The organism is Rodentibacter caecimuris, from assembly GCF_010587025.1.
In the GTDB taxonomy this organism is placed as follows: Bacteria; Pseudomonadota; Gammaproteobacteria; order Enterobacterales; family Pasteurellaceae; genus Rodentibacter; species Rodentibacter caecimuris.
In genome coordinates this window covers 628,195-743,537 of sequence record NZ_CP040863.1, presented here as the reverse complement: position 1 = coordinate 743,537, position 115,343 = coordinate 628,195, and the positions used below count along the sequence as shown (strand labels likewise).

100 protein-coding genes, 3 tRNA genes, 3 rRNA genes and 2 pseudogenes (2 of these 108 only partly in view) are annotated in these 115,343 nt (G+C 40.0%); 57 read left to right on the top strand and 51 right to left on the bottom strand.

Annotated features, from left to right (window positions below):
• The 12 genes from tssC to FEE42_RS13055 form a co-directional block, all read left to right on the top strand.
• On the top strand, nt 1–784 hold the 3' portion of the coding sequence (gene tssC, locus FEE42_RS03645; protein WP_164027741.1) for a type VI secretion system contractile sheath large subunit. It extends 704 nt beyond the left edge of the window; 784 of the gene's 1,488 nt are visible here — the last part of the coding sequence; its start codon lies beyond the left edge, outside the window; its stop codon occupies nt 782–784.
• Nucleotides 785–792: 8 nt separating this feature from the next.
• Nucleotides 793–1,209, top strand: coding sequence for a type VI secretion system baseplate subunit TssE (gene tssE, locus FEE42_RS03640; protein ID WP_059365539.1), 417 nt, complete (start codon nt 793–795; stop codon nt 1,207–1,209).
• Nucleotides 1,210–2,961: a type VI secretion system baseplate subunit TssF gene (gene tssF, locus FEE42_RS03635; RefSeq protein WP_059365538.1), complete on the top strand. Its 1,752-nt coding sequence runs from the start codon at nt 1,210–1,212 to the stop codon at nt 2,959–2,961.
• Entirely contained in the window at nt 2,925–3,923 is a 999-nt protein-coding gene (gene tssG / locus FEE42_RS03630; RefSeq protein ID WP_059365537.1) for a type VI secretion system baseplate subunit TssG, read from the top strand. Before tssF ends, tssG begins: the two co-directional genes overlap by 37 nt.
• A complete protein-coding gene (locus FEE42_RS03625) occupies nt 3,924–4,697 on the top strand; it encodes a hypothetical protein (RefSeq protein ID WP_164027740.1) in 774 nt (257 codons plus the stop codon).
• A gap of 13 nt (nt 4,698–4,710) precedes the next feature.
• The gene (gene tssJ, locus FEE42_RS03620; protein WP_059365535.1) at nt 4,711–5,388 is read left to right on the top strand and encodes a type VI secretion system lipoprotein TssJ; all 678 of its coding nucleotides are present in this window, start codon (nt 4,711–4,713) and stop codon (nt 5,386–5,388) included.
• A complete protein-coding gene (gene tssK, locus FEE42_RS03615) occupies nt 5,388–6,734 on the top strand; it encodes a type VI secretion system baseplate subunit TssK (protein ID WP_164027739.1) in 1,347 nt (448 codons plus the stop codon). The genes tssJ and tssK overlap by 1 nt, the downstream gene beginning before the upstream one ends.
• Complete coding sequence (gene icmH / locus FEE42_RS03610; protein WP_164027738.1) at nt 6,734–7,579, top strand: type IVB secretion system protein IcmH/DotU; 846 nt, start codon at nt 6,734–6,736, stop codon at nt 7,577–7,579. The genes tssK and icmH overlap by 1 nt, the downstream gene beginning before the upstream one ends.
• Nucleotides 7,580–7,596: 17 nt before the next feature.
• The gene (locus FEE42_RS03605; RefSeq protein WP_059365528.1) at nt 7,597–8,232 is read left to right on the top strand and encodes a type VI secretion system-associated protein TagO; all 636 of its coding nucleotides are present in this window, start codon (nt 7,597–7,599) and stop codon (nt 8,230–8,232) included.
• A gap of 1 nt (nt 8,233) precedes the next feature.
• The gene (gene tssA / locus FEE42_RS03600) at nt 8,234–9,691 is read left to right on the top strand and encodes a type VI secretion system protein TssA (protein WP_059365527.1); all 1,458 of its coding nucleotides are present in this window, start codon (nt 8,234–8,236) and stop codon (nt 9,689–9,691) included.
• Nucleotides 9,688–12,090 carry a type VI secretion system membrane subunit TssM gene (gene tssM / locus FEE42_RS03595; RefSeq protein WP_237184471.1) on the top strand — a complete coding sequence of 801 codons (2,403 nt, stop codon included), beginning with the start codon at nt 9,688–9,690 and terminating at the stop codon, nt 12,088–12,090. The genes tssA and tssM overlap by 4 nt, the downstream gene beginning before the upstream one ends.
• A gap of 102 nt (nt 12,091–12,192) precedes the next feature.
• Nucleotides 12,193–13,374 carry a type VI secretion IcmF C-terminal domain-containing protein gene (locus FEE42_RS13055; RefSeq protein WP_237184496.1) on the top strand — a complete coding sequence of 394 codons (1,182 nt, stop codon included), beginning with the start codon at nt 12,193–12,195 and terminating at the stop codon, nt 13,372–13,374.
• Nucleotides 13,375–13,509: 135 nt separating this feature from the next.
• Here the strand turns inward: FEE42_RS13055 and FEE42_RS03590 are convergent, their stop codons facing one another.
• The 9 genes from FEE42_RS03590 to tssH form a co-directional block, all read right to left on the bottom strand.
• Entirely contained in the window at nt 13,510–14,025 is a 516-nt protein-coding gene (locus FEE42_RS03590) for an Hcp family type VI secretion system effector (RefSeq protein WP_059365521.1), read from the bottom strand.
• A 366-nt stretch (nt 14,026–14,391) separates the two neighbouring features.
• Nucleotides 14,392–14,538 carry a hypothetical protein gene (locus tag FEE42_RS12795; RefSeq protein WP_237184470.1) on the bottom strand — a complete coding sequence of 49 codons (147 nt, stop codon included), beginning with the start codon at nt 14,536–14,538 and terminating at the stop codon, nt 14,392–14,394.
• 129 nt (nt 14,539–14,667) lie between these two features.
• Nucleotides 14,668–15,441 (bottom strand): hypothetical protein, encoded by a 774-nt coding sequence (locus FEE42_RS03585; RefSeq protein WP_237184469.1) that lies wholly within the window; start codon nt 15,439–15,441, stop codon nt 14,668–14,670.
• A 56-nt stretch (nt 15,442–15,497) separates the two neighbouring features.
• Nucleotides 15,498–16,508 (bottom strand): hypothetical protein, encoded by a 1,011-nt coding sequence (locus FEE42_RS03580; RefSeq protein WP_164027737.1) that lies wholly within the window; start codon nt 16,506–16,508, stop codon nt 15,498–15,500.
• 56 nt (nt 16,509–16,564) lie between these two features.
• Entirely contained in the window at nt 16,565–17,569 is a 1,005-nt protein-coding gene (locus FEE42_RS03575) for a hypothetical protein (RefSeq protein ID WP_164027736.1), read from the bottom strand.
• 1 nt (nt 17,570) lies between these two features.
• A complete protein-coding gene (locus tag FEE42_RS12790; RefSeq protein ID WP_237184467.1) occupies nt 17,571–18,950 on the bottom strand; it encodes a hypothetical protein in 1,380 nt (459 codons plus the stop codon).
• 48 nt (nt 18,951–18,998) lie between these two features.
• Nucleotides 18,999–20,456, bottom strand: coding sequence for a toxin VasX (locus tag FEE42_RS12785; protein ID WP_237184466.1), 1,458 nt, complete (start codon nt 20,454–20,456; stop codon nt 18,999–19,001).
• Nucleotides 20,453–21,832 carry a DUF4123 domain-containing protein gene (locus tag FEE42_RS12650; protein ID WP_059365515.1) on the bottom strand — a complete coding sequence of 460 codons (1,380 nt, stop codon included), beginning with the start codon at nt 21,830–21,832 and terminating at the stop codon, nt 20,453–20,455. Before FEE42_RS12650 ends, FEE42_RS12785 begins: the two co-directional genes overlap by 4 nt.
• A gap of 113 nt (nt 21,833–21,945) precedes the next feature.
• On the bottom strand, nt 21,946–24,543 hold the full coding sequence (gene tssH, locus FEE42_RS03560) for a type VI secretion system ATPase TssH (RefSeq protein WP_059365512.1): 2,598 nt from the start codon (nt 24,541–24,543) through the stop codon (nt 21,946–21,948).
• A gap of 100 nt (nt 24,544–24,643) precedes the next feature.
• On the opposite strand from tssH, the pseudogene tssI reads away from it, so the two are divergent.
• Nucleotides 24,644–25,214, top strand: a pseudogene (gene tssI / locus FEE42_RS12645) (type VI secretion system tip protein TssI/VgrG); the annotation flags it as partial.
• 126 nt (nt 25,215–25,340) lie between these two features.
• Here the strand turns inward: tssI and guaA are convergent.
• The 4 genes from guaA to guaB form a co-directional block, all read right to left on the bottom strand.
• Nucleotides 25,341–26,900, bottom strand: a complete 1,560-nt coding sequence (guaA, locus tag FEE42_RS03550; protein ID WP_059365508.1) for a glutamine-hydrolyzing GMP synthase — start codon at nt 26,898–26,900, stop codon at nt 25,341–25,343.
• A 20-nt stretch (nt 26,901–26,920) separates the two neighbouring features.
• Nucleotides 26,921–27,586 carry an HAD family hydrolase gene (locus tag FEE42_RS03545; protein ID WP_059365506.1) on the bottom strand — a complete coding sequence of 222 codons (666 nt, stop codon included), beginning with the start codon at nt 27,584–27,586 and terminating at the stop codon, nt 26,921–26,923.
• A gap of 171 nt (nt 27,587–27,757) precedes the next feature.
• On the bottom strand, nt 27,758–28,159 hold the full coding sequence (locus FEE42_RS03540; RefSeq protein WP_059365505.1) for a GFA family protein: 402 nt from the start codon (nt 28,157–28,159) through the stop codon (nt 27,758–27,760).
• Nucleotides 28,160–28,315: 156 nt separating this feature from the next.
• The gene (guaB, locus tag FEE42_RS03535) at nt 28,316–29,779 is read right to left on the bottom strand and encodes an IMP dehydrogenase (protein ID WP_059365504.1); all 1,464 of its coding nucleotides are present in this window, start codon (nt 29,777–29,779) and stop codon (nt 28,316–28,318) included.
• 134 nt (nt 29,780–29,913) lie between these two features.
• On the opposite strand from guaB, the gene birA reads away from it, so the two are divergent.
• On the top strand, nt 29,914–30,819 hold the full coding sequence (gene birA / locus FEE42_RS03530) for a bifunctional biotin--[acetyl-CoA-carboxylase] ligase/biotin operon repressor BirA (RefSeq protein ID WP_164027735.1): 906 nt from the start codon (nt 29,914–29,916) through the stop codon (nt 30,817–30,819).
• Between the two features lie 39 nt (nt 30,820–30,858).
• Here the strand turns inward: birA and FEE42_RS03525 are convergent, their stop codons facing one another.
• The gene (locus tag FEE42_RS03525; protein WP_164027734.1) at nt 30,859–31,686 is read right to left on the bottom strand and encodes a DUF5718 family protein; all 828 of its coding nucleotides are present in this window, start codon (nt 31,684–31,686) and stop codon (nt 30,859–30,861) included.
• 209 nt (nt 31,687–31,895) lie between these two features.
• Between FEE42_RS03525 and FEE42_RS03520 the strand changes: the two genes are divergently transcribed.
• The 14 genes from FEE42_RS03520 to rnd all read left to right on the top strand — a co-directional run bounded on the left by FEE42_RS03520 (nt 31,896) and on the right by rnd (nt 51,232).
• Entirely contained in the window at nt 31,896–33,455 is a 1,560-nt protein-coding gene (locus FEE42_RS03520; RefSeq protein WP_164027733.1) for a type I restriction-modification system subunit M, read from the top strand.
• Nucleotides 33,456–33,746: 291 nt separating this feature from the next.
• A complete protein-coding gene (locus tag FEE42_RS03515) occupies nt 33,747–34,997 on the top strand; it encodes a restriction endonuclease subunit S (RefSeq protein WP_164027732.1) in 1,251 nt (416 codons plus the stop codon).
• Nucleotides 34,981–35,892 carry an FRG domain-containing protein gene (locus FEE42_RS03510; RefSeq protein WP_164027731.1) on the top strand — a complete coding sequence of 304 codons (912 nt, stop codon included), beginning with the start codon at nt 34,981–34,983 and terminating at the stop codon, nt 35,890–35,892. The genes FEE42_RS03515 and FEE42_RS03510 overlap by 17 nt, the downstream gene beginning before the upstream one ends.
• A 28-nt stretch (nt 35,893–35,920) precedes the next feature.
• A complete protein-coding gene (locus tag FEE42_RS03505; RefSeq protein ID WP_164027730.1) occupies nt 35,921–39,028 on the top strand; it encodes a type I restriction endonuclease subunit R in 3,108 nt (1,035 codons plus the stop codon).
• A gap of 361 nt (nt 39,029–39,389) precedes the next feature.
• Nucleotides 39,390–40,925: ribosomal RNA gene (locus tag FEE42_RS03500) — 16S ribosomal RNA — on the top strand.
• Between the two features lie 81 nt (nt 40,926–41,006).
• Nucleotides 41,007–41,083, top strand: a tRNA-Ile gene (locus tag FEE42_RS03495).
• A gap of 50 nt (nt 41,084–41,133) precedes the next feature.
• Nucleotides 41,134–41,209: transfer RNA gene (locus tag FEE42_RS03490), tRNA-Ala, on the top strand.
• Nucleotides 41,210–41,478: 269 nt separating this feature from the next.
• A 23S ribosomal RNA gene (locus FEE42_RS03485) occupies nt 41,479–44,376 on the top strand.
• Nucleotides 44,377–44,549: 173 nt separating this feature from the next.
• Nucleotides 44,550–44,665, top strand: a 5S ribosomal RNA gene (gene rrf, locus FEE42_RS03480).
• The 16S, 23S and 5S rRNA genes sit together here with 2 tRNA genes alongside, the layout of an rRNA operon.
• A gap of 409 nt (nt 44,666–45,074) precedes the next feature.
• Entirely contained in the window at nt 45,075–46,985 is a 1,911-nt protein-coding gene (locus FEE42_RS03475; RefSeq protein WP_164027729.1) for an ATP-dependent DNA helicase, read from the top strand.
• Between the two features lie 12 nt (nt 46,986–46,997).
• Nucleotides 46,998–47,708, top strand: a complete 711-nt coding sequence (gene tsaB / locus FEE42_RS03470; RefSeq protein ID WP_059366738.1) for a tRNA (adenosine(37)-N6)-threonylcarbamoyltransferase complex dimerization subunit type 1 TsaB — start codon at nt 46,998–47,000, stop codon at nt 47,706–47,708.
• A 28-nt stretch (nt 47,709–47,736) separates the two neighbouring features.
• Nucleotides 47,737–48,276 carry a Slp family lipoprotein gene (locus FEE42_RS03465; RefSeq protein ID WP_164027728.1) on the top strand — a complete coding sequence of 180 codons (540 nt, stop codon included), beginning with the start codon at nt 47,737–47,739 and terminating at the stop codon, nt 48,274–48,276.
• A gap of 43 nt (nt 48,277–48,319) precedes the next feature.
• Nucleotides 48,320–50,011: a long-chain-fatty-acid--CoA ligase FadD gene (gene fadD / locus FEE42_RS03460; protein ID WP_164027727.1), complete on the top strand. Its 1,692-nt coding sequence runs from the start codon at nt 48,320–48,322 to the stop codon at nt 50,009–50,011.
• A 66-nt stretch (nt 50,012–50,077) separates the two neighbouring features.
• Nucleotides 50,078–51,232 carry a ribonuclease D gene (rnd, locus tag FEE42_RS03455; RefSeq protein WP_164027726.1) on the top strand — a complete coding sequence of 385 codons (1,155 nt, stop codon included), beginning with the start codon at nt 50,078–50,080 and terminating at the stop codon, nt 51,230–51,232.
• Nucleotides 51,233–51,293: 61 nt separating this feature from the next.
• Here the strand turns inward: rnd and pta are convergent, their stop codons facing one another.
• Together pta and FEE42_RS03445 are read right to left on the bottom strand one after the other, a co-directional pair.
• The gene (gene pta / locus FEE42_RS03450; protein ID WP_164027725.1) at nt 51,294–53,432 is read right to left on the bottom strand and encodes a phosphate acetyltransferase; all 2,139 of its coding nucleotides are present in this window, start codon (nt 53,430–53,432) and stop codon (nt 51,294–51,296) included.
• A 66-nt stretch (nt 53,433–53,498) separates the two neighbouring features.
• Nucleotides 53,499–54,692: an acetate kinase gene (locus FEE42_RS03445; protein WP_059366724.1), complete on the bottom strand. Its 1,194-nt coding sequence runs from the start codon at nt 54,690–54,692 to the stop codon at nt 53,499–53,501.
• A gap of 227 nt (nt 54,693–54,919) precedes the next feature.
• On the opposite strand from FEE42_RS03445, the gene yfbV reads away from it, so the two are divergent.
• From yfbV to purF, 3 genes are all read left to right on the top strand, one after another.
• Nucleotides 54,920–55,363 carry a terminus macrodomain insulation protein YfbV gene (gene yfbV / locus FEE42_RS03440; protein ID WP_059366722.1) on the top strand — a complete coding sequence of 148 codons (444 nt, stop codon included), beginning with the start codon at nt 54,920–54,922 and terminating at the stop codon, nt 55,361–55,363.
• A 96-nt stretch (nt 55,364–55,459) separates the two neighbouring features.
• Nucleotides 55,460–55,951, top strand: coding sequence for a CvpA family protein (locus tag FEE42_RS03435; RefSeq protein WP_059366720.1), 492 nt, complete (start codon nt 55,460–55,462; stop codon nt 55,949–55,951).
• A 10-nt stretch (nt 55,952–55,961) separates the two neighbouring features.
• The gene (gene purF, locus FEE42_RS03430) at nt 55,962–57,479 is read left to right on the top strand and encodes an amidophosphoribosyltransferase (RefSeq protein WP_135968714.1); all 1,518 of its coding nucleotides are present in this window, start codon (nt 55,962–55,964) and stop codon (nt 57,477–57,479) included.
• Between the two features lie 52 nt (nt 57,480–57,531).
• Here purF and FEE42_RS03425 read toward each other — a convergent pair whose 3' ends face one another.
• Complete coding sequence (locus tag FEE42_RS03425) at nt 57,532–58,563, bottom strand: branched-chain amino acid aminotransferase (protein WP_135968713.1); 1,032 nt, start codon at nt 58,561–58,563, stop codon at nt 57,532–57,534.
• Nucleotides 58,564–59,038: 475 nt separating this feature from the next.
• Between FEE42_RS03425 and FEE42_RS03420 the strand changes: the two genes are divergently transcribed.
• Together FEE42_RS03420 and rlmM are read left to right on the top strand one after the other, a co-directional pair.
• On the top strand, nt 59,039–59,932 hold the full coding sequence (locus tag FEE42_RS03420; protein ID WP_059366715.1) for a transcriptional regulator GcvA: 894 nt from the start codon (nt 59,039–59,041) through the stop codon (nt 59,930–59,932).
• Nucleotides 59,925–61,013 (top strand): 23S rRNA (cytidine(2498)-2'-O)-methyltransferase RlmM, encoded by a 1,089-nt coding sequence (rlmM, locus tag FEE42_RS03415; protein ID WP_164027724.1) that lies wholly within the window; start codon nt 59,925–59,927, stop codon nt 61,011–61,013. Before FEE42_RS03420 ends, rlmM begins: the two co-directional genes overlap by 8 nt.
• Nucleotides 61,014–61,095: 82 nt before the next feature.
• Here the strand turns inward: rlmM and FEE42_RS03410 are convergent.
• Nucleotides 61,096–61,172 (bottom strand) — tRNA-Met (locus tag FEE42_RS03410).
• A 193-nt stretch (nt 61,173–61,365) separates the two neighbouring features.
• Between FEE42_RS03410 and mltA the strand changes: the two genes are divergently transcribed.
• The 5 genes from mltA to FEE42_RS03385 all read left to right on the top strand — a co-directional run bounded on the left by mltA (nt 61,366) and on the right by FEE42_RS03385 (nt 67,306).
• The gene (gene mltA, locus FEE42_RS03405) at nt 61,366–62,472 is read left to right on the top strand and encodes a murein transglycosylase A (protein WP_164027723.1); all 1,107 of its coding nucleotides are present in this window, start codon (nt 61,366–61,368) and stop codon (nt 62,470–62,472) included.
• Nucleotides 62,472–63,236 carry a tRNA cyclic N6-threonylcarbamoyladenosine(37) synthase TcdA gene (tcdA, locus tag FEE42_RS03400; protein WP_059366707.1) on the top strand — a complete coding sequence of 255 codons (765 nt, stop codon included), beginning with the start codon at nt 62,472–62,474 and terminating at the stop codon, nt 63,234–63,236. The genes mltA and tcdA overlap by 1 nt, the downstream gene beginning before the upstream one ends.
• A gap of 176 nt (nt 63,237–63,412) precedes the next feature.
• The gene (gene znuA / locus FEE42_RS03395; RefSeq protein WP_164027722.1) at nt 63,413–64,405 is read left to right on the top strand and encodes a zinc ABC transporter substrate-binding protein ZnuA; all 993 of its coding nucleotides are present in this window, start codon (nt 63,413–63,415) and stop codon (nt 64,403–64,405) included.
• Between the two features lie 122 nt (nt 64,406–64,527).
• Nucleotides 64,528–66,678 carry a bifunctional 23S rRNA (guanine(2069)-N(7))-methyltransferase RlmK/23S rRNA (guanine(2445)-N(2))-methyltransferase RlmL gene (gene rlmKL, locus FEE42_RS03390; RefSeq protein ID WP_164027721.1) on the top strand — a complete coding sequence of 717 codons (2,151 nt, stop codon included), beginning with the start codon at nt 64,528–64,530 and terminating at the stop codon, nt 66,676–66,678.
• A gap of 22 nt (nt 66,679–66,700) precedes the next feature.
• Nucleotides 66,701–67,306, top strand: a complete 606-nt coding sequence (locus FEE42_RS03385) for a cation diffusion facilitator family transporter (RefSeq protein ID WP_026215441.1) — start codon at nt 66,701–66,703, stop codon at nt 67,304–67,306.
• 85 nt (nt 67,307–67,391) lie between these two features.
• Here FEE42_RS03385 and FEE42_RS03380 read toward each other — a convergent pair whose 3' ends face one another.
• Both FEE42_RS03380 and FEE42_RS03375 read right to left on the bottom strand, forming a co-directional pair.
• Nucleotides 67,392–67,958: an aminotransferase class IV family protein gene (locus FEE42_RS03380; RefSeq protein ID WP_077582982.1), complete on the bottom strand. Its 567-nt coding sequence runs from the start codon at nt 67,956–67,958 to the stop codon at nt 67,392–67,394.
• A complete protein-coding gene (locus FEE42_RS03375; protein ID WP_077582981.1) occupies nt 67,958–68,944 on the bottom strand; it encodes an aminodeoxychorismate synthase component I in 987 nt (328 codons plus the stop codon). Before FEE42_RS03375 ends, FEE42_RS03380 begins: the two co-directional genes overlap by 1 nt.
• Nucleotides 68,945–69,000: 56 nt before the next feature.
• Here FEE42_RS03375 and FEE42_RS03370 point away from each other — a divergent pair, with 56 nt between their 5' ends.
• The 5 genes from FEE42_RS03370 (at nt 69,001) to htpG (ending at nt 73,975) form a co-directional block, all read left to right on the top strand.
• Complete coding sequence (locus FEE42_RS03370; protein WP_077582980.1) at nt 69,001–69,570, top strand: anthranilate synthase component II; 570 nt, start codon at nt 69,001–69,003, stop codon at nt 69,568–69,570.
• A gap of 78 nt (nt 69,571–69,648) precedes the next feature.
• Nucleotides 69,649–70,803 carry a methionine adenosyltransferase gene (metK, locus tag FEE42_RS03365; RefSeq protein WP_059366688.1) on the top strand — a complete coding sequence of 385 codons (1,155 nt, stop codon included), beginning with the start codon at nt 69,649–69,651 and terminating at the stop codon, nt 70,801–70,803.
• Between the two features lie 56 nt (nt 70,804–70,859).
• Nucleotides 70,860–71,369: a SprT family zinc-dependent metalloprotease gene (locus FEE42_RS03360; protein WP_077582978.1), complete on the top strand. Its 510-nt coding sequence runs from the start codon at nt 70,860–70,862 to the stop codon at nt 71,367–71,369.
• Nucleotides 71,370–71,426: 57 nt separating this feature from the next.
• Nucleotides 71,427–71,969: an OmpW family outer membrane protein gene (locus tag FEE42_RS03355; protein ID WP_059366685.1), complete on the top strand. Its 543-nt coding sequence runs from the start codon at nt 71,427–71,429 to the stop codon at nt 71,967–71,969.
• 125 nt (nt 71,970–72,094) lie between these two features.
• Nucleotides 72,095–73,975: a molecular chaperone HtpG gene (gene htpG / locus FEE42_RS03350; protein ID WP_135968704.1), complete on the top strand. Its 1,881-nt coding sequence runs from the start codon at nt 72,095–72,097 to the stop codon at nt 73,973–73,975.
• A 48-nt stretch (nt 73,976–74,023) separates the two neighbouring features.
• Here the strand turns inward: htpG and FEE42_RS03345 are convergent, their stop codons facing one another.
• The gene (locus tag FEE42_RS03345) at nt 74,024–74,236 is read right to left on the bottom strand and encodes an excalibur calcium-binding domain-containing protein (RefSeq protein WP_059366681.1); all 213 of its coding nucleotides are present in this window, start codon (nt 74,234–74,236) and stop codon (nt 74,024–74,026) included.
• Complete coding sequence (locus FEE42_RS12590; RefSeq protein WP_164703641.1) at nt 74,237–74,392, bottom strand: hypothetical protein; 156 nt, start codon at nt 74,390–74,392, stop codon at nt 74,237–74,239.
• 180 nt (nt 74,393–74,572) lie between these two features.
• Here FEE42_RS12590 and FEE42_RS03340 point away from each other — a divergent pair, with 180 nt between their 5' ends.
• The 4 genes from FEE42_RS03340 to FEE42_RS03325 are packed head-to-tail and all read left to right on the top strand — an operon-like array spanning nt 74,573 to nt 77,167.
• On the top strand, nt 74,573–74,971 hold the full coding sequence (locus FEE42_RS03340; RefSeq protein WP_077585954.1) for a helix-turn-helix domain-containing protein: 399 nt from the start codon (nt 74,573–74,575) through the stop codon (nt 74,969–74,971).
• Between the two features lie 7 nt (nt 74,972–74,978).
• Complete coding sequence (locus FEE42_RS03335) at nt 74,979–75,323, top strand: ArsC family reductase (RefSeq protein WP_164027720.1); 345 nt, start codon at nt 74,979–74,981, stop codon at nt 75,321–75,323.
• Between the two features lie 27 nt (nt 75,324–75,350).
• Nucleotides 75,351–76,484 (top strand): succinyl-diaminopimelate desuccinylase, encoded by a 1,134-nt coding sequence (gene dapE, locus FEE42_RS03330; RefSeq protein WP_164027719.1) that lies wholly within the window; start codon nt 75,351–75,353, stop codon nt 76,482–76,484.
• Between the two features lie 2 nt (nt 76,485–76,486).
• The gene (locus FEE42_RS03325; protein WP_164027718.1) at nt 76,487–77,167 is read left to right on the top strand and encodes a M15 family metallopeptidase; all 681 of its coding nucleotides are present in this window, start codon (nt 76,487–76,489) and stop codon (nt 77,165–77,167) included.
• A gap of 204 nt (nt 77,168–77,371) precedes the next feature.
• Here the strand turns inward: FEE42_RS03325 and rapZ are convergent, their stop codons facing one another.
• The 6 genes from rapZ to yjgA all read right to left on the bottom strand — a co-directional run bounded on the left by rapZ (nt 77,372) and on the right by yjgA (nt 81,209).
• Nucleotides 77,372–78,229 carry an RNase adapter RapZ gene (gene rapZ / locus FEE42_RS03320; RefSeq protein WP_164027717.1) on the bottom strand — a complete coding sequence of 286 codons (858 nt, stop codon included), beginning with the start codon at nt 78,227–78,229 and terminating at the stop codon, nt 77,372–77,374.
• An 18-nt stretch (nt 78,230–78,247) separates the two neighbouring features.
• Nucleotides 78,248–78,751, bottom strand: coding sequence for a PTS IIA-like nitrogen regulatory protein PtsN (ptsN, locus tag FEE42_RS03315; RefSeq protein WP_059366667.1), 504 nt, complete (start codon nt 78,749–78,751; stop codon nt 78,248–78,250).
• 2 nt (nt 78,752–78,753) lie between these two features.
• The gene (lptB, locus tag FEE42_RS03310) at nt 78,754–79,479 is read right to left on the bottom strand and encodes an LPS export ABC transporter ATP-binding protein (protein ID WP_059366665.1); all 726 of its coding nucleotides are present in this window, start codon (nt 79,477–79,479) and stop codon (nt 78,754–78,756) included.
• Nucleotides 79,480–79,482: 3 nt separating this feature from the next.
• A complete protein-coding gene (gene lptA, locus FEE42_RS03305) occupies nt 79,483–79,998 on the bottom strand; it encodes a lipopolysaccharide transport periplasmic protein LptA (protein WP_135968701.1) in 516 nt (171 codons plus the stop codon).
• Nucleotides 79,979–80,584, bottom strand: a complete 606-nt coding sequence (lptC, locus tag FEE42_RS03300; RefSeq protein WP_164027716.1) for an LPS export ABC transporter periplasmic protein LptC — start codon at nt 80,582–80,584, stop codon at nt 79,979–79,981. The genes lptA and lptC overlap by 20 nt, the downstream gene beginning before the upstream one ends.
• Nucleotides 80,585–80,672: 88 nt before the next feature.
• Nucleotides 80,673–81,209: a ribosome biogenesis factor YjgA gene (gene yjgA / locus FEE42_RS03295; protein ID WP_164027715.1), complete on the bottom strand. Its 537-nt coding sequence runs from the start codon at nt 81,207–81,209 to the stop codon at nt 80,673–80,675.
• A gap of 88 nt (nt 81,210–81,297) precedes the next feature.
• Here yjgA and pmbA point away from each other — a divergent pair, with 88 nt between their 5' ends.
• Together pmbA and hpt are read left to right on the top strand one after the other, a co-directional pair.
• On the top strand, nt 81,298–82,653 hold the full coding sequence (pmbA, locus tag FEE42_RS03290) for a metalloprotease PmbA (protein ID WP_164027714.1): 1,356 nt from the start codon (nt 81,298–81,300) through the stop codon (nt 82,651–82,653).
• A 211-nt stretch (nt 82,654–82,864) separates the two neighbouring features.
• Nucleotides 82,865–83,404: a hypoxanthine phosphoribosyltransferase gene (gene hpt, locus FEE42_RS03285; RefSeq protein ID WP_059366654.1), complete on the top strand. Its 540-nt coding sequence runs from the start codon at nt 82,865–82,867 to the stop codon at nt 83,402–83,404.
• 70 nt (nt 83,405–83,474) lie between these two features.
• On the opposite strand, the gene FEE42_RS03280 is transcribed toward hpt, so the two are convergent.
• The 4 genes from FEE42_RS03280 to moeA all read right to left on the bottom strand — a co-directional run bounded on the left by FEE42_RS03280 (nt 83,475) and on the right by moeA (nt 87,228).
• Nucleotides 83,475–83,963, bottom strand: coding sequence for a nuclear transport factor 2 family protein (locus tag FEE42_RS03280; RefSeq protein WP_059366653.1), 489 nt, complete (start codon nt 83,961–83,963; stop codon nt 83,475–83,477).
• A 5-nt stretch (nt 83,964–83,968) separates the two neighbouring features.
• Nucleotides 83,969–85,039 carry an MFS transporter gene (locus FEE42_RS03275; protein ID WP_059366651.1) on the bottom strand — a complete coding sequence of 357 codons (1,071 nt, stop codon included), beginning with the start codon at nt 85,037–85,039 and terminating at the stop codon, nt 83,969–83,971.
• 240 nt (nt 85,040–85,279) lie between these two features.
• Nucleotides 85,280–86,011: a molybdopterin-synthase adenylyltransferase MoeB gene (gene moeB, locus FEE42_RS03270; RefSeq protein WP_164027713.1), complete on the bottom strand. Its 732-nt coding sequence runs from the start codon at nt 86,009–86,011 to the stop codon at nt 85,280–85,282.
• A complete protein-coding gene (moeA, locus tag FEE42_RS03265) occupies nt 86,011–87,228 on the bottom strand; it encodes a molybdopterin molybdotransferase MoeA (RefSeq protein WP_164027712.1) in 1,218 nt (405 codons plus the stop codon). Before moeA ends, moeB begins: the two co-directional genes overlap by 1 nt.
• A 180-nt stretch (nt 87,229–87,408) precedes the next feature.
• Here moeA and folE point away from each other — a divergent pair, with 180 nt between their 5' ends.
• Complete coding sequence (folE, locus tag FEE42_RS03260) at nt 87,409–88,065, top strand: GTP cyclohydrolase I FolE (RefSeq protein WP_135968696.1); 657 nt, start codon at nt 87,409–87,411, stop codon at nt 88,063–88,065.
• Between the two features lie 65 nt (nt 88,066–88,130).
• On the opposite strand, the gene FEE42_RS03255 is transcribed toward folE, so the two are convergent.
• The 14 genes and pseudogenes from FEE42_RS03255 to FEE42_RS03190 all read right to left on the bottom strand — a co-directional run bounded on the left by FEE42_RS03255 (nt 88,131) and on the right by FEE42_RS03190 (nt 101,711).
• Nucleotides 88,131–89,513: an SLC13 family permease gene (locus tag FEE42_RS03255; RefSeq protein ID WP_164027711.1), complete on the bottom strand. Its 1,383-nt coding sequence runs from the start codon at nt 89,511–89,513 to the stop codon at nt 88,131–88,133.
• Nucleotides 89,514–90,101: 588 nt separating this feature from the next.
• The gene (locus FEE42_RS03250) at nt 90,102–90,683 is read right to left on the bottom strand and encodes an NAD(P)H-dependent oxidoreductase (RefSeq protein WP_164027710.1); all 582 of its coding nucleotides are present in this window, start codon (nt 90,681–90,683) and stop codon (nt 90,102–90,104) included.
• Between the two features lie 143 nt (nt 90,684–90,826).
• Nucleotides 90,827–91,874: pseudogene (locus FEE42_RS03245) on the bottom strand (TonB-dependent receptor domain-containing protein).
• Between the two features lie 291 nt (nt 91,875–92,165).
• A complete protein-coding gene (locus FEE42_RS03235; RefSeq protein WP_164027707.1) occupies nt 92,166–92,891 on the bottom strand; it encodes a Plug domain-containing protein in 726 nt (241 codons plus the stop codon).
• Between the two features lie 80 nt (nt 92,892–92,971).
• Nucleotides 92,972–93,247 carry a PQQ-dependent sugar dehydrogenase gene (locus tag FEE42_RS03230; protein ID WP_237184495.1) on the bottom strand — a complete coding sequence of 92 codons (276 nt, stop codon included), beginning with the start codon at nt 93,245–93,247 and terminating at the stop codon, nt 92,972–92,974.
• Nucleotides 93,220–93,429: a hypothetical protein gene (locus FEE42_RS03225; protein ID WP_059366634.1), complete on the bottom strand. Its 210-nt coding sequence runs from the start codon at nt 93,427–93,429 to the stop codon at nt 93,220–93,222. The genes FEE42_RS03230 and FEE42_RS03225 overlap by 28 nt, the downstream gene beginning before the upstream one ends.
• A gap of 300 nt (nt 93,430–93,729) precedes the next feature.
• On the bottom strand, nt 93,730–94,215 hold the full coding sequence (locus tag FEE42_RS03220) for a pirin family protein (RefSeq protein WP_237184465.1): 486 nt from the start codon (nt 94,213–94,215) through the stop codon (nt 93,730–93,732).
• Nucleotides 94,216–94,251: 36 nt separating this feature from the next.
• Nucleotides 94,252–94,401, bottom strand: coding sequence for a cupin domain-containing protein (locus FEE42_RS12780; RefSeq protein WP_237184464.1), 150 nt, complete (start codon nt 94,399–94,401; stop codon nt 94,252–94,254).
• 211 nt (nt 94,402–94,612) lie between these two features.
• Entirely contained in the window at nt 94,613–95,743 is a 1,131-nt protein-coding gene (gene nrdB / locus FEE42_RS03215; protein ID WP_059366632.1) for a class Ia ribonucleoside-diphosphate reductase subunit beta, read from the bottom strand.
• A gap of 66 nt (nt 95,744–95,809) precedes the next feature.
• Nucleotides 95,810–98,080: a class 1a ribonucleoside-diphosphate reductase subunit alpha gene (gene nrdA, locus FEE42_RS03210; RefSeq protein WP_164027706.1), complete on the bottom strand. Its 2,271-nt coding sequence runs from the start codon at nt 98,078–98,080 to the stop codon at nt 95,810–95,812.
• Nucleotides 98,081–98,354: 274 nt separating this feature from the next.
• On the bottom strand, nt 98,355–98,936 hold the full coding sequence (gene dolP / locus FEE42_RS03205; protein ID WP_164027705.1) for a division/outer membrane stress-associated lipid-binding lipoprotein: 582 nt from the start codon (nt 98,934–98,936) through the stop codon (nt 98,355–98,357).
• 93 nt (nt 98,937–99,029) lie between these two features.
• Entirely contained in the window at nt 99,030–99,614 is a 585-nt protein-coding gene (locus FEE42_RS03200; RefSeq protein ID WP_059366627.1) for a D-sedoheptulose-7-phosphate isomerase, read from the bottom strand.
• Between the two features lie 14 nt (nt 99,615–99,628).
• Nucleotides 99,629–99,988: a YraN family protein gene (locus FEE42_RS03195; RefSeq protein WP_059366625.1), complete on the bottom strand. Its 360-nt coding sequence runs from the start codon at nt 99,986–99,988 to the stop codon at nt 99,629–99,631.
• Nucleotide 99,989: 1 nt separating this feature from the next.
• A complete protein-coding gene (locus FEE42_RS03190) occupies nt 99,990–101,711 on the bottom strand; it encodes a penicillin-binding protein activator (protein WP_164027704.1) in 1,722 nt (573 codons plus the stop codon).
• 75 nt (nt 101,712–101,786) lie between these two features.
• Here FEE42_RS03190 and rsmI point away from each other — a divergent pair, with 75 nt between their 5' ends.
• A complete protein-coding gene (gene rsmI, locus FEE42_RS03185) occupies nt 101,787–102,635 on the top strand; it encodes a 16S rRNA (cytidine(1402)-2'-O)-methyltransferase (RefSeq protein WP_059366621.1) in 849 nt (282 codons plus the stop codon).
• An 80-nt stretch (nt 102,636–102,715) separates the two neighbouring features.
• Nucleotides 102,716–104,164 (top strand): metalloprotease TldD, encoded by a 1,449-nt coding sequence (gene tldD / locus FEE42_RS03180; RefSeq protein WP_164027703.1) that lies wholly within the window; start codon nt 102,716–102,718, stop codon nt 104,162–104,164.
• A gap of 115 nt (nt 104,165–104,279) precedes the next feature.
• On the opposite strand, the gene FEE42_RS03175 is transcribed toward tldD, so the two are convergent.
• From FEE42_RS03175 to FEE42_RS03165, 3 genes are all read right to left on the bottom strand, one after another.
• Entirely contained in the window at nt 104,280–104,960 is a 681-nt protein-coding gene (locus FEE42_RS03175; RefSeq protein WP_059366617.1) for a 3-keto-L-gulonate-6-phosphate decarboxylase UlaD, read from the bottom strand.
• 74 nt (nt 104,961–105,034) lie between these two features.
• Nucleotides 105,035–105,502, bottom strand: coding sequence for a PTS sugar transporter subunit IIA (locus FEE42_RS03170; protein ID WP_059366614.1), 468 nt, complete (start codon nt 105,500–105,502; stop codon nt 105,035–105,037).
• Between the two features lie 77 nt (nt 105,503–105,579).
• Nucleotides 105,580–107,394 (bottom strand): PTS ascorbate-specific subunit IIBC, encoded by a 1,815-nt coding sequence (locus FEE42_RS03165; RefSeq protein ID WP_164027702.1) that lies wholly within the window; start codon nt 107,392–107,394, stop codon nt 105,580–105,582.
• 362 nt (nt 107,395–107,756) lie between these two features.
• On the opposite strand from FEE42_RS03165, the gene ulaG reads away from it, so the two are divergent.
• The 5 genes from ulaG (at nt 107,757) to FEE42_RS03140 (ending at nt 112,135) form a co-directional block, all read left to right on the top strand.
• Nucleotides 107,757–108,848, top strand: coding sequence for an L-ascorbate 6-phosphate lactonase (gene ulaG, locus FEE42_RS03160; protein WP_059366610.1), 1,092 nt, complete (start codon nt 107,757–107,759; stop codon nt 108,846–108,848).
• A 79-nt stretch (nt 108,849–108,927) separates the two neighbouring features.
• Complete coding sequence (gene ulaR, locus FEE42_RS03155; RefSeq protein WP_059366608.1) at nt 108,928–109,674, top strand: HTH-type transcriptional regulator UlaR; 747 nt, start codon at nt 108,928–108,930, stop codon at nt 109,672–109,674.
• A gap of 35 nt (nt 109,675–109,709) precedes the next feature.
• Nucleotides 109,710–110,570, top strand: coding sequence for an L-ribulose-5-phosphate 3-epimerase (locus FEE42_RS03150; RefSeq protein WP_164027701.1), 861 nt, complete (start codon nt 109,710–109,712; stop codon nt 110,568–110,570).
• Nucleotides 110,564–111,259 (top strand): L-ribulose-5-phosphate 4-epimerase, encoded by a 696-nt coding sequence (gene araD, locus FEE42_RS03145; RefSeq protein ID WP_164027700.1) that lies wholly within the window; start codon nt 110,564–110,566, stop codon nt 111,257–111,259. Before FEE42_RS03150 ends, araD begins: the two co-directional genes overlap by 7 nt.
• 57 nt (nt 111,260–111,316) lie before the next feature.
• Entirely contained in the window at nt 111,317–112,135 is an 819-nt protein-coding gene (locus FEE42_RS03140; RefSeq protein WP_164027699.1) for a pyridoxal phosphatase, read from the top strand.
• Between the two features lie 111 nt (nt 112,136–112,246).
• Here the strand turns inward: FEE42_RS03140 and torA are convergent, their stop codons facing one another.
• Complete coding sequence (gene torA / locus FEE42_RS03135) at nt 112,247–114,727, bottom strand: trimethylamine-N-oxide reductase TorA (protein ID WP_164027698.1); 2,481 nt, start codon at nt 114,725–114,727, stop codon at nt 112,247–112,249.
• A 30-nt stretch (nt 114,728–114,757) separates the two neighbouring features.
• On the bottom strand, nt 114,758–115,343 hold the 3' portion of the coding sequence (locus FEE42_RS03130; RefSeq protein ID WP_164027697.1) for a NapC/NirT family cytochrome c. 512 nt of this gene lie beyond the right edge of the window; only the last 586 of its 1,098 coding nucleotides appear in the window; its start codon lies beyond the right edge, outside the window; it ends in the stop codon at nt 114,758–114,760.

Genomic DNA, 115,343 nt, shown 5'->3' with positions numbered 1-115,343 from the left:
TCTGGCGTTAACTATGCCGCGTTTCTTATCGCGCTTACCTTATGATCCGGTTGAAAATCCGGTTAGAACCTTTAATTACTATGAAAGCATTGATGGTAAACACGAGAATTATTTGTGGAGTAATGTTGCGTTCTTGATGGCTTCAAAAGTAACTGATAGTTTTGCGAAATATCGTTGGTGTCCAAATATTATTGGTCCGCAAAGCGGCGGTGCGGTTGATGATTTACCATTGCATTTGTTTGAATCATTTGGGCACTTGCAAGCAAAAATTCCAACAGAAGTGTTAATCACCGATCGTAAAGAGTTTGAATTGGCTGATGAAGGCTTTATTCCTTTAACAATGCGTAAAGGAAGTGATAATGCAGCATTCTTTTCGGCAAACTCTGTGCAAAAACCGAAAAAATTCCCAAATACTGAGGAAGGAAAAGCCGCTGAAACCAATTATAAGCTGGGTACGCAATTACCATATATGTTTATTGTGAATCGCTTGGCTCATTATTTGAAAGTGTTACAGCGTGAGCAAATCGGTTCGTGGAAAGAGCGTCAAGATCTTGAACGTGAATTAAATGTATGGTTGAAACAATATGTTTCTGACCAAGAAAACCCACCGGCAGATGTTCGTAGCCGTCGTCCTTTACGTTCTGCAAAAGTAGAAGTATCTAGTGTGGCGGGTGAGCCGGGTTGGTATAAAGTTTCTTTATCTGTTAGACCGCACTTTAAATATATGGGCGCAAGTTTTGATCTTTCTCTTGTTGGCCGTTTGGACATTGATAACAGTAAGTAGTTATTTTTATGGGATTTTGGAATAGGATTAAAACAGCTTCGCAAAACACGGATGTTATAAAAAAGAAAACAGAAAGGGAAATTGTAAGCGATTTAATCCGTTCAATTAAAAAGAACATAGAACTAATCTTAAATTCAAAAGAAGGGTGCACATTATGTGCGCCCGATTTTGGTTTAAAAGACTTCAATGATGCAACTGCGACAACACGAAGTTTGGGGCAAGCGATAATCTCAAATATTCGTTCGAATTTGGAGCGTTATGAGCCCAGAATCCAAATTATGAGAATAGAATATATTCCTGATACGTATGATGTTCTGCAACTTAATTTTCGAATTACTTGCTCGGTATTATTAAAGCAAAGGAATGAATTAACAGAGCTAAATATTATTTTGGATAGTTCAAGTAAAAAATTTAAGGTTATGTAGATGTCTTTAAAAGAGTTTTTTCGGGCTGAATTAGATTTTCTGAAAAAAGACGGGCAGTATTTTTCAAAGATCTATCCTCATTTATCTCGTTTTTTATCTGACGAAATCGTTGATCCTGAAGCAGAAAGAATAATTGAGTCTTTTGCATTTTTGATCGCTCGATTGAAAGAAAAAGTACAGGATAATTTGCCGGAGATAACTCAATCAATGATTCAGCTTCTCTGGCCAAATTATTTACGTCCTTTACCAAGTTGTGCGATTTTAAATTTTAAACCTAAAGAAAGAGCTATTACAACAAAGCATATTATACCCAAAGGTACATTTGTCTCCTCTAAATCAGTAGATGGCACAGCTTGTCAGTTTCAAACAACCATGGATGTAGCCGTTTACCCAATAGTTTTAAATAGTGTAAAAAGTGTTACAGGTAACGAGTCGGCAGTCATTGAGTTAGAGCTAGAGAATATTACGGATGGTGATTTTGCGTCTATACAGTGTGATGAGCTATCGTTTTATTTATCTGGAAGCGATTACAGTGCATTAACTTGCTATCAGTGGATTTTTAATTATCTAACAAGAATTTTTATAAAAACAGAAGAAGGTATTATTAATTTACCACCTGATATTGTTTCTTCGGTTGGTTTTGATAAAAAAGAATCATTGATTCCTTATCCGGATAATGCATTTGACGGATATCGTTTATTACAAGAATTTTTCTTTTTTCCTAAGAAATTTTATTTTTTTAAGTTAAGAAAATTGCATCTTTACTTAAATAGATTAGCGGGTAAAAATTTTAAGTTATTTTTTGAGTTTGATCGTTCTTTTCCTAAAGATCTTAAGTTAACACAGGCCGATTTTTCATTGTATTGTGCGCCTGTGATTAATTTATTTGAACATGATGCTATTCCAATAAATCTTAATGGAGAGAAAGAGCTATATCCGATTATTCCAACCGGTTTTAATCGAGAACATTTTGAGATATTTGATATTAGAAGTGTTTCTGGTTCAAAACATTTGAAGGATATTGGAAATAAAATTTATAATTATCCAAAGTTTGAATCATTTGAGCATACGACATCTACCGGAAATAGGGAATACTATAAATCAACGATTAAAGATAATATTGAAGAAACAAGATATGATCATTTTATCTCTTTTGTATCCAGTTCAAATAAGCTTTTAGATACTTTAAGAGAAACTATATCAATAGATTTAGATTGCACAAATAATAATCTTCCCGAGTTGTTGGGCATTGGTGATATCTGTATTCCATCGCAGAATACGCCTTCTTATATTGATTTTAAAAATATTACCCTACCAGTAAAAACAATTAGAGCGGTCTTAGATGAGTCTGTTCACTGGAAGTTGATATCTAATCTCTCACTTAATTATCTATCTCTAACAAGATTGGATGTTTTAAAGGGGATTTTGTTAACTTATGATTTCCCAGCTATGAATGATGTCCAGTCATTAAGACGTACAGAGAAACGCTTGGCTGGAATGGAATCTATTGTAACCCGTTCTATTGATAAAGTAATAAAGGGCGTAGTATACAGAGGGCAAAAATCAGTATTAAGAATAGATAGTAATCATTTTCTGTGTGAAGGGGAGCTATTTTTATTTGGTACACTTCTTGCGGAGTTTTTTAGGTTATACGGTACGATAAATTCCTTTCATCTTCTAGAGGTTGTAAATACGAGCAACAACGAGATATTTAAATGGGAACAGAAAACTTCTCTACAAAGACTGATTTAAATCAGTACGGATTTCATCAACTCGTAGAGGCAATTGCAAAGTCATCATCTATAAGTCTGGATGAATTAGAAAATACTCTCATTGAGGAATCGGTATTTCGTTTTTTTAGTAACCCTAAACTTAACTTTCCTGTTGGGGATATTGAGCAACTTACTATTTTAGAGGAAAAGGAAGAAAAAAAATTTCAGTTTTTAGTTAATTTTCTAGGGCTGCAAGGGGCTGCAGGCCCACTTCCAGGCAGTATATTAGACGAGATCGCAGAAGAATCTTATGATAGCGAATCTATTCAAGCGAGATATTTAGATTTTTTTAATCATCATTTGATTGCAATTTTTCATCAGATTTGGCGGAAGTATAAGCATTATATAAGATTTAAATCAGACTTTTCTGATGATTACTCTTGCAACATGATAAATCTTTTGGGATTATCTAAGGATTTTATAGGGTATTCTAAGTTAAACTGGCATAAAATTTTTTACTATATTGGAATAATACAATCTGGGGTAAGAACGCCTGAAGTGTTAGCTGATATTATTCGGCATTATTTTGATTTAAATGATATTTTTATTGAAGAGCATGTAAGACGGATTCTTGAAATAGAAATTGACCAGAAAAATAAACTCGGTGTACAGAATGTAGTACTTGGAGATAATTTTATTTCGGGCAGTAATGTTGAATCGTTCTCAAATAAGTTCCGTATTCATATTAATAATCTAGAAGTTGATGAATTTTATCAATTCTTGCCAAATACTGAGAGATATAAACACTTAAAAGAATTGATTCGTTTTTTACTAAAAGATCCTTTACCTTATGAGCTTTCACTTAGTTTACGCCCTGATACAAAATCTACATTTATTTTAGGAATGGATAATTCTAGTTTTCTTGGATGGACAACTCTAATTAATGCAGATTCTGCTGGGAGTTATTCTTTAAAGCAGGTGATTATCGAAGGAGCCGTTTAAATGCATAGACTTTTATTAATGATAACAGATGCTTTTATGCTTGAAAAAGGAACATTACCTTATTGTTATTTTGATTCAGACGGCGGATTTGTTGGCTCGGCATCGGATATAAGTTGGAAATTAGATAATTGGAAAAATGAAATTTCTGATATAGAGTTTGAAATAAAGTATTACAACGCGAGTTTCTGCTTGATTTCTCACAGTAAAAAGGTTTTTATTAATGGTACAACTCAGGCGCTTCCTAAGGGGGGAATTGTTAAATTAAATGATAATGATCTTATCTCGTTATATAGTTATAAGATTCGAGCGAAAATATTTACTAACGAAGCTGAAGTTGTTACGTTACAAGATGAATTATCTCATTTACTTAACAAACAAACAGGTAATACAATTTTAAGTTTAGAGTGCTATCAATACAATTTTAACTATAATAAAGTTAATCGGGAGTTATTAGAGTTAAAAGTAAATGAAACCAATTTGGATCCATTATTAGCATTAAAAGCAGATGAAGAGTATTCTTTAGAGTTAGTTGATGCCTCTCCTCATCAAACGATATCCACAGAGGGATATAAATTCTTTAACCCTCATATTAATAGTTTTTCGGAATATTACACACCACCGGATATTATTTCATCCTCAAAAGTGCTAAGACAGACTACATTGGAATCCACAATTGAACATGAGTTGTTAGAAAATACCGTATCATCTTCTAATAAAAAAGTTGATGCCAAACCGGAGGAGCTTATTTTAGATCCTCTATTTTTTATTAAGTAACTAAGGAAATCTTATGAAATTAAAGTCTTTATTTATGCTTACAGCAGCATTAACTATAACAGCCTGCTCTTCGAATGAGCCGGCTGTGAACCCTCGTTTATTGAAAGCATCGACGTATTCACTTTCTATTTATGCAACAGATCGTGCAAATATCAATGTTTATTCTCCAAAAGATGATTCGGTAGCAGTGGTAAGTGATGAAGCATCGGCTGAGTTTGAAGAAGTACTTGATGTATCGAAAAGCCAGGTAAAACGTCCCATGACAACCACAGAATATAGAAAGAATGTGACTGCCAATAGTTCGAATTCAGATAAACAAATTATTGAACAAGAAAATGGAAAAGCAGATGCAAGAGCTACGCCTGTTATGCTGAAAGTTTTTCAATTAACGGATAAGTCCCTATTCCTAAGTAGCACATATGATGATTTTAGAGGTAATGATTTTACCGACTCATTAGGTAAAACCTATATTTCGAATATTGACCTAATCATAGCGCCAAATCAGTTCAGATTTGTTGATTCAGAAGCAATGAATGAGAAAACTCATTATATTGGCGTGGTAGCATTATTTAATGGTTATGAAAACCGTAAATGGAAAGGTATTGTACAAGTAAAACCAAAAGGTGGGGAAAGCTATCCTTTGCTAATCCGCGTATTAGATTCTAAAGTTGAAATTTATAAGGATAACTAATGTCTCTATCAAATCGTGTTTTATGGAAAGAAGGTCTATTCATTCGACCTCAACATTTTCAACAAGAAAGCCGTTTTTTAACATCGCAATTGAAGCAAGTTATTGATATTTCGGCTTATAATTTAGGTTTTGAGAAAATTGCATTTGATCAACAGCAGCTTTCTTTTGGAAAGGTAGGGCTTACTGAATGTAAAGGGGTGATGCCCGATGGAACACTTTTTGATTTACCTCTAACAGATAGCCTGCCTTCTCCGATTAGTGTGGATAGCAACTTAGTAGGGGAAACACTCTACCTTTGTTTACCTATTATTTCTAGTGGGGAAGGTGAAATTAAATATTCTGCAACTAATTTAGATTCGGTTGATTCACGGAGTGAGATTATTTTTACGGAAGTGAAAGATTCTCATAGTGAGAATGGGAGTTACACCCAACTTGAATTGCTAAAAAATCAATATTTCATAAAGTCCTCATTAGATGATCTAAGCAATTACGTCTCTTTACCTGTTGCAAAAATTAAAGATATAACATTAGATCATCAAGTAATATTAGACGAGGGTTTTTACCCTATGTCATTGCATATTACCGCAATGCCGCTATTTATTAAGAAGTTAGCCGAGTTATCAGATTTAATTTTATTAAGAGCACAAAATATTGTAAACCGAATTGGTCGTCCGGAACAATCGGGAGTGGCGGATGTTAATGATTTCCTTATGCTTTTAACGCTTAATAGAGTTTCTCCTTTAGTGAAAAGCATCGTTAAATTAGGAAAATCTCACCCCTTATCAGTGTACGAATTGCTTGCTTCATTGCGTAGTGAGTTGGCAACTTTTGTATTAAAAGAACGTTTTTCAGAGACTTTCTATGAGTATCTTCATGATAATCCGGCGGCTTCATTAAATCCGTTATTTAGTGATATTAAATCTTACTTAAGCGTGGTGACAAATACAAAAGTAGTACCATTGCCGGTTGTTGCACATCAGTATGGCGTTTATACCGCTCAAGTTAATGATTCGTCACTCTATTCTTCGGCTGAATTTATTATTGCAATTAAAGCGCATTTACAGCCGGATTTGTTAAAAACTCAGTTTATTCAACAAACTAAAATATCCAGTATTGAAAAAATTAATCAATTGATTCATTTACAGTTACCAGGTGTACCGGTAAACGCTTTACCTGTTGCACCAAGGTACTTGCCTTATCATTCTGGCTTTATGTATTTCCAATTGGACAAAACATCACCATATTGGGAGAATTTGCTAACCTCGTCTGGATTTGGTTTCCATATAACAGGAAATTATCCGGGGTTAGAGATTGAATTTTGGGCAATTCGTGGAGATTTAGCATAATGAATAATCGTGAATTATTAAATACATATAATCCTGTCATTGATGAGCCTGCAGGGCGAGTTGTCATTACAAATAATGTGCCGGTAATTAATGAGAAAACAGATCTTCTTTATGAGCAAGTTGTCAATGTTGACTTTGATATTGACTACGACTTTCAGTTACAGACACATTCCTATAATGCCTTAATTGAATTGGCAAATCCGTTGTTGGCAACGGCACTTAGGTTAAAAAAGATATCTCATTTAGAAGATATAGGAAGTCTTTATTCCAGAATGCAAAATGAAGTGATGGTATTGAGTGAAAAAGTAAAAGAATTGAATTATGACAGTGCTTTTCAACTCTCGTTCAGATACTGCGTGTGCACATTTATTGATGAAATTGTTATGGCAACGCCTTGGGGAAACTCCTCAATTTGGGGACAACGTTCTTTATTAGCTCATTTCCATAATGAGACCTGGGGAGGAGAAAAGTTTTATTCGATTTTGTCAAGAACGATGCTGGAACCGGAAAAATATCATGAATTACTGGAGTTTATGTACATTTGCCTTGCTCTTGGATTCAAAGGGCAGTATGCAATTGGACCACATGGTCAAGAAAACATTCAAAACACATTAATTAAATTACAAAAGACGCTTAGACCATTACGAGGGTATGACTATCAAAGAAATCAGCAGATACATCTCTATAAAAGGGATTATACGGTGAAAAAACCATTATCACTAAATCGCTTTGTGTGGGGAACTTTGCTTATCTTTGCGTTAATTTACTTCTTATATAGCATGTTTTTAGATTCATATTCGACTGAAATTATTAATAACGTCAATGATATTATCAATAATATGTAGCCATGAGGATCCTTTTGATGACACTACGTTTATCTTTTATATGTAAAACGATACTTGCTTCTTTCTTATCAATATACTCTATAAGTGCTTTATCTGAAGGGAGACTGGAACAAGCTGAACAATGTGTTTCAATCAAATCAAATATTAATCGCCTTGCTTGTTTTGACAGTGCATTTAATACACCGGTTAGAGAACAAGTGATTGATGAACGTGTATTAGGTAACCTTGTGCCAAAATTGGTTGGTGATATTTTTACATTGGCAAAAGATGATGTCGGGAATTCTGCGGTTGAAAATAACTTAGAATTGGCTTTACTAAGTAATGATGGCGATGCCTCAGTGTACATTGCCTGTAAAGATAATATAACAAGATTCCAAATAGCATTGGGTAAACCGGTTAAACATAGTTTGCTGAATGTACATATTGCTAATACTGAAACGAATCAAACAGCCTCTAAAATTGATTGGCAAAGCGCCGAGCGAGGCTATTTACTTGATGCCGGTCGCGGACTTTATGCTATCAAACAACTAAAATCGATTTTATATATTGATACATTTTCTGTTTCCCTTCCCCAAGAGAATCGTCAGTACATCTTCAAAAACCATGGGCTTGCCTCTCAGGTTGCACCAATAAGAAAAGAATGTGGTTGGTAATATGAAATATCAAAATATTTTGGATGATATTGCCGGGGAGTATTTTCCGGTTGGTATTCCGGATGAGGGAAGCCAGCTCTTCTTTGCTATTGATGATCAAGTCATGAAGTTTGGTTCTTTACAACATGACACGATCGACTGGAACGGGCTTATTTCAAATTCTCATCAATATTTGGTTGAAAATTGCAAAGATTATAAGGTATTACAATATTTAGGATATGCTTTACTCTACAAAGAATTTAAGTCTAATTTGATTGAGTTTCTGTCGTTATTTTCAGAATTTAATAAGAAATTTCTTTTTAACGCTTATCCTAAACCTTCAGCAGATCATACGATTAATCGCTTTAAAGTAAAGTCAATCTCACTGATTCTTGAACGTTTTGAAAATGCAATATCAAATAACCTTGAGGTAAAATTTACCGCTAAAGAGAGTGAGACGATTAATCTGCTCACAGAAGCACTTTTAGACCAATTAAGAGAATATATCCCTAATGCGGAATCGATTTTAGTTCGGTTACAAAGTTTTGTAAAAGAGCGGTCAGATTCTGTTGAGAATATTTTAGTTAATAAAGAGAATGAAGTAAGCCAAAACAGTAATGCATTATCAGTCGAGCCGGTTCGTACATCAAAGACGGTTTCTGAAACAACTTCGTTAAATATTCCGGATATAAATGAGTTTCAACTGACAAATTCTAGACAGTTAAAGCAGTTCTATTTACAAGTAGCCGATACAAGTTGTAAATTGCAACCTTCATCAATATTGGGCTATGTCAGCCGTCGTTTTGGATTATGGCATAATATTACGCAATTACCGGAGATGAATGAACAAGGCATTACTGCAATGCAGTCTGTTCCGATTGATAAGGTCAGTGATTATCGGGATAAAGTGGTTTCATCTCCAAGTATTGAATTACTTGAGCGAATTGAAAAAACGCTAACAACAAGCCCATATTGGATTGAGGGTAGCTATTTATCGGCAAAATGTTGTGAGGCATTAAAGTTTCAAGATGTAGCTAAGTCTATCAGAAGTGTAACAAAGCAGTTTGTTGAAAAATTTCCTGCATTTCATTTGGCTAAGTTTCAAAATGGCGACTTTTTTTTAAGCCACTCTGTTTCTGATTGGCTTTTTGAAGAGGATAGTGCCAATTCAACATCTCAAGATGTGATACAAAATCAGCCGGATAATGGTTTTGATGAACTTTATTTATCTGAAGGTTTTGTTGCTGTACTCAAAAAAATTGATGAGCAACTGAAATCTGTGAAGGATATTCGTGCAAAGCATTATTTACAAATTGAAAAAATACGTTTCTTTTTAAAAGAGGGGATGGTTTCTATTGCACTTAATGAGCTCTCAGAACTAAATAATATTTGTAGAAAATATACTGTTGAAGAGTGGGATAGCTCCTTCTTTACTCAACTGGAAAAATTAAAAGATCAATTATTAAGGGATAATGAATGAATTACTTGAACCGATTATTAGGGATTTTTCGTCAGTTTACACGCCCTATTTTTTCACATCTTAAAAATTCACTTCCTGTGTTATTTGCATTAGGCCTTATCCTCATCTTTATTGGGATTTGGACTTATGGAAGTTCTTGGAGTTTCTCTGGTCTTTCAAATGAGGAAGGTTGGGATTATAAACTTGCTAAACAAGTTGGGATGGGAAGTCGAATTATTGCAACAGTAATTGTTTTGCTAACTTTAGCTATTATTGCGATTTTAAAACTTCAATTAAGAAATCTTCGTTTAAACAAAGAAAAGAATGAATTAGAAAAACAACAAGAAGAAAAAGACGTTATTCTCCCGTATATTAAAGAGCAAGATGATAGTCTTGAGTTAATGTCTGAATCACTAAAGAATCATTTATCTAATAAAGATTACATATACCAACTTCCTTGGTATATGGTGCTTGGCTCGCATAAGGCGGGAAAAACAAGTTTTATTAACCGCTCTAACCAAAAATTTACACTAACAGCCTTAGAAAGAACTTCTAAACGCTATATGCGTGAGAATTCTTTATATCAAATTGACTGGTGGGCAAGTGATGATGCGATTTTATTTGATCCTGAAGGAGGGATGATTCAACAGCTGGGGACTGAGCGTGATCAGGATGGAAAAATTGCAAAAGGATTGTGGAAACATTTACTTGATTGGGTTAGTGATGTTCGTCCGCAAAGGCCTATTAACGGTATCATTTTAGTTGTAGATCTTCCTAAATTAATTGCATCAAATCACAGTGACAGACAGGCATTAGCTGTGATATTACGCAATCGAATTCGTGAGGTTACGGAACAATTTGGTGCGCGTGTACCGGTGTATGTTGTTTTAAATAAAGTGGATCTTATTGAAGGTTTTGAAACATTTTATCGTGACTTAAAGCAATCGGAGCGCCATAAAAATTTAGGTTTCTCTTTTACCTTGAATACTGATGAACAAATTGATAACTGGACGAAAGAGTTCGCAGAGAGTTATGCTGCATTTGTAAAAGAAGTGGAAGAGGTCATCTTTGATAAATTAGCCGCCACGATTTCACAAGAAGATCGTGAATCTCTTTATATGTATGCGCGTCAATTAGGTGGAATGAAAGATATTTTGCTTCAGTTTATTAGCGATATCTTAGAGAGCGATCGTTTTACTACTACCCCTTATGTTCGAGGCGTTTACTTTTCTTCTATTTTCCAAGAGGGGATTCCGATGGATTTCTATCAAGCTGCGATTTCTAAGCAGTTTGATTTACCTCATGTTATACCAAGTTATCAGCCTGAGCGTACTCAGAGAGCTTATTTTACATATAATTTTTTCCAAAATATCATTTATCCCGAAGCCGGACTTGTTAGTGATAATAAAAAAGAAATTCGTCGCAATAAGCGTAAATTTATATTTGGTGCCGTTGCTGTTGCCGTATGCGGAATTTGCATTTTAGCAACCTGGCATAATTACTTTTATCAAAATAAAACGACTTCAGTGAAAATCTTAAAGCTGACCGAAGAATTTCGCCAAATGAATATTAGCCAATCCATGGATCCGACCGGACGTAACCTATTAAAACCATTAAATATATTGCGTCAAGCGACCTATGGTTACGGAAATTACGAAGAGGCTTTACCGGTGATTGAGGATTTTGGTTTATACCAAGGTAAGAAAGTCGGTGAAAAGGTAAGTGAAGCTTACAAGAAATTTCTTTCTGAACGTTTTTTACCTGAGATTGCTATGGGATTAATTGAGCAAATGGATGCCTTACCGGAAGATAGCAACGAAGGATTAGAGCTGTTACGTGTTTATCGTATGATTGATGATATGGCAAACCGAAAAGTGAAGATTCCGGAACAGTGGATGACAAAATATTTACAAAAAAATTATCCTAAAAATCCTGATATTCAGCGTCAGCTCATGGCACATTTTAGTTATGCAATGAAGCACGTTGATCCCGATTTAACTATGTTTGATAAAAAAATTGCAGATAAACAGCAAGAATATAGCAAATTGCCATTGGCCGATCGTGTTTACCAAAACTTTAAAATTCTAGCAAATACAGAATTGCAACCTGCAACGGATTTGAAAGCTGAAATCGGTCAGAGTTTTACAACGATCTTTAAAACGGATTTAACACCGGAAGATCCTAAGACTTTCTTTAAGGATAAAAATATCAGTTGGTATGGTACGCTGATTAGCCCGTTATTTACCGATTGGGCATATAAAGATTTTTATGATCCAAAAGCACAAGATTTATTGCAACTCGCCGCAATTGATGCTTGGGTTCTGGGTAAGCAGCAAACTACAAATTATTCAAAAGAAGATCTTGCTAATTTATCAGAGCAAATTCGTGAACGTTATATCGCTGATTATATTCAAACGTAGCAGGAAGCGTTAAATAACTTAGAAATCATTCATTTTGTTGATTTACGTCATGCCGTTGATGTATTAGAGGCATTAACAAGTAATGAAAAACCATTGCAAAAAATGATTAATTTGCTTGATAAAAATAGCGATATTTATCCAAGTTTATCGGGAATTAATGCCGAAAATAGTAATAATAATGCAAATGTAGCAACTGCAAATCAGATGGCATCATTACAAATTGGCCATCATTTTGCCCCTTTAATTAATGAAGTAAAAGTAGCATCTAATGCCGATCAACCGCACATGGATGCAGTGATGAAAAAATTGTCTGAATTGAAGTTTTATATGCAAACGATTCAGAAATCGCCGGAGCCATCTCAAACGGCATTAAAAGCCATTATGTCCGAGCTTAACTTGGAACGCACTAATCCAACAGTTGATTTAAAACGCTTGGCAAATGAGATGGCAGAGCCACTTTCCGTTCAACTGAATAAGGTTGCGGATGAGGCTTGGACACTTGAACTAAAAACAGCTTTGAGCGAGATTAATACATTATGGAATCGTAACGTATATAGTTTTTATCAAAACAGGATAACAAACCGTTATCCATTAAATCGCAAAGCAACGCAAAGTGTTTCACTTGATGATTTCCGTGAGTTTTTTGGGCCAAACGGACGGGTACAACGTTTTTATGATAGCTATTTGAAATTCTTCTTAGAAGATAATGCCGAGCTTTCAATAGTTAATGGAGAAAGTGTAATTTCTTCAGAATTTTTGACCGCACTTCAGGATTTACAAAATATTCAAAGAAATTATTTTGATGCTTCCGGTAACGTCAGTATTTCTTTCAGCCTAAAACCTTTAGGACTTTCTGGAAAATTTACAGCATCGACCTTTAATATTGATGGACAGTTATTGAAGTATAGCCATGAGATTCCATCGGCAAGTCGTTTAATTTGGCCGAATACGACACGTCAAGATGTAGAAACGAGTTTGACTCTTGTAACTTCAATGGGAGAAACATCAACCCTGCGTCGTACCGGTGAATGGTCATTATTTAGAGTATTGGATCAGGCTGCCAAAAAAGCAAACGGACAATCTGTGGATCTTTCATTTAAGTTAAATGGTGGAGCGATTAATTATCGATTGACGGTAGAAAATGGATCAAATCCTTTCTTTGGCGGTATGTTAAGTGGTTTCAGATTACCATCTAAACTACTTGATACGGAAAAAGATACCAAAGATCTCATTGAACCAATGGAAATTTTTGAGGATGAAGTTGAATTACCTGAAAGTAATTAGCCAAATTAGCTTATGACATCTAAAAGGGAAATAGATAATATTTCCCTTTTTTAATAGAAAAATAACCTAAAGATTTGTCTGAAAATAAAAAAGCTAAACAGTGCCCTATTTAGCTTTTTTACAAAGTTTATAAAATTAAACTTGTGGTCTGCGCCAGTCGTCAGAGCCTGATGTACCTGCAATAGTATGATCCCAGTTAATTTTACGATAACTCATACTAACTTCTAATAATTGAGTATATGGTGCGTTGCTTGGATCTTGTGCATTTGGCATCACTAAATTCATATCAACAATCACTGCATCTTCTAATACGGTTGAGAAAAATTCTTCTTGACGACCATCAATAGAAGTGCGGAACCAAGTAACTTCAACTTTTGGTAACATTTCACCGGAAGCTAATGCGTTATACATTAAAGGTACTGCTTTGTTTAAAGAGCAAGTAAATTTGAATGCTTTGTGAACGCGTTGACCTGATGGCTGACCAGATTGAGGGTCAGTTGGAACGGTTACGATATGGCTAATTGCTTGTGCCATGATCTCATCTTCATGACCTTCAACATAAACATTACCGACAGAATCTTCAGTAAATGCACCTGCTGTAATTTTTCCTTGATTGCTACCTTCGATAGAAATAAATGCTGGAGTAGGCATAAAATTCTCCTAATGATGTTAAAGATTAAATAGTTGTTTGTCTATAAATAGACGGATATAACTATATCAAATTAAATAGCATTTAACATTAAATTTCATTAAAACGAGAGAAGTTTTTTTTATATTTCATGTTTATTAATTAAAGGGTGAAAAATATGTTTTTTTGTTTATAGGAAAGCTTGTTCCACTCCTGTTTCAAGGCAAAACGGCTTGTTCTGCTTTTTTCTCTGAAAACAGGGAAACGAATATACAAAATGCGAAAAGGATTAAACCAAGGAATACGACACTAAGATGAATATATTACATAAATTCAGGGCTTTCCTCGTTAAGATTAATTAAATAAAGTGCGGTCAAATTTTCAGACGTTTATGGATAAATGCTATTTGTGTTTTTCAATGCCGGAGAGGTTTCTTTCTCATCCCAATCATTATTCACTTCATTATGTAATCCTTGGGCTAGTAATCGTTCGTTCAGTTCTTTTTGGCGTTGAATAACACGGGCGAATTTCTGCATTTTTTGTTTATAAGAAAGCTTATCCCATTCTTGTTTAAAGGTGAGAATAGCTTGCTCTGCTTTTTTTCGTTTGAAAACGGGGAAGCGAATAAAGGCAAAACTATTACAAAATGCGATTAACGGATTAACTCAAGGAATGCGATAGCAAGAATGAATATATTGCATAAATTCGGGATTTTCTTCTGTAAAATAGGCTCTCATCGCTTTGATTAAATGCATATTGTGATTTTTATTGGGTGAAGGATAGCAACCTAGAAGACCTCCATCAGTGGCTTCTCCCTCATCTAAATCCAATTTGAAAAACAGTGAATAATCGCCTTTTCCGCCAAACATATAAATACTAAAGCGATCGTATAAGATACCTGAAAGCGGATCGCCTTTATCCGGCACCGGTACAATAGAATGCCCTTTCCAATTTTGAAGATAGATCACCCGATGTTTTCGGTTTAGGCGTAATGTTCTTGGGGTTGGATAAATAAATAAGAACAATACAAATAAAAAGACAATAAATTTAACCCCTAACCACATTCTAGTTTCAAAAATAGACCAAGAGTATCTTGATTTGTGTTCTTCATAAGTATCAGGTTTATCTGTTATCTTAAATAATTTAATAAATTCTTTATCCTCGTAAACCTTAAGATGATTATTGTATTTCTCTTGTAGTTCCTCTTCTGGATAAAACCCCCATTTGATATCTAACATAATAGGCTGATATATACTGGATAGCGGAGCCTCTCCTATCCGAGCATCGGAAAAAGCAGCAATTATAAAGAAACTAATGATAAAAAATCTGAAAACACCGCGATAGAAACCGCTTAAAAAAGAATGTCTGATTTCAATTTCATCGTTGCTGGTTTTTCTAATTGAATATCCTAGATCGTAATAAATTTGTTTTTTATCCATAGTGTAATTTATTTACTGATTAACTAAATAAAGTGCGGTCAAATTTAGCCCTGTTTTTAATCATCACGCCAAGTCCAACAGTGATCCACTTCGTTATAAAATCCCTGTTGTTTAAGGGTGTCATTGATTTCTTGTTGGCGTTTTTGAACGGCGTGATAACGGGCTTGTTGCTGTTTCGGGCTGAGTTTGTTCCATTCAGTTTGATATTCACCAATGGCTTTTTCTGCTTTTTTGCGATGAAAGAAAGGAAAATAAATCGGGCTGAGGCTGTTGCAAAATGCGATTAATGGTCGGCACCAAGGTGTGCGGTAACATCTACCGATATGCTGTAAAAATTCCGGATTGTCTTGCGTAAAAAATTCCCGAATTGCACGCACAATATGCTCGTTATGCTCCGCATTGGGCATCGGGTAAATACCTAAGAAGAAACCGTCTCGGGCTTTTCCCTCAAAAAGTTTTAACGTGACAGATAATGAAAAATGTTGCTCTCTTCCAAAGGGATAAATGCTAAAGCGATTATATAAAATGCCGGAAAGGGGATCGCCTTTCTCCGGTACGGGAACCACAGCGGTACCGACAATATTTTGGCTGTAAAACACCCGATATTTTCGGTTTAGTCGTAGGGTTCGGTGGTGAGGGTAAAAGAACAGTAAAATAATAAAGGTTATCCAAATAAAATGGAAATATGCCCTTATTTCTTTCCAGCGACCTTTATCTATGTAAATTTGTTTATATTCTTCATAATTTCTCAATTTTTCACTTGGATATTTTTCTCGAAAATGTTTATCATTCATATAGAGAAGGTATTCTTCATATAATGGAAGAATTATCTTATCTGGATTAACTACCCACTCAATATCTTTTTTAATTGAATTATATAATCTAGATAAAGGTGGTTTATTATAAGTAAGATCGGTAATGCTTATGATAATAAAAATTCCAATAATGATGATTCGAAAGAAACCTCTCAGAAAACCATTAAGAAAAGAAAGTTTAATCTCAATTTCATCATTGTTGGTTTTTCTAATTGAATATCCTAAATCGTGGTAAATTTGTTTTTTATCCATAGTGTAACTTATTTACTGATTAACTAAATAAAGTGCGGTCAAATTTAGCCCTGTTTTTAATCATCACGCCAAGTCCAACAGTGATCTACTTCGTTATAAAATCCCTGTTGTTTAAGGGTGTCATTGATTTCTTGTTGGCGTTTTTGAACGGCGTGATAACGGGCTTGTTGCTGTTTCGGGCTGAGTTTGTTCCATTCAGTTTGATATTCACCAATGGCTTTTTCTGCTTTTTTGCGATGAAAGAAAGGAAAATAAATCGGGCTGAGGCTGTTGCAAAATGCGATTAATGGTCGGCACCAAGGTGTGCGGTAACATCTACCGATATGCTGTAAAAATTCCGGATTGTCTTGCGTAAAAAATTCCCGCATTGCACGCACAATATGCTCGTTATGCTCCGCATTGGGCATCGGGTAAATACCTAAGAAGAAACCGTCTCGGGCTTTTCCCTCAAAAAGTTTTAACGTGACAGATAATGAAAAATGTTGCTCTCTTCCAAAGGGATAAATGCTAAAGCGATTATATAAAATTCCGGAAAGGGGATCGCCTTTCTCCGGTACGGGAACCACAGCGGTACCGACAATATTTTGGCTGTAAAGAACCCGATACTTTCGGTTTAGTCGTAGGGTTCGGTGGTGAGGGTAGAAGAATAAAAAAATAAATAATAAAAGTATCAACACTTGGAAGAAAAAATAAACTTTTGCTATAAATATATCTAATTTATAAATTTCTTTATATTCATCATAACTTAAGATCGGATCGTTAGGGAACATATAGTCCGGTTTATTTACAGTATGAAAATATTCTTTATACATACTATTTAATTCAATGTCATAGTTAAATCCCCAGATGCAATCTGTTTTTATCGAATTATAAATGCCTGACAATGGGTATTTATAATGGCTTATATCTGAAATAATGATTGCAATAATAATTCCTATGATTGTAAATCGAAATAAACCTCGTATAAAACCATCAAGAAAAGAAAGTTTGATTTCAATTTCGTCTTTGTTTGTTTTTCGGATTGAATATCCTAGGTCATGAAATATATTTTTTTTATTCACATTAATTTCCTATTTTATGTAAATTGAAACTTGCTGGTTCTGATGTTATAGATTGAGACGAATTTTCGTAACGTGGTATTGATACGGAAAGTCTTATAATTTGTAATTCATATACATTTATAATGCGCTCATAGTTGTTATCATTAATAACCCACTTGTCTTTAGGATAATGAAGAATCGCAATTCCTTCTTTTTCATAAATAATTGTTGGTTGAGTTATTAACAAATATTGTCCCGTACCTGCATCATAAACATTAGAAAATTTAACTTTAATATTTTTTGCAATATTGGAGTTGATGTTTGGATGTCTTACTTGAATACGATATTTTCCAATATATTCAAGTTTAGGTTTATCTAATAGTGAGGATAAACGCTGAAATTCAATATTATAATAAGTCTTTATATTTGAATTTGGATTTGTACTATCATCAAATTGGGATTTAAAAATTTTATTGTTTACTCTTCTTTTTGTCCAATCATAAGCCCCAACACCTTCCCCCCAATAATGAAGACTATTCCCCCAAAAACCATGCTTAATCCACAATTCAATATCTTCCGACTTAAATAATCGCATAACCATACCGATTAATACTAATACGGAACCGATATAAGGGAATACACGACCCAATAATTGAAGTATGTTGCCGCTTATTACATGCCCCTCTGCAATTGCCGTTACACCGGTGGCAATAAAGGTTGGCGATAATCCTATCATACTGCCGCCTGTTCCTCGAGAAACCGCCCCCCAGAAATCGATATCGTCGCCTTTATAAGCCGCTTCTTGGGCTAAAAAGACTTCAAACATCACGGCAATGCCTGTTAGCGCAAGACTGGCATCCATTAAGCCTGCCCGCATTGCTGCCCAACGACTGGTGAACGCCTCTCCGGTTGCTTTATTGATGGCTTGTAATGAAATGTTGAGCCGGTCAAGTTGTCGATATTCCAGCGCTAAATTCCCCTCCGGTGCCATATAGGCGGCAACCCCCAGTATCAGCGCGTAGGTTGAATCATTGGCTAATTTACCTTGTACTGTGTAGGTTTCAATATTTACCCAATAGCCGATAAAACTTAAAAAAGTTAATAATTTTACGGCGCCGTTTAATTTTCCGGCGGATTGTTGAAATTGGTGGTAACTTTCGTCATGAATCTCTAATCTGGTTGAGCTAAATAGCGTTACCGATTTATTTTTAATCGGTGCTTTGCTTGGATTGAGGATTTGTATATTTCCCTGTAAAGCACTTCTCAGCTCTTTTATTTCGTATTCTTTCATTGAAAAACCGAATTTACGATAGACATTCGTAATGTTATTTACTCTTTGTGAACGTGGATATTGGCGCTTTTTGCCCGTTTGATAAACTTCTCCGGTGATAATTTCCGCCACAACCGTGGTGACAATTTTATCATAGGCATAAACATTTAATCCGCGGATCTATTGTAGTGCGGCAATCGCCGATAAACCATTTAATACGGTTGAGAGTGCGGTATTTAAACGATTGGCAAAAGGCTGTACTTGGGATTTCAGGTTTTCACTCAATACCGCATTATTCGGGTTAAAGGCTTGAATCATTGTTTGTAGGCCGAAACTTGTTGCGTTCAATCCCCATAACAAACCATGTCCGTAAAGGCAAAATCCATTCAGTATATCTTGCGCATTTTGATGTGCTTTATTGCTTTCATAAGCGGCTAAAAACTCTTCCAATTTATTCGCATTTTTTTCAATTAAGCTGAGATGGGCTTTGGCTATATTCTCAAATTTCTTTTCAAAAAAATGGGGGAGATTGGCTACTTTATGAATAATATTGTAGCCGGGGATATCGGGTAAATTAAACTCTTGTTTAAGGGCTTGGATGATGTCATTTTCTTTATGATCCAGATGTGCGCTGTCCACATAAGGCCTTAATACGGTTTGGTAACACTCCTCAAATGAGGTGTAAGGATTTGCATAGCGTTGCATAAGCCGTTGATATTCTGTCGCTTTGTTTTTGACATAATTATCAATCACGGTGGCTGTGCTAATTGCATATTCGTATTTCGTCAGCTTTTCATTTCGCTGATTTTCCAAATATTGAATATATGATACAAAATCACGGGCGTTGCTAATAATATCCGCTAACCCGACAATAATCCCTCTTTCTGAATATTTAAGCTGCTCCAGTTCTAACTGAATTTTTCCGATAGGGGCAAAGCATTGATAATTTTCTGCGTTTTGATTTAACTCAGGCGCACTTAAATCCAGATCTTTAACTAAGGTATTTAATTGACTAAAAGGGGCGCTGCCTGTCGCTTGGTCGGGTTCTTTAATATTGACCTTTTTCATCCAACTTTGACGTAAACGGGGATCGGTGGCGAGCTTATCTAAAAAAGCAAGAGGCAGCTCAAAATCGGAATACATAATCTCAATGTCAGAAATTAATTGACTTAGCGCAATATGGGGTTGTGATTTTCCTTTGGCACTTTCCCAAGTTTGATAAATATCTTCATTTTCACAATAGTATTGTGTAAAACAATAATCCAACGAGTTTATACCAATGTTCAATTTCAACGCGGTAGTTGGCGAATGATAATGGTAAATATACCAAGCCAACCCGGAGGAAGCCTTGGCGGTAATTCTTTGTGCGCTGCCGCAACCACTGATATTCGCCGCTAAGATATAAATAAATCCGCTTCGTAAGCGACGTAGTTCATAATCGCTTTTTTCGGCTGATGAAGGCAGCGAAGCAGGCGGAGAACTATATTCTCCGCTATTTGCTATTTTAGACAATGCCGCTTGAGTAAGTGCCAATCTGGCGGGATAAAGATAGTAATCGGCTTGACATGGTGCAACGATTCCCGTCGATTCTTTAGGTTTTAGATTTGTCGGTGTATGAGGCGGCATTTTATTCATCATGAAATTTCCTTCTCGATTCTATTCCAAAGCATTGAAATAAATAACGTATTATCATTGCTAACCTGTTGCTTTATTTGTAGCGCTATCTCGTCAAAAGGTAAATTGTTTACTTGTGCGGTCAAATAGCAAACGGTGTAACGATAGCATAACATTTCATTTTCCGTATAACCTTTTTGCTTTGTGTAATTGAGCGCTTTATCTATCTCTTCTGAGGATAACTGTGGAAAATAAGGATGAATGGTTTCATTCAGGTTTTTTCTGATTTCTATCCATTTTTGATGTTTAAAGCCTGCCATCTCCCAATCCGTCATCACGACTGCCGCTGGGAGCGTATCTTCAGGCAAGGCTTTTAGGGTGTAGTAGTGAAAGCTGTTTTCAAATCCCGAGCCAAAAGCGTAGATAATATTGTTATCGTAGCCAAAAAACTTATGCAATTTTGCCGGCCGTTTGGCAATGATATGGAGATAATTCCGTAAGACTTTCGGGTCGTAAAAGCGGAAAAAATGCCATTTGCCCCGTTCGTCCTGTAACATCGGGAATTTACGTAAATGTTGATACACCGTATCAAAATCCGCATAGGAATGAATAAAAATCCCGAGATTATCTTCCCAGTTAAATTCATGTAAGGCGGATTTTAGGCTAAACAGCCCCATCATTTCACCGCTGTGAATATGCTCTTCATCACGAATCACTTCAACCAGATAAGGCGCAACCTTTGCCGTATCCTCACCGAACTTGCCTTGGAACAGGCTTTTCATTTTCGCTTTCAGCCTTAATGATTGGAAGAACGGCATTTTGTTGGCATCTAAGACAAAATAGACTTTTAGTGTCGGAGCGTGCGTATCATCGCGATATTGCGCAAGATGGCGCTGTAAAACTGTCTTGTCAATTTGCGGTTTAGGGAAATTGAATTGGACGGGGTTATCTCGATTTTGAAAATCCAGCAGATTGGGTGGAGTCGGAAAATCCGGCCATAACAGCAATCCGACCGCTTCCGGCGCAAAAAGGGCAGGGACACGGTCAAGCTGCATATCAAGAGGCTGAATATTATCAATCACATGACAATGCAGATAGTCAATATTTTCTTCCATAGCCGGCTGTGACGGTTCATCGGTTAAAGGGATGACCCGTATTTCTTCTTCGCTAAGGGTGGAGGCGTGGTATAACAAGCCTGTTCGCCCATGGCGTTGAAAAAACAAATTAGCCGGAATCGGCGCTAACTGAAAACGGAAATATGCAGGTATCTGAGAAAAGTGCGCTTGTGCGCGTTGTTCAAATTCTTCGCGGGTTTGAACAAATGCGGCTAGCGCAACAAATTGGTCTAACTGATGAGCCGCTTGTACATAAGCGGTGGCAAGCCAGAGAGATTTTTCCATAAATAGCTCCAACCAAACGTAGTAAAAAATAACCGCACTTTAAAGTAATACGCATAAAAAGCAATGTTAAAGTGCGGTCAAAATGTGAGAGGTTTTATGATGAATAATCTTGATTATTCTATATGAACCTGATATTCACCGTCTTCAAAGTTAAGGGTAATAGTCGACATTTTCTCTCCGCCGGCAATACGTTGAAGTAATGCCAATGAAAGCGGTGGTAAGAGTTGCCCTTCAAGAATCGCATCAACCAAGCGGGCACCGTTTGCATCCGCCTCACATTGTTTTTCGATATGCTCAAGAATGTTTTCTGCAATGGTGAATGTCGCTTTATAGCGTTCGGAAACTAACTTCTCTAATTTGGCAAGTTTAGCTTTCACAATGCGTTTCATGACATCCGTAGTTAAATAGTGATATTGCACAATTTGCATACGGGCAAGTAATGCCGGTTTAAAGAAAGAGAGCAGTGAGCGACGAAGCTCTTCATCACTTTTCACCGCAAAACGATCATTTGCTGCGTCAAAGCCACAGTTTGAAGTAAGCATAAAGAGAATGTTTTTACAATCAATTAACCGCCCTTCACCATCGGCAAGTTCCCCTTTATCGAACGCTTGATAGAATAAATTCAAGACGTCCGGATGGGCTTTTTCCACTTCATCTAACAAGACGATAGAGTATGGTTTTTGACGAATGGCTTCCGTAAGTAAACCGCCCTCGCCATAGCCTACATAACCCGGCGGTGAACCGATTAAACGGGAAACCGTGTGTTTTTCTTGGTATTCCGACATATTAATGGCAGTGAGGAATTGTTTGCCGCCAAAGATATGTTCGGCTATTTGAATAGCGGTTTCGGTTTTACCTACGCCACTTGGGCCGACCAGTAATAAGGCCCCTAACGGCGTACCGGCTCGGCGTAGATCAGCCATCGCGGTAAGTAGGTTTTTGTGAATTTGTTCAATGGCTTGGGATTGACCTTTAATGTTATCGTTTAGAATTTCAGGTAATTCGGTCAGCTTGGTTAATTCATCACCTGTCATGTTATTGACCGGAATACCGGTTAAATCGGCAATCACGGCAGTAATTTGCTTACTACCCACTTCGGCGTGAATGAGGCATTCTTCCGGTTTAATGGCTTCGTATTCGGCTTTTTTCTCTTGTAATTGATTGATCCATTGCTGACGTTCTTCTTCTGTATAGTCGGCTTCAGAATCAGAAAGTTTTTCACGCAATGCTAAGATTTCATCAACAAGCACTTTTTGTGTTTCAAAACGCGTAGAAAGTGCGGTCTTTTCTTCCGCTAATTCTGCAAGTTGCTTTTCTAATTTTGTTTTCACGCTACTATCAACGGTTTCACCAAGCTGATAATCACGATCAAACTCGTCAATCGCCACATTAATTTCATGGATCTTATTATCTAAATAACTCAAACGTTTCGGCGGTGTGTTTTTTGCTGTTGAAACACGCGCGCAGGCGGTATCTAAAATATCAATGGCTTTATCCGGCAATTTTTTTGCGGCAATATAACGTGCGGATAATTTAGTGACGGTTTCAAGCGCTTCACCTGTGATGTAAACGCCGTGCGTTTTTTCATAAAGCGGTTTCAGACCTCGTAAAATAACAATGCTTTCCTCAATAGAGGGTTCATCGACTTTCACTAATTGGAAACGGCGGGAAAGTGCCGGATCGCGTTCCACATATTTTTTATATTCAGTCCAAGTCGTCGCAGCAATAGTGCGAAGTTCACCACGAGCCAGAGCAGGTTTTAATAGGTTGGCAGCATCACTTCCGCCTTCATTGCCTCCGGCACCGATAAGCGTATGGGCTTCATCAATGAAGAGAACAATCGGTGTTGCACTATTTTTAACAAAATCAATGACGGCTTTTAAGCGTTTTTCAAATTCACCTTTAATAGACGCGCCTGATTGTAATGCGGCAAGATCAAGGCTCCAAAGCTCGACATTTTGTAAATGAGGCGGAACCTGTTTGTTTACGATACGTAATGCCAATCCCTCAATGAGTGCGCTTTTACCTACTCCCGCATCACCCACAACAATAGGGTTATTTTTTCTTCTGCGTGAAAGAATATCAATCATCAAATCAATTTCTTGATCACGCGCCAGCACGGGATCAATATTTCCGGCTAGTGCTTTCGCCGTTAAGTTTTCAGCGAAGCGGGCTAAATCGGATTGATCGGTATGTTTTGCGGTGGGGGTGGAGGTATTTTCTGGTGTGGTTTGAGATTCTGCGGAACCTTTTGCTAAGTTAAGTAAGGATTGTCGTAAGGTTTCTTTATTAATTTGATTTAAGAAGCTCGCAACGGAAGTTGGTAAATAGCGGGAGGCATTTAAGATAAGCGCTAAGAAAATGGTTGCGCTGCGAATTTGTGATTGTTCAAACTCAAGTGAACCAAGCAACCAAGCCTCTTGTAATGCTTCAATTAATAAAGGGGAAAAACTGGGTACTGAATCAATATTACTGTTGGAATGTTGATTGCCTCGCAATAAAAGTGCGGTCAATTCTTCATGAGAAATTTCAAGTTTATTTAAAATAAAACGTACATCTGAGAAGGGATTTTCTAATGATTTAAGTAACAAGTGTGCGGGGAGAATTTCCGATTCGCCACAACTAATCGCATACGCAGCAGATTCTTCTAACATTAATTTAGAGACATCGTTTAATGCGCCTAATGTTGCGCTCAAGTTAATTTTTATCATTATGTAGGCCCTCATATTTATAAAGCGGTTTAAAATATATCATAAAACTTAGATATTCTATTTTTTTACATTTAATTTAACCACAACTATTTTAATTATTTGGTTGGTACGCGCGGAGCATAGGGGAACCCAAACCGGCGTATTAGAGGAAGAAGCGATAGAACGGGCAACGGTTGAAGACGAAACCTCAAAAAGTGGCAACCATTACGAAAACACCCTATTCCTCATCCCCCATCACAAACCTTGGCGCAGCCCGCCAAAAACCCGCCCGATTATTCGCGGCACCCAAGTGGCGCATGTGGGTCGGCCCTGAGGGAGAAGAAATCTACTGTGACGAATGGGGCCGGGTCAAACTACAATTCCCGTGGGACAGACGGAGCAACGGAGATGAACACAGTTCTTGCTGGATACGGGGGCTTCAGGGCTGGGCGGGCGCCCAATACGGCAACATGATGATACCGCGAATCGGCGATGAAGTGCTGATCAAATACCTAAACGGCGACCCGGACCAACCGATTGTAGTGGGACGCACCTACCACAGCACCACCGAACCGCCCTATAAACTACCGGAACATAAAACCCGCACCACAATAAAATCCAAAACCCACAAAGGTAACGGCTTTAACGAACTGCGTTTTGAAGACGAAAAAGACCAAGAAGAGATTTTTATCTGTATTAGTAACACTATACGGTCAAAAATAAACTAATATGAAGTGAAATGAAATAGAAAAGCCCTGATATTACAGGGCTTTTAGCTATTTTTGAAATGAATTGAACTGTGATGAAAGGCTGGGTTTTTATTCCCACTCAATCGTTGCAGGTGGTTTTCCACTCACATCATACACCACACGGGAAATGCCATTTACTTCATTGATAATACGGTTGGAGATCTTACCTAATAAATCGTATGGTAAATGTGCCCAATGTGCGGTCATAAAGTCGATGGTTTCAACAGCACGGAGGGAAACAACCCAGTCATATTTACGACCGTCGCCCATTACACCAACAGATTTTACAGGAAGGAACACCGTGAAGGCTTGGCTGACTTTGTAATACCAATCTGCTTTGTGTAATTCTTCAATAAAAATCGCATCGGCACGGCGGAGTAGGTCACAGTATTCTTTTTTCACCTCTCCCAGTACACGTACACCTAAACCCGGGCCCGGAAATGGATGGCGGTTAAGCATTTCAGCAGGCAGACCTAACGCCAAGCCGATTTTACGCACTTCATCTTTGAAAAGTTCACGTAACGGCTCGACTAAGCCGAGTTTCATATAATCCGGCAGACCGCCCACATTATGATGTGATTTGATTACATGTGCTTTGCCTGTTTTGCTGGCAGCAGATTCGATTACATCAGGGTAGATAGTGCCTTGCGCTAACCATTTCACATTTGGCAATTTTTTTGATTCGTCATCGAATACATCTACGAAGACTTTACCGATAATTTTACGTTTCGCTTCCGGTTCGTCCACGCCGGCTAGTTCGCTTAGGAAACGATCTTCTGCGTTCACTCGGGTGATGTTTAAGCCGAATTTATTGCCGAACATTTCCATCACTTGATCGCCTTCGTTTAAGCGTAACAAGCCGTTATCCACAAATACACAGTGTAAGTTTTTGCCGATTGCACGGTGTAGTAATAATGCGACAACAGAGGAGTCCACACCGCCTGATAAGCCTAAAATCACTTCATCGTTGCCCACTTGTGCTTTAATGCGGGCTACTGCATCTTCAATAATATTTTCCGCAGTCCATTTGGTTTCGCAACCACAAATATTCACCACGAAATTTTTCAATAATTCCAAACCGCTTTTGGTGTGAGTTACTTCCGGATGGAATTGTACGCCGTAGAAATGGCGGCTTTCATCTGACATTGCTGCAATCGGACAAGTTGGGGTTGTACCGGTGATTTGGAAATTTTCCGGTAAACGGGTTACTTTATCACCATGGCTCATCCAGACATCCAGTTTGCCGTCACCATCATTTAGATGATCAAAAAGTGCGGTTGAATTTTCTAAAGAAACGGAGGCATAGCCAAATTCACGATGATCAGAGGTTTCCGTTAAACCGCCTAGTTGCATCGCCATCGTTTGCATACCATAGCAGATACCCAGTACCGGTATGCCTGCATTAAAGACGTATTCCGGCGCGCGTGGGCTGTTTTCTTCTGTGGTGCTTTCGGGGCTACCGGAAAGAATAATTCCCGTTGGATTAAATTCACGGATTTGCTCTTCCGTGACATCCCATGCCCAAAGTTCGCAGTAAACGCCAATTTCACGCACGCGGCGGGCAATGAGTTGGGTGTATTGAGAACCAAAGTCGAGGATTAGGATTTTATGGTGATGAATGTTTGTCATTTTTTACCTTAATAAAATGGTTAATAATGTAATTTTTGAATAATAGTTAAAATTTCGCTCATATCCTTGCCACAATAATCGGCTTCGGATTGGTCAATAAGTATTCGTTTTTCTTCGTAGGCAATTACAGGAATACCGGCAGATTTTGCCGCTTGAATGCCGAAAAAAGAAACCTCAATCGCTACAGTATTTTTTGCTTGCACACCTAGTTTTTCGAGGGTGTATCGATAAATTGTCGGATCAGGCTTACTACGTTCAAATTGTTCGCCACTGACAATGAAATCAAAGTGCTGAATAATATCACATTTTGTCAAAATATTCTGAATATGTTCAAGGCGGGAAGAGGAGGCTACCGCTAATTTGATGTGATGTTGTTTGGCAAAATCAATAATTTTTTGAATATCAGAACGGAAAATTGAAAGATAATTCACTGTTGAAAAAAGTTGGTTGAAAAAATCAAAATAGCGTCGTTTGATTTCTTCCAATGGTAATGATGAATTACTTAGTTTTTTCACGATTTCCGGAATTTCAGACAGCCCTTTCCCAACCACTTCCGAACGTTCGGACTGTGTTAAAGTGCGGTCGTGTTCTTTGATAGATTCGATAAACTTTGCTTGCAAGTTGTATTCTAAAAATTCGGTATCAACAATCACGCCATCCATATCAAAAATAATCGCTTGGAGCATGATAAAAATTCCTACATTATTAACAGTCTTTATTTTTATGAGAATGGCTTTGTAGTTGAATATATAAAAATAGTGGCTGAATAATAAACTAATAATGACAAAATATGTTTTCTATCATAACTATTCACTAGGTATTTATATTTTCTAATATATTTTGATATTTCGTCAAGTTTATACTAAGCCTAATTTTTCTAAAAATTCTTTTTCAGTTAATTTAGGCACATTGTTACCTAAGTAATAAAAAGAAGGTTTACGATCAATATAAATTTCTTGTTCTAAAGTAAATTCATTTTCCGAACAGAATAAACCTGCAGATAGTTCATAATTATTAGTACCCAATAAGTGATAATATAAGTGTGTTCCACATTTCTTACAAAACGCACGCTCCGCCCACTCTGAAGATTGATAACATTGAATGAAATCCTCTCCTAAAATATCTAACTTCTGTTGATAGGTTAAACTAAATAAAGGGCTACTATTCCAACGAACACAATTTCCACAGTGGCAAGCGTGAACATTTTTGTTTTTAGGTACGGAAATAGATACGGAACCACATAAACATTTACCTTTCATTTTTACTCCCTAAATTACTTACGTCCCAAAATAACAGGTGCGGCTTAATCAAAACTTCTTAAAGAACAACCGCACTTTATTTTTTAACAATTAATTCTTTACTGATAAATCATGATCTAACCTATATTTCATCAGTAGCAGTCTATCTGCCGCTCGCTATCCCATTCGATAATTCGGGGCTTCTTTGGTGATCGTCACATCATGAACGTGGCTTTCTTTAATACCTGCACCGCTGATTCGCACAAATTCCGCTTTGGTACGGAGTTCGTCAATGGTGGCACAGCCTGTTAAGCCCATACAAGAACGTAAACCACCCATTTGTTGGTGGATAATTTCTTTTAAATAACCTTTATATGGAATACGCCCTTCAATGCCTTCCGGTACGAGTTTATCGGCGGCATTATCCGATTGGAAATAACGATCGCTTGAACCTTTTGACATTGCTCCTAAGGAGCCCATGCCTCGATAGGATTTAAATGCGCGCCCTTGATAAAGTTCGATTTCACCCGGCGCTTCTTCCGTACCGGCAAACATTGAACCGACCATCACACAGCTTGCACCGGCGGCAATGGCTTTGGCAATATCGCCTGAGAAACGGATACCGCCGTCTGCAATGACCGGAATACCTCGATCTTTTAAGGCTTCCGCTGCATCGGCAATCGCCGTGATTTGTGGTACGCCCACACCAGTGACGATACGAGTGGTACAGATTGAGCCGGGGCCAATCCCCACTTTCACGGCGCTTGCTCCGGCATCAGCCAGAGCAATTGCACCTTCAGCCGTCGCAATATTACCGGCGATGATAGGAAGATCTGGGTATTTGGCACGGGTTTCACGCACACGTTGTAGAACACCTTCGGAATGACCATGTGAAGAGTCGATTAACAATACATCGACGCCGGCCTTGACTAAGGCATCAATACGTTCTTCATTACCCGGGCCAGCCCCCACTGCCGCACCTACACGCAAACGCCCAAATTCATCTTTACAGGCGTTCGGTTTGCTTTCGGCTTTTTGGTAGTCTTTTAAGGTGATCATCCCTTTTAGTTTGAAATCATCATTGACCACCAACACTTTTTCTACCCGATTTTCGTGCATTAAACGGAAAATTTCTTCACGGGTTGCCCCTTCTTTAACCGTAACTAAACGGTCTTTCGGCGTCATAAAATCAGCGACTGTTTTACTTAAGTCTGAGATAAAACGGGTATCACGGCCGGTGATAATGCCGACCAAGTTTTTATCCGCATCAACCACCGGATAACCGGCGAAACCGTTTTTCTTGGTAAGTTCGGCCAATTCTGCAAGAGTAAGGGTTGGTGAAACTGTAACCGGTTCGGAAACGATACCGCTTTCAAATTTTTTCACTTTACGTACCCGATCTGCTTGGCGTTCAATCGACATATTTTTGTGAATAAAGCCAATCCCGCCTTCTTGGGCAAGGGAAATTGCCAATTTGGTTTCGGTGACTGTATCCATTGCCGCAGAGAGCATAGGGATATTCAGGCGAATTGTTTTAGTGAGTTGGGTCGAAAGATTAGCCGTGTTTGGAAGCACGGTAGAATGTGCCGGGACAAGGAGAACATCATCAAAAGTGAGGGCTTCTTTTTTGATTCTAAGCATAGCAATATTTCCGTCGTTAAAAGTGAATGTTAAAAAATATTGCGGCGGGATTATACAGATTTTGCACCATTTTGAAAACGAAATTTTTCGATTTTATGCTATGATTCGCAAACGTTTTCGTGATGGGAAAAAGTATGAATTTGGTATTATTAACCAGTTTGTCCGATTGCACACCTAAAGTGCGGTCAGAATTGGCGACATTTTCGCAAAATGTGGCTTTTGATGTGCAGCAGTGGCGAGAGTTGGGGCTAAACATTGAAGAACATACCTCATACTATCAATTAATACCGCAATTACCTCTACTCAATTTACAGCAAATTTCAACCGCTCTTTTACCCTATCGGATACATTATGAACCGGTCATTTCCTCTACTAACGAATGGATTTTGCAAAATATTGCTCATCTTCACAAAGGCGATCTTTGTCTTGCGGAATATCAAACGGCTGGTCGTGGGCGGCGTGGTCGTCAATGGTTGTCACCTTTTGCTGGTCAAATGATTTTCAGTTTTTATTGGACATTCGATCTTAAAAAATCGCTCGAGGGATTGAGTTTAGTCGTGGGGCTTGCGATTGCCGAGACGCTTGGTGTGCAAGTGAAATGGCCGAATGATATTTTATTTGATGGGCGGAAACTTGGCGGTATTTTAGTTGAGATTGCGAGCCATAAGAATGGATTACTTAATTTGGTGATTGGCGTAGGAATTAACGTATCTTTACCTGCGCAAGCGGAAATTAGTCAGCCCTATGCGCAGTTGTGTGAAATTAATCCAAATATTGATCGGCAAGCTTTATTTCCAACGCTCATTCAACATTTGTATAGGCGCTTAGCTCGTTTTGAAAAAGAAGGCATTGATGCTGAATTTCAACAAGTATGGCGAAGACACAATGCCTTTTTCAATAGCGAAGTAAATGTGATAACCGAACAGGGCATAATCTCAGGCATTGAGCAGGGCATTGATAAACGGGGATATCTACAGTTGTTATGCGAAAATGAATTACGAACTTTTAATGGCGGTGAGGTATCACTTCGTCGAAAATAAGTGCGGTTAAAATCTCCAGTGTTTTTAACCGCACTTGATTTAAATCACTTTTTGTACGAGGGCGGAAACATCTTCCGCAAATTGCTCCTGCGTCGCCATTTGGGCTATCTGCTCGTGGGAATAGGTTTTGCCGTTATACACCGCTACAATACTGGTATCGCCGATTTGAAGGAAGTTATGCTCACCGAAATCGGTATAGCGGGTTGCCCCAATACTGATTACTGCTTTGGTCGGATAGTCGGCTTGTTTGAGCATTGCAGCAATATGGTTCATCGGGCCTTCGTCCGGCTGATGATTCATTCGATCCACAACCCAATCCAATAATTTTTGATGGAAATAGCTATACCCAACCGCAGGGCTGTCGATACCGTACTCATTCAGTACGCCGTTGCGTTTGTGGAAACAGGCAATGTGGTAGTCGTCTAAAACACCGCTGGCGGTAAACTGATCGAGAGCGATCCAAGTGGGCGAAATGCCTTTCGATTTTTCGCCCCAATTCTTTTTTTCACAAATTTTACGAGCATTCGGACGGCGGATTGAGCAGTCATTATAAGCAGCAAAATGGGTTGGCTTTAATGCGATAACTTGCTGATTTTCATACTGAATATCGCAAATCAGCGCAATTTCCGGCTCAATTTGCAGGTTATCTGCATCATTTGGAAAGCAAATTTCGGTATTTGAAAGAGGATAGGTGGCAAGAAATTGGTATTCTCCAAGGTTATCACTTGGCACATAAAATGGAAAAATTGCTTTCGGTTGCACCGCTTCAACGGTTTTGACTTGCAAAAAATCCACCGCCTCGCCCGCCTGTTCTAAATGACCGGCAAAATTGCCTGCCACGCCTAAGCCGATAAATGTAGTGTTCATAGTGTTCTCCTTTTTTGTAAAAAATGGGTTAAATTCTACCGCTTGTGTGGTAAAAAATCAGTAGTAATAAGAATAAGAAAAACGCCTTAATTAGATTAGAAATAAAATATAGGAGGTTTTAATTATTATTTCTCTCAGACAAACAGGCGGATTTTCAGTAGAATTGGCGGAATATTGTATAATGATTGCACTTAAATAGGGAGTGAAAGATGAGCAAAGAACAAGAGCGTGCAGAATTACATAAAACTATTTGGGCTATCGCAGAAGAATTGCGTGGGAGCGTAACAGGCTGGGATTTTAAATCCTATGTATTGGGAATGCTATTTTATCGCTTTATTTCTGAAAATCTGACGAACTATATCAATCAAGGCGAATGGAAAGCCGGTAATCCTGATTTCGACTATGCCAAATTAGATAATCAAACGGCGGAATATGGTCGGGAGCAAACGGTGCAATCCAAAGGTTTTTATATTTTGCCGAGCGATCTTTTTGAGAACGTGCAACAAAATGCCCCATTACATCAAGAAAATCTGAATGAAATTCTGAGCCGAGTGTTTAAAAATATTGAAAATTCTGCGCTGGGCGAAGAAAGTGAGGACGATTTCAAAGGGCTGTTTGCCGATATTGATGTCAATAGCAATAAACTCGGCTCAACAGTGCTGAAGCGTAACGAACGGATGACCAAAATTCTCAATGCGGTCGCTTCCTTAAAATTGGGTGATTATCAAGAGAATAACAACGATCTATTTGGTGATGCCTATGAATACTTAATCGCAATGTATGCCAGCAATGCAGGAAAATCGGGCGGTGAGTTTTTTACGCCGCAGGAAGTATCGGAATTATTGGCGAAAATAGTGATTGGCGATAAAACGCACATCAACAAAGTCTATGATCCGGCGTGTGGAAGCGGGTCGTTATTGCTGAAATTTGCCAAAGTGCTGGGTAAAGATAAGGTTCGGCAAGGCTTTTTCGGGCAGGAAATCAATATCACTACCTACAACCTTGCCCGTATCAATATGTTTTTGCACGATATTAACTACGAAAAATTTGATATAGCCCTAGGCGATACCCTTATCGAACCACACCATTGGGACGATGAACCTTTTGATGCGATTGTTTCCAACCCGCCTTACTCAATCAAATGGGAAGGAGATAATAATCCGCTCTTGATTAACGACCCCCGTTTTGCACCGGCAGGTATTCTTGCACCAAAAAGTAAGGCGGATTTGGCCTTTACGATGCATATGCTCCATTGGTTATCGACCGACGGCACGGCGGCAATCGTTGAGTTCCCCGGCGTATTGTATCGGGGCGGAGCAGAGCAGAAAATCCGTCAATACCTCATTGATAACAACTATGTCGATACGGTCATTCAGTTGCCACAAAATTTGTTCTTCGGCGTGACCATTGCCACCTGTATTATCGTGCTGAAAAAGAGCAAAGCGGATAATGCCGTTTTGTTTATTGATGCAGGCAGTCAGTTTGTGAAAGGTGGAAACAAAAATAAATTGTCTGATGAGAATATCGAGGCGATTTATCAAGCGGTTAAACAGCGACAACATCAACCGCATTTTGCCGAGCTGGTTGAAAATAAAAAGATTGGCGAAAATGACTATAACCTCTCTGTTTCAAGCTATGTTGAGCAAGAAGACACGAGCGAGAAAGTGGATATTACCGAACTCAATGCCCGCCTTGCCGACATCGTGAAACAGCAAGCAGAACTGCGTACAGCCATTGATAAGATTGTGGCGGAGATTGAGGGAAAATGATGAAACCGATTTCCAATATTTTTGAGCGTAACTAATTAAGTATTAAGTCAGCACTTTCTAGAATGGAAATAGTTTAAATGGAAGGTTGAAGAATCTAAAAGCTGCTAATGATGATTAGGCAAGAGCGGTCGATTTCTGGCTGATTTTAACAGAATGTAGGGACACACTGCGTGTGTCCTTTATAAAAATCAAATTATTTCAATAGGTTAAAGTATGGATACACGCAGTGTGTCCCTACAAGCGAACAAAAAACAACGTTGTGCAACTACTGCAAAATAAAGAGAAAAGAGAATGAACGACATTGAAAAAATGATAGAAAGCCTTTGCCCTGAAGGGGTGGAGTTTAGGACATTAGATGAATTAGGGTACTTTTATAGTGGCTTAACAGGGAAAACAAAAATCCACTTTGAAAATGGAAACTGTAAATATGTTACTTATATGAATATTTATAAAAATCCTGCCTTGAATACGAATATAACCGATACAGTTAAAATAACTGAAGGTGAAAATCAACATAAAATAGAATATGGAGATATATTGTTTACAAGTTCATCTGAAACTGCTGATGAGTGTGGTATGTCGTCAGTAGTTAATGAAAAAATAAATGAAGATATATATTTGAATAGTTTTTGTTTTGGTTTTAGATTAAATAGAGTAAGTGATTTCTCCCCTGATTATTTAAAACATCTTTTTAGAAGCAGGAATTTAAGAAAGCAAATCTCTCTTACTGCTAGCGGAGTAACCAGATTTAATATTTCTAAAAAGAAATTCTCTAAAATAGTTATCCCTGTCCCGCCACTCGAAATTCAACAAAAAATTGTAAAAGTGCTTGACATTTTTACCGAGCTGGAGGCTACGCTGGAGGCAGAATTATCCCTGCGGAAAAAACAATATGAGTATTACCGAAATAACCTTTTAACTTTCGATAATGTGGATTCTCACCCACTGAAAAAATATTTAGAGGAACTTTGCCCGCAGGGTGTGCCTTGTAAGATATTACCTGAAATTTCTGTGAACTTAGACAGAATCAGAAAGCCAATATCATCTTCGAAAAGGGTAAAAGGGGAATATCCATATTATGGGGCTTCGGGGATCGTTGATTTTGTTGAACATTATATTTTTGATGGAGATTATTTACTGATCTCAGAAGATGGTGCTAACCTATTAGCAAGAAGTACACCTATTGCGTTCTCAATTTCAGGGAAAAATTGGGTAAATAATCACGCCCATGTTATAGAGTTTAGAAATGATGTTACTAGAAAGTTTGTAGAGTATTATATAAATTCTATTGATATATCTAAATTTATATCGGGAGGAGCTCAGCCAAAATTAAATCAAGAAAATGTAAATAAAATAGAAATTCCATTTCCCTCACTCGAAATCCAACAAATGATAGTCGATATTTTGGATAAATTTGATAAGCTAGTAAACGATTTAACCAAGGGTTTGCCTGCGGAAATCAATGCCCGTCGGCAGCAGTATGAATACTATAGAAATAAATTATTAACTTTTAAGGAGTGCAAAAATGACTTCAATGTGTAAGCAATCTATTCCTGAAGAATTACAATTTTGGGAGGATAGTTATCAAGAAAAAGCTCAAGATAAAAATCTTAATACTGATAAGGTATTCTCTAGGGATTATATACGAAAAAGTGAGGCTAATAATTTAAACTTTGTTATTAGTTCTTATGTTCCATCGATTAAAATAAAATCCTATGATGCTTTGCGTTGCTTGCTGTATACAGAGCATTTTGATGGTGTTGGTTCTGATTGGGTGTTTAGAGGACATAGAGATCATAATTGGAGGTTAGAATCTACACTGGAACGTATTGGATCTAAATCTTTAGATTTGAGAGAGGCTCATTTAAATCAATTTAGAAAGGAATGTCGTAGAATTTTTAAGGATAAAACTTACTTATCTGATATGGACGAAAATGATTTTTGGGCAATTGGGCAACACTATGATCTTGCTACACCATTGTTAGACTGGACTCAATCTCCTTATGTTGCATTATTTTTTGCTTTTGAACACCAACAAGATGATGATAATTATCGGGTAATTTATGCATTAAATAAAACAAAATTGGTAAATCTTTTCTCTAAGATTGAAGTTCAAGAGCAATTATTCTTTGAACCTAGTAAAGATCCTTTTGGAAGATTAGTAAATCAATCGGGTCTGTTTACTATTGCTCCTTATTGTACAACATTGGAGGATATGTTAATTGATAATTTAAGGAGAGTTAGTATTACTAAAGCAAATGACATAGCTAACTATATTTGCAAAATATATATTAAAAGTTCTCCTAGTATCAGAAAGAATTGTTTATTAGATTTAAGACAAATGAATATTCATCGAGGAACACTTTGTCCTGATTTAAATGGAGCTGCTTTATATTGTAATCATATGATTAAAGAACAATATGGGATTGATTGCTAATTAAGATCTAAAATAAACGAGGCAAAAAATGAACTATCTTGATTTGGTATTGGAAAATCCTGAAAGCACGGTAGTGGCAAAATTTGAGCGGGATAATGCTGTTCAGGAAGATAGCTATCAAAGTGAAGCACAGCTTGAGCAAGCCTTTATTCGCCAGCTCACCTCGCAAGCCTACGAGCGTTTATTTATCCATACCGAGCAAGATTTAATTGCCAATTTACGCCGACAGTTAGAGCGGTTGAATCATTATGCGTTTAGCGAAACCGAGTGGAAACACTTTTTTAATGAAGTGATTGCCAATAAGAATAGTCATATTGCCGATAAAAGTGAAATCATTCAACAAGATGAAATCCAACTTTTAACCCGTGATGACGGTACAACGAAGAATATTCGTTTGGTGGATAAAGAGGATATTCATAACAACCATTTGCAAGTGCTAAATCAGTATGAAGTCAATGATACGCCTCGTCAAAATCGCTATGACGTTACTGTATTGGTGAATGGTTTGCCGTTGGTGCATATTGAGTTAAAACGGCGTGGGGTCGATATTCGGGAAGCCTTTAACCAAATTAATCGTTATCAGCGGGAAAGTTTTTGGGCGGGTAGCGGGCTGTTTGAATATGTTCAGTTATTCGTGATTTCTAACGGTACGCTCACCAAATATTATAGTAATTCAACCCGTGATAGCCATTTAAAAGAGCAACGCAATAGTCATCGGCGTAAGCAGAAAACCAGTAACAGTTTTGAGTTTACTTCGTGGTGGGCAGATGCGGAAAATAAGCCGATTACCGAGTTAATGGATTTCACCAAGACCTTTTTTGCTAAGCATAGCTTGCTAAAAATTCTGTTTCGCTATTGTGTGTTTACATCTGACCGTTTGTTATTGGTGATGCGTCCTTATCAGATCGTTGCTACCGAGCGTATTTTAAATAAGTTACAGATTGCACAAAATTATAAGCAATTCGGTTCAATTGATGCAGGCGGTTATATTTGGCATACAACGGGGAGTGGTAAAACTTTAACCTCATTTAAAACGGCGCAACTTGCCAGCCAGTTACTTTTTATTCATAAAGTGTTGTTTGTGGTCGATAGAAAAGATCTTGATTACCAAACAATGAAAGAGTATGACAAATTCCAGCAAGGGGCGGCGAATAGCAACACCAGCACCAAAATTCTTGCCAACCAACTGGGCGACCCTAATGTCAAGATTATTATTACGACCATTCAAAAACTGGCGATATTTATTAAACGCCACGGTAGCCACGCTATTTTTAATGAAAATATTGTGCTTATTTTTGATGAATGTCATCGTTCACAATTTGGTGAAATGCACCAAGCGATTACTAAAGCATTTAAAAAGTATGCGTTATTTGGCTTTACGGGGACACCGATTTTTGCCCAAAACGCACAGCAACAGTCATCAGCATTTTCGCTATTACAGACTACAACGGCACAGACGTTTGGCACAAAACTCCATACTTATACGATTGTGAATGCAATCGCAGATAAAAATGTGTTGCCGTTTCGGGTGGATTATGTCCGTACGGTGAAAGAAGCCGATAATGTGGAAGATAAGAAAGTTACCGATATTGATCGGGAGCGGGCGTTGAATGCCCCTGAACGTATTCATAATATTGTCGCCTATATTTTACAGCACTTTGCTCAGAAAACCCTTCGCAATAAATCTTACTTTTTTAACCGCTTGTCAAACATTGAACATCTTGCTTCTGCCACAGATCGCCGCTCAATAGAAGAAATCAAAACGAAAATCCGTCTAAGTGGTTTTAACTCGATTTTTGCCGTGAGTTCAATTGATGTGGCAAAGCACTATTATCAAATATTCAAACAGCAACAAGCACCATTACCTGAAGCACAAAGGCTAAAAATTGCTACGATTTTTAGCTACGGTGCAAATGATGAGCTTGATGATGACAATATTGACGATGAGAATTCAGAAAATACCGAAGGGCTGAGCGTAAGTCATCGAGATTTTTTAGACAATGCGATTGCCGATTACAATCGGTTATTTAATACCAATTACGATACATCAGCGGAAAAATTCCAAAATTATTATCGTGATGTATCGTTGAGAATGAAAAATCGTGAGATTGATTTGTTAATTGTCGTGAATATGTTTTTAACGGGCTTTGATGCGACAACGCTCAATACGCTTTGGGTCGATAAAAACTTGAAAAATCACGGCTTGCTACAAGCCTATTCCCGTACCAATCGAATTTTAAACTCGGTAAAACGTTTTGGTAATATTGTTTGTTTTCGCAATCTGGAAAAAGCAACTAATGACAGTATTGCTTTATTTGGTGATAAAGAAGCCGGCGGTTTAGTGTTGATGAAACCCTTTAAGGATTACTATGAGGGTTATGAAGACAATGGAAAGAAACGGCGTGGTTATAAGGATATTGTTGCGGAGCTTTTAGAAAAATTCCCTATTGGTGAGCGCATTGAAAGCGAAAAAGCTAAAAAGGAATTTATTAAGCTGTATAGTAGTTTTTTAAAATTACAAAATATTCTTTCCGTGTTCGATCAATTTAAAGGCTTAGAGATTTTAACGGAGAGGAATATCCAAGACTATCATTCACTTTATATTGATCTTTACGAAGAGTTTCGTAGCACTAAAGAGGACGATGCAGAAAATATTAATGATGACATTGTGTTTGAAATGGAATTGATCAAACAAGTGGAAATTAATATTGATTATATCTTAGAGCTTATCCGCCAATACCATACTAAAAATGGTGAGGATAAAGAGTTGTTGATTAACATTGAGAAAGCAGTTGATTCCAGCGTGGAGCTACGCAATAAAAAAGATTTAATTCAAACCTTCATTGCTTCGTTAACACCAAATGCAGAACTTGATGAAAGTTGGCGTTCTCATATTGAGCAAGCGAAACAAAAAGAGCTTGATGAAATTATTGATAAAGAAAATCTTAACCCCGAAGCAACACATCAATTTGTAAACAGTGCGTTTGAAAATGGTATATTTAGTGAAGCAGGCACGTTGATTGATAAAGTCTTGCCGCCGATGTCTCGTTTTACCCCCGATAATCAGCGTAGCAAAAAACTCCAGACCGTTTTGGATAAACTCAAAGCCTTTTTTGAGCGTTTTTTTGGGATCTAGTTAGATAAAACATTCAAATATTGAAGCAATTTTCAACATATTGATTGTGATTTCACCAGACGGTCACTTTTTTGAAATTTTTTGCGATTTTTTTGCAAAAACCGCTTGCATTGTTTTTCATTTTCCCTATAATGCGCACCACACAACGACGCGCTGTTGTGAAGTAAGAAGATTTGCCGGTGCGTCGTTATTTTTTGCTCTTTAACAACGAATCAGACAATCTGTGTGGGCACTTGTTAATAGACTTGTTAAAATATTTTTAATTTTGAAGTCTTAATAGGTGCTTAAACTAGAAATTCATTATTACTTTTTATAGTAGTGTATATTAATAGCTAAGCAGTTTATTGAGCGATTGAACTTTGAATTGAAGAGTTTGATCATGGCTCAGATTGAACGCTGGCGGCAGGCTTAACACATGCAAGTCGAACGGTAGCAGGAAGAAAGCTTGCTTTCTTTGCTGACGAGTGGCGGACGGGTGAGTAATGCTTGGGAATCTGGCTTATGGAGGGGGATAACTGCGGGAAACTGCAGCTAATACCGCGTAAAGTCTTTGGACTAAAGGGGGCGTTTGCTCTTGCCATAAGATGAGCCCAAGTGGGATTAGGTAGTTGGTGGGGTAATGGCTCACCAAGCCGTCGATCTCTAGCTGGTCTGAGAGGATGACCAGCCACACCGGGACTGAGACACGGCCCGGACTCCTACGGGAGGCAGCAGTGGGGAATATTGCGCAATGGGGGGAACCCTGACGCAGCCATGCCGCGTGAATGAAGAAGGCCTTCGGGTTGTAAAGTTCTTTCGGTGATGAGGAAGGCAGTTTGGTTAATAGCCAAGTTGATTGACGTTAGTCACAGAAGAAGCACCGGCTAACTCCGTGCCAGCAGCCGCGGTAATACGGAGGGTGCGAGCGTTAATCGGAATAACTGGGCGTAAAGGGCACGCAGGCGGATTTTTAAGTGAGGTGTGAAAGCCCCGGGCTTAACCTGGGAATTGCATTTCAGACTGGGAATCTAGAGTACTTTAGGGAGGGGTAGAATTCCACGTGTAGCGGTGAAATGCGTAGAGATGTGGAGGAATACCGAAGGCGAAGGCAGCCCCTTGGGAATGTACTGACGCTCATGTGCGAAAGCGTGGGGAGCAAACAGGATTAGATACCCTGGTAGTCCACGCTGTAAACGCTGTCGATTTGGGGGTTGGGGTTTAACTCTGGCGCCCGTAGCTAACGTGATAAATCGACCGCCTGGGGAGTACGGCCGCAAGGTTAAAACTCAAATGAATTGACGGGGGCCCGCACAAGCGGTGGAGCATGTGGTTTAATTCGATGCAACGCGAAGAACCTTACCTACTCTTGACATCCAGAGAATCCTGTAGAGATACGGGAGTGCCTTAGGGAGCTTTGAGACAGGTGCTGCATGGCTGTCGTCAGCTCGTGTTGTGAAATGTTGGGTTAAGTCCCGCAACGAGCGCAACCCTTATCCTTTGTTGCCAGCGATACGGTCGGGAACTCAAAGGAGACTGCCGGTGATAAACCGGAGGAAGGTGGGGATGACGTCAAGTCATCATGGCCCTTACGAGTAGGGCTACACACGTGCTACAATGGCGTATACAGAGGGAAGCGAAGCAGCGATGTGGAGCGAATCTCACAAAGTACGTCTAAGTCCGGATTGGAGTCTGCAACTCGACTCCATGAAGTCGGAATCGCTAGTAATCGCGAATCAGAATGTCGCGGTGAATACGTTCCCGGGCCTTGTACACACCGCCCGTCACACCATGGGAGTGGGTTGTACCAGAAGTAGATAGCTTAACCGTAAGGGGGGCGTTTACCACGGTATGATTCATGACTGGGGTGAAGTCGTAACAAGGTAACCGTAGGGGAACCTGCGGTTGGATCACCTCCTTACCGAACGAGCTATAGTAAGTGTCCACACAGATTGGCTGAGAGTTGTAGACAAGATAGAGAGCGGAAATCAACATTGTCCTTGGGTCTGTAGCTCAGGTGGTTAGAGCGCACCCCTGATAAGGGTGAGGTCGGTGGTTCAAGTCCACTCAGACCCACCACTCTAAGAGTGAGTGAAGTAAGGGCAAGTATCTGCAAATTAATGATAACTGGGGATATAGCTCAGCTGGGAGAGCGCCTGCCTTGCACGCAGGAGGTCAGCGGTTCGATCCCGCTTATCTCCACCACTTATCATCGTTAAGTAAATGTTGCATTGATAGAAAATGGTATTGCGTTTACTTAACGATGATAACTGAAAAGTTTTATCTTCTGTTCTTTAAAAAATTGGAAACAAGCTGAAAACTGAAGAGACTTTTAAGTTCCAAAAGGAATAGAGGAAGTCTGAGTAGAAAAATCTTGACTGGAGAAAGGCAGTCAAGTGTTTAGTTGAATTAAAGATTCGCTTCAAGATGTAGGCCTGACTGAGTAGGCAGGCTGAAAACATTTGAGGTTGTATAGTTAAGTGACTAAGCGTACAAGGTGGATGCCTTGGCAATCAGAGGCGATGAAGGACGTGCTAATCTGCGAAAAGCTTGGATGAGTTGATAAGAAGCGTTTAATCCAAGATATCCGAATGGGGAAACCCGATGGATGAAGAATCCATCATTTCATTATGAATTCATAGTAATGAAAAGCAAACCGGGAGAACTGAAACATCTAAGTACCCCGAGGAAAAGAAATCAACCGAGATTCCGTGAGTAGCGGCGAGCGAAGGCGGAAGAGCCGGTAAGTGATAGTGAGCGTGTTAGGAGAATGAGTTGGGAAGCTCAACCGTAGGGGGTGATAGTCCCGTATCTTAAAACACGTTGATGGTACTAAGCTTACGATAAGTAGGGCGGGACACGTGATATCCTGTCTGAAGAGGGGGGGACCATCCTCCAAGGCTAAATACTCCTGATTGACCGATAGTGAACCAGTACTGTGAAGGAAAGGCGAAAAGAACCCCGGCGAGGGGAGTGAAATAGAACCTGAAACCTTGTACGTACAAGCAGTGGGAGCCTGAAAGGGTGACTGCGTACCTTTTGTATAATGGGTCAGCGACTTATATTTTGTAGCAAGGTTAACCGAATAGGGAAGCCGAAGGGAAACCGAGTCTTAACTGGGCGATTAGTTGCAAGGTATAGACCCGAAACCCGGTGATCTAGCCATGGGCAGGTTGAAGGTTGGGTAACACTAACTGGAGGACCGAACCGACTAATGTTGAAAAATTAGCGGATGACTTGTGGCTGGGGGTGAAAGGCCAATCAAACCGGGAGATAGCTGGTTCTCCCCGAAATCTATTTAGGTAGAGCCTTGAGCGGACACCTTCGGGGGTAGAGCACTGTTTCGGCTAGGGGGCCATCCCGGCTTACCAACCCGATGCAAACTGCGAATACCGAAGAGTGATACTCAGGAGACACACGGCGGGTGCTAACGTCCGTCGTGGAGAGGGAAACAACCCAGACCGCCAGCTAAGGTCCCAAAGTGTATGTTAAGTGGGAAACGAAGTGGGAAGGCTTAGACAGCTAGGATGTTGGCTTAGAAGCAGCCACCATTTAAAGAAAGCGTAATAGCTCACTAGTCGAGTCGGCCTGCGCGGAAGATGTAACGGGGCTCAAACATAGCACCGAAGCTGCGGCATCAGGATTAATCCTGTTGGGTAGGGGAGCGTTGTGTAAGCGGATGAAGGTGTATCGGGAGGTATGCTGGACGTATCACAAGTGCGAATGCTGACATAAGTAACGATAAAACGGGTGAAAAACCCGTTCGCCGGAAGACCAAGGTTTCCTGTCCAACGTTAATCGGGGCAGGGTGAGTCGGCCCCTAAGGCGAGGCTGAAAAGCGTAGTCGATGGGAAACGGGTTAATATTCCCGTACTTGGTAAAGCTGCGATGTGGGGACGGAGCAGGTTAGGTTAGCGTGCTGTTGGATATGCACGTTTAAGTTGGTAGGTGGGGTGCTTAGGCAAATCCGGGCGCTTATTAACACCGAGAAATGATGACGAGGCCTCAAGGGGCTGAAGTAACTGATACCACACTTCCAGGAAAAGCCACTAAGCTTCAGGCTTTATTAAACCGTACTGAAAACCGACACAGGTGGTCAGGTAGAGAATACTCAGGCGCTTGAGAGAACTCGGGTGAAGGAACTAGGCAAAATAGCACCGTAACTTCGGGAGAAGGTGCGCCGGCGTAGCTTGTAGCCCCTAGCGGGTGAAGGGTGAACCGGTCGAAGATACCAGCTGGCTGCAACTGTTTATTAAAAACACAGCACTCTGCAAACACGAAAGTGGACGTATAGGGTGTGATGCCTGCCCGGTGCTGGAAGGTTAATTGATGGTGTAATCGAAAGAGAAGCTCCTGATCGAAGCCCCAGTAAACGGCGGCCGTAACTATAACGGTCCTAAGGTAGCGAAATTCCTTGTCGGGTAAGTTCCGACCTGCACGAATGGCATAATGATGGCCAGGCTGTCTCCACCCGAGACTCAGTGAAATTGAAATCGCCGTGAAGATGCGGTGTACCCGCGGCTAGACGGAAAGACCCCGTGAACCTTTACTATAGCTTGACACTGAACATTGAATTTTGATGTGTAGGATAGGTGGGAGCCTTTGAAGCGGTCACGCCAGTGATTGTGGAGGCGTCCTTGAAATACCACCCTTTAACGTTTGGTGTTCTAACGAAGATTGCGGAACGCGGTCTCGGACAGTGTCTGGTGGGTAGTTTGACTGGGGCGGTCTCCTCCCAAAGAGTAACGGAGGAGCACGAAGGTTTGCTAATGACGGTCGGACATCGTCAGGTTAGTGCAATGGTATAAGCAAGCTTAACTGCGAGACGGACAAGTCGAGCAGGTACGAAAGTAGGTCATAGTGATCCGGTGGTTCTGAATGGAAGGGCCATCGCTCAACGGATAAAAGGTACTCCGGGGATAACAGGCTGATACCGCCCAAGAGTTCATATCGACGGCGGTGTTTGGCACCTCGATGTCGGCTCATCACATCCTGGGGCTGAAGTAGGTCCCAAGGGTATGGCTGTTCGCCATTTAAAGTGGTACGCGAGCTGGGTTTAGAACGTCGTGAGACAGTTCGGTCCCTATCTGCCGTGGGCGTAGGAGAATTGAGGGGGGCTGCTCCTAGTACGAGAGGACCGGAGTGGACGCACCACTGGTGTTTCGGTTGTGTCGCCAGACGCATTGCCGAGTAGCTAAGTGCGGAAGAGATAAGTGCTGAAAGCATCTAAGCACGAAACTTGCCTCAAGATGAGTTCTCCCAGACTTAGAGTCTGTAAGGGTTGTTGGAGACGACGACGTAGATAGGTGGGGTGTGTAAGTGTAGTGATACATTGAGCTAACCCATACTAATTGCCCGAGGGGCTTAACTATACAACGCTCAAGTGTTTTTGGGCGGCTAGTGTGAAATACAACGAATTAAAGTATACAGTCATCAGTCATCAGCTTGTATCCGATAGAACAGATGAAAAAGATAAAAGAGATAAAACGAGATAAAAAGATAGAACAAGATAAAACTTGAAGAGAAGAAGTTATCGAAGAATTATCCCGGCGGCGAGAGTGCAGTGGTTCCACCTGAATCCATCCCGAACTCAGAAGTGAAATGCTGTAATGCCGATGGTAGTGTGGGGTATCCCCATGTGAGAGTAGGGCACTGCCGGATTTTAATTATATCATCCCCTGAATCGAGAGGTTCAGGGGTTTTTGTTATATGTAGAAAATGTTCTTTATACATTTTTAGTTAGCCAAAATACAGTTTTGAAAGATATCAAATTTTCATTTTCACAAATAACGTTAAAATCAACCGCACTTTACTTTTTGCGTTTCGTATGAGGATGCATGCATTCTAGTAAAAGAAAAAATAAAGTGCGGTTAAAACTTAGGACGTTTTCTATTTATTTTTGATATAAAATTTAAATGCTATCCCTCCATTTCAAAGATTATTTTTCCTGCTATCAACTTTTTTAAAGTTTAATCAATTATAAGTTTATTTTTACTGTATTTTTATTCATTAATGAAATTTGTTACACTAATGACAAATTTTAGCGGTGATATAGTTAGATTTCTTTTTTATGAGTAAAGTTACAAAAGTTTTTGCTGAAAGCGGTGCATTAAGCCAACATATTAAAGGTTTTCACCCGCGTATTGAACAGCTGGAAATGGCGCAAGCTATCGAAACAGTTTTTGCTGAAAAAAGCATATTAGTCGTAGAAGCCGGCACCGGTACAGGAAAAACTTTTGCTTATTTAGCTCCAGCATTGCTTTCCGGTAAGAAAACTATTATTTCTACCGGTTCTAAAAATCTCCAAGAGCAATTATTTAATCGTGATTTACCGGCAATAAAAAAAGCATTGGGTTACACAGGAAAAACCGCTTTACTTAAAGGTCGATCTAATTATTTGTGTTTAGAGCGTTTGGAAGGCTTAATTGCACAGGGCGTGTTGGGCGATAAATCGGTATTAGAAGATTTATTTAAAGTTCGACAGTGGAGCATTTCAAGTAAAACGGGAGATTTGACTGAGTGTGCCGATCTTGCAGAAGATAGCCCGATTTTATCCCAATTAACCAGTACGGCAGAAAATTGTCTTGGCTCAGATTGTCCAAATTATTCGGATTGTTACGTCGCACTGGCACGAAAAAAAGCGCTCAATGCAGATATTGTAGTCGTCAATCATCACTTGTTTTTTGCAGATATGGCAGTGAAAGAAAGTGGTTTTGGTGAACTTATTCCCCAAGCGGAAAATATTATTTTTGATGAGGCTCATCAATTACCTGATATTGCCAGTCAATATTTTGGACAATCTGTGAGTTCTCGACAATTTTTTGAACTTTGTAAAGATATTAACGTTGTTTACCATATGGAATTAAAAGATCTGAAACAGTTAAGCAGCGCGGCGGACACTTTACAAAAAACAGTACAAGATTTTCGTTTAGTATTGGGAGAAGGAAATCTACGTAGTAATTGGCGTGAAATATTGAGGCAAAGTGCGGTCGAAAAATCATTTAAAATTCTTATTGAGAAATTATCTTTTTTGTCTGAAGTAATTAAATTAGCTTTAGGGCGTTCACAGACCCTGGATAATATTTTTGAACGGGTTGAAAATTTAAAAGGCGATTTACAACGTTTACAGGAAACGGATCGTGTCGGTCATTGTTATTGGTATGAGACTTTTGCTCGCCAATTTGCTCTGCATATTACTCCTTTAACGGTTGCGGATAAATTTGGTGAACAACTGAAAACCAAGCAGGCTGCTTGGATTTTCACATCCGCTACTTTAGAAGTCGGTGGGACATTTGATCATTTTTGTCATCGTTTAGGAATTGAAAATGCCCGCCAGCTTATTCTACAAAGTCCGTTTAATTATACTGAACAGGCATTATTGTGTGTACCACGCTATTTGCCAAACACAAACCAAACCAATACACAAACCGAGTTGGGTAAAATGTTGTTACCTATCATTGAAGCCAACCAAGGGAGATGTTTTGTTCTTTGTACTTCCTATGAAATGATGCGTAATTTAGCAGGGTATTTTCGTTTAAATAGCCAACTATTAGTATTGTTACAAGGAGAAATGTCGAAAACGACATTATTGGAACAATTTACGGCTAATCAAAATACAGTGTTAGTTGCTACGTCAAGCTTTTGGGAAGGGGTTGATGTGCGAGGTGATGCACTTTCTTTGGTTATTATTGATAAGCTTCCCTTTATGTCTCCTGATGAGCCTTTACTTAAAGCGCGTATTGAGGATTGCCGTTTACAAAGTGGCAATCCGTTTAATGATATCCAAATTCCTGAAGCCGTCATTACGCTAAAGCAAGGAGTGGGGCGTTTAATTCGTGATATTACGGATCGTGGTGTCGTCGTTATTTGTGATAATCGCCTTGTAATGCGTCACTATGGTGAAACATTTTTAAAAAGTTTGCCAAATTTAAGCCGTACCCGAGATCTCAACAAAGTGATACAATTCCTACAAAATAAATAATTGAGAAAAATAATGACAAATTTAACGTTATTAGCATTAGATACTTCTACTGAAGCCTGTTCTGTCGCATTGCTAAACAAGGGTGAAAAAACATATTTAAGTGAGTTGGCTCAACGGAGTCATACAAAACGTATTCTGCCGATGATAGATGAAATTCTAGCAAATTCAGGAATTCGCTTGACTCAAGTTGATGCGCTTGCTTTTGGTCGCGGCCCTGGGAGTTTTACAGGCGTTAGGGTTGGTGCAGGAATTGCACAAGGATTGGCTTTTGGCGCAAATCTACCGGTTATTCCTATTTCAAATTTAACGGCGATGGCACAGGCGGCTTTCGAATTACATCAAATGGAAAATGTTGCTGCGGCTATTGATGCGAGAATGAATGAAGTTTATTTTTCCCAACTTAAACGGGAAAAAGTGCGGTCTGATTTCGGTGAGTTTTTTCAGTGGCATGAAGTAATTACTGAGCAAGTTTGCTCGCCGGAGCAGGTTATTGCTCAATTTACCGATGAGGCGGCTTTTCGAGTAGGAACAGGTTGGAATGCTTATCCGCAATTTTCTGAAAAAAATTTTGTCGGTACGGATATTGAATTGCCCAATGCTTTCTATATGCTGGAGTTAGCCCGTGTGGATTGGTCACAAAAAAAAGTGATTTCAGCATTAGAGATAGAACCTATTTATTTACGTAATGAGGTCACCTGGAAAAAATTGCCGGGACGCGAATAATTTCCTTATAGAACGGTAGGAGGCACTTATGAGGGTAAAAGTAACACTATTTTTAACTGCATTTTCTTTCTTATTAACAGGCTGTATTACATCACCTCAAGGCTTAGAGAAAGATAGATTTTCTATTACGGATTATCGGACTATCTCTCCGCAAGATCTGAATTGTCACTGTAAAACCGTACGTTTAGGCGGGAAAATTATTCAATCGGAAATTTTACCGAATAAAACGAAAATTGAAGTATTAAGTCTGCCGATTGCTAATTATTCGGGTAAACCTATATTGGAATCACAGTCCCAAGGGCGCTTTATCGCTTATCTTGATGGTTTTGTTGATCCAGAGAATCTGAAAGATCGTTATATTACTCTAGGCGGTGTTTTATCCGGCAAAGAAGAAGGCAAAATTGAGCAGGCTAACTACTCTTATCCGGTTGTTCAAATTGAAAATTACCGCCTTTGGACATTGACTAGACATTACTACCCGTTGGATCATTGGAATGATTGGGGTTTTGGGAATTGGCGCTATCGTCCATGGCATACTGAGCCGGAAATTCGCTATTATTTAAATTAAGTGATAGAATCTGCCGTCGATTTTCCAACGATAAGGTTAATAAATGGAAAAAATTTGGTTTCAAAATTATCCGGAAGGTACTGAAAAACATCTGGATACTTCGAAATATGAATCAATTTTAGATATATTTAATAAAGCGATTCGCGAACATCCTGATCGACCGGCATATATCAATATGGGGCAGGTTCTTACTTTTCGTAAATTAGAAGAGCGTAGTCGGGCTTTTGCAGCTTATTTGCAAAATGAATTTAAATTAAAACGCGGTGATCGTGTAGCATTAATGATGCCGAATTTGTTGCAATATCCTATCGCACTTTTTGGTATTTTACGGGCAGGTTTAATCGCAGTGAATGTTAACCCGCTTTATACTCCGCGTGAACTTGAACATCAATTACAAGATAGCAGTGCGGTAGCGATAGTGGTTGTTTCAAATTTTGCTTCGACGCTTGAGAAAGTCGTTTTTAACACTGATATAAAACACGTCATTTTAACCCGAATGGGTGATCAACTTTCCTTTGGTAAGCGTACATTAGTTAATTTTGTGGTGAAATACATCAAAAAATTAGTACCAAAGTATAAATTACCTGATGCCGTTACTTTCCGTGAAGTATTAAGTATTGGTAAACATCGTCAATATATTCAACCTGAAGTGAGACGCAATGATCTGGCTTTCCTACAATATACGGGGGGAACAACCGGTGTAGCGAAAGGGGCGATGCTTTCCCATGGAAACATTATTACCAATGTTTTCCAAGCAAAATGGATCGCAGAACCTTTCATCGGCGATCATGCTCGTGCCCGATCGGCTATTCTTGCCTTACCGCTTTATCATGTTTTTGCTTTAACCGTGAACTGTTTACTTTTCCTTGAACTTGGTGTTACGGCTATTTTGATTACAAATCCACGTGATGTTGATGGTTTTGTCAAAGAGTTAAAAAAATATCGCTTTGAAGCCATTACAGGAGTGAATACGCTATTTAATGCACTATTAAATAATGAAAATTTCAAAGAAGTTGATTTTTCGGCATTAAAACTTTCTGTTGGCGGTGGTATGGCTATTCAGCAATCCGTTGCTACTCGTTGGCACGATTTAACCGGTTGTAACATTATTGAAGGCTATGGTATGACGGAATGCTCACCTCTTATTGCCGCTTGTCCGGTAAATGTTGTGAAACATAACGGGACTATCGGCGTGCCTGTGCCAAATACGGATGTAAAAATTATTAAAGATGATGGTTCAGAGGCGAAAATCGGTGAGGCGGGAGAACTATGGGTAAAAGGCGAGCAAGTCATGCAAGGCTACTGGCAGCGTCCTGAAGCAACGAGTGAAGTATTGAAAGATGGCGGCTGGATGGCAACCGGCGATATTGTCATTATGGATGAAAGCTACAGTTTACGTATTGTGGATCGCAAAAAAGATATGATCTTAGTTTCCGGTTTTAATGTCTATCCGAATGAAATTGAAGATGTTGTCATGCTTAATTATAAAGTAGCGGAGGCTGTGGCAATTGGCGTACCGAACGAAATTTCAGGCGAAACCATTAAAATTTTTGTAGTAAAAAAAGACGAAAGTCTTACGCGTGATGAACTCCGTCAGCATTGCCGTCAGCATTTGACCGGCTACAAAGTGCCGAAAGAAATTGAGTTTCGAGATGAATTACCTAAAACAAATGTTGGAAAAATATTACGCCGAATATTACGAGATGAAGAAATTGCTAACCGACCAACACACTAAGTTTCATAATTTAATCATGGGATAGTAATATCCCATTTTTGTTTTTTTAATCTAAGAGATAATGTCATGATAAAAGAATGCCAAGAACCATTGCATTTTTCATTGATCACAACAAATCAGGAGCTGAGTGAAATTTGTCAATTAGCACGCCAAAAAAGTGCGGTTGCTTTAGACACTGAATTTGTGCGGGTATCGACTTATTTTCCGAAATTGGGTCTGATTCAACTTTATGACGGGGAAAATGTTTCTCTGATTGACCCTTTAAGCATCAGCGATTTTTCGCCTTTTGTTGAATTATTGGCTGATCCTGATGTGCTTAAAGTGCTCCATTCTTGTAGCGAAGATTTAGTTGTTTTCTTACAGGAATTTGATCAATTGCCCCAACCAATGATTGATACGCAAATAATGGCACGTTTCCTTGGATTAGGAAATTCAGTGGGATTGGCAAAATTGGCACTAAATTATTTAAATATCAAAGTGGACAAGGGGGCGACCAGAACAAATTGGATTAAACGCCCTTTATCGGAAAACCAACTGCATTATGCCGCAGGCGATGTGTGGTATTTGTTGCCGATTTACTCTTGTTTACAAAAAGAGCTGGTGGCAACGCCTTGGCAAAGTGCTGTGCAGGCAGACTGTGAACTTGCTTTATCAAAAATCAAAAAACTGCAAACACGTGATGTGGAAAGTGCTTATTTAGACATTCCAAATTCATGGAAACTTAATCCATTGGAACTTGCCCGATTAAAAATTTTGGCACAATGGCGACAAGAAGTGGCAATGGAACGTAATTTGGCGCTTTCTTATGTAGTTAAATCAGAAAACTTATGGAAAGTGGCAAAATATAATCCGCGTAATACGTCGGAAATGCTTGAAATAGGGCTTTCCAATAATGAAGTAAGAGTACGTGGTAAGAAAATTTTACAACTCTTAGCAAAGGCACGTCGGGTATCACCTTATGATTATCCGAAGCGGATCGTGCGTATTGCCGATGATCCCCGTTATAAAAAGGCAATTCGCCTCTTACAAGAAAAAGCGTATGAGCTAACGCCTCAAGGATTAACATTAGAAATTTTAGCGAGTAAACGAAGTTTGGAAGAATTAATCAAATGGGTTTGGCTACACGATGAATCACCGGATAAATTACCGGATTTATTAGTTGGTTGGCGTAGAGAAATTGGATTACAGCTTTTGGCTTTATTGAAATCGATAGAATTTTAAAAATATGATAAAAAATGACCGCACTTAATCAAAGTGCGGTCAATTTTATATAAGTTTTAGATTAACTCTGGGTAGCTTGAATTGCAGTTAATGCAATAGTGTAAACAATATCGTCAACTAATGCACCGCGCGATAAGTCATTCACCGGTTTACGCATACCTTGCAACATTGGACCGATAGAAACTAGATCGGCAGAACGTTGCACCGCTTTGTAAGTCGTATTACCGGTGTTTAAATCAGGGAATACGAATACGGTTGCTTTACCTGCAACAGGTGAATTAGGCGCCTTAGAACGAGCCACATCTTCCATCACCGCCGCGTCGTATTGTAACGGACCGTCGATTAATAGATCAGGGCGTTTTTCCTTAGCAATTCTTGTCGCTTCTTTCACTTTTTCCACATCTGCACCGCTACCTGATGTGCCGGTAGAGTAGGAGATCATGGCTACTTTCGGATCAATACCAAAGGCTTTTGCCGAATCGGCGGATTGAATTGCAATTTCTGCAAGTTGTTCGGCTGTCGGATCAGGGTTGACCGCACAGTCACCGTAAACTAAAACTTGATCCGGTAGTAACATAAAGAAAATAGAAGAAACGATTGAGCTACCCGGTGCGGTTTTTATAATTTGCATTGGTGGTCTGATCGTATTTGCCGTGGTATGCACTGCTCCGGAAACTAAGCCGTCCACTTCGTTTGCTTCCAACATCATTGTTCCTAGAACCACGGTATCTTCTAACTGTTCACGCGCAGAGGCTTCTGTCATTCCTTTCGCTTTGCGTAATTCAACTAAACGATCGACATATTTTTCACGAACGTCGGCAGGATTAATAATGGTAATGCCTTGACCTAATACAACGTCTTGCGCTTCGGCAACGCGTTTCACATCATCAGGGTTGGCTAATAATACACATTCTGCAATGCCGCGTTCAGCACAAAGTGCAGCCGCTTTAATTGTACGAGGTTCGTCTCCTTCAGGAAGCACAATGCGTTTTTTCGCTGCACGTGCAAGCTCGGTGAGTTGGTAACGGAAAGCGGGTGGTGATAGACGACGTAAACGGGTTGACGCGGCAACTAGATTATCAATGAAGGCATTGTCAAATTGTTCGCTAGTATAACGTTTGATATTTTCAATGCGTTCTTTATCATCGCTCGGTACTTCAAGATTAAAGCTTTGTAACGTGAGCGCAGTTTGCCAAGTGTTACCTTCAATACGGAAAATCGGTAATTTAGTGCTTTCAAAAGCGTGCTGACATAATTTTTTGATTTGTGCGTCAATTTTGTAGCCGCCGGTTAATAAAATCCCACCGATTTCTACGCCGTTCATTGCGGCAAGGGCGGCGGCAACCAATACATCCGGACGATCCGCCGAAACGACTAATAAACTGCCGGTACGGAAGTGTTCGAGCATATTCGGTAAACTTCTTGCACAGAACGTAATTCCGCGAATGCGGCGATTGATGTCGCCTTCATTAATAATTGCTGCACCAAGGTGTTTGATAATATCTAATGCACGAGTTGCAATTAATTCCGCTGACCAAGGCACGCAAGCTAATAATTTAATCGGGCTGTTTGTAAACAGTTTGTTGATTTCCGCTTCACTATTATGGCTATGTTGGAAAGAATCAAAAATTTCGGTTAAATCAGGGCGGGTACGACCGGATTCATCGACAGGCGCATTGAATTTATTGACCACAACACCCAGAATATTCGGATTATTTTTTCCACCGAACAACGATGCGGCCGCTTCAACGCGTTCTTTAAGTTGCTCAGGCGTTTCTGTTGCCGGTGCGGCAACTAAAATAATTTCAGCATCAAGTGCTTGAGCAATTTCATAGTTAATGCTGTTGGCATAACCGTGTTTACGGGTTGGAATTAAGCCTTCAACAATAACAATTTCATTGTTTTTGGTTAGTTGTTGATGATTCGCAACAATTTTTTCCAGTAATACATCCGATTGATTTTGTCCGATTAAGGATTCAGCAACACTTAACATAAACGGTTCGGCAGTATCAAGATTGGTACTGGTACTAATAATTGATGTGGTGCGATCTAATTTATCTTCACCTGAACTTGGTTGAGAAATCGGTTTCATAAAGCCGACTTTTGCGCCTTTTTGTTCTAAAGATTGAATCAGACCGAGACTAATACTGGTAAGCCCAACTCCGGCGCTGACCGGAATTAAAATAATAGTACGAGACATAATAACCCTTATTTATTTTTGATTAAAATGAAAACTGCCGAATTTTTCGGCAGTTTGTCGAGATGATTAGAAACTGAGTTTTGCAGTATCTTGTGCAATCACTAATTCTTCATTAGTTGGAATAACAAGCGCAAGCGGTGTGTTATCCGCAGTGATGACACCTTCATTACCAAAGCGAGCAGCTAAGTTTTTCTCATTGTCTAATTGGTAACCGAATAATTTTAAGTGTTTGAGTGTTTCTTCACGCACTTTTGCCGAGTTTTCCCCGATACCGCCGGTAAATACGATGGCATCTAAACGATCACCAATAACCGCCATATAAGCACCGATATATTTTGCCAAACGGTAGCAGAATACATCTAATGCACGTTTTGCCGGCTCTTCTTTATCATAGTTATCTTCGGCATAGCGACAGTCGCTGGTAACTTCGGTTAAACCGAGTAAGCCGGATTTTTTCACTAAGGTTTCTTCGATTTGCTCAACAGACATTCCTAATGTTTTATGCATATAGAAAATGATAGCCGGATCCAAATCACCAGAACGGGTTCCCATTACTAAACCTTCTAACGGGGTAAAACCCATTGATGTATCAATACATTTACCGTTACGCACCGCGGCAACAGACGCTCCATTACCCAAGTGACAAGTGATAACATTCACTTTATCTTCAGTAACGCCCAAGCGTTTTGCCGCTTCACGGCTGATAAAATAATGGCTGGTACCGTGCATTCCGTAGCGACGTACGCCATGCTCTTTATAGAGTGAGTAAGGAAGCGCATAAAGGTAGGCTTCTTCCGGCATCGTTTGATGGAATGCAGTGTCAAATACGGCAACGTTTTTATCTTTTAAATGAGGGAATGCTTTAAATGCTTCTTCAATACCGATTAAATGCGCCGGATTATGGAGTGGGGCAAATTCTGCGGCATCTTTGATACCTTGAATAACTTCATCGGTAATCACAACGGATTGCGTATATTTTTCGCCGCCGTGAACGACACGATGACCGATCGCCGCAATAGAATTTTTCAATTCGTCAGTTAGAATATTTGCTACGATAAAATTCAACGCTTCACAGTGTGCTGCGCCAGCACCTAAATCAGCATTACCCTTTTCACCGTTAAGTTTCCATTTAATGCGAGATTCAGGAAGGAAAAAAGCTTCAGCCAAACCGGATAATTTTTCTTCTCCTGTAGCAGGATCAAGAATTGCAAATTTTAACGAAGAACTACCACAGTTAAGGATAAGAACAAGTTTTGACATAGGAACCCTATAGTTGATTAAAGTTAATAAAAATCCAATCAGAGAGATTGGACTGCAAAGTCGTGCATAGGATACACCTTTTACGCAATAAAATAAATTAATCAAGAAAGAAAAATCTAACTTCTGTCAAAGAAAAATGTCATTGGCATTAATTTGGTAAGATAGAAATTCCAGGCGAACTGGAGTATCATAAGTGCGGTTATTTTTAAGGGTGTTTTTATTGTTTTATGTCATTTTTTTCTATTTTCAAGCAAGGACAAATTTATCTTAACACTTGGCCGAAAGAGGCTAAATTAGGGATCATTTTTCCTGAGCACCGTGTCATAAAAAGTACGCGTTTTGCACAAAATGCGATGCCGTTAATTGCCGTATTCGCTATTGTTTGGCAACAGCTTTATGCCAAACATGATGTTATGGCTTTTTCTGCAGCGATTTTAACCGCACTTTTTGCTTTATTAATCCCACTACAAGGACTGTATTGGTTAGGTAAACGTGCAATTTCACCTTTGGAAGCGCAAAGTGCAACATGGTTTTACGATATTTGTGAACGTTTGAGAAATATCCAAGAATCTGTTCCTCCCTTACAAGGTAAACCCACTTATCAACATTTAGCCGAAGTTTTAAGGAAAGCGGAGCTGCGGTTAGACAGGGCTTTTTGGAAAGAAATTTAGCAAAATTTATATGACGCAAACGTTTTCCTTTTTACTTTATTTTTTGTAGAATACACAGGCTGCTTTAGGCAGCTCTTTTTATTGAGAGACTTTTTAATGATCGATTACATTATTATTGGCATTATCGCTTTTTCTATTCTTGTCAGTTTACTACGTGGTTTTGTACGCGAAGTGCTATCACTTGCCAGCTGGGTCGTTGCATTTATCGTGGCAAGCCAGTTTTATCCTTACCTTGCAACTTATCTAACTCAAATTGAATCCATGTATGTGCGGAATGGCACGGCAATTGGCATTTTGTTTGTTCTAACATTAATTGTTGGCGGGATCATCAATTTTGTGATTGCACAGTTGGTTGATAAAACAGGATTAAGCGGTACTGATCGTGTATTAGGGGCGGTCTTTGGTTTATTACGCGGTGCGCTAATTGTTGCGGCGATCTTATTTTTCTTGGATACCTTCACAAACTTTGAACAAACCGATTGGTGGAAAGAAGCAAAACTTATTCCGCATTTTGGCTTCATTATTGAATGGTTTTTCCAACAACTTCAAGCGAGTTCCAGTTTCTTAAATTCAACACTTAATCAATAAGGATCATGAAATGTGTGGTATTGTCGGTATTGTTAGCCAAAGTCCTGTTAATGAATCTATTTATGCAGCATTGACGCTGTTACAGCACAGAGGGCAAGATGCAGCGGGGATTGTTACCATCGACGATGAAAATCGTTTCCGCCTACGTAAAGCGAATGGATTAGTCAGCGATGTTTTTAGACATGAGCATATGTTGCGTTTACAAGGTCATGCCGGAATGGGGCATGTACGTTATCCTACTGCCGGCAGTTCTAGCGTGTCGGAAGCCCAACCGTTTTATGTGAATTCACCTTATGGGGTAACGTTGGTACATAATGGTAATTTAACCAATTCGACCGAGTTAAAACAAAAAGTGTTTAAAACGGCACGTCGCCACGTGAATACCAATTCCGATTCCGAACTGCTTCTAAATATTTTTGCTAATCACCTTGACAATATTCCGCAAGATCATCTTGATCCGCAGGATATTTTCTATGCGGTAGGGAAAACCCACAAAGATGTGCGTGGCGCTTATGCGTGTTTGGCGATGATTATCGGGCATGGCATGGTAGCATTTCGTGACCCTTTTGGTATCCGTCCTTTAGTGCTGGGGCAGCGTGAAGAGAATGGTAAAACGGAATATATGTTTGCTTCAGAAACTGTTGCGTTGGATGTCGCAGGCTATGATTTTGTTCGTGATGTTGCACCGGGTGAAGCGATTTATGTTACCTTTGAGGGGGAACTTTACGCACAACAATGTGCTGAAAGTGCGGTCTTAAATCCGTGTATTTTTGAGTATGTTTATTTTGCCCGTCCTGATTCCATTATGGATGGCGTGTCGGTATATGCGGCTCGCGTTCATATGGGGGAGCGCTTAGGACAAAAAATAGCCCATGAATGGAAAGATGAATTAGACAATATTGACGTGGTTATTCCTGTACCGGAAACATCAACGGATATCGCATTACAAATATCTAACGTGCTAAATAAACCTTACCGCCAAGGTTTTGTGAAAAACCGCTATGTTGGGCGTACCTTCATTATGCCGGGTCAAGCACAGCGTATTAATTCCGTTCGTCGTAAACTCAATACGATTAAATCGGAATTTAAAGATAAAAATGTCTTATTAGTGGATGACTCCATCGTGCGTGGCACTACATCCGAGCAAATTGTAGAAATGGCGCGTGCCGCCGGAGCGAAGAAAATCTATTTTGCCTCTGCTGCACCGGAAATTCGTTATCCAAATGTGTATGGTATTGATATGCCAACCAAAAATGAGCTGATTGCTTATGGTCGCAGTGTGGAGGAAATTGCGAAATTGATTGGGGTGGATAAATTAATTTTCCAAGATCTTAGCGCATTAACGGAATCTGTTCAGCAAGAAAACCCGACGATTCAAGCATTTGATTGTTCGGTTTTTACCGGTGAATATATCACAGGTGATATTACCGATGAATATTTAGATGGTATTGCCTCGCAACGCAATGATGCAGCAAAGAAGAAAAGGGAAAAAGATGCGACAAATTTAGAAATTCATAATGAGCGATAAAAAAAGTGCGGTTAATTTTAACCGCACTTTTTGTTGGAATATATCCCTTAAATTATTCAACTTTCACAATCCAACCTTCTGGGGCTTCAATATCACCAAACTGAATTCCGGTGAGCTCTTCGTAAAGTCTGCGTGTAATCGGCCCTACTTCCGTTTCGGAATAAAATACGTGGAATTTATCTTTATGCTGAATACCGCCTACCGGAGAAATGACCGCTGCCGTACCGCAAGCGCCGGCTTCAGCAAATTGATCAAGTTGATCAATATACACATCTCCCTCAATGACCTCCATGCCTAAACGTTCTTTAGCAATATAGAGTAGGGAATATTTGGTAATACTCGGTAAAATGGATTCTGATGTTGGAGTAATAAATTTATTATCTTTGGTGATACCAAAGAAATTTGCCGCACCGACTTCTTCAATTTTTGTATGGGTTTTCGGATCAAGATAAATGGCATCGGCAAATTTTCGTTCTTGCGAACCCTGCTCAACCGCTAACTCATGGGGGAGTAGGCTTGCCGCATAGTTACCGCCCACTTTCACGCCGCCTGTTCCCATCGGTGCTGCTCGGTCGTATTCAGTCGTGATGAAATTAGAGGGAGTTAGCCCGCCTTTAAAATATGCGCCTACCGGACAGCAGAATACGGAGAAAATAAATTCAGGAGCAGCCTTTACGCCAATATTTTCACCAACACCGATGAGGAATGGACGTAAATATAAGGTTGCGCCCGAACCGTAAGGGCCAACCCAATCTGCATTTGCTTTAACGACCTCTTTACAAGCCCGAACAAATAATTCCGTTGGTACCTGCGGCATTAATAGACGATCAGCTGTGCGTTGCATACGCTTGGCATTTTCTTGAGGACGGAATAAGTTAATAGAATTATCCTTGCAACGATAGGCTTTTAAACCTTCAAAACATTGCTGACCATAGTGAAGTGCGGTCGAACCTTCGTGAATATGTAAAGTATTATCTGTGGTGAGCTTTCCTTCGTCCCATTTACCGTTTTTCCAATGGGCGATAAAACGATAGTCGGTTTTAATGTAATTGAAACCAAGGTTATCCCAGTCTAAATCTTTCATTTTGCTTTCCTCAATATGATGTTGTTAGTGAACTGTCGTTTAATCTACATCATTATTTTGAGCATTTGAACCTTAAAGCTTAAATTTTTTTGTGATTTCTTAAAATTTACTCAAGTTATTTTAAACGTCATCAAGTAAAACGAGAAAAGGAAAGAGAGCTGTGTTAGAATTCCGGCATGAAAAAAACGCCACTCAAAATGGGTGGCGTCTAACCAAAAGGTTCAAATTATAGGAAGTAAACGAGTAACTTATTGTTACTCAAGTTCAGTTACCTGAACTATATGCAAACACAACATCATACTTAAGTCCGAAACTCATTAACTCGTAAAGAATTACCAACAGTTAAGTATGGGGTGTATTGTAAGAATTGAAAATGAGAAGAACAAATGACGTTTTTTTATTTGAAGGATTAGAAAAATTAATCTGAACTAAATCTGTCTAAGTATAGACGAAAAAATTATATTTTGGAAGAACTATGTATAAACGTTTGCCACCCTTGAATTCATTGAAGTCTTTTGAATCCGCATCACGACATTTAAGTTTTACAAAAGCGGCCGATGAGCTTTTTGTTACTCAGGCAGCTGTTAGTCATCAAATTAAACTATTAGAAGATTTTTTAGGCGTCGAATTGTTTAAACGTAAAAATAGAGCCTTAGAATTAACAGAGTTTGGTAAAGCCTATTTTGTCGATATTAATAAAATTTTACGTAAGTTGAATGAAGCGACAGAGCGATTATTAGCACTAAAAGATGATCCCCATTTAAGTATTAGTGTCCCTCAAACCTTTGGTCTGCAATGGCTTGTCCCGCATTTAAGTGAATTTAACCGGATTCATCCCGAAATTGAAGTTCGCTTAAAAGGAGTGGATCAAGATGAGGGCTTATTAAATAAAGAAATCGATCTTGCCATTTATTATGGAAAGGGAAATTGGCAGAATTTACAGGTTGATCGTTTAGGTAAAGAAAACTTACTGATTTTAGCTTCACCGGAATTGCTTGCCAAAAAACCGGTTCGCGACAAGCGGGATTTAAAGCAACATACGCTGCTCCATACGCATACGCGTGATAACTGGCGGATTATGGCGGATTATTTAAAACTTGAAGATTTGAATATCCAGCAAGGCCCCTTATTTAGCCATACGTTTATGGCATTGCAGGCAGCAAGCCACGGACAGGGAATTGCGTTAGCTAATCGTTTGATCGCGTTGCAGGAAATTGAACAGGGTACACTTCAGGTAGTATTACCGACAAATTTACCTGATCCTAAATCTTTTTATGTCGTGAATCATCTCGATCGTCTTGATGACGAACAAATTCAGGCTTTTCGTCAATGGATTATTAATGCAATAAAAAAAGAAGAATATGAATAAACTCGCATTATATTGCCGCCCCGGCTTTGAAAAAGAAATGGCAGTGGAAATAACCGATCGCGCTGCAGCTTTAGGTATATTTGGTTTTGCCCGTGTGCAAGAACATTCAGGCTATGTGATTTTTGAATGTTATCAACCAAATGATGCCGATCGTCTGGCACGTGAAATTCCATTTAACGGGCTTATTTTTGCCCGTCAAATGTTAGTGGTGTCCGACTTATTGGATAATCTCGATCCGACCGATCGTATTAGCCCCATTATTAAGGACTTTGAGACGATTTCAGCGCAAGCAAATATCAGGCTATCCGCAGAGCTTTTTGTAGAAACCGCAGATACGAATGAATCAAAAGAACTTTCCACTTTCTGCCGTAAATTTACGGTGCCACTACGTCAGGCATTAAAAAAGCAGGGTTGGCTAGCGGATAAACAGAATCCAAAGAGCGGTCATTTTTTGCATTGTTTTTTTGTTAAGCCAAATTGCTGTTATGTCGGCTATTCCTATACCAATAACCATTCCGAGCATTTTATGGGGATTCCTCGTTTGAAATTTCCGTTTGATGCACCGAGCCGTTCTACGTTGAAATTAGAAGAGGCGATTTTGACATTTATTCCCCGTAAGGAAGAAGAAAAACGTTTAAATGACAGTATGGTCGGTGTGGATTTGGGGGCTTGTCCGGGCGGCTGGACATATCAGTTGGTTAAACGGGGGTTATTTGTCTATGCGGTAGATCATGGGAAAATGGCGGAAAGCCTACACGAGACCGGTCGAATTGAGCATTGTGCGGAAGACGGTTTTAAATTTCAGCCGCCAAAACGTAAAAAAATTGATTGGTTGGTGTGCGATATGGTGGAACAGCCGAGCCGCATCACAAATTTGATTGGCAAATGGTTGGTGAACGGCTGGTGTCGTGAAACTATTTTTAATTTAAAATTACCGATGAAGAAACGTTATCAAGAAGTGGTGCAATGCCTTGCCAATCTCGCCGAGATATTGAATCAAAAAGGTTTAACATTCAAGATTCAGGCAAAGCATTTATATCATGATAGGGAAGAAATCACGGTACATGTTGTGATTAAATAAAAAAGTAAAGGCATTTTCCCAACTTAGGAAATATGCCTTTTTTTATAAAAAAAAGCACCGATAAAATCGATGCTTTGAAAACTGGTTGCGGGGGCCGGATTTGAACCGACGGCCTTCGGGTTATGAGCCCGACGAGCTACCAAGCTGCTCCACCCCGCGTCTGATGGGGCGTACTATACGCCTTTCAAGAAATTTTGCAAGTCTTAAACAAAAGTTTATGTTTTGTTTGTTAATAAAATAATCAATGTGAATATAAATTAAACGCGATTGAGGAAATAGTACTAGTGGTTTTAGGCAATTTTTGATAGCGTATGCAACTTTCGTAAAATTCGTTTTTGTTTAGGCATAAAGTATGAAATTTCGTAAAAATCTCGGTATAAAAGTTTTCTCTATTTTAGCGGTTGCTTCAATTTTGGTGGCTTGCGGTTCATCAAGCAAAATTTCTCTGGCATTGACACCGACAGGCGATGATCCGCAAAAATTTGGCGCAAAATATAGTGGCCGCCACTATCAACAAAGTATTTTATCGCCTGTTGCCCGTGTAGAAAACCAAAGTGCGGTCGTTAATCAGGGCGATTTTTTAACACAGCTTTCTAATGTCAAAGCCTATTCCGGTAGATTGTCCGAGCGTTTTTATGGTAATTATCAAAAAATTACGAACTGGGTGCTTGCCGGCGCAGATATTAGAGAATTATCGCAATATGGCATTTCCTCACAGATAATGAAAGGCTTTGATGGCTATCAGAATGTGTTGATGACGGGCTATTATTCCCCTGTTATCCATGCCCGTCGCTCTCCACAAGGGAAATTTCAACACCCGATTTATGCTATGCCGACCTATAAACGTTTCACCCGTGAACAAATTTATGCGGGCGCACTGGAAGGACAAGGTTTAGAATTGGCTTACAGCGATTCTATGCTTGATAACTTTTTACTCGGTGTACAGGGCAGTGGTTACGTCGATTTTGGTAATGGTAACTTAACCTACTTTGCTTATGCCGGACAGAATGGCTTTAAATATCAAGCGGTAGGGCGTTTGCTGGTGGAAGACGGTGAAATTCCGAAAGAAAAAATGTCGATTCAGGCTATTCGCGATTGGGGAAACGCGAATCCGTCACGTGTACAGAGCTTGCTTGAACGTAATCCGTCCTATGTCTTTTTCAAAAATGATCCGAGCGGCAAAGTAAAAGGCTCGGCGGGTGTACCGCTTGTGCCAATGGCTGCCGTCGCTTCAGATCGTAATGTGATCCCGTCAGGTTCGGTTTTACTGGTAGAAGTACCGGATATTGATTATAACGGTAATTGGAAAGGCACGCATAAATTGCACCTTATGGTAGCACTGGATGTCGGCGGGGCGGTGAACGGACATCATTTTGATTTATATCGTGGCATTGGCGAGCAAGCAGGGCATATTGCCGGTCTTTCAAAACACTATGGACGGGTTTGGGTTTTACAATAATGGCGCGTATAGATAATTACGAACAGCGTTTTGGCGGGATTGGGCGACTTTATACCCCTGAGGGATTGGCACGCCTTCGTCAAGCTCATATTTGTGTTATTGGGATTGGCGGTGTCGGTTCGTGGGTGGTAGAAGCGTTAGCCCGTTCCGGAATTGGTCGGCTGACTCTAATTGATATGGACGATATTTGTGTCACCAACATCAATCGCCAACTTCCGGCGTTAAGCGGTAATATCGGTAAACTTAAAACGGAAGTGATGGCAGAACGGGTAAAACTGATTAATCCCGAATGTCTTGTCAATATTATTGATGATTTTATTTCACCCGATAATCAGGCTGATTATCTCAATCGAGGCTATGATTATGTGATTGACGCCATTGATAATGTTAAAACCAAGGCAGCGATGATTGCCTATTGCAAACGTAATAAAATTAAAATTATCACCGTGGGTGGCGCAGGGGGACAAACGGATCCTACGCAAATTCAAATTGCCGATTTAAGCAAAACTATTCAAGATCCCCTATTGGCAAAAGTGCGGTCGGTTTTACGCAAGGATTTTAACTTTAGCCAAAATCCACAGCGTAAATTTGGTATAGATGCGGTATTTTCCACACAACCGCTTATTTTTCCTCAAACGGGGGAGGGCTGCACGGTATCCGCGACGATGAATTGTGCAAACGGTTTTGGTGCGGCAACCATGATTACCGCCACATTTGGCTTTTTTGCCGTTTCACGGGTGATTGATAAATTGCTGAAAAAATAAAAAACTCAATATCTCATGGAAGGCAACAAAAGTTGCCTTTCGTTTTTTATGACATTCAATTTTTCTTTCACGCAAAAATCTCACCAAATTTTTGTGTAAAACCATTGCAATTTGTTTTAAAACGTGTAGCCTTTTACGACTATTTGAGAATCATTATTAACAATTGAGGAGACAAAATGAAAACTACATTAAAAATGAGTGTAATTTCAACCGCACTTTTAACCTTGCCAATGGTGGCAAATGCGGATGTATTAGCTTCGGTTAAACCGCTTGGGTTTATTGCTTCGTCTATTGCGAACGGCGTAACTAATACGCAGATTCTTGTTCCGACAGGAGCATCACCGCATGATTACAGTTTAAAATTATCGGATATTCAAAAAGTGAAATCGGCTGATTTAGTGTTATGGGTAGGTGAGGACATCGATTCATTTTTAGCAAAACCGGTGAGCCAAATTGAGCGTAAAAAGGTGATTACTATTGCCGATCTCGCTGAGATTGAACCTTTGCTAAGCCAAGCACATCACGAGCATTTACATGAAGATGGTGATCACGAGCACAAACATGAGCATAAACACGAACATAAGCACGAACATAAGCACGAGCATAAAGGTGGACACGGACATCATCACGCTCATGAAAATCACGAAGGATTAAGCACCAACTGGCATATTTGGTATTCGCCGGCAATTAGCCAAATTGTGGCACAAAAAGTGGCGGATAAACTGACTGTGCAATTTCCCGATAAGAAAGAGCTGATTGCAAAAAACCTTGCCGATTTTAACCGCACTTTGGCGGAACAAAGCGATAAAATCAAGGCTCAGCTTGCCCCTTTTAAAGAAAAAGGCTTCTTTGTTTTCCATGATGCTTACGGTTATTTCAATGATGCTTACGGCTTAAAACAAAGCGGTTATTTCACTATTAACCCATTGGTCGCGCCCGGTGCGAAAACCCTTGCTCATATCAAACAGGAGATCGCAGAACATCGCGTTAATTGTTTGTTTACCGAGCCGCAATTTACCCCGAAAGTGATTGAATCTTTAGCAAAAGGTACAGCGGTGAATATAGGGCGTTTAGATCCGATTGGTGATGGTGTACGGTTAGGGGCGAATTCCTATGCCGATTTTCTGCAAGCAACAGCGGATAGTTATACACAATGTTTGAGTAAATAAATGGCATTAATTGAAAGAAAATGGTGGGAAATCCCACCATTTTTTATGAAAGGAAAGAGGTGATTTGAATTCAATACTTCAGATTATGCTATAATTCGCCAAATTTTTTATAGAGATCCTTAATGAAACACCTATTCGCCACCACATCCCGTGGCTTTGAAGAACTGTTAAAAGTTGAACTAACCGAGCTGGGCGCGCTTGAGACAAAAGTTGTACAAGGCGGTGTGCATTTCCATGCCGATGATGAAACACTTTACCGAACGTTGCTTTGGTCGCGTCTTGCCTCACGCATTTTATTGCCCTTGATCGAAACCAAAATTTATAGCGATTTAGATTTATATGCGGCGATTTCCGGCTTTAATTGGTTGGATTATTTTGATGAACGCATCACTTTTTTTGTGGATTTCAATGGAACCAATCAAGAAATTCGCCATACTCAGTTTGGTGCAATGCGGGTGAAAGATGGTATCGTGGATCACTTTGAACGCAAGGGCAAAATACGTCCTAATGTAGATAAAGCCCAATCGGATGTGCGTATCCATGCTTATTTAAACCGAGAAGAATTAGTCATTTCTTTGGATTTGAGCGGAGAAGCCTTGCACCTGCGTGGTTACCGTGAAGAAACGGGACAAGCCCCCTTACGTGAAACTTTGGCGGCAGCCATTGTGTTGCGTTCCGGTTGGAAAGCAGGTACTCCGTTGGTGGATCCGATGTGTGGTTCGGGCACACTTTTGATTGAAGCGGCACAAATGGAAGCCAATATTGCACCTCAATTATATCGTTTACATTGGGGCTTTGATTTTTGGAAAGGGCACAACCAACAGGCATGGGAAAAAGTGAAGAATGAAGCCATTATTTTGGCACAAGAAAAACAAGCTGAAATTCAACCGCACTTTTATGGTTTTGATCTCGATCACCGTGTGTTAAAAAAAGCCCAACACAATGCGAAAAATGCCGGTGTTGCCCACTTGATAACATGGCAGCAAGGTGATGTGGCGGCACTCACCAATCCGACTTCAAATGAGGTGGGCACGGTGATTTGTAATCCGCCTTACGGTGAACGTTTAGGCACGACACCGGCGTTGATTGCCCTTTATTCTGTGTTTGGACAACGTTTGAAAAAAGAATTTGGCGGCTGGAATGCTTCAATTTTTAGTAGTGAATCCACCTTGTTGGATTGTTTGAGAATGCGTGCAAACCGACAATTCAAAGCAAAAAACGGGCCGTTAGATTGCGTGCAGAAAAATTATCAAATTTCACTCCACAAGGCGGATGAAAACTCGGTCGAAAATTCCCTTGAATTTAATCGCTCTTCTCCCACTGTGGCAGTAGATTTTGCCAACCGGCTACAAAAAAATATCAAGAAAATTGAAAAATGGGCAAAGCAACAAGGTTTGGATGCCTACCGTCTCTATGATGCCGATCTACCGGAATATAATTTAGCGGTGGATCATTATGCCGATCATATTGTGGTGCAAGAATATGCCGCACCGAAGAATATTGATGAAAATAAAGCACGCCAACGTTTATTGGATGCGGTAACGGCGACCTTGCAAGTCACCGGTGTGGAAACCAATAAACTGATTTTAAAAGTACGCCAAAAACAAAAAGGCACGAACCAATACGAGAAATTAGCCAACAAAGGCGAATATTTTTATGTGAACGAATATGGTGCGCAGCTTTGGGTGAACTTAACGGATTATTTGGATACCGGTTTATTTTTGGATCATCGCCTTACCCGAAAAATGGTGGGGGAGTTGGCAAAAGGGAAAGATTTCTTGAATTTGTTTGCCTATACGGGCTCAGCTACCGTTCATGCCGCATTGGGCGGGGCAAAATCCACTACGACGGTGGATATGTCGAACACTTATCTCAACTGGGCGGAACAAAACCTGATTCTCAACGATCTTGAAGGCAAGCAACATCAACTCATTCAAGCGGATTGTTTGCAATGGTTGGAAAAATGTGATCGTCAATTTGATTTAATTTTTGTGGATCCGCCTACTTTTTCCAATTCAAAACGAATGGAAACAAACTGGGATGTTCAGCGAGATCACATCAAATTAATGGGAAATTTAAAACGTATTTTACGTCAGGGCGGCACCATTGTTTTTTCTAATAATAAACGGGGCTTCAAAATGGATTTTGCCGGGCTGGAGGCATTGGGGTTAAGTGCAGTGGAAATTTCCCACAAAACCTTACCACTGGATTTTGAACGCAATAAACAAATTCATAATTGTTGGTTGGTTACTGAGAAAAACTACGCTAGCTAATTCTAAATTCACGGAGATTACAATGTCATGCTCAAACTGTTGTCATTCAACACCTGTTCACATCTCTTCAGAATACCGTAAAGCTCTATGGATTGCCTTTGGGCTAAATTTCGCAATGTTTTTTGTGGAAATTCTCGTAGGTATAACATCAAGATCAACGTCATTATTATCTGATAGCTTAGATTTTTTTGGAGATAGTGCCAATTATTTAATCAGTCTATATGTTCTACCGATGGCGTTGGTTCATCGTGCCAAAGCCTCTCTAGTAAAAGGGGTAACAATGGGGGGATTCGGTATGTTCATTCTTTTTACTACTATATACCGTTGGTTCTATGGCGAAATTCCTCACTATAGTCAAATGAGTATTGTTGGCTCCCTTGCATTATTGACTAACCTTGTTGCGATGTGGGTTCTCTACCGTTTCCGAGAAGGAGATAGTAATATGCGTGGTGTTTGGCTTTGTACAAGAAATGATGCAATGGGGAATCTGGTGGTTATTTTGGCAGGTGTAGTGGTTTATTTTACACAATCCAAATACCCTGATTTAGTTGTTGCTTTTATCCTCTCATTTCTTGCGATTCAAGCGTCTAAAGCGATTATCTTACAAGCTTTGGGGGAATTAAAATAGCAATCGAGGGTTGTGAAATATTGTTTCATGAATAAAAAATATTTCTTACATGGGTGAATGATACACTCTATGGATATAAAATAGCTCACAACCCATTCATCGCATTAATCAGCCTAATTTCATCATATTTTTCAATATCTTGTGCATAAATTGTGGTTTCTCTAATTTTGCCTTGCTGCAATAATTTTTCCCGTTGTGTACCGGCTAATAATGGCGTATCCGATGTGAGCCATTGATCGCCTTGACGAAAAATAAGATTACCGATGGAGCAATCCGTCACTTTTCCGTTTTTAATAATTATAATCTCATCGCACTTTCCCCGCTGAGCTAAAAGGGAGTTGAGTAAATCCCGATTGGCATATTTCAGACTGTAATCAATTTCATCACAGACAATTGGTTGAAAAGTGCGGTAGATTTTCCGTGTGTATTCAACGTACTGAATTTGAGTGCTTTCGGCATTGTAATCAACACGACAACGTACAAGATGATTTTGTAAGTGGGGCGGCACTTGGATTAATTCAAAAAGATTAAAAATATTGACCGCACTTTTGCCGTAAAATTGTCGTAAGCTCTGCTCATAACGTGCTTGATGGTAGTCAATATTTTGAATTTTTCCCTTTTCAATGGCAATGGTTTCAAATAAGGGAAACATTATTTTGTCTCCTCGGTGCTACAAAAAGACGGCAAATAGACTTTTTCGAGTAATTCTTGATATTCATCTTCCAAACGGCTTTGGATCGTAATTCCTCCACCGCTATGAAAATCATATTTCTCACCCGTTTGAGAAATAAAGCGAATGGCTACCGCACTTTGTAGGTTTTTACCATCAAAAAGACCAAAAATGCCCGTGTAATAACCTCGAACTTGGCGTTCCGCTTGCTGAATAATTTGTACGGTTTTTTCTTTGGGCGCGCCGCTGATGGAACCGGCAGGCAAAAGTGCGGTTAATATTGAGCCGATTTTTCCTTGCCAATTGTCATCCAATTCACCGCAGATTTCCGAACTTGTCTGCAAAATTTCGCCTTTTTGTGTCGCAATACGATCGACATAGCGAAATTTTGTGACCTGAATATTATTCGCCACTATGGCTAAATCATTGCGCATTAAATCGACAATGGTGTAATGCTCGCGCAGTTCTTTTTCATCATTTAACAACTGATTTTCAGCATTAGGCAAAGTCGCATTGATTGTGCCTTTCATGGGGTAGGTGAAAATTTTGTTATCCTGAATATTGATAAAACATTCCGGTGAAAAGCAAACAAATTGATCTTTTAGCCATAATTTATAAGGGGCAGCGGCTTGATAAAAAATCTGCTCAAGGGAAAAATTGCCCGAAATTTCAGTGGGCGAAGTGAGATTTAACAAATAAGAATTGCCCTTTTGAATCTCTTTCTGCACAACTTCAAAACCTTGTTGATAATGGGAAAGGGGAATCGGGTGCTTTTCAAAATGAATATCTGTGGAGAAATCTTTTTGCTCGGAGATATTGGTTTTCCCTAAAATATCAAAAAGAATACCTTGTTGAGCCGTTTCTTCTAAAGGAAAAATTAACGGTTTTTGTTGTTCAAAATCAATCAAAAAAAAGAAAGGGGCGGATTTTGCCCCGTAATGATTGGCTTGTCGGATAAAATGCTGCATTGTGCTATTTCTAATTTCGAGTAAAATTGCCCGATTATAACGAAAGCCAAACAGTTATGAAATTACTCATCATTAATAATCACGATTCTTTTACTTTCAATTTAGTCGAACTGATTCGTCGCCTTGGTGTGCCTTTTGATGTACTCAATGTAGAAGATTTACAAGAAAATACACCCGAATCTTATAGCCATATCTTAATTTCTCCCGGGCCTGATGTGCCGCGGGCTTATCCGCAACTTTTTGCAATGTTGGAATGGTATCATCGGCAAAAATCAATTCTTGGGGTATGCTTAGGGCATCAAACATTATGTGAGTTTTTTGGCGGAACGCTTTATAACCTCGATCAAGTTCGCCACGGGCAAAAACGGAAGTTAAAAGTGCGGTCAAATTCACCGTTGTTTTTAGGTTTTCCACCGGAATTTGATATTGGCTTATACCATTCTTGGGCAGTGCAGGCTGACAATTTTCCTGACGAATTAGAGATTATCGCCATGTGTGATGAAAATGTGGTGATGGCGATGGCTCATCAATCTTTACCGATTTATGGCGTGCAGTTCCATCCGGAATCTTATATGTCCGAATACGGAGAGCAAATTTTACGAAATTGGTTAAATATTACCCCATAATAGTGCTTGATTCTTCATCTAAAATTCGTATTATAGCCGTCTATACGTCAATACATCCAAATTAAAAAGAGAGAAACTATGTCTAGTTATTTATTTACCTCGGAATCCGTGTCTGAAGGGCATCCGGATAAAATTGCCGACCAGATTTCTGATGCAGTACTTGATGAAATTCTAAAACAAGATCCAAAAGCCCGTGTCGCTTGCGAAACCTATGTAAAAACCGGTATGGCGTTAGTAGGCGGAGAAATCACCACTTCAGCATGGGTAGATATCGAAAATCTCACCCGAAAAGTGATTTGTGATATTGGCTATGAACATTCCGAGATGGGATTTGACGGTCATTCTTGTGCCGTATTAAATGCTATTGGTAAACAGTCTGCGGATATTAACCAAGGTGTGGATCGTGAAAATCCATTGGATCAAGGCGCCGGCGACCAAGGTATTATGTTTGGTTACGCCACAAATGAAACCGATGTATTAATGCCTGCAGCCATTACTTATGCTCACCGTTTAATGCAAAAACAGGCGGAAGTACGTAAAAACGGTAAGTTAGCCTGGTTACGCCCGGATGCCAAAAGCCAAGTAACGTTAAAATACGAAGATAATAAAATTGTCGGGGTGGACGCGGTTGTTCTATCAACCCAACATGCGGAAGATATTAACCAAAAAGATCTTCACGAAGGGGTGATGGAAGAAATCATCAAACCGATATTACCAAGCGAATGGCTTTCAAAAGACACTAAATTCTTTATTAATCCGACAGGTCGTTTTGTTATCGGCGGCCCGATGGGGGATTGCGGTTTAACCGGCCGTAAAATTATTGTGGATACCTACGGTGGTGCGGCACGCCATGGCGGCGGTGCATTCTCGGGTAAAGATCCGTCAAAAGTGGATCGTTCGGCGGCTTATGCGGCGCGTTATGTGGCGAAAAATATTGTGGCTGCCGGTTTGGCGGATCGTTGTGAAATCCAACTTTCTTACGCTATTGGTGTGGCAGAACCGACCTCAATTATGGTGGAAACTTTCGGTACGGGCAAAGTGGCAAATGAATTATTGGTGGCATTAGTACGTGAATTTTTTGATTTGCGCCCTTACGGATTAATCAAAATGCTTGATTTAATTCAACCGATTTATCGTGAAACCGCTGCTTATGGTCACTTTGGTCGTGAACAATTCCCATGGGAAAAAGTGGATCGTGCGGAAGAATTACGCGCGGCGGCAGGTTTAAAATAACGCCCTCATAAATGATTAAAACCGCTATTTTGGCGGTTTTTATTTTTCTGAATTCTATGCAATCATCACAAACTCGGTTTCGTCATTTGAAAATGCAGGTTCAGCGCAAACTTGCGGAATCCTTAAGGCTTGCAGAAACTTATTTTAAACGTGAATTTCCAATGCCGACGATAAATTATGATTTATGGGGTGTGAAAGCCGGGGTGGCGTATTTGCAAAAAAACGAAATTAAATTTAACCGCACTTTATTGCTTGAAAATACGCATGAGTTTATTCACCAAGTGGTTCCCCATGAATTGGCGCATTTAATTGTGTATCAAGTATTCGGACGTGTTAAGCCCCATGGCAAAGAATGGCAAGGGGTGATGAACGGGATTTTCCATTTGCCCGCAGAGACTTGCCATCAATTTGATGTGCAAAATGTTCAAGGCAAAACCTTTGAATATCGTTGTGCTTGCCAAACACATTTTTTGAGTATTCGCCGCCATAATCGAATTTTACAAGAGGGGGTAGAATATTTGTGTCGAAAATGCAAAGGGAAATTGGTTTTGATGGATGATAACTAATTTAGATTATGTTACACTCCAATCGGTTTTTACCCTCAATAATATAGGAGTTATCCAATGAAAAAATCATTATTAGCATTAGCTATCGGTACATTAGTTGTAGCTTCCAGCGCAAGTGCAAACTGGTATGTACAGGGTGATTTAGGTGTATCAAAAACAAAATTTACATCTTATTCTGATCTTAATAAGACTAAAGTAGAACCTCGTATTTCTGTAGGCTATAAATTAGGGAATGTTCGTTTAGCAGTGGATTATACCCATCATGGAAAGTTTTCAGGAACGGCAGGGATTGATACTACGGCTAAAATTCAAGGCTTAGGCTTTTCAGCAATCTATGATATTGATCTCAATTCTACAATAACGCCTTATGTTGGTGCTCGTCTTTCAGCTAACCAATTTAAAGTCACGAACCGTGCTGTGGATATTTTTGAAGATAAATCCGAAACTAAATTTGGTTATGGTTTAGTCGCTGGAGCAAAATATCAATTAAGTGGAAATTGGTATGTAAATGGTGGAGTAGAATATAATCGTTTAGGTTCTTATGAGGATACCAAAGTCAATAATTATGGCGCAAAATTAGGCGTGGGTTACGAATTCTAATTTGTCTTCCTTAAAAGAGCGGTAAAATCAACCGCTCTTTTTTCTTTTCCCCCTTGAAAATTCCGTTTTCATTCTTATATCTGTGACATTCAATTTTTACTTATTTCATTTTATGAGGAAAATCTATGTCTCAAAACAAAGAAACTCGTGGTTTCCAATCGGAAGTCAAACAATTATTACAATTAATGATTCATTCTCTTTATTCCAATAAAGAGATTTTTTTACGTGAATTAATTTCTAATGCTTCCGATGCGGCGGATAAACTCCGTTTTAAAGCGCTTTCGAATCCGGCTCTTTATGAAAATGACGGGGAGTTACGTGTGCGTATTAGCTTTGATAGCGAGAAAGGCACATTAACTATCAGCGATAACGGTATCGGTATGACCCGTGATCAGGTTATCGATCATTTAGGCACTATTGCGAAATCCGGAACAAAAGAGTTTTTGAATGCCCTCGGTAGTGATCAAGCCAAAGATAGCCAACTTATCGGTCAATTCGGTGTCGGTTTTTATTCTGCCTTTATTGTTGCGGATAAAGTGACAGTGAAAACCCGTGCGGCAGGCAAAGAGGCTGATAAAGCGGTGCTTTGGGAATCAGCCGGAGAGGGAGAATACTCGATCGCTGATATTGAGAAAAAATCCCGTGGTACGGATGTAATTTTACATTTACGTGAAGATGAAAAAGAATTCTTAAATGAATGGCGTTTGCGTGATGTGATTGGCAAATATTCCGATCATATCGGTCTTCCGGTGGAAATGCTCACTAAAGAATATGATGATGAAGGCAAAGAAACCGGCGAAAAATGGGAAAAAATCAATAAATCCGATGCCCTTTGGACACGCAGTAAAAATGAGATTTCCGATGAGGAATACAAAGAATTTTATAAACATTTAAGCCATGATTTTGCCGATCCGCTTTTGTGGGCGCACAACAAAGTAGAAGGTAATCAGGAATACACCAGCTTGCTCTATGTGCCGTCCAAAGCCCCTTGGGATTTATTTAATCGCGAGCATAAACACGGCTTGAAACTCTATGTTCAACGCGTATTCATTATGGATGATGCGGAACAATTTATGCCGAATTATCTACGTTTTATGCGTGGGTTAATCGATAGCAATGATTTACCATTAAATGTTTCCCGTGAAATTTTACAAGACAATAAAGTTACCGCAGCATTACGTAAAGCCTTAACCAAACGTTCTCTACAAATGTTGGAAAAATTGGCAAAAGACGATGCGGAAAAATATCAACAATTCTGGAAAGAATTTGGCTTAGTCTTGAAAGAAGGGCCGGCGGAAGATTTCAGCAATAAAGAAAGCATTGCGAAATTGTTACGTTTTGCTTCTACTCATAATGACAGCAGCGAACAAGCCGTTTCTTTAGAGGACTATGTTTCTCGGATGAAAGAGGGACAAAAAACTATTTATTACATTACGGCAGATAGTTATGTGGCAGCGAAAAACAGCCCGCATTTAGAATTATTCAACAAAAAAGGTATTGAAGTCTTACTATTGTCCGATCGTATTGATGAATGGATGTTAAGCTACTTAACAGAGTTCGACGGCAAACCGTTACAAACTATCAGCAAAGCGGATTTGGATTTAGGCGATTTAGCGGATAAAGACGAAGAGGAACAAAAAGAGCAGGATAAAGCCTTTGAAAGTTTTGTTGAACGAGTGAAAACCTTGCTAGGCGATCGTGTGAAGGAGGTTCGTTTAACCCATCGCTTAACGGACACCCCTGCGGTAGTTTCGACCGGTAACGATCAAATGACTACCCAAATGGCAAAACTCTTTGCCGCTGCCGGTCAGCCTGTACCGGAAGTGAAATATACCTTTGAGCTTAATCCGGAACATCATTTAGTGAAAAAAGTCGCCGATATTGCTGACGAAACACAATTTGCTGATTGGATCGAATTGTTACTTGAACAGGCAATGCTTGCCGAACGCGGATCGTTGGAAAATCCGGTGGCATTTATTAAACGGGTTAATTCTCTACTAAGTTAAAGAAAGAGCGGTCAAATTTGACCGCTCTTTTTTATATGTAATATCAAATTATCGACGACAAACAGACGATCCGTATTTGCTACCACCGGGTAAACATTCACAAGCTTCACCGTCTTTATCTCTATCCAAATAATTTGCACCATTTTCTCTCATATATTGTTGAGCTTCATCTTGAGTTGCAAAGTCAGAACATCTAACTCTAGCAGCTAAAGAATCATAAGAAAGAGTAAAAAGTGATACACCTAGTAAGATTTTTTTCATTTATCTTCCTCCAGGACGACGATCAGCTGCTCGATCGCCACAACGAGAACCATCTTTCGCCTGTTGCCAACTATGATCGCAGCTTCCTGCATTAGCAAAGGATGAAAATGTAGATAATGTAAATGTAGCTAATAAAATCATAATGATCTTTTTCATATATACTCCAATGTGAATTAAACTTACTACGAATTATGCACGACACCTTGATGACTTTAGGTTAAAATCGCAGGGGGCGAGCCTCTTTTAATATTATAAATAGGTGTTTATTATGAAGAAGATTGCAATAGTTACAATATTCTATACTGTTTGTTACTTGACAATGTGAGGAGAGAGAAAATGGGAATAAATGAAAAAGTGCGATTTTTTCGAGAATTAAATCAATGGTCGCAAGAAGAAATGGCGGAAAGAATGAATATGTCAGTGACGGGCTATGCAAAAATTGAACGTGGTGAAACTAATCTTAGCCTACATAAACTTAAACAAATTGCTTCTGTTTTTCAAATTGATTTAATTGATCTTTTATCTCCTAATGATAATGGTGTGATATTGATTGGAGGAGAAAATAACCAGAATCACTTCCGTAATAATTATTATGGTCATCAAGAGGCAGAATTTAAAATTGAGAAACTAGAATTAGAACTTAGACATAAAGATGAATTATTAGCCCAAAAAGATCATGAATTAGAAAATCTCAAAGAGTTAATTAATTTACTAAAACAAAATATAGGAAAATAGGTGATTTATGATTACCGTTTACGGCATTAAAAATTGCGATACTGTGAAAAAAGCATTGAAATGGCTTGCGGATCACAATATTGAGTACAAACTGCATGATTATCGTATTGACGGTTTGGATACGGCATTTTTACAACAGGCGGAAGCACAATTTGGTTGGGAAAATCTGGTGAATAAACGCAGTACGACGTGGCGAAACCTTGATGAGGAAATTAAAAAAAATTTGTCAAAAACGACCGCACTTTCTGTGCTTGCAGAGAATCCGACCTTAATCAAACGCCCGATTATTATGCAGGATAATAAGGCATTAATTGGATTTAATGAGAAAGAATACGAAAAAGCGTTTGCCTAAAGTGCGGTTAAAATTTGAGGTGTTTTTATGAAAGAAAAGATCGTGCAATTAGCGCAAGAATTAATCCGCCGTCCTTCTATCAGCCCGAATGATGAAGGTTGTCAGACATTGATTGCGGAGCGTTTGGAAAAACTCGGATTTGAAATTGAATGGCTTCCTTTTAATGAAACCTTAAATCTTTGGGCAAAGCACGGTACAGGCGAGCCGGTGGTTGCCTTTGCCGGCCATACGGATGTGGTACCGGTTGGTGACGAACATCAATGGAATTATCCGCCTTTTGCTGCGGAGGTTGTCGATGATAGGCTTTATGGGCGTGGTGCGGCGGATATGAAAGGTTCGTTGGCTGCAATGATTGTGGCGGCGGAAGAATATGTGAAAGCTAATCCGAATCACGCAGGCACCATTGCCTTATTAATCACTTCCGATGAAGAGGCTTCGGCGAAAGACGGTACGGTTCGTGTGGTAGAAACCTTGATGGAACGTGGCGAAAAAATTACGTATTGTATGGTGGGGGAGCCATCAAGTTCGCAAATCTTAGGTGATGTGGTAAAAAATGGCCGTCGTGGTTCCATCACCGGTAATCTGTATATTCAGGGGATTCAGGGGCATGTGGCTTACCCTCATTTAGCGGATAATCCTGTTCATAAAGCGTTGCCATTCTTACAAGAACTCACCACCTATCAATGGGATAACGGTAATGCGTTTTTTCCGCCGACAGGGTTGCAAATTGCTAATATTCAGGCAGGCACCGGTAGTAATAATGTGATTCCGGGTGAACTCTATGTACAGTTTAATTTACGCTACTGTACGGAAATCACTGACGGGCTGATTAAGCAAAAGGTGACGGAAATGTTGGAAAGACACGGTTTGACCTACCGTATAGAATGGAATCTTTCCGGTAAACCGTTTTTAACCAAACCGGGTAAATTGGTGAATGCGTTGGTGGATAGTATTCAAGGAATAACCGGTATCACACCGAAACTCGAAACCGGTGGAGGCACATCCGACGGACGTTTTATCGCTTTAATGGGGGCGGAAGTGGTGGAGTTTGGACCGCTTAATGCCACTATTCATAAAGTAAATGAATGTGTGGGTGTAGAAGAGCTCGGCAAGTGCGATCAAATTTATCATCAAATGTTAGTGAATTTATTGGATAAGTAAACATGAAATTAACTTCGGAAATGCTCACGGGAAAATCGCGCGAACATTTAGTGAATCTACCCACTCCGCATTCAATAAACCATTTTTTGCAGGCACAAGCGGTAAAAGCATTTCAAAGTTTGCAGCAACGTGCGGTCAAAAATGGCTTTAATTTACAACCGGCAAGTAGTTTTCGAGATTTTCAACGCCAACAGTTGATTTGGAACGGTAAATTTAGCGGTGAGCGTAAAGTGCATGATGACGAAGGTCATAGCTTGGATCTCTCATTATGGGATGATTGGCAAAAATGCCAAGCTATTTTACGTTGGTCGGCGTTGCCGGGCGGGAGTCGGCATCACTGGGGAACGGAAATTGATATTTTCGATCCGGATCTGTTACCGCAAGGGCAATCCTTACAGCTTGAACCTTGGGAATATGAAAAAGACGGTTATTTTTGCGAGCTAAGTGAATTTCTTGTTGAAAATTTACCGCACTTCGATTTTGCGCTTCCGTTTATGCAGCAATCCATAGGAAAAAAAATGGGTCGTGAACCTTGGCATATTAGCTATTTACCCTTAGCGGAGCAGGCGAAGGCACAATTTTCATCTGAGGTTTTATTGTATTCTTGGCAAAATGAAGAAATTGGTGGAAAGGATATCTTGCGGAAACATATAGAGCAAATCTTTGAACAATTTATTGTATAGCAAAAGTGCGGTCAAATTTGACGGTATTATGTAGCAGTTGTATAAACTTAAATTTTATCTCATAGGTAGGGATGCCAAGCCGGCGTCCGTCATACAACTTTTTAAAATCATTTAACTCTTTACGGACGCCTGCATGGCGCCCCTACATTTTTCTTTAAATTGTGCATTTACTCCATAATGCCGAAATTTAACCGCACTTTTTGTTTATTTATTTTTATTCTTTTCTAAGGATTTATGCTGAATTTTGACATTTTTTCCTTTAGCTTGAAAATATTCGCCAAGTTGCTGGGCAATGTAAACCGAGCGATGTTTTCCTCCGGTACAACCGATCGCAATGGTTAAGTAGCTGCGGTTGTTTTGCTCTAACATTGGCAACCATGTTTCAATGTAGTTACGGGTGAGGTAGATGAAATTATTGACATCATCATGGCTGTTTAAAAAACGGGCGACCGGTTCGTCCAATCCCGTCATTGGGCGAAGTTCGGGATCCCAGTGCGGATTCGGCAAAAAACGAACGTCAAATACATAGTCCGCATCAAGAGGAATACCGTATTTAAAACCGAAGGACTCTACAATAATTTTGAGCTCTTTTTCTGTATTCCCCCGTAAGCATTCATGCAATTTTTCTGCCAAAGTGTGCGTAGAAATATGTGTCGTATCAATAACGAAATTTGCGTGTTGGAGCAATGGTTCTAATTGTTGGTGTTCGGCATCAATGGCAGCCTCAAGGGAGAGATCGTTGGCTGAAAGAGGATGAAGTCGGCGAGAGTCGCTGTATCGGCGAATCAGTGTGCTACGATCAGAATCTAAAAAAATGATTTTAGTTGCGTAATGACGTTGAATGTCCGTTAGAATTTGCTCAAGAGATTGTGCCGATTCGGGTAAATTACGAATATCAAGGCTGATGGCGACAGCAGTTTGATTTTTGGCTAAAATCTCCGTGAGCTGGGGTAATAGATCCAGTGGAAGGTTATCAACACAATAGTAGCCCATATCTTCCAGCGCACGTAATGCCACTGACTTTCCCGCTCCGGAGCGACCGCTGATAATGATAATTTCCATACAGTTCCCCTTGTAAGATTATGTTTCACTCTCGGTTAAAGAATGCGTTTCTTCTGTTGTTTGATCCGCCATCTCAAAAACTTGCCAGATTTCACCCGCACTTTTCGCTGAACGCAATTGTTTAAGAAAATTTTTGTCTGTGATTTTTTCCGTTAAATGAGAAAGTACGGGAATATAGGTTTGGCACTGATTTTCCGGTACAAGCACGGCGAAAACGAGATCTATGGGTTTACCATCTTGTGCATCGTAATCAATCGGTGTTTCTAATTGAAGAAATACGGCAAGGGCTTTATCGGTTGCTTTCGCAGGTAATTTTGCTTTTGGCATTGCCACACCGTTGCCTAATCCTGAGTTCCCCAATTTTTCACGTTCAAATAAGCATTCAAAGCAAGCTTGTTCGCCTTTTTCACCGTGTAATTGTTCTACGATAAAATGAGCAATGGATTCAAATAATCGCTTTTTACTTGAAAAGCAAACACCCTGACGTATATTTTCAGGGTGAAAGAGTTCTGTTAATTTCATCTTTATAACTTAAATTCTTCACCAAGGTACACGCGTTTTACATGTTCATCATTCATCACTTCTTCTGGAGTGCCGGTGGCGATGATTTGACCTTTCCCTACAATATAAGCCCGTTCACAGACATCTAGAGTCTCGCGCACATTATGATCGGTGATTAACACACCCAAACCGCGGTTACGCAGATCGGTAATAATCTTTTTAATGTCCGTAACGGAAATCGGATCAACCCCCGCAAAAGGTTCGTCCAATAGAATAAATTTGGGATTGGCGGCAAGGGCACGTGCGATTTCTACACGGCGACGCTCCCCACCGGAAAGGGATTGACCAAGGCTATTGCGAATATGTCCGATATTAAATTCTTCAATTAATTCATCCGCTCTTTCCCGGCGTTGTTCGGGTGTGAGATCTTTGCGAATTTCCAACACCGCCATTAAGTTATCGTAAACGCTTAAACGGCGAAAAATTGACGCTTCTTGCGGAAGATAGCCTATACCGCGTTGTGCACGGTTATGCATTGGTAAGAGACTAATGTCTTCACCGTCAATAGTAATTTTACCCTGATCTTGGCGCACAAGCCCTACGACCATATAGAATGTGGTAGTTTTGCCGGCACCATTCGGACCTAATAGCCCGACGATTTCATTAGAATTAACCGTAAGGCTGACATCAGAAACAACTTTACGATTTTTATAACTTTTAGCCAAAAATTCAGCATGTAATACGGACATCAGTTATTTTTTACCTTTTTGTTGTAATTGGGTCGGAATTAATACGGTTTTAACACGCGATTTACCGCCATTTGCTTTTAGCTGCTGTTTTTTCACATCATAAGTAACGCGTTCGCCATTTATTTTACTATCAAGTTGTCTGAGCTCCGCATTGCCTGTTAGCGTTAAAAATTCCGCACCGAGATCATAATGTACTTGGTTTGCTTTGCCGTCCACCGGTTTGCCATCGTCTAATAATTGGTGGAAAGTCACCGGCGTACCGAAAGCTTCTACGGTTTCTTTTTTTCCGGAGTTTTCAGGCGGGCGGGTGATGACCACTTTATTCGCTTTAATCAGAATGGAACCTTGCGTAATTACCACATTATCAGTGAAAGTAACCACACTGTTTTCCATATCCAAAGATTGGTTATCGGAGACGATGTTAATCGGTTGATTTGTATCATCTTTTAGGGCGAAAGCTGAAAGGGAGACCATCGCCAATGTTGTAGTGAGAAGAATCTTACGGGTTACTGATTTCATAATATGTTTTTACCTGTTCCTTTAGAGTTGCCACTTGTTGGCGCAAGTTACCCACCATTTTTAAGCCGGTGGAATTAAAATTTTGTCCGTTAATTTTTACCATTGTGTCGGATGTAATATCTTGTGTTTTTAAATTAACGACAGCCGATTGTGTTTCTACGCGTTGAAGTCGGGAAGTCGGTTCTAGGCTTTCTGCTACGACGTTTCCCTCTAAATAAAGGATTTCATCTTTTGTTAAAACAGCTTTTTGCGCACTTAACTTCCAACTTTGCGATTCCAGTAATTTTGCCGTTTCGTTTTTCTGTTTTTGATTATCGTCGGTGGTATCAAAAAGATAAACGAGCGGAGCGGTAAAATTTGTTTTTCCGTCATGACTAAAATGTTCAACTTCGTCTGAAATCGCTAAATATTGTTTTTTGCCGTCCAGTGAAAAGATGGTTGTTTCCATTTTTTGTCCGACATAATCAGGGCTATCCGGTGCTTTGACCAAACTTTGTAAATCACCATGATCTTGATTTAGTGAATAATACCAACCAAGCAGGCAAAGTGCCATAATACCGAGAATAATATTCCAACGAATATTCATAAAAATAGTTTGTCCTGTTTAAAATGGGGGCGAATCATACCATAATTTTGAGACCGCTCTAAAACCAAGTGCGGTCAAAAATAATTTTTTAATCCGGTAAAATAATCTCTTTCAATACCTGATAAATTTCACGATAAGCTTTCAAGGGTTTATTTTGTGCTTTTTCTTTTTGCGCCGCTCGAATTAAATTGCGTAATTGCTGGCGATCAGCTGTTGGATATTCATTGAATAAATCGCTGAGTGCCGTATTCCCTTGTTCGACCAACTCATCACGCAATATTTCCAATTTTTGCAGCATTGCCTGTTGTAGATTATGTTTATTCTCAATTTTATCTAAGGATTCGCGAATCGGTTCAACATCAGTGCCACGTAATAATTTGCCGATATACTGTAATTGGCGGCGGCGCGCTTCTTTTTGCAAACGTTGCGCCAACTCAATGGCTTCTAATAATGAATCATCAAGTGGCACTTTAGTCAGATTGGTTTTGGTTAAGTTCACCAACTTTTCACCGAGTTGTTTTAGCTCCTCAGCATCACGTTTGATTTCACTTTTACTTACCCAAATGATTTCTTCTTGTTGTTCCTCTTCCCAATCAAATACTTCTTTTTTCTTACGCTTTGCCATGTTATTCCTTCTTAGAAATTTAGTGCGCATTTTAGCATAAACTTTGAAAATAAGATAAAATGCGAAAAATTTTTAACGGGAAAACAGAATGAAAACAGCAGAAAATCAGACCGCACTTTTGAAACAACAGGAGCAAGAATTGCGTCAAGCGGTGGGGGTCGCCCTTGCAGTCGCCCAAAAAGCCGGAGCGACCGCCGAGGTTGGCGTTACGAAAGTGAGCGGGTTATCCGTTTCAACCCGTTTGCAGGAAATTGAAAACGTGGAATTTACCAATGACGGCGCACTTGGGATCTCAGTCTATTTAGGACAACAAAAAGGCAATGCTTCAACTTCCGATTTAAGCGAACAGGCGATTAAAAATACCGTTGAAGCGGCTTTGGCGATTGCTAAATATACTTCGCCGGATGATTGTACCGGTTTAGCCGAAAAAGAATTAATGGCATTTGAGGCTGCCGATTTAGCCCTTTATCACGCTGCTGATATTGATGTAGAGAAGGCTACGGCACTTGCGTTGCAAGCAGAAAAGGCCGCATTGGAGGCAGATAAACGAATTGTTAATAGTAACGGAGCGAGTTTTAACTCCCATACGGGTGTACGTGTATATGGCAATACGCACGGAATGTTGCAAAGTTATTTATCAAGCCGTTATTCTTTATCTTGTTCGGTCATCGGTGGGGTGGAAGATGGGCTGGAAAATGACTATGAATATACAGTTTCACGCAATTTTAACAAATTGGAATCGGCAGAATGGGTCGGGAAAAATAGTGCGAAAAAAGTCGTTGCCCGTTTGAATCCACAAAAACTCACCACCCGAGAAGTACCGGTGATCTTTTTAAATGATGTGGCGACAGGTATTATTTCACATTTTGCCGCCTCTATTAGTGGGGGAAGTTTATACTGTAAATCAAGTTTCTTGTTAGATCATTTAGGGAAACAAGTGTTACCGACATGGTTTAATATTAGTGAACGTCCGCATTTGTTGAGCCGTTTGGCCTCAACTCCTTTTGACAGCGAAGGCGTACGCACACAAGATTTGGAAATCGTACAAGACGGTATTTTACAGACGTATTTATTGACTCATTACAGCGGTAAAAAAATGGGCATGAAAAGCACCGGTCATGCCGGTGGGATTCATAACTGGTTGGTTCAGCCCAATTTAACCGGCGGATTGACCGCACTTTTAGGTGAAATGGGAACCGGATTATTAGTCACGGATGTGATGGGACAAGGCGTGAATATTGTGACCGGTGATTATTCCCGTGGTGCGTCAGGTTTTTGGGTGGAAAACGGAGAAATTCAATATCCGGTATCTGAGATTACCATTGCAGGACAATTGCCGGATATGCTGAGAAATATCGTAGCGATTAGTGATGATGTGGAGCATCGTTCTAATATCCAAACCGGCTCAATTTTGTTAGATAAAATGAAAGTCTCAGGTAATTAATTTTTGAGAATAATTCTTATTGACAAAATAATTGATTCTGCTACTATGCAAATACCTGTTTAGATGCGATTGCAGATTGCTCCAACAGGTAGAGAGTAAAAGTAAATTCATCCGTGTTGAAAAGCTGAAGATTTAAACTTCAGCTTTTTTTTGTTTTTCTTTGTATAATGGGCGGACTAATTGATCTCATTATTTAATTTAAGGACAAAAAATGAAAAAACATCATGTTGATGTATTAATTTCTGAAGCCGATGTGAAAGCGCGTATTGCCTCATTGGGAGAGGAAATTACGGCTTTTTATCAGCAAAAACAGGTCAATAAACTGATTGTTGTTGGCTTATTACGCGGTTCATTTATTTTTATGGCTGATTTAGTACGTGAATTGGCATTGCCGATAGAAATTGAGTTTATGACAACATCAAGTTACGGTAGTGGGATGACAACCAACCATGATGTAAAAATCAGCAAAGATTTAGAAGGCGATATTCGAGGCGAACATGTACTTATTGTCGAAGACATTATTGATACCGGTTATACGCTTGAGAAAGTTCGTGAAATTTTGAATTTACGTGATCCGGCGAGTTTGGCGATTTGCACATTATTAGACAAACCGTCGAGAAGAGAAGTTAGTGTGCCGGTGGAATGGGTCGGCTTTGAAATTCCTGATGAATTTGTTGTGGGCTGCGGTATTGATTATGCCCAACGATATCGCAACTTAGGCTATATTGGCAAGGTTGTATTGGAAGAGTAAGTTTTCAACATAGAAAGTGCGGTCAATTTTAATGAAGTTATGATACTTTGTTTTTGACCGCACATTGTTTTTACCGGCTGAGTGAATGTTCGGCATTTTTATCCCAATCAATCCACATTCTCTGGATTTTATGTTCCCCGTCTTGCATTTTCGTACGAAAATACATTTTTATTTTCATTGCCTCAATTTTTTCACCCAAGAAAGACGCTTTTAAATCATAGGTTGCGGTTAATCGGTTTTTACCAATCGGTAACACTTTAATTGCGGTTAGCATATCGTAGTATAGCGTGCCGTCTTTTAAATTGTTTATCCAGTCGGTTTTCGCAAAACGTTTCCGTTTCGAGTCGCGAATCACGGTGAGTACAAAATCGTCAGAGAGTAATTTATCCAGCTCAATGTAATTTCCCTTTTCAAGAGAGGTGACAAGTTGTGAGTATAAATCAGCTAATTCAGCCTGTTCGGTTTCCCGATTTTGCAGATCATAAAGGGCGGGGGCAATTGCGATTATACTGATGGTAAGTGATAGCAATAGCGAAAAGAAAATATGACGTAACTTCATTTTATCTACCAAATTAAAAAAACGACAGGAATAATATTCATCACAAGGGCTGTTGTACCGGCCAAGATAAGTTTTGAGGTGCCGAACATCAAGCCTTGATTAACGCCTTTATCCAATTTCACTAACATATTTGCTAGGGCGGTATTGGCGAATAATCCTACAAAGGCAAAGATAATCAAATAAATATAGGCTGTTATAAATGACAGAAAATCAATCACGTAGAACCATGGCACAATGAGTGTAATGACTAAGAGTGGGGCAATATAAGTTAGTTTTACAACGCCAAAACTTAATTTTCGAGAGAAATGGCTCTGAAATAGCACGGCAATTAGGTTATTAATAAAAAAAGCAATAGGGATCGATTCCGGATTATCTAATAGATTGCTGAAAATATAGGGGAAAATAATATAAAACGAAGTTCCCATAGCCAATGGAATAAATAATAACAAATGAGCAAAAACAAAGCGTTTGCTTAATACTTGGCGGATATGGCTTAGCCGAAATCGGGTTGCCCGTACTGTGCATGAGGTTTCTTGCACGGTTAGCAACATAAAAATTAGCATTGCCACTTCAATACCACAACTGACCCAAATCAACATTTCAGGCAGTTGAAACTGTAAAAAGGGTAAAGCAAGTAACGGTGCAAACATTGAAGCTAGGCTTTGAATACGTAAAAATTTACCTTGGGCTTTCGCTTTATCTTGGTAATTATTTGCTGCGGTAGAAAGGAGTAGGGCACGAGCATTTGTACCAAACAGTGTACTACCCAAACCAAAAAAGAAGGTGGTTAAGAGTAAAAGCGGGTAGTAATCCGTGGTGATAAGTAAAATATAGGCAATTGCATCCATTAAACAGCCGATCAACATCATTTTTGAACGGCCGAAACGATCGCCCCAATATCCAGCGAATAAAGAGAAAACTTGGCTGGCAAACACCAATAGGGAAAATGCAGTAGTAATTTGAGCGGTATCGAAACCTTTATTGCCTTGTAAGTAGATGAAAAAGACACTTTGCATGGCGGTATAAGCGATACCGGAGAAAAAACGCCGCCATAAAATTACATTTTGAATATTCATTTTTAGATACTTTCCGAAATTAACCGACGAATCATATCAATTATGGTGAATTTTCTCTTAGACGTTCATTGAATAAATCAAAGAGAAAGCCGATTCTAGTTTGACAATAGGGCGACATATAAACGCCCCATTGTTTATTGATATGATAAGGGTAATTAAAATATTAATGCTATAAGTTGATAGTTATGACCCGTGATTTTGAGTATTTTCGTTACAATAGCGAGCCGAAATAAAAAAATATTAAGCCGTTTTTATCGGTAATCTCATTTCTCTTATTTTCATTGTCATCCCATCGATCATTAACAAGCGACCGGATAAATTCTCACCAATGTTTAATCTAACCTTAATCGCCTCTAATGCTTGAATCGAACCTACAATCCCTACGATTGGTGCGAGCACGCCGGCTTCCACGCAACTTAACACGTTTTGCCCGAAAAGTTGGCTGAGATCATGGTAAGTCGGGGTGTTAGGTTCATAAGTAAAGACAGAAACTTGCCCTTCCATACGAATTGCAGCACCGGAAATGAGCGGAATATGATTTTTCTTACATTGGCGATCAAGCCGATTACGGATATCGACATTATCGGTACAATCAAGAATAACCTGAAAATGCGGTATAATTTCACCGAGTTTTTCTTCGTCCAATTTATCGTTAATTGTCTCAATCTCAATATGCGGATTGATTTGCTGCAAGGCAATTTTGGCAGAATCAACCTTTGGCATATTAAGTCTTGCATCACAATGTAGTATTTGACGCTGGAGGTTAGAAAGCGAAACCTGATCAAAATCCAGCAGGGTTAAATGCCCCACACCGGCAGCCGCAAGATATTGTGCTGCGGCACACCCTAAACCGCCTAAGCCGACAATCAACATTTTGCTGTCTTTTAGTTTTTCTTGCCCGTCAAAATCAATCGATTTCATAATAATTTGGCGGTTATAACGCAATTCTTCTTCATGGCTTAGTGTTGACATTATTGCCCCAATAGATGATTAAACGGTTCAATAGTAACGGTTTCACTGGCAGCAACATTACCGCGATCTTTTTCTAATACGATGAAACAATTACTTTTCACAAAAGAACTGAATAAATGCGAACCTTGGAATCCGACCGGTTGAACTTCGATTTGTCCGTTCTCATTCATTTGATAGTAACCCCGTTGGAAATCTAAACGACCCGGCGCTTTTTTCAAATTGGTTGTTGCGATGGCGGTAAAGTGCGGTTGTTTTTTCGGATGTTTTTGACCGCTTAATTGCAAAATCGCCGGTTGTACGAGCTGATAGAACGTGACCAAGGCTGAAACCGGATTGCCCGGTAATCCGCAGAACCAAGCATTTTGCAATTTTCCAAAGGCAAAAGGTTTGCCCGGTTTCATGGCGATTTTCCAGAAATTAACCGTACCGACTTTTTCTAACACGGCTTTGGTGAAATCCGCTTCGCCTACGGAAACCCCGCCGCTGGTAATGACTAGATCGGCTTGGCGTTGGGCTTCAACAAATGCCTTTTCAAATTCAACTTCGTTATCGGCTAATAAACCCAAATCCAATACCTCACAATTTAATTGTTGCAGCATAAGTTTTATAGTGAAACGGTTTGTGTCGTAGATTTGCCCCTCTTTTAATGGTTGACCGATCTGGACTAATTCATCTCCGGTAGAAAGTACTGCAACTTTTAAACGAGGATAAACTTTTACTTCAGCAATACCGAGTGAGGCAAGCAATGGTAAGGACACGGCATTCAGCACATCACCTTGTTGTAAGACAATATCACCTTTTTTTATATCTTCACCAATACGGCGAATGTTTTGGTTGGCTTTCGGGTATTCGTTTAGTGTGATCGTACCGTCCTCATTGACGACAACTTGTTCCTGCATAACTACTGCATCCGTACCTGGAGGAATCATTGCACCGGTCATAATACGCACCGCACTTTGCGCTATCCATTCACCGTTGAAAGGATTGCCCGCAAAAGACTTGCCGGCAACGGAGAGGGTTAATGATTGCGCCAAATCCGCTAAACGTACCGCATAGCCATCCATCGCCGAATTATCAAAGGAAGGAACATTGATTGGGGATACCACATCTTCGGCACATACCCGGTTTGTCGCCTCGCTTAAAGAAAGCGTTTCGCATTGTGTCGGGAAAGGAAGCCGGCTAAGCATCTGGTTCAAAGCTTGATCTAACGAAAGCATAAAAATCCTGTGTAAACGTTGAGAAAATTTGTCGGGTATTTTATCGTGAAATCGTTTCTAATTTAAGGATTAAATTCTGAAATGATGAATGAGATCAATAAATATTGGTGATTTTTCTCATTTTACGATGTACTTATATTTTGCTAGAATGCCGCATTATTTTTTAGGAACGGAAAATAAATGAGCAATATTTCACAAGATGCGCTAAATGTGCGTGATGCCCTGGTTGCCAAGGGCATAGAAACTCCAATGATAACCCCTAACCCAAATAAAGACGAACGCCGTTCCGGTATCGCCAGCCATATGCGAGAGGTGATGAAACTGATTGGGCTGGATTTAGGCGATGATAGTTTAGAAGAAACGCCGAATCGTTTGGCAAAAATGTTCGTTGATGAAATTTTTAGCGGAATGGATTATGCCAATTTCCCTAAAATGACAAAAATTAAAAATCAAATGAAAGTCAGTGAAATGGTGCAAGTCAATGATATTACCCTCACCAGTACTTGCGAACATCATTTTGTCACCATTGATGGCAATGTTGCTGTTGCTTACTACCCGAAAGATTGGGTAATCGGGCTTTCTAAAATTAATCGAATCGTTGCTTTTTTTGCACAGCGCCCGCAGGTACAGGAACGTTTAACCGAGCAACTTTTAACGGCTTTTCAAACTATTTTGGAAACTGACGATGTTGCCGTTTATGTGAAAGCGACCCATTTTTGTGTAAAAGCCCGTGGGGTAAAAGATACCAATAGTTATACGGTGACGTCCGCTTATGGCGGTGTCTTTTTGGAAGATCGTGAAACCCGCAAAGAGTTTCTAGCCTCAATCCAAAAATAAAAAACGTTATTAGAAATGACCGCACTTTAAGCAATTAAAGTGCGGTCGTTTTTTGTGGTTTTATTTTAGAGCCACATAAAATAGGCGAATCCGCCAATCACTGCAATACAGAATAAGTTCAGAATTAAGCCGACTTTTGCCATATCAATTTGTTTAACGTGTCCTGTCGAGAAAACAATGGCATTAGGTGGCGTTGCAATAGGAAGCATAAAGGCACAGCTGGCACCGCAGGCAATAATTGCCGCAAGTGCAATCGGCGGTAGATCCATAGATTGTGCAACGGAAATAACAATAGGAATAATTAATGCGGCACTTGCCGTATTAGAGGTAAATTCCGTTAAAAAGATAATAAAACCGGCAATCGCAAAGCATAGTACCCAAAGTGGTTTCTCCTGTACAAATTGTACGATAGTATCCGCCATAATTTTACTCGCCCCCGAATCTTTCATCACAATGCTGAGGGTTAAGCCGCCGCCGAAGAGTAAAAGCACGCCCCATTCTACACGCTCTTGAATTTCTTTCCAGCGGGCAACCCCGGAAATGCAAATTAAAATAACGACGAGTAGGGCAATGACCGTATCGAAATTTTCAATGTTTTTCGGGAGTGCTAAGAATTGACTAATCAAGGGGTTAATCACCGAGCCAAACAATAATAAAAGGGTCATAAAAATAAAAATGCCAAGGGTAAGTATATTTTTCTGATTGAGTTTCACTTTTTCGATTGACGGTGAAAAATCGACCGAAAAATCAGGATGTAAAACAACCCATAATGCAAAAATCATAGATGGAATTAAGAGCAGCATCACCGGAAATCCATAGGCTAACCATTCGGTAAACGTAACCTGAATTTGAGAGGCTAAAATGGCGTTAGGGGCACTGCCGACAAGTGTTCCGATACCACCAATATTTGCACTAAATGCCATTCCGAGTAATACGAAACAATAGAGGCGATAATTTTTCTGAGCATTAATGCCTTTTAGCATACCCATCGTCAGAGGTAACATCATTGCGGCAACGGCGGTATTATTTATCCACATAGAAAGAAAAATTGTTACACCGAACAGATAGGCGACGGATAACTTTAAATTACCTTTCGCCAAGCGGATAATGTAGTTAGCTATAATTTTGTCGAGATTTTGGATTTGTAGAACCGCAGCAACAACAAATCCGCCAAAAAACATATAAATAATCGGTGTGGAAAACGGTGCTAAGGCTTTTTGTGTATTAATCAACCCCAAACCAATGGCTACGATCGGCACCATAAGGGAGGTTACAGTAATATTAAATGCCTCGGTCAGCCATAAAATCCCGACAAAAACCAGCAAAGCAAGACCACGATTTTCTTGTGGGGAGAAGGGTAGAATCTTAATTAAAACAAGTATTAGCATAAAATCTAAGGCGAGTATAATTAAACCTTTATATTTGGAAAAATATGTTGTTTTTTGCATTGTATAACCTCCATTATGAAGTTTTTTGTTATTAAATTGTATATTTCCCAATTAGGCTTTTAACAGAGTTTATAATTTAGATCAAATGATTTTAACAAATAACGGCAGGTTAAAAGGTTGGGTAAAAAATAAAAAATTTTGATGTTGTAAATAATCTTATAAAAAGTTTAACGGATAAAAATGTAATTTCTTAATCAAGAAAGTCAGTTAGGCGAAATGGTGAGAGAAAAAATAGTTAAGATGATGTGAAAGTCTCTTCGATGAGAAAATATTTAACAAAAAAAGAGCGGTCAATTTTTTATGTGAATTTGTAAAATTGCCCAACGTTATGTCAAAACGCACAAAATAAAAAATTTATACAAAATAGAGGCGTTGAATACGTATTCTAAATTCACTGCTCAATAATCGGCAGTATTGCCGTTAAACGTAACAATACGTTTACAAAGCAAAATTTTATTCCTTAGGGTAACGTCTGGATAAATCCGCTCGTATCAAAGCACGTTTAGGCGGTTAATTTTTATTGAGTAAAAAAGGCTGGGGAAATCCCGAGCCTTTTTGTTTTCAATATGATAGTGATGAGCACCAATATTAACCAAACACGCGATTTAAATGCGCTTTGTAATCAGCGATGTATTTCGGCACATCAGGTGATTTAATCACATCATTACATATAAATGTCGGTAAGCGCTCGGTAATGCCAATAAACTCATTGGCTTTGTGGAAATGTAAATAAACCCCGTCCACACCTTGTGCTTCAAAGAAATCCCCTTCACGGGTAAAGGCTTCAATCGGCGCATTCCAAGTGAGCGACAACATATGTTTTTTACCGCCCAATAAACCGCCTGTGCCGTATCCCTCTGTCGGATTAACACGGTGACGACCGTCGCTTTGATATAATTTGCCGTGTCCTGCGGTAAATACTTCGTCAATGTATTTTTTTACCGTCCAAGGTTCGCCCATCCACCAGCCGGGCATTTGCCAAATTACCGCGTCCATCCATAAAAATTTTTCGATTTCCGCCGTAATATCATAGCCCTGCTCAATGACGGTTTCTTGCACTTGATGTCCCAAGTTTGTCAATACCTCGCGTGCCGTGGCGTGCAGGGTATGGTTTAATTGCCCGTTAGAATGACCAAAGGTTTTTCCACCGTCTAATAATAAAATGTTCATTTTGCTCTCCTGATTGGTTTAATAATAGATTAAGGGTTAGATCTTTCGATTGTTTGGCATTGGCACAATGCCCAACATATCCAATTTTGGATATCGCCGACATTGTGCCAAAATTTCGCTAAAACTAACCGCACTTTTAGTCGTTAGAATGCATATTTTACATTCATTCCAACATTAAAATTGCGTTTTAGTGCCGGTTCGTAATAGCAGCCGTTGGCGTCATTGATAACCACATTGGCATAATCTTTATCAAATAGATTATTGACACGTAAGTGGTGATCAATCTGCCAGTTGCCTTTTTCCCACAAGTAGCCCGCATAAGTTCCCACTACGGTGTAGCTTGGGGCGTATTCGCTATTCGCGTTATTGACCGCTACTCTGCCGTGATAACGGGCATCTGCACCTATGCGCCAGCCTTGTTGGTCGTGCCAGCCAAGGCTTGCGTAGACATTATGCTTCGCTACGCCGGCAATACGATTTCCTTGGCGAATATTCGCTCCGACAGTTTGGCGGAAACGAGCGTCCACAAAAGTATAGCTTAATTGCATTTTTAAATCTTGCCAAAGCGTACCACTCCAAGCCAATTCCGCACCTTGACGACGGGTTTTGCCGGCATTACGGAAGGTTGCCCGACCGCCCATGGTACCTGCCGAAACAATGTCATCTTTACTGTCGGTACGGTAAAGTGCCATTGTCAGTATTCCATCGCCCAAGCCTTTTTTCAGCCCGATTTCATAATTATCTGTAGTAAGCGGTTTGAGGTCGAAATTCAAGCCGGATTGCCCGTCCGGACGATAAGAATGTGCCTGTTTCAAAGCCACGGCTGTAAGAGGCATAGAGATTGGTATCTGCCAGCCCCTGCCAACTTAGCCCGATACTTGGCAGCCATTTTTCATCTTTTTTGCGCCCGCTGTCATCGCCGTTGCGTAGATAGTGATCCTTCGATTTAAATGTAGTCGTGCTGTATCGCAAGCCACTGTGAAACAGCCAATTCGGCAAGAATGCCCATTGTGTTTGCACATAGGGCTCGATGTTGTAAATTTTATTGGTGTCATCACGGCGTAACGCACCTTTTACCCCATTGATCGTGCCGTTAAAATTTTCATAGCCTTTACGTTTATCTTGCATATAGTCGAATGCAAGACCTGTGATCACATTAAAGTTGTCGGTAAAATCGTGCTGTAAATGCACATCCGTACCGGCATAATAGCGGGTGAAGTCAATCACGCCGCCAGCGTGCCCGGCGTTACGGATTTGGGTAATGCGGGGAATGGGCAAATACTGTTCAAGACTGCGTTCACCAAGGTAGGCGGTTAAATTCAAACGATTTTTTCATCTAATTTTTGGCGATAACTCAAGCCAAGTTGAGTTTGACGCACGTTTTTGCGTGCATTAAACATTTCAAGATTGGTCGCAACTTGATTACGGTTTGCTTTCCATTGTTCGTAGCTTAATGCTCCTGGATCTTATGCTTTAATATCGCTATGGTTGAAAGTAATGTCCACTTCCGCTTGGTTTTCCGTTGTCCACTTCCGCTTGGTTTTCCGTTGTCCAATCCGCTTTGAAATTCACCTGATTTTTGCGTGCGGCGCTGTGATCCCGCTCACCTTCCGTTGTGAAACGATTAACGCTCAATACATACGCCGGTACATATTTATTGTCGCCACCGCCTTGTGCTTTGAAACTATAATGCCATGTACCGTTACTCCCGCCGTCCACACTGGTTTCAATGCTCGGTGGGTTTTGTCCTTTTTGGCTGTGTACTAAAATTGTGCCTGCCGAAGAATTGCCGTAAAGCGATGAAAAAGGGCCTTTAAGTATTTCAATGCGTCCGAGGGAATTAAGATCGATATGACTGGTTACCCCTTGACCGTCCGGCATGGTGGCGGGAATGCCGTCCACATATAACTGTACGCCGCCCCCCATACGAGAACCGCGCGTGGAAAGATTAATATCTTGTGCATAATTATGCCGATCCACGGCAACCAAACCGGCAATGCCTTGCAAAGCTTCGCTTAAGCTGACATTCATTCCGCTTTTTTGGCGCACATCCTCTCCTTCGATTACATCAATGGAAGCAGGGGTACTAAAAGGGTTTATTTCTGCTCGAACAGCGGTTACGGTAATTTCATCTAATGTTGTTTCATTGTTGGCAAAACTATTGACTGCGCTAGAGGCAATCAATGTTGCGATAACCGTTTTCTTCATTTAAAAGAAAGGCATCTTTAACGATGCCTTGAAATATTTACAAATTTTGGTCGAGAACAGACCGTTTATAAGAGTTAGGATTATTTACCGGTGTATTCAAACACGACAATTGCACCTTTATTTTGCATTTCGGTGTTCGGCTTGCCGTTTTTACCTAAACCATAACCGACCGCATCGGTCGCCACATAGATTTTGCGTGTGTCCGGACTGATTACCGCATTACGGTAACGGTTATCGGTTTTGAAGTGTTTGCTGAAATCGCCTTGCACTTGTTCCGATTTGCCGTCTAATTTAACACGATAAATCGCACCGCTCTTTAAGGTGGTGATTAACAAGGAATTTTGCCACTCTTTGATCGCCCCGTCTTTCGGGTAGTAAATAATGCTTGACGGCGCAATGGTCGGCCAGCATAAGAATAATATAAAACGGTACGTTTTCCGCTTTTTGGATCGATTTTAACAATATTTTTGCCTTGACGATCGGTAATCCAAAGTCGGTTATCCTTCCCAAAGTATTTCTCAAGAGCTTTCCAAGCCATCGACTAACACTGTTGCGTTAAACGATTCGGCAATATCCACTTTATTGTCGGCTTTCGTATAAAGATTGCTACTAGTAACCGATAATATGTAAGCAAGTGTTGTTTTTTTTATTAAATCTCCTAATAAGATTATGGTTGATAAAATCGTCGAGTAAAAGTGCGTTCGGAAAATCCAACGAATTTGGGATATTGAATTTACCGACCGACTAAAATGAAAAATGTCATTTTAGTGATTTTAAAGGGCTTGGCAAGAAGGGCTATAAATGAGCGGTAATCACCGCTCATTGAGGCTTTGCCGTCTTACGCCATGCTAAGTTCCATTGGTACTTCCATCAACAAAATTTCAGCATCATCTGTTGCTTCCACGTTGAAGTTCTCAACATCCCAAACGCCTAAGCCATCACGTTCGGAAAGATCGAAACCGGCTACTTTTGCGGTACCTTTAATGACGAAGACATAGACACCATTTTTCGTGTCGTTTAAGCGGTATTCTTTCTTTGTACCTTTGTCAAATTTTGCCAAGTTGAACCATGCATTTTGGTGAATCCATACCCCTTCATCGTCTGCATTTGGCGATAAAATTTGTTGGAAATCGTTTGGTTTTGCGCCCTCCGCAATACTTATTTGTTGATAACGCGGTGTCACATTACGTTTATTTGGGAACACCCAAATTTGTAAAAATTTCACCGGTATATCCGCATTTGGATTCATTTCGCTATGGGTAATACCTGTACCGGCAGACATCACTTGAATATCGCCGTGATGAATGACACTGCCGTTACCCATATTATCGTGTGGGTGTGTACCAAAACCGCGTCCGCCCTAGACAAAGTCATCATTGATTACACGTAATGCACCGAAGTGAATACGATCAGGATCGTAATAATTGGCGAAACTAAACGTATGACGGCTTTTTAACCAGCCGTGATCTGCGTTACCACGAGAATTTGCTGAATGAAATACAGTTTTCATAGATACTCCTTAACTTTTTAAAATAAGCTACACATTGCTGTGCGTTCTTGATGTGGCGTATGCTACGCTTTCTTAAAAAAGAAAAAGACGATCTTTGTTAAAAGATTATTTACTAAGAGTGAATAATTGAAAGGGTTAGTATTTTAATGATTACGATCATTTAGAATATAAAAAGAGCCGGCAAAACCGGCTCTTTTAGCTATCATCTTAATTAAAGATCGAAATCGCCAAAATCTTTGGTATCCACTTTAGAATCAATCTGACCCACAAGATAAGAGCTCACTTCGACTTCTTGTGGTGCCACTTGTACGTTATCGGAAACCAACCAAGCATTGATCCAAGGGATTGGGTTGGAACGTGCTTGGAACGGCAATGGTAAGCCAACCGCCTGCATACGGATGTTGGTGATATATTCTACATATTGAACCAAAATATCTTTGTTTAAGCCGATCATTGAACCGTCTTTAAACAAATAATCCGCCCATTCTTTTTCCTGTTCCGCCGCAGCAAGGAATAAATCATAGGCTTCCTGTTTGCATTCTTCAGCAATTTCCGCCATTTCAGGATCATCCTGACCCGCCGCCATAATGTTTAAAATATGCTGTGTCCCAGTTAGGTGTAGCGCTTCGTCACGGGCGATAAATTTAATAATTTTTGCGTTACCTTCCATTAATTGGCGTTCCGCAAAAGCAAAAGAGCAGGCAAAAGACACATAGAAACGGATCGCTTCAAGGGCATTTACGCTCATTAAGCAAAGATAAAGCTGTCTTTTGAGGTTACGTAAGGTAACGACACATTCTTTGCCATCTACCGTGTAAGTGCCTTCTCCGTATAAACTATAAAGTTGGCTATCACGGATTAAATCATCATAGTAAGAAGAAATATCTCGTGCACGTTTGATAATTTCTTCGTTGGTGACGATATCATCAAAGACGATAGACGGATCATTCACAATATTACGAATAATATGGGTGTAAGAACGGCTGTGAATGGTTTCAGAGAACGTCCATGTTTCAATCCAAGTTTCCAATTCAGGAATCGATACCAACGGTAACAATGCCACATTTGGGCTACGACCTTGGATAGAATCAAGCAAAGTTTGATACTTTAAGTTGCTGATGAAAATATGTTTTTCATGTTCCGGCAACGCCGCATAGTCGATACGATCTTGCGACACATCCACTTCTTCCGGACGCCAGAAGAAAGACAGTTGTTTTTCAATGAGCTTTTCAAAAGTCTCATATTTTTGTTGATCGTAACGTGCCACGTTTACATTTTGACCAAAGAACATTGGCTCTTTGAGTTGGTCGTTTTTGGTTTGTGAGAAAGTGGTGTATGCCATTTGGGTTTCCTCTGTTTTTTAAAAAAGTGCGGTCGATTTTAACCGCACTTTTAAAGGTTTGATTAATTAGATTTTACACGCCCCACCTGCGCAGCCGTCATCAAGATCTTCTTGGGCATCTTCAGCGCCGTCGCGGGTGTTTTGGTAGTAAAGGGTTTTTAAGCCGTATTTGTAAGCGGTTAATAAGTCTTTTAATAGCACTTTCATTGGGACTTTACCGTCTTCAAAACGTTTTGGATCGTAGTTAGTGTTAGCGGAAATCGCTTGATCCACGAATTTTTGCATAATACCGACTAAGTGGAGATAGCCGTCATTGTTTGGGATATCCCACAGCAATTCGTAATTGTCGCTTAAGTTTTCGTAATCCGGCACCACTTGTTTTAAGATCCCGTCTTTTGAGGCTTTCACGCTGACATGACCGCGCGGCGGCTCAATACCATTGGTGGCGTTAGAAATCTGTGATGACGTTTCTGACGGCATTAGTGCGGTGAGGGTCGAGTTACGTAAGCCGAATTCTTGAATATCTTTACGCAAACTTTCCCAATCGTAGTGCAACGGCTCTTGTGTGAGCGAGTCCAAATCTTTTTTATAGGTATCAATCGGTAAAATACCTTGTGAGTAGGTGGTTTGATTGAAATATTCGCAGGCACCTTGTTCTTTGGCTAAATTCATTGAAGCTTTCAATAAATAATATTGAATCGCTTCAAAAGTGCGGTGGGTTAAGTCATTCGCACTGCCATCAGAGTAACGTACGCCATTTTTCGCTAAGTAATAGGCATAGTTAATTACACCAATACCGAGAGAACGACGGGCAAGGGAACTGCGTTTTGCTGCGGCAACAGGGTAGTCTTGATAATCTAATAAGGCGTCTAATGCACGAACGGCAAGATTTGCTAATTCTTCCAATTCATCAAGATTTTCAATTTTGCCTAAGTTAAATGCGGAAAGAGTACAAAGGGCAATCTCACCGTTTTCATCATGAATATGATTCAATGGTTTGGTTGGTAAGGCAATTTCTAAGCATAAGTTAGATTGGCGTACCGGTGCCACTTGCGGATCAAATGGTGAATGCGTATTACAGTGATCCACATTTTGAATGTAGATACGACCGGTTGAGGCGCGTTCTTGCATTAACAAAGAGAAAATTTCAACCGCTTTAACGGAACGCTTACGAATGCTCGGATCTTGCTCGTATTTGAGGTAAAGTTCTTCAAATTTCTCTTGATCGGCAAAGAAGGCTTCGTAAAGTCCCGGTACATCGGAAGGACTGAATAAGGTAATATCACCGCCCTTAATTAAGCGTTGATACATTAATTTATTTAATTGCACACCGTAGTCCATGTGGCGCACACGGTTATCTTCCACACCACGGTTATTTTTCAATACCAATAGGCTTTCAGCCTCTAAATGCCATAACGGGTAGTAAACCGTTGCCGCACCGCCACGCACACCGCCTTGTGAACAAGATTTTACCGCCGTTTGGAAATACTTATAGAACGGAATACAACCGGTATGGAAAGCCTCACCGCCACGAATTTCACTGCCCAGGGCACGAATTGCACCGGCATTAATCCCGATTCCCGCCCGTTGGGAAACATATTTCACAATGGCAGAAGCGGTGGCATTGATGGAATCCAAGCTGTCGCCACATTCAATTAATACGCAAGAACTGAACTGACGAGTTGGCGTTCTTACCCCCGCCATAATTGGGGTCGGCAAGGAAATTTTAAATGTAGAAGTCGCATCGTAGAAACGCTTGATATAGTCCAAGCGGGTCTCTTGCGGATATTTTGAAAACAAACTCGCCGCGACCAATAAATACAGGAATTGTGCAGATTCGTAAATCTCACCAGTTACACGGTTTTGTACTAAATATTTCCCTTCCAGTTGTTTTACTGCCGCATAAGAAAAGGTCATATCACGCCAGTGATCGATAAAACCGTCCATTTCATCCCATTCTTCACGGGTGTAATCGTCTAAAAGAGCATGATCATATTTGCCCATGCGCACGAGTTTTTTGACGTGATCATATAAACGGGGCGGATCGAAATGACCGTAAGCTTTTTTGCGCAAATGGAAAATCGCTAAACGAGCAGCAAGATATTGATAATCCGGAGTATCTTTACTAATTAAATCTGCCGCAGCTTTGATGATGGTTTCGTGAATATCGGAAGTACGAATGCCTTCGTAAAACTGAATATGTGAACGTAACTCCACTTGAGAGACGGAAACATTTTCTAATCCTTCTGCCGCCCAAGTAATCACTCGGTGAATTTTATCAAGGTTGATTTGCTCTTGCGAACCATCACGCTTGGTAACCTTTAAGCTCTTGTTCATGAATACGACCCCTGCAATTGCTATGATATGTTTTTGAACACAATATATAGTGTTATAAAAATAATGATGCACAAGATAATGTGTTTTTTAGGTCAGATCAAGCAATAAATTTTTTGTTAAAATGATTGACAAAAAATTTGTTATTAAAAAACAAATACTTTTTTGATAATTGTAAAGATATGAATTTTTTCTTGAAAAAATACAAAAAGTGCGGTCGAAAATTGCCTTGTTTTTGACCGCACTTTGATGAATAAAATGATTTATTTTAGGAAGATTAGTTTAAATATTTGAATACTTTAACGACTTTTTGCACGCCGCTGATTTTGCTGGCGATCTCGGCGGCGGCATCCGCTTGTGATTGGGTGACATTGCCGAGTAAGAATACTTCGCCGTTTTCGGTGATCACTTTGACATCCGTCGATTTCACACGATCATCAATCAACATTTTGGATTTAACTTGCGTGGTGATCCAACTGTCTTTGCTAATTTGCCCGATAGTGATTTTAGCGCCGACTCGTAATTCATTATAGACATCGGTGACGCCATCTACACCTTTTGCCAGACTAGTGGCGGTTTCCTTTGTACTCTCACTCGGTACTTGACCGATTAACAATACGCGCGCACTGTAAGAGATGGCATTTACACGTGCTTCAGATTTGATTTGTTCATCTTTGTCTAGGGCATTTTCTACCTTAAATTCAAGGGTTTCATCATCTACCTGTGTACCCATTGTACGCGGATCCGTTGCCACTTTTGTGCCTGCTGCGGCACCGCCCAGTACTGCGGCGACACAGCCTTGTAACAGAACGGAGGCGCTTATAATAAATGCCAGTTTTTTAAATGAGCTTAGTTTCATTTTCTCTCTCCTTTATTTAAATGAATCAGTTAGTTAGTCAAATAAATGGTGAAATAGTTTAGGAGCCGGCCCCTAATGATAATCGGCATTCTATCAAACTCTTGGAAATAGTGTTTGATCAATCAATTCGCAAAGCGCATTAATCACAAATAAATGATTTTCTAAAATACGGCTTTCTTTATTGGTGGGAATGGAAATTTCCAAATCTTGTTCTGCTAATAGACCTTGAATAGCATCATTATTTGAACCAGTTAAAGCAATGACATTAATTTCTTTACTCACCGCATTGGCTATGGTGTTTAGTACGGCTTTTTCCACGCCAAGCGGAGCAAACGCAATAAGTAAATCGCCGGGTTTTGCCATGGCGTTAAATTGATGTTGATAGAGATTTTCCGGTGAATGATCGAAAACTAATGAAGATCCGACCGCACTTTCCAGACTCAGCAGTACGGAGGGAAAGCTTGGTCTTTCAATGTCATAGCGGTTAAGCAGGTTGGACACTAAAAATTGTGCGTTGGCATAAGAGCGTGCAATGCCGCAAGCAATGACTTTATTGCCGCCAAGTAAGCATTGAATGACCTTTTGGCTTGCATTGGCAATATTTTCTGTGAGTAAACTGGAGGCGGAAATTTGAATTTGAATACTTTCGCTATAAATGTCTTTAACTTGTTGTAACATAATTGAAAATAAAATTAGTCGAGAAAATTAGGAATCCATTGAATATCTTGTGTAGTTTTGCCGAAAGCGACGAGATCAAAACGGCAATCGGCATCTTCTAAGCTAAGATTATGATTGGCAAGCCACAGATTGGCGGCATCAAGCCATTTTTGTTGTTTGTTCCAATCAACACTCTCGATAGCCGAGCCAAAGTGCGCATTTGAACGTTGTCGTACTTCTACAAACACAATCGTTTGTCCGTCTTGCATAATAAGATCTAATTCGCCACATTTGAAATACTGATTTGCTGCAATAAAATTCAGCCCTTTTGATTCCAAAAAAAGGCGGGCTTGATGCTCAAAGCCCGCTCCTTGTTGACGTTTTAACGAAAACATATTAGTTGGCTACCGGTATCACTTGACCGTCTTGATATTGGAACCAAGTCATATCGCGCTCTACATTACAGTTTGGCCCTGCACTTAAGATGCCGGTTAAACCGCTTAATTGATAGCCCGGTACTTGGCGTAATTCATTGAAATGATTGATTAACAACCACGCATCCGAACCCATGGCATACAAACGCATTAGCTGATATTCACCACCGGTTGAGCCCGCCACTTTTTGATATTGTGCCGATGTAGATTCTTTGAAAAACGGAATATCGCTAAATTGTACGCCGTTCATTTGCGCTACATATTCGGCAGAATTGCTTGCCGCATTAGAACGTGAACTTGCGTAGATTTTTAAATTTGGTGCGCTATTTGCAAGATAACCTTTGATCTCCGCCAATTCATCAGGGGCTGCAATAGTATAAAGTGCGGTTGAATTTGTACCGTTTTCTTGCAGGAAATAAGGTACGTCAGCCGGTAAATTATAATAGCGAATATTGGCATCCGTTGAGGCTAATTGCTGCCAACGAACATTAAAGGCATTACCGACACGCTGACCTAGCTCATTTTGCGGCATCGCAACAACGGGGTGGCGTATTCCGTCATTCCATATTTTGGTTGCGGCCGATTCGGCTTCATCTTCCGGCGATAAACCGTAGTAGCACATTTGGTTAATGGCACGGGTATTCTGTGTTGAGTTTAAGGCTAATACATCAATTCCTTGCACTGATACAGGGTTATTAATGACCGCATCCACATTTTGTTTTAAAAGCGGCCCTACTAAGGCTTTCACACCGGCTTGTTTGGCTTGTGCGATAATCTCGTCAATGGAATAAGTCGATGAATCAAAAATTTGCACCGGAATGGTGGAATTTCCTTTGGCATCATTAAAACCAGATAGAATAGTATTACCTAAAATTTGCCCGTCTCCGCTAATCGGCAAGATTAAACCGATTTGCGCAAGATTGGTTTGTTGAAAGTTCAACAGGCTTTGTAATTCTTTTGGAAAGAGAGTGGCGGCGGCATGGTTTGGATAAGCGCTTTTCCACTGTTGTAGGGCTTGGCTTAACTGCACAGGCTGACGAATATTGTCGTTATAGGCTTTAATTAAAGTAAGCCAACCGCCTAATGCCACACTGCCGTCATCCGGTGCATTGTTGATCACCCCCGTATTTGCCGAACGCAGTAACGCCCAAGTTTTATCTACGTTGCTTTGGCGGCGTTGTACATCGGTGAGATTGCTATCCATTTTGATCCGTGCTTTTACTGCCTCAATCACATCTTTACGGTTTTCAAAAATGGCAGCCTGCGTTTCATAATAACGGGATTTTTGCGAGGCGCTCAGCTTATTTAAGCCAATTAAATGCAATTGGCTTTCTGCTACTTCATTTGCACCTTTCGCAGCAGAAAGACGGGCTTCAATTAATGAGCGGTCAAGTTTTTGTGCCTCATTTAATTCGCCTAACTCAGATAATATTGCCTCGGATTGGGCGATTTTATTCTCTGTGATGAATGCGCGCGCAGCGAGTAATTTATAGGTTTCTTTATCTTCAACACTTTGGGTTTGTTCCAATTTATTCATATAAAATTCAGAACTGGCGTTGGCATCACGTTGAAGTGTTTCGGTGAAGCTGCTGCCGAATAAATTGGAACAGCCGGCTAACGCCACGGATAATAAAATTGGCATTAAACGTTTTTTAAAACCTGTGCCTTGTAATAGAATAGACATATTCGCTTTTGCTCCATTATGAACGAATCAATAATGAAGTGATCTTACTTATCTCAAACCTTAAAAGCAAACAAAATGAATAATGTAACCGGAATTTTATATATCGTGGCAACACCGATAGGTAATCTGCAAGATATTACCCAACGTGCTTTGGATATTTTTTCACAAGTGGATTTAATCGCGGCGGAAGACACACGCCATAGCGGTTTGCTACTTAGTCACTATGGGATTAAAAAGCCGTTTTTTGCATTGCACGATCATAACGAACAGGAAAAAGCGGTTGTGTTGGTGGAAAAATTAAAACAGGGGAGCCATATTGCGTTAATATCCGATGCCGGTACGCCTTTAATTAGTGATCCCGGTTTTCATTTAGTGCGTCAATGCCGTGAGGCGGGGATCAAAGTAGTGCCTGTGCCGGGCGCCTGCGCGGCGATTACCGCACTTTGTGCTTCCGGTATTGCTTCGGATCGTTTTTGTTTTGAAGGCTTTTTACCGGCGAAAACGAAAGCACGCAAGGATAAGTTAGAAAACTTGTCAGAAGAAGACCGCACTTTAATCTTTTATGAATCCACTCACCGTATTTTGGATACCCTTGCGGATATGCAAGATGTATTGGGCAAAGATCGTTATGTGGTACTAGCCCGTGAAATAACCAAAACTTGGGAAACCATTATGGGTGATAAGGTTGGGAATTTACGAAAATGGTTAGCCGAATCGCCAAACCGGACTAAAGGTGAAATGGTCTTGATCGTAGAAGGTAAACCTAAGCAAGAAAATAAAGGGGAATTCTCTCCTCAAGCGATTAAGGCCTTAAGCTTGATTACGCAAGAATTACCGCTTAAAAAAGCGGCGTCCATTGTTGCTGAATTGTATGGTTACAAGAAAAACGCCCTATACCAATTTGGATTGAATAATTTTAACTAATATTTACCTCAAATATTTTCGTTTTTATAGTGAAAATTGATTGAGAGACGACAACGAATTTTATAAATTTCGGAGAACAAATGCTAAACCAAGTTTCAAACACATTACTTACCCCAAGCGATTTATCCACCAAAGAATTAATGAATATTTTTGACATGATGTCACATCGAAATATTGATTATGCCGATTTATATTTTCAGCTTAGTCAAGACGAGAACTGGGTTTTGGAGGACGGCATTATCAAAGAAGGGGGATTTCACATTGATCGCGGGGTTGGCGTTCGTGCGGTATCCGGTGAGAAAACCGGTTTTGCTTACTCGGATCACATCAGCCTTGCCTCACTGCAACAATGTGCTAATGCGGTGAAAGGGATTGCGCAACACAAACAAGGCAATATTATTGTGCCAACTACACTCAATACGGTTAATCCCATTATACGCTATGCCGCGATTAATCCGCTGGAAAGCCTTTCTAAAGAGAAGAAAGTTGAGTTATTACATTTGGTTGATCGTGCTGCTCGGGCGGAAGATCCGCGTGTCACCCGAGTTTCTGCCGGTTTAAGTGCCGTTTATGAAGAAGTGTTGGTGATGGCAACGGACGGTACATTAGCGGCAGATATTCGACCACTTGTACGTTTGTCGATTTCCGTTTTAGTGGAAGAAAACGGCAAGCGTGAACGTGGAAGCTGCGGTTCAGGCGGGCGTTTTGGACTAGATTGGTTCTTTGAGACGGTTGACGGCGATATTCGAGCGGTGAATTTTGCGAAAGAAGCGGTTCGTCAGGCATTGGTTAATTTAAGTGCGGTTGCCGCACCGGCCGGATTAATGCCGGTTGTGTTGGGCGCTGGCTGGCCTGGCGTATTATTACATGAAGCGGTAGGGCATGGGTTGGAGGGCGATTTTAACCGCAAGGAAAGTTCGCTCTTTACCGGTAAGATCGGCGAATTGGTTACTTCACCATTGTGTACGATTGTGGATGACGGCACGATTGCCAACCGTCGTGGTTCGCTGACGATTGATGATGAAGGGGTGCCGAGTCAATGTAATGTACTCATTAAAGAGGGCATTTTGCAGGGGTATATGCAAGATAAAATGAATGCACGATTGATGGGTGTCAAACCGACAGGGAATGGGCGTCGCGAGTCTTATGCCCACTTACCGATGCCACGTATGACAAACACTTATATGTTGGCGGGACAGAGTCACTTTGAGGATTTAATTACTTCCGTTGATCACGGTATTTATGCACCGAACTTTGGTGGTGGGCAAGTGGATATTACCTCAGGCAAATTTGTGTTTTCCACCTCGGAAGCCTATCTTATCGAAAAGGGTAAAATCACCAAGCCGGTAAAAGGGGCAACTTTAATTGGTAGCGGTATTGAGGTGATGCAGAAAATTTCCATGGTTGCGGATAAAAGCGAATTGGATTTAGGCGTTGGCGTATGCGGTAAAGACGGGCAAAGCGTACCTGTTGGGGTAGGGCAGCCGGCATTGAAGATTGATGAAATCACAGTAGGCGGAACAAATTAATCCCAAAATTAACCGCACTTTGGGTTTAATCAAAAGTGCGGTTAATTTTCCGTTTAAATGGATAAAAAATCGGATAACACCCTAAGGTTTATCCGATTTTTGTTTGATAGGTTAATTATGCCCAGTGTTTTTCAATTTCGGCACGGATTGCTTCGGCAGTGGCTTTACCTTTTTCGCCGACTAATGCCCGACCTGCGATAAAGGCTTTGGCATTTTTAATTTCTTTGAACAGCTGAATATCTTCCGGCACAATACCGCCGGTAATGGATAATTCAAGCCCGAGAGCGGATAATTTTTTCATTAATTCCACATCTTCCGCTGTCCAGCCTTTGCCGGCTAATTCCGCATCGCGCGAACGATGATAAATCGCCTGTTTTACGCCTAATTCAACCCATTCTTTGGCGTCTTTTTCGACTGTCCAGTTACCGTAGATTTCAATTTGAATTTCTTTTTTGACTTTTAGCTCAGGGTGAGCGGCATTAAATTCATCCGCCACTTTTTTACAAGCCGCTTTGGTTGCAGGGTGAGCGGCTGCGGAGACAGTCAGCCAGTCAGCGCCTGCTTCAAATGCCATTTTTGCCAAGATTGCACCGCCGTCGGTGGTTTTTAAATCACACACAATAATGTGGTTTGGGTGTAAGGCGCGCAAGGTGCTGACGGCTTTCATACCTTCCGCACAGGCTAAAATAGTGCCAACCTCAATAATTTCCACTAAATTTTCCGCTTGTTTGGCATCGGCGACGGCTTTTTCTAAAGAGAGAGAGTCGAGGGCGATTTGTAGTAATGGTTTAGACATACTTATTCCTTCTGTTAATTTGAAAAGGGGAAAAGTGCGGTTAATTTTGACCGCACTTTTTGAATTGGGTTAGATTAACTGTTTAGCGCTTTATCAATCGCCGCATAAACTTCATCGGCATTATTACAATGGCGGAAACGGTTTAAATCCACGCCGTCATCGCTGTCAGGATCATCAAGGACTTGGGTAATTTCCATTAAACCTTGCATATGTTGATCGGAATCACTGCCGGCAAGGGTAATTAACACATATACCGGATCCTCTTCTCCGTCAAAATAAATCGGTTCTTTTAAGGTGACTAAAGCAAACGCCGTTTTAATTACGCCTTCTTCCGGACGGGCGTGCGGCATCGCAAGCCCCGGCGCTAAAATGATATAAGGCCCCATTTTTTCGATATTGCTGATAATGGTATCGTAATAACGCGGTTCGATTGCGCCTGACGCCTCTAATAAATCCGTACCGATTTTAATTGCGGCTTTCCAATCTGCTGCGGTTTGGTTGAGTTTGATTGAATTGTTGGCGATAAGAGATTCTTTTAACATACTGAGATCCTTAAACTATGTAGTGTGAAGTTGTGCGATCAATTCTCGTCGAAAACCGACCGCACTTTAATTAAGCCTTATTTGCTGTTTTGAAATTTGTTGATGAGTTCGATTAATTCGTCACCAAAGGAATTTGGGTTTAGCATATTTTGTACGCCCAACACATATTTCCCTTCACCGACTTGAATTTCACCGGCTAAATGTTTTGACGAAACAATAATATCCGTGCTATCCAGTTTGCCTTTATAGTCGGTTACCGCACAGGAATCCATAATGTTAGGAATACCGCGTTTATCCAAATAACCTTTGATCTTCATTTTCATCATCATTGAAGAACCTTGACCCGAACCGCAGACGGCGAGAATACGCACTGGTTTTGTCGCATCATCAGAAACATCGTCATTTTTGACCGCACTTTGAGGTGAATGTTCTTGAGCAGCAACTGATTCTTGTTCGCTTTCTTCCGCACCATAGCCGTCCATTTGTTCAAGGGTTTTACCCGCAGCCGCTGCAGCAGCTTCCGCTGCGCGTAATTTTTTCGCAGCAAATGCCATATAAACAAAGGCAGCCGCTAAGATAACAAAGAAGAAGAATGGCACGCTGACGATACCCTGTAATACCGGTGGGAAGAATAATGCCCAGTCTGCCATGCCCATCCAACCGTTAAAGGTTGCGCCTTGAGTTGCTAACAGGTGAATCACCCACGCCGAACCTAATACTTCGATGATCCCCATGACAAAACAGATTTTCATCACCGCACGCCAGCCGCCGAAATGGTTGGCAAATACGCCGATGGTTGCATTGGAGAAGAACATTGGAATAAAGCCCGGAATGATTAATACGGAAGCATCAAAGCCAAGTAATAGACCGACTGCAACGAATTGACCGATTGCCCCCCACATAAAGCCGAATACCATAGCATTTGGTGAGAAAGCGTAAATTGCCGCACAGTCAATCGCCAATACCGCATTAGGAATCACGCGTTCGGAGATACCTTTAAAGGCTTCGGACAATTCGGCGACGAACATCCGCACCCCGATAACAATCACTTGAATTGCAACGGCAAATTTTAAGCCGGTTTCAAAAATATAGATTGACCAGTGGGTTTTGCCCGCCATGGTTTGTAGGTTATCCAACCCGAAAGAGAGCAGAATAATGCCGAAGAAGACGGTCATCACTAATACGGTGGCAGAGATACTGTCGTGGAAAATATGTAACCATTTCGGTAATTTCATATTGTCAACACTGTCGTCTTTATTACCGAGTTTTGGTGCGAGCTTTACGGCGATCCAAGAAGCAATTTGCTGTTGATGTCCGATAGAAAAACCGGCTCCGCCTGTGACGGCTTGAGTCGGTTTATACATAATGTTGGATGAAATCCCCCAGTACAATGCCATAATGATGGCGGTATAAATGATGGTTTCCATCATTGAGGCGCCGATCAACATATAGAATACGGCAACCAATCCCGCCTGTTGGAACATAATATGTCCAGTCAGCATAATGGTGCGAATACCGGTAAAGCGTCTGAATACCACAAGCAAAATGTTTAGCGCTAAGGCTAATAACACCGCATAACCGACCCATGCATAGTTATCCGCCATGGTTTCAATGGTTGCTTGCATACTGGTGTAAGGATCGATCACAGCACCGGTTAAGCCGTGATATTCGGATAATTTGGTAATAATCGGTTTGAAACCTTTGACTAATTCGCCGGCGCCCACTTGGACTAACATAAAGCCGACAATTGTTTTTATCGTCCCTTTAATCACGGTCGTGGTGTCTTTGCGTAAAAGAATGTAACCGATACAGGCCACGATACCTAAGAGTAGTGGCGCTTTATTTAGCACCTGATCTCTAAAGACGATAAATAAATCTAATAATGTTTCCATAACAGAACCTCTGTTGACATTGTTTAAAATGGGAAAAACTTAACGTTTGAGTCTGTTTCGAAGAGTGTCGAAAAAGAAATCCGCTAAATAATAGCAATTATCTATGAATAAAAAAGATTGAATTTGATTTTTTGTGAGCAAAATCACATTTTATTTTTCTAATAGGTTCTTGTTATGTTAAGTAAAATAAATTTAATGTTATTTAGGTAATGGCTTACCTTTAAAGTTTATTAAATGAGTGAAAAGAATAGATTTAGATCTAGATCATAAAATCTAGAAAAAATATTTTACAAAATAAAATGATTTGATATGATTTGTTTTGATTGTTATTTGATTTTTTAAGTAAACGGAAGGAGTTAAAAATGAGCAAAATTCAAGAAATCACGCGTGAAAGTTGGATTCTTTCTACTTTTCCTGAATGGGGCACTTGGTTAAACGAAGAAATTGAGCAAGAAGTTGTTCCTGAAGGTAATTTTGCGATGTGGTGGTTGGGTTGTGTAGGCGTTTGGATCAAAACCCCGGGTGGAGCAAATCTTTGTATGGATTTATGGTGTGGTCGTGGTAAAAGCACCAAAAAAGTGAAAGATATGGTGCGTGGTCACCAAATGGCAAATATGGCGGGTGTGCGTAAATTACAACCTAACTTACGTGCAGCACCGATGGTATTAGATCCATTTGCAATTAATGAGGTGGATTTCATCCTTGCCTCTCACTATCACAGTGATCATATTGATGTGAATGTGGCGGCGGCGATTGTCAATAATCCGAAGTTGGATCACGTGAAATTTGTCGGCCCTTGGCATTGTGCGGAACTATGGAAAAAATGGGGTGTACCGGAAGAGCGCATTATCATTGTAAAACCGGGCGATGTAGTGAAATTGAAAGATGTGGAAATCCACGCCCTTGATTCTTTTGACCGCACTTGTTTGGTGACGTTACCGGTTGAAGGTGCGGAGGAGCGAGGCGGTGAATTAGCCGGTCTTTGCCCGTCTGACGAAGAAATGGGGCGCAAAGCGGTAAACTATGTGTTTAAAACGCCGGGCGGCAATATTTACCACGGTGCGGATTCTCACTTCTCTATTCAGTTTGCCAAACACGGTAAACAATTTGATATTGATGTTGCCCTTAACAACTATGGTGAAAATCCGGTCGGTATTGCTGATAAGATGACTTCTGTTGATTTATTACGTATGGCGGAAAGCTTGCGTTGTAAAGTGATTATTCCGGTTCATCACGATATTTGGACAAACTTTATGGCAAGTACTGATGAAATTATTCAATTGTGGAAAATGCGTAAAGAACGCTTGCAATACAAATTCCATCCGTTTATTTGGGAAGTGGGCGGGAAATATGTTTATCCGCGTGATAAAGATTTAATTGAATATCATCATCCTCGTGGTTTTGATGACTGTTTTGAACACGAGCCTAATATCCAATTCAAATCAATGTTATAGCAAAAAAAGCCACCTTTTACTTGAAGGTGGCTCGTTTTTTGTTCATTATTCGCATCAGAGAAATAGCAAGGAAAATATAATGAACGAAAATTATCGCCATAGACGGCTTTTACAATTGTTACTTGAGAAACAAGCACTTTCTACTATGGAAATTGTTGAACAACTTGATATTTCACCTGCAACAGCAAGGCGGGACATCAATAAATTAGCTCAGCAAGGCCGATTAAAGAAAGTGCGTAATGGCGCAGAGTCGATACAGTCCTCTTCACTAGATTATCAATACAGTGCGGCAATCAATAATATTGATGAAAAACAACGTATTGCTCAGGCAGCGAGTCAATTATGCCAAGAGGGCGATTCGGTTATTTTAACTTGTGGCTCAACAATGCAAATGTTGGGCGATCATTTATGCGGAAGAAAATTGCAGATCATCACAAACTTCATTCCGCTTGCCAATAAATTGATTGAAAACAATCACGAAGATATTGTGATTATGGGGGGGCAATATAACCGAAATAAAGCAATAACCCTTTCTCTTAATCAAAATGAAAGCCCTTATGCCGCCAATATTATGTTTACCAGCGGAAAAGGTTTTACCACTGAGGGATTGTATAAAACAGATATGATTATTGCTAATTCGGAACAACGGTTGTTCGCCAAAGCCGCTAAGTATGTGGTATTGCTTGACTGTACTAAATTGGGGCAACAAGTGGGGATGTTATTTACCGAATTAGCCCATATTGATTTATTGATTACCGGCAAAGATGCAGATGCCGAAATCATTGAAAAATTAAGAAATAAAGGGTTGGAAATCATCTTGACTTGATGACTTTCCGCCACAACATTAAATAAGGAATAGAAATGCGAAAACATAAACTCGGTATCTATGAAAAAGCTCTACCCAAAAACATCAGTTGGCAAGATCGCCTGTCTATCGCAAAAGCCTGTGGATTTGATTTTGTTGAAATCTCTATTGATGAAACGGACGAACGTTTGGCTCGTTTAGACTGGAGTAAAAAAGAGCGGTTGCAATTAGTTAAAGCTATCGTGAATACGGGCGTTACTATTCCCTCAATGTGTCTTTCCGGACATCGCCGTTTCCCTTTTGGCAGCGGTGATGAAGCCATCCGTCAAAAAGCCTATGAAATTATGCAAAAAGCGATTCAATTCGCTGTCGATACCGGCATTCGTACCATTCAACTGGCGGGCTATGATGTCTATTATGAAGAACAAGACGAAGACACTATCGCACGTTTTCAACAAGGTTTAGAATGGGCGGTGGAATTAGCCGCCAGCAATCAAGTGACCCTTGCGGTAGAAATTATGGATACCCAATTTATGAGTTCCATTTCCCGTTGGAAAAAATGGGATGAGATTATTAAATCGCCTTGGTTTACCGTCTATCCCGATTTAGGCAATCTTTCCGCGTGGAATGATAATGTTGCCGAAGAATTAAAACTCGGTATGGATAAAATTTCCGCTATTCATTTAAAAGATACTTATAAGGTTACTGAAACCTGTGCAGGTCAATTCCGTGATGTGCCGTTTGGCGACGGTTGCGTTGATTTTGTCGCTTGCTTTAAAACCCTTGCCGAACTGAACTACCGCGGCGCATTTTTAATTGAAATGTGGACGGAAAAAGCCGATGAACCGATTGCGGAAATTATTAATGCCCGCCGTTGGATCGAACAAAAAATGAAAGAAGGAGGCTTCCAATGTTAGAAGCATTAAAAGAGAAAGTATTAAAAGCCAATTTAGCGCTACCAAAGCACAATCTTGTTACTTTTACTTGGGGAAACGTGAGTGAAATTGATCGCACTTCTAACCTCGTCGTGATCAAACCGTCGGGGGTTGATTATGAGGTAATGACGGCAGAAGATATGGTTGTCGTTGATTTATTTACTGGAAAAGTGGTTGAAGGTAGTAAAAAACCCTCTTCCGATACGCCGACACATCTTGAATTATATCGCCGCTTTAAAGACATTGGCGGCATCGTGCATACCCATTCCCGCCATGCCACAACTTGGGCGCAAGCAGGAGAGGATTTATTGGCATTAGGTACAACCCACGCCGATTATTTTTACGGCACCATTCCTTGCACTCGTAAAATGACACCGGCTGAAATTCAAGGCGAATATGAATTAGAAACGGGGAAAGTGATTGTCGAAACGTTCCAAAAACGCAATATCGATCCAAACCAAGTTCCGGCAGTATTGGTTAGTTCGCACGGGCCTTTTGTGTGGGGAACGGATGCGGATAATGCGGTGCATAATGCGGTGGTATTGGAAGAATTGGCTTATATGAATCTGTTTAGTAAAGTATTAAGACCAAGTTTAGGCTCTATGCAACAAGAATTATTGGATAAACATTATCTCCGTAAACACGGTAAAAATGCCTATTACGGACAGTAATTTTCCAATCAATAAGGCGGTTTTTTAACCGCCGTTTTTTATCTAAGAGGAATAAAAATGAATTATAAAGTCGTTTCTTTTGATCTTGACGGTACATTATTAAATTCAGAAGGGCGTATTTTGCCGGAAAATCAATTAGCAATTCAAGCCGCTATAAATAAAGGAATTAAAGTTTTGTTGGTAACGGGCAGACACCATACTGCCGTAAAACCTTATTATCGTGAATTAGGTTTAGACACACCGATTATCTGTTGTAACGGAACCTATGTTTATGATGTGGCGACGGATTCCACACCTTTTGCTAATCCGCTTTCTAAGCAACAGGCGCAATTAATTTATGATGTAGCGGAAAAACATCATTGTCATTTACTGATGTATTCTCGAGATTCAATGAATTATGCCCAACTTAATCCTCACATGGAAAAATTTCTGAAATGGGTAGAAACTTGCCCAGCGGATGTGCGCCCTGATGTACGTAAAGTGAACAGTATTCAAGATGTGATTGACTACCATCACCCAATTTGGAAGTGTGTTATTAGCGCCGAGAATAAAGATGTTATGAATAATGTGGTTAATGAACTGCCGATTTCTCAATTTAGTTGCGAATGGTCTTGGGTGGATCGTGTGGATATTGCCAATGCAGGCAATACAAAAGGCGGCAGACTACTTGCGTTATTAAAAGAGTGGAATATTGATCCGCAGGAAGTTATTGCTTTTGGCGACAATCATAATGACATCAGTATGCTAAGTGCGGTCGGTTTAGGGGTTGCGATGGGCAATGCTGAAGATGAAGTGAAAGCACAGGCAAAACAGATCACGACCTCAAATAATGAGGGCGGCATTGCACAAGTATTAAAAGAGGCTTTATCACTATAGTTTTCAGTTTTACATTCTTTTATAAAGACGAATTGTCATTCTGATGATGTAACTAAAAAACTAACCGCACTTTGTGTTGCTCCAAAAGTGCGGTTAGTTTTTTCTGTTGTTTTATACCGAGTATTTAGGTTGTTTAAACACCGTCACTTCCGGCACGACACCCGTATATTTTTCCACTTGTACAATACAAGTATTCGGCGAGTTGCCTTGCGCTAATTTAGACGTCCCCTCATCACGGGTAAGCACGTTTGGACTGCCATTTTTACATAGCGGTTTTTCGCTTTCACCTAGGTCGAGCGGATCATACCATGCTCCCTCATGTAATCCGAGTGTGCCTTTAATAATCCCTTCGGTAACCACTGCACCGGCTAATACTTGACCGCGAACATTGTGGATACGAACTATATCCCCATCAACAATACCGCGTGGTTTGGCATCCTCAGGATGAATTAATACCGGTTCACGATCATTCACCGCATATTTTTGGCGTAATGAAGTATGAGCCAATTGGCTGTGTAAACGATAGTAGGCATGAGGTGTGACTAACGCAAGCGGATAGTCTTCAGTGGTATTACCGGCAAATTCTTCCGGTTCCATCCAACTCGGATGACCTTTACAATCGTCATAATTCATCTTTGCGACGACATCAGAGTAAATCTCAATTTTGCCTGATGGTGTTCCAAGCGGGTTGAGTAGCGGATCTTCACGAAATTCCGCATATCGTACCCATTTTTTTGCTGTTTCGTTTGCTTCAAACATTAACGGTTTGTTTTCTTCCCAGAATCGTTCAAAACGAGGCAATGCAACACGATTATGACGTGCGGCAGTGAAGGCGGTTTTATAGAAATCTTCCAGCCATTCCATTTCCGTTTTGCCTTCGGTAAATTCCTCTTCTTTCCCTGCGCGTTTGGCGAGTTCGGCAAAAATATCGAAATCATTTTTTGCCTCAAATTGCGGTGCTACAACTTGTTTCATCGGGTAAATTGAGAACATAGAATAGTCCCCACCCATGGTTAAATCATTACGTTCGTAACTTGTTGTTGCCGGCAAAACAATATCCGCCATACGGGCTGTTGGTGTCCAATTTACCTCATTAACGATGACGGTTTCCGGTTTTTGGAACGCTTTTACTAATAAATTTGTATTTTGATGCTGTGTGAATGGATTGCCGCCCGCCCAATATACGACTTTAATCTCCGGATAGGTGATTTTTGTCCCATTGTAGTCAATGGTTTTTCCCGGATTGAGTAGGGCATCTGCAATACGAGCCACAGGGAAAGAAAATTTTGCCGCGTCATCCAGCCAGGTTTTTTCACCCGTTCCGACAGACGGAGTTGCACTGATTGAACCAATAGTACCGCCCGTAGCTGTTGGTACACCACCATTTGCATAGTGATAGCTAAAACCAAAACCGCCACCCGGTAAACCAATTTGACCAAGCATCGAGGCAAGGGTAACCAACATCCAGTGGGATTGTTCACCGTGACGTTGACGCTGTATTCCCCATCCGCCCATTAGCATGGTGCGTTTGGTAACAAAATCATTTGCTAATTGTTTAATGATTTCCACCGGTACACCACAGATTTTGCTTGCCCATTCCGCAGTTTTAGGTTGACCATCTGTTTTACCGAGTAGGTAATCTTCAAATTTGCTGTAACCTGTTGTGTATTTTTTTAAGAATGCTTTATCGTGTTTATTTTCGCTTACTAAGGTATGAGCGATTCCTAGCATTAACGGCACATCCGTTGCAGTATTCACAGGAACCCATTCCGCACCGAGCATTTGGCAGGTTTCACTTTTTATCGGATCGATACAGATAATGCGTTTACCTGTGGCTTGGAATTTTTTGAAATATTCGATTCCTTTCTGATCCGAAGACATCCAAGCAATACGTAATGTAGTGAGTGGATTCGCCCCCCAAAGCACAATAATATCACTGCTTTCAAGTAATACTTCCCAACTGGTTTGTTGTTCATAGACCTCAATCGTGCCAAGTACATGCGGCATAATCACTTGTGCCGCACCGGTAGAGTAGTCGCCTTTATAACCTACAAAGCCACCGGTAATATTCATATAACGTTGTAATAGTGTACGGGAGGCATGAAGTGCGCCGCTACTGAACCAACCGTAAGAACCGGCATAAATCGCACTTGAGCCATGTTGTTGGCGCACTTTATGGAGTTGGTTATGCACAAGATCAAGCGCTTGTTCCCAAGAAACCCGAACCCACTCATCACGCCCGCGCATGGTTGTATCACTATTCCCCGGATTTTCTAAATAGCCTTTGCGTACCATTGGGTATTTCACACGGGTTTCGCTATAAAGTTGATCGGCGACCACGGTTTGTAATTCATTAGGAACAGCGGGTTCAATGGCTGCGCCGGATTTTACCGCTTTGCCGTCCTGCACTACCACGCCAATTGGCCCCCAGTGTGCGGCGGTGACAACAGTTTTTAATTCAGGCTCTGCTGCAACCGCACTTTTAGACAGCACCGCACCGACCATACCACTAGAAAGCGACGCACTTGCTACGCCAAGGGATGTATTTTTTAAGAAGTCACGGCGTTTTTGATTAATATTATTCTTTTTCATTTCAACCTCGTTTTTAACATGAGAAGTGAATTATTTCGCAGCCATATCTTTGGCGCTACGTTGTAAATAAATAGTTAAAGCACGCACTTCATCTTTATTCATAGAAGTCCGATCTTTCATGGAATTCACTACACCAATCCATTGGTTTGCCGTATAGTGATTGGCACTAATTGCTGCGTGGCAACTACTACAATTTGCTTGATTTAACTGGCTACCGTATTGATTAAGTGCGGTTAAATCTGACGACATTTTTTCTTTTGGTACAGAAACAATAAAGCTCACTTCTTTCCAATCGGAATCGGTTACTTCATCATGTTTGGTTTGTAGGATTTTCATACCTTTACGCGCTTCTTCATCGACTAATGCGACGGTAATGCGTTTACCTAATTCTAGATAAATCACAGAATCTGCGCCAACTTGTTGCCAGCCGTGTAGGGTACCCTGTAATTGCTCGCCTTTTGCTTGCCAATTCGTTATTTCCGCATAAGGCATTAGTCGGATATCACCGCCTTGTTCACCTTGTGCCGAAGTCATTTCTGCTGCATAAATAGATGAATCTTGAGTGATATTCCCACCTAAAGAGGTTACTGATTGTGCCCCTTCATCACCGTGAGAT

Bases quoted from the DNA above. Each gene is read 5' to 3' on its own strand.
- tssE (WP_059365539.1), top strand. From the start codon at position 793: ATGGGATTTTGGAATAGGATTAAAACAGCTTCGCAAAACACGGATGTT.
- tssF (WP_059365538.1), top strand. From the start codon at position 1,210: ATGTCTTTAAAAGAGTTTTTTCGGGCTGAATTAGATTTTCTGAAAAAA.
- tssG (WP_059365537.1), top strand. From the start codon at position 2,925: ATGGGAACAGAAAACTTCTCTACAAAGACTGATTTAAATCAGTACGGA.
- FEE42_RS03625 (WP_164027740.1), top strand. From the start codon at position 3,924: ATGCATAGACTTTTATTAATGATAACAGATGCTTTTATGCTTGAAAAA.
- tssJ (WP_059365535.1), top strand. From the start codon at position 4,711: ATGAAATTAAAGTCTTTATTTATGCTTACAGCAGCATTAACTATAACA.
- tssK (WP_164027739.1), top strand. From the start codon at position 5,388: ATGTCTCTATCAAATCGTGTTTTATGGAAAGAAGGTCTATTCATTCGA.
- icmH (WP_164027738.1), top strand. From the start codon at position 6,734: ATGAATAATCGTGAATTATTAAATACATATAATCCTGTCATTGATGAG.
- FEE42_RS03605 (WP_059365528.1), top strand. From the start codon at position 7,597: ATGACACTACGTTTATCTTTTATATGTAAAACGATACTTGCTTCTTTC.
- tssA (WP_059365527.1), top strand. From the start codon at position 8,234: ATGAAATATCAAAATATTTTGGATGATATTGCCGGGGAGTATTTTCCG.
- tssM (WP_237184471.1), top strand. From the start codon at position 9,688: ATGAATTACTTGAACCGATTATTAGGGATTTTTCGTCAGTTTACACGC.
- FEE42_RS13055 (WP_237184496.1), top strand. From the start codon at position 12,193: ATGATTAATTTGCTTGATAAAAATAGCGATATTTATCCAAGTTTATCG.
- FEE42_RS03590 (WP_059365521.1), bottom strand. From the start codon at position 14,025: ATGCCTACTCCAGCATTTATTTCTATCGAAGGTAGCAATCAAGGAAAA.
- FEE42_RS12795 (WP_237184470.1), bottom strand. From the start codon at position 14,538: ATGCAGAAATTCGCCCGTGTTATTCAACGCCAAAAAGAACTGAACGAA.
- FEE42_RS03585 (WP_237184469.1), bottom strand. From the start codon at position 15,441: ATGGATAAAAAACAAATTTATTACGATCTAGGATATTCAATTAGAAAA.
- FEE42_RS03580 (WP_164027737.1), bottom strand. From the start codon at position 16,508: ATGGATAAAAAACAAATTTACCACGATTTAGGATATTCAATTAGAAAA.
- FEE42_RS12785 (WP_237184466.1), bottom strand. From the start codon at position 20,456: ATGATGAATAAAATGCCGCCTCATACACCGACAAATCTAAAACCTAAA.
- FEE42_RS12650 (WP_059365515.1), bottom strand. From the start codon at position 21,832: ATGGAAAAATCTCTCTGGCTTGCCACCGCTTATGTACAAGCGGCTCAT.
- tssH (WP_059365512.1), bottom strand. From the start codon at position 24,543: ATGATAAAAATTAACTTGAGCGCAACATTAGGCGCATTAAACGATGTC.
- guaA (WP_059365508.1), bottom strand. From the start codon at position 26,900: ATGACAAACATTCATCACCATAAAATCCTAATCCTCGACTTTGGTTCT.
- FEE42_RS03545 (WP_059365506.1), bottom strand. From the start codon at position 27,586: ATGCTCCAAGCGATTATTTTTGATATGGATGGCGTGATTGTTGATACC.
- FEE42_RS03540 (WP_059365505.1), bottom strand. From the start codon at position 28,159: ATGAAAGGTAAATGTTTATGTGGTTCCGTATCTATTTCCGTACCTAAA.
- guaB (WP_059365504.1), bottom strand. From the start codon at position 29,779: ATGCTTAGAATCAAAAAAGAAGCCCTCACTTTTGATGATGTTCTCCTT.
- birA (WP_164027735.1), top strand. From the start codon at position 29,914: ATGAATTTGGTATTATTAACCAGTTTGTCCGATTGCACACCTAAAGTG.
- FEE42_RS03525 (WP_164027734.1), bottom strand. From the start codon at position 31,686: ATGAACACTACATTTATCGGCTTAGGCGTGGCAGGCAATTTTGCCGGT.
- FEE42_RS03520 (WP_164027733.1), top strand. From the start codon at position 31,896: ATGAGCAAAGAACAAGAGCGTGCAGAATTACATAAAACTATTTGGGCT.
- FEE42_RS03515 (WP_164027732.1), top strand. From the start codon at position 33,747: ATGAACGACATTGAAAAAATGATAGAAAGCCTTTGCCCTGAAGGGGTG.
- FEE42_RS03510 (WP_164027731.1), top strand. From the start codon at position 34,981: ATGACTTCAATGTGTAAGCAATCTATTCCTGAAGAATTACAATTTTGG.
- FEE42_RS03505 (WP_164027730.1), top strand. From the start codon at position 35,921: ATGAACTATCTTGATTTGGTATTGGAAAATCCTGAAAGCACGGTAGTG.
- FEE42_RS03475 (WP_164027729.1), top strand. From the start codon at position 45,075: ATGAGTAAAGTTACAAAAGTTTTTGCTGAAAGCGGTGCATTAAGCCAA.
- tsaB (WP_059366738.1), top strand. From the start codon at position 46,998: ATGACAAATTTAACGTTATTAGCATTAGATACTTCTACTGAAGCCTGT.
- FEE42_RS03465 (WP_164027728.1), top strand. From the start codon at position 47,737: ATGAGGGTAAAAGTAACACTATTTTTAACTGCATTTTCTTTCTTATTA.
- fadD (WP_164027727.1), top strand. From the start codon at position 48,320: ATGGAAAAAATTTGGTTTCAAAATTATCCGGAAGGTACTGAAAAACAT.
- rnd (WP_164027726.1), top strand. From the start codon at position 50,078: ATGATAAAAGAATGCCAAGAACCATTGCATTTTTCATTGATCACAACA.
- pta (WP_164027725.1), bottom strand. From the start codon at position 53,432: ATGTCTCGTACTATTATTTTAATTCCGGTCAGCGCCGGAGTTGGGCTT.
- FEE42_RS03445 (WP_059366724.1), bottom strand. From the start codon at position 54,692: ATGTCAAAACTTGTTCTTATCCTTAACTGTGGTAGTTCTTCGTTAAAA.
- yfbV (WP_059366722.1), top strand. From the start codon at position 54,920: ATGTCATTTTTTTCTATTTTCAAGCAAGGACAAATTTATCTTAACACT.
- FEE42_RS03435 (WP_059366720.1), top strand. From the start codon at position 55,460: ATGATCGATTACATTATTATTGGCATTATCGCTTTTTCTATTCTTGTC.
- purF (WP_135968714.1), top strand. From the start codon at position 55,962: ATGTGTGGTATTGTCGGTATTGTTAGCCAAAGTCCTGTTAATGAATCT.
- FEE42_RS03425 (WP_135968713.1), bottom strand. From the start codon at position 58,563: ATGAAAGATTTAGACTGGGATAACCTTGGTTTCAATTACATTAAAACC.
- FEE42_RS03420 (WP_059366715.1), top strand. From the start codon at position 59,039: ATGTATAAACGTTTGCCACCCTTGAATTCATTGAAGTCTTTTGAATCC.
- rlmM (WP_164027724.1), top strand. From the start codon at position 59,925: ATGAATAAACTCGCATTATATTGCCGCCCCGGCTTTGAAAAAGAAATG.
- mltA (WP_164027723.1), top strand. From the start codon at position 61,366: ATGAAATTTCGTAAAAATCTCGGTATAAAAGTTTTCTCTATTTTAGCG.
- tcdA (WP_059366707.1), top strand. From the start codon at position 62,472: ATGGCGCGTATAGATAATTACGAACAGCGTTTTGGCGGGATTGGGCGA.
- znuA (WP_164027722.1), top strand. From the start codon at position 63,413: ATGAAAACTACATTAAAAATGAGTGTAATTTCAACCGCACTTTTAACC.
- rlmKL (WP_164027721.1), top strand. From the start codon at position 64,528: ATGAAACACCTATTCGCCACCACATCCCGTGGCTTTGAAGAACTGTTA.
- FEE42_RS03385 (WP_026215441.1), top strand. From the start codon at position 66,701: ATGTCATGCTCAAACTGTTGTCATTCAACACCTGTTCACATCTCTTCA.
- FEE42_RS03380 (WP_077582982.1), bottom strand. From the start codon at position 67,958: ATGTTTCCCTTATTTGAAACCATTGCCATTGAAAAGGGAAAAATTCAA.
- FEE42_RS03375 (WP_077582981.1), bottom strand. From the start codon at position 68,944: ATGCAGCATTTTATCCGACAAGCCAATCATTACGGGGCAAAATCCGCC.
- FEE42_RS03370 (WP_077582980.1), top strand. From the start codon at position 69,001: ATGAAATTACTCATCATTAATAATCACGATTCTTTTACTTTCAATTTA.
- metK (WP_059366688.1), top strand. From the start codon at position 69,649: ATGTCTAGTTATTTATTTACCTCGGAATCCGTGTCTGAAGGGCATCCG.
- FEE42_RS03360 (WP_077582978.1), top strand. From the start codon at position 70,860: ATGCAATCATCACAAACTCGGTTTCGTCATTTGAAAATGCAGGTTCAG.
- FEE42_RS03355 (WP_059366685.1), top strand. From the start codon at position 71,427: ATGAAAAAATCATTATTAGCATTAGCTATCGGTACATTAGTTGTAGCT.
- htpG (WP_135968704.1), top strand. From the start codon at position 72,095: ATGTCTCAAAACAAAGAAACTCGTGGTTTCCAATCGGAAGTCAAACAA.
- FEE42_RS03345 (WP_059366681.1), bottom strand. From the start codon at position 74,236: ATGAAAAAAATCTTACTAGGTGTATCACTTTTTACTCTTTCTTATGAT.
- FEE42_RS12590 (WP_164703641.1), bottom strand. From the start codon at position 74,392: ATGAAAAAGATCATTATGATTTTATTAGCTACATTTACATTATCTACA.
- FEE42_RS03340 (WP_077585954.1), top strand. From the start codon at position 74,573: ATGGGAATAAATGAAAAAGTGCGATTTTTTCGAGAATTAAATCAATGG.
- FEE42_RS03335 (WP_164027720.1), top strand. From the start codon at position 74,979: ATGATTACCGTTTACGGCATTAAAAATTGCGATACTGTGAAAAAAGCA.
- dapE (WP_164027719.1), top strand. From the start codon at position 75,351: ATGAAAGAAAAGATCGTGCAATTAGCGCAAGAATTAATCCGCCGTCCT.
- FEE42_RS03325 (WP_164027718.1), top strand. From the start codon at position 76,487: ATGAAATTAACTTCGGAAATGCTCACGGGAAAATCGCGCGAACATTTA.
- rapZ (WP_164027717.1), bottom strand. From the start codon at position 78,229: ATGGAAATTATCATTATCAGCGGTCGCTCCGGAGCGGGAAAGTCAGTG.
- ptsN (WP_059366667.1), bottom strand. From the start codon at position 78,751: ATGAAATTAACAGAACTCTTTCACCCTGAAAATATACGTCAGGGTGTT.
- lptB (WP_059366665.1), bottom strand. From the start codon at position 79,479: ATGTCCGTATTACATGCTGAATTTTTGGCTAAAAGTTATAAAAATCGT.
- lptA (WP_135968701.1), bottom strand. From the start codon at position 79,998: ATGAAATCAGTAACCCGTAAGATTCTTCTCACTACAACATTGGCGATG.
- lptC (WP_164027716.1), bottom strand. From the start codon at position 80,584: ATGAATATTCGTTGGAATATTATTCTCGGTATTATGGCACTTTGCCTG.
- yjgA (WP_164027715.1), bottom strand. From the start codon at position 81,209: ATGGCAAAGCGTAAGAAAAAAGAAGTATTTGATTGGGAAGAGGAACAA.
- pmbA (WP_164027714.1), top strand. From the start codon at position 81,298: ATGAAAACAGCAGAAAATCAGACCGCACTTTTGAAACAACAGGAGCAA.
- hpt (WP_059366654.1), top strand. From the start codon at position 82,865: ATGAAAAAACATCATGTTGATGTATTAATTTCTGAAGCCGATGTGAAA.
- FEE42_RS03280 (WP_059366653.1), bottom strand. From the start codon at position 83,963: ATGAAGTTACGTCATATTTTCTTTTCGCTATTGCTATCACTTACCATC.
- FEE42_RS03275 (WP_059366651.1), bottom strand. From the start codon at position 85,039: ATGAATATTCAAAATGTAATTTTATGGCGGCGTTTTTTCTCCGGTATC.
- moeB (WP_164027713.1), bottom strand. From the start codon at position 86,011: ATGTCAACACTAAGCCATGAAGAAGAATTGCGTTATAACCGCCAAATT.
- moeA (WP_164027712.1), bottom strand. From the start codon at position 87,228: ATGCTTTCGTTAGATCAAGCTTTGAACCAGATGCTTAGCCGGCTTCCT.
- folE (WP_135968696.1), top strand. From the start codon at position 87,409: ATGAGCAATATTTCACAAGATGCGCTAAATGTGCGTGATGCCCTGGTT.
- FEE42_RS03255 (WP_164027711.1), bottom strand. From the start codon at position 89,513: ATGCAAAAAACAACATATTTTTCCAAATATAAAGGTTTAATTATACTC.
- FEE42_RS03250 (WP_164027710.1), bottom strand. From the start codon at position 90,683: ATGAACATTTTATTATTAGACGGTGGAAAAACCTTTGGTCATTCTAAC.
- FEE42_RS03235 (WP_164027707.1), bottom strand. From the start codon at position 92,891: ATGAAGAAAACGGTTATCGCAACATTGATTGCCTCTAGCGCAGTCAAT.
- FEE42_RS03225 (WP_059366634.1), bottom strand. From the start codon at position 93,429: ATGGCTTGGAAAGCTCTTGAGAAATACTTTGGGAAGGATAACCGACTT.
- FEE42_RS03220 (WP_237184465.1), bottom strand. From the start codon at position 94,215: ATGGGTAACGGCAGTGTCATTCATCACGGCGATATTCAAGTGATGTCT.
- FEE42_RS12780 (WP_237184464.1), bottom strand. From the start codon at position 94,401: ATGAAAACTGTATTTCATTCAGCAAATTCTCGTGGTAACGCAGATCAC.
- nrdB (WP_059366632.1), bottom strand. From the start codon at position 95,743: ATGGCATACACCACTTTCTCACAAACCAAAAACGACCAACTCAAAGAG.
- nrdA (WP_164027706.1), bottom strand. From the start codon at position 98,080: ATGAACAAGAGCTTAAAGGTTACCAAGCGTGATGGTTCGCAAGAGCAA.
- dolP (WP_164027705.1), bottom strand. From the start codon at position 98,936: ATGAAACTAAGCTCATTTAAAAAACTGGCATTTATTATAAGCGCCTCC.
- FEE42_RS03200 (WP_059366627.1), bottom strand. From the start codon at position 99,614: ATGTTACAACAAGTTAAAGACATTTATAGCGAAAGTATTCAAATTCAA.
- FEE42_RS03195 (WP_059366625.1), bottom strand. From the start codon at position 99,988: ATGTTTTCGTTAAAACGTCAACAAGGAGCGGGCTTTGAGCATCAAGCC.
- FEE42_RS03190 (WP_164027704.1), bottom strand. From the start codon at position 101,711: ATGTCTATTCTATTACAAGGCACAGGTTTTAAAAAACGTTTAATGCCA.
- rsmI (WP_059366621.1), top strand. From the start codon at position 101,787: ATGAATAATGTAACCGGAATTTTATATATCGTGGCAACACCGATAGGT.
- tldD (WP_164027703.1), top strand. From the start codon at position 102,716: ATGCTAAACCAAGTTTCAAACACATTACTTACCCCAAGCGATTTATCC.
- FEE42_RS03175 (WP_059366617.1), bottom strand. From the start codon at position 104,960: ATGTCTAAACCATTACTACAAATCGCCCTCGACTCTCTCTCTTTAGAA.
- FEE42_RS03170 (WP_059366614.1), bottom strand. From the start codon at position 105,502: ATGTTAAAAGAATCTCTTATCGCCAACAATTCAATCAAACTCAACCAA.
- FEE42_RS03165 (WP_164027702.1), bottom strand. From the start codon at position 107,394: ATGGAAACATTATTAGATTTATTTATCGTCTTTAGAGATCAGGTGCTA.
- ulaG (WP_059366610.1), top strand. From the start codon at position 107,757: ATGAGCAAAATTCAAGAAATCACGCGTGAAAGTTGGATTCTTTCTACT.
- ulaR (WP_059366608.1), top strand. From the start codon at position 108,928: ATGAACGAAAATTATCGCCATAGACGGCTTTTACAATTGTTACTTGAG.
- FEE42_RS03150 (WP_164027701.1), top strand. From the start codon at position 109,710: ATGCGAAAACATAAACTCGGTATCTATGAAAAAGCTCTACCCAAAAAC.
- araD (WP_164027700.1), top strand. From the start codon at position 110,564: ATGTTAGAAGCATTAAAAGAGAAAGTATTAAAAGCCAATTTAGCGCTA.
- FEE42_RS03140 (WP_164027699.1), top strand. From the start codon at position 111,317: ATGAATTATAAAGTCGTTTCTTTTGATCTTGACGGTACATTATTAAAT.
- torA (WP_164027698.1), bottom strand. From the start codon at position 114,727: ATGAAAAAGAATAATATTAATCAAAAACGCCGTGACTTCTTAAAAAAT.